Annotated in this window: 95 protein-coding genes, 3 tRNA genes and 1 pseudogene (2 of these 99 only partly in view); 49 read left to right on the top strand and 50 right to left on the bottom strand. The window is 33.9% G+C overall.

All coding sequences use genetic code 11. The annotated features are described in order from the left end of the window. On the bottom strand, positions 1-770 hold the beginning of the coding sequence (locus ACNQF9_RS10675) for an ABC transporter ATP-binding protein (RefSeq protein ID WP_417959439.1). It extends 991 nt beyond the left edge of the window; only the first 770 of its 1761 coding nucleotides appear in the window; the start codon lies at positions 768-770; its stop codon lies beyond the left edge, outside the window. Positions 771-971: 201 nt separating this feature from the next. Here ACNQF9_RS10675 and ACNQF9_RS10670 point away from each other — a divergent pair, with 201 nt between their 5' ends. The 3 genes from ACNQF9_RS10670 to yajC all read left to right on the top strand — a co-directional run bounded on the left by ACNQF9_RS10670 (position 972) and on the right by yajC (position 3478). Then, positions 972-2078, top strand: a complete 1107-nt coding sequence (locus ACNQF9_RS10670) for a Glu/Leu/Phe/Val family dehydrogenase (RefSeq protein ID WP_417959440.1) — start codon at positions 972-974, stop codon at positions 2076-2078. Between the two features lie 185 nt (positions 2079-2263). Further along, positions 2264-3175 carry a transcription antitermination factor NusB gene (nusB, locus tag ACNQF9_RS10665; protein WP_417960384.1) on the top strand — a complete coding sequence of 304 codons (912 nt, stop codon included), beginning with the start codon at positions 2264-2266 and terminating at the stop codon, positions 3173-3175. A 30-nt stretch (positions 3176-3205) separates the two neighbouring features. Beyond that, positions 3206-3478, top strand: a complete 273-nt coding sequence (gene yajC, locus ACNQF9_RS10660) for a preprotein translocase subunit YajC (protein WP_417959441.1) — start codon at positions 3206-3208, stop codon at positions 3476-3478. A gap of 75 nt (positions 3479-3553) precedes the next feature. Here yajC and ACNQF9_RS10655 read toward each other — a convergent pair whose 3' ends face one another. From ACNQF9_RS10655 to pepT, 3 genes are all read right to left on the bottom strand, one after another. Continuing rightward, a complete protein-coding gene (locus ACNQF9_RS10655; protein ID WP_417990202.1) occupies positions 3554-4012 on the bottom strand; it encodes a hypothetical protein in 459 nt (152 codons plus the stop codon). Positions 4013-4318: 306 nt separating this feature from the next. Then, entirely contained in the window at positions 4319-4906 is a 588-nt protein-coding gene (locus ACNQF9_RS10650; RefSeq protein WP_417959443.1) for a YdeI/OmpD-associated family protein, read from the bottom strand. A 7-nt stretch (positions 4907-4913) separates the two neighbouring features. After that, complete coding sequence (pepT, locus tag ACNQF9_RS10645; RefSeq protein ID WP_417959444.1) at positions 4914-6167, bottom strand: peptidase T; 1254 nt, start codon at positions 6165-6167, stop codon at positions 4914-4916. Between the two features lie 341 nt (positions 6168-6508). Between pepT and ACNQF9_RS10640 the strand changes: the two genes are divergently transcribed. Then, on the top strand, positions 6509-7045 hold the full coding sequence (locus ACNQF9_RS10640) for a DUF6799 domain-containing protein (protein ID WP_417959445.1): 537 nt from the start codon (positions 6509-6511) through the stop codon (positions 7043-7045). Between the two features lie 115 nt (positions 7046-7160). On the opposite strand, the gene ACNQF9_RS10635 is transcribed toward ACNQF9_RS10640, so the two are convergent. Continuing rightward, complete coding sequence (locus tag ACNQF9_RS10635; RefSeq protein WP_417990201.1) at positions 7161-7565, bottom strand: YybH family protein; 405 nt, start codon at positions 7563-7565, stop codon at positions 7161-7163. A 338-nt stretch (positions 7566-7903) separates the two neighbouring features. Here ACNQF9_RS10635 and ACNQF9_RS10630 point away from each other — a divergent pair, with 338 nt between their 5' ends. The 5 genes from ACNQF9_RS10630 (at position 7904) to guaB (ending at position 13674) form a co-directional block, all read left to right on the top strand. Continuing rightward, positions 7904-8923: a quinone-dependent dihydroorotate dehydrogenase gene (locus ACNQF9_RS10630; RefSeq protein ID WP_417959447.1), complete on the top strand. Its 1020-nt coding sequence runs from the start codon at positions 7904-7906 to the stop codon at positions 8921-8923. A gap of 105 nt (positions 8924-9028) precedes the next feature. Further along, positions 9029-9892: a beta/alpha barrel domain-containing protein gene (locus ACNQF9_RS10625; protein WP_417959448.1), complete on the top strand. Its 864-nt coding sequence runs from the start codon at positions 9029-9031 to the stop codon at positions 9890-9892. A gap of 106 nt (positions 9893-9998) precedes the next feature. Beyond that, the gene (locus ACNQF9_RS10620; protein ID WP_417959449.1) at positions 9999-10553 is read left to right on the top strand and encodes a hypothetical protein; all 555 of its coding nucleotides are present in this window, start codon (positions 9999-10001) and stop codon (positions 10551-10553) included. Continuing rightward, a complete protein-coding gene (locus ACNQF9_RS10615) occupies positions 10550-11944 on the top strand; it encodes a DUF5723 family protein (protein WP_417959450.1) in 1395 nt (464 codons plus the stop codon). The genes ACNQF9_RS10620 and ACNQF9_RS10615 overlap by 4 nt, the downstream gene beginning before the upstream one ends. A gap of 257 nt (positions 11945-12201) precedes the next feature. Further along, positions 12202-13674, top strand: a complete 1473-nt coding sequence (gene guaB, locus ACNQF9_RS10610) for an IMP dehydrogenase (protein ID WP_417959451.1) — start codon at positions 12202-12204, stop codon at positions 13672-13674. 84 nt (positions 13675-13758) lie between these two features. On the opposite strand, the gene ACNQF9_RS10605 is transcribed toward guaB, so the two are convergent. From ACNQF9_RS10605 to ACNQF9_RS10585, 5 genes are all read right to left on the bottom strand, one after another. Continuing rightward, on the bottom strand, positions 13759-15648 hold the full coding sequence (locus ACNQF9_RS10605; RefSeq protein ID WP_417959452.1) for a monovalent cation:proton antiporter-2 (CPA2) family protein: 1890 nt from the start codon (positions 15646-15648) through the stop codon (positions 13759-13761). 1 nt (position 15649) lies between these two features. Continuing rightward, a complete protein-coding gene (locus ACNQF9_RS10600; RefSeq protein ID WP_417959453.1) occupies positions 15650-16255 on the bottom strand; it encodes an NAD(P)H-dependent oxidoreductase in 606 nt (201 codons plus the stop codon). A gap of 291 nt (positions 16256-16546) precedes the next feature. Beyond that, positions 16547-18787, bottom strand: coding sequence for a cation:proton antiporter domain-containing protein (locus tag ACNQF9_RS10595; RefSeq protein ID WP_417990200.1), 2241 nt, complete (start codon positions 18785-18787; stop codon positions 16547-16549). A gap of 182 nt (positions 18788-18969) precedes the next feature. Further along, complete coding sequence (purB, locus tag ACNQF9_RS10590) at positions 18970-20316, bottom strand: adenylosuccinate lyase (RefSeq protein ID WP_417990199.1); 1347 nt, start codon at positions 20314-20316, stop codon at positions 18970-18972. A 67-nt stretch (positions 20317-20383) separates the two neighbouring features. Then, positions 20384-21076 carry an SIR2 family NAD-dependent protein deacylase gene (locus ACNQF9_RS10585; protein WP_417990198.1) on the bottom strand — a complete coding sequence of 231 codons (693 nt, stop codon included), beginning with the start codon at positions 21074-21076 and terminating at the stop codon, positions 20384-20386. Positions 21077-21141: 65 nt separating this feature from the next. Between ACNQF9_RS10585 and ACNQF9_RS10580 the strand changes: the two genes are divergently transcribed. Further along, the gene (locus ACNQF9_RS10580) at positions 21142-21804 is read left to right on the top strand and encodes a TrmH family RNA methyltransferase (RefSeq protein WP_417990197.1); all 663 of its coding nucleotides are present in this window, start codon (positions 21142-21144) and stop codon (positions 21802-21804) included. Positions 21805-22022: 218 nt separating this feature from the next. On the opposite strand, the gene ACNQF9_RS10575 is transcribed toward ACNQF9_RS10580, so the two are convergent. The 7 genes from ACNQF9_RS10575 to ACNQF9_RS10545 form a co-directional block, all read right to left on the bottom strand. Next, a complete protein-coding gene (locus ACNQF9_RS10575) occupies positions 22023-22736 on the bottom strand; it encodes a PH domain-containing protein (RefSeq protein WP_417990196.1) in 714 nt (237 codons plus the stop codon). A gap of 224 nt (positions 22737-22960) precedes the next feature. Next, positions 22961-23383, bottom strand: a complete 423-nt coding sequence (locus tag ACNQF9_RS10570; RefSeq protein ID WP_417990195.1) for a hypothetical protein — start codon at positions 23381-23383, stop codon at positions 22961-22963. Between the two features lie 456 nt (positions 23384-23839). Further along, positions 23840-27181: a preprotein translocase subunit SecA gene (secA, locus tag ACNQF9_RS10565; protein WP_417990194.1), complete on the bottom strand. Its 3342-nt coding sequence runs from the start codon at positions 27179-27181 to the stop codon at positions 23840-23842. Between the two features lie 84 nt (positions 27182-27265). Beyond that, the gene (locus ACNQF9_RS10560; RefSeq protein ID WP_007138072.1) at positions 27266-27487 is read right to left on the bottom strand and encodes a DUF2795 domain-containing protein; all 222 of its coding nucleotides are present in this window, start codon (positions 27485-27487) and stop codon (positions 27266-27268) included. A 174-nt stretch (positions 27488-27661) separates the two neighbouring features. Continuing rightward, entirely contained in the window at positions 27662-28231 is a 570-nt protein-coding gene (locus ACNQF9_RS10555) for a cob(I)yrinic acid a,c-diamide adenosyltransferase (protein WP_417990193.1), read from the bottom strand. Between the two features lie 47 nt (positions 28232-28278). Then, positions 28279-29136, bottom strand: coding sequence for an ATP-grasp domain-containing protein (locus tag ACNQF9_RS10550; RefSeq protein WP_417959464.1), 858 nt, complete (start codon positions 29134-29136; stop codon positions 28279-28281). 135 nt (positions 29137-29271) lie between these two features. After that, a complete protein-coding gene (locus tag ACNQF9_RS10545; protein ID WP_417959465.1) occupies positions 29272-29958 on the bottom strand; it encodes an ABC transporter ATP-binding protein in 687 nt (228 codons plus the stop codon). 358 nt (positions 29959-30316) lie between these two features. Here ACNQF9_RS10545 and ACNQF9_RS10540 point away from each other — a divergent pair, with 358 nt between their 5' ends. Further along, positions 30317-30997 carry a DUF6565 domain-containing protein gene (locus tag ACNQF9_RS10540; RefSeq protein WP_417959466.1) on the top strand — a complete coding sequence of 227 codons (681 nt, stop codon included), beginning with the start codon at positions 30317-30319 and terminating at the stop codon, positions 30995-30997. Positions 30998-31047: 50 nt separating this feature from the next. Here the strand turns inward: ACNQF9_RS10540 and ACNQF9_RS10535 are convergent, their stop codons facing one another. Next, positions 31048-31821 carry an O-methyltransferase gene (locus ACNQF9_RS10535; RefSeq protein ID WP_417959467.1) on the bottom strand — a complete coding sequence of 258 codons (774 nt, stop codon included), beginning with the start codon at positions 31819-31821 and terminating at the stop codon, positions 31048-31050. 171 nt (positions 31822-31992) lie between these two features. Between ACNQF9_RS10535 and ACNQF9_RS10530 the strand changes: the two genes are divergently transcribed. After that, positions 31993-33543 carry an SDR family NAD(P)-dependent oxidoreductase gene (locus ACNQF9_RS10530; RefSeq protein ID WP_417959468.1) on the top strand — a complete coding sequence of 517 codons (1551 nt, stop codon included), beginning with the start codon at positions 31993-31995 and terminating at the stop codon, positions 33541-33543. 84 nt (positions 33544-33627) lie between these two features. Here ACNQF9_RS10530 and ACNQF9_RS10525 read toward each other — a convergent pair whose 3' ends face one another. The 5 genes from ACNQF9_RS10525 to ACNQF9_RS10505 all read right to left on the bottom strand — a co-directional run bounded on the left by ACNQF9_RS10525 (position 33628) and on the right by ACNQF9_RS10505 (position 37874). Further along, entirely contained in the window at positions 33628-33966 is a 339-nt protein-coding gene (locus tag ACNQF9_RS10525) for a HepT-like ribonuclease domain-containing protein (protein ID WP_417959469.1), read from the bottom strand. Next, positions 33956-34258 carry a nucleotidyltransferase family protein gene (locus ACNQF9_RS10520; protein WP_417959470.1) on the bottom strand — a complete coding sequence of 101 codons (303 nt, stop codon included), beginning with the start codon at positions 34256-34258 and terminating at the stop codon, positions 33956-33958. The genes ACNQF9_RS10525 and ACNQF9_RS10520 overlap by 11 nt, the downstream gene beginning before the upstream one ends. Positions 34259-34486: 228 nt before the next feature. After that, positions 34487-34939: a Gmad2 immunoglobulin-like domain-containing protein gene (locus tag ACNQF9_RS10515; RefSeq protein ID WP_417959471.1), complete on the bottom strand. Its 453-nt coding sequence runs from the start codon at positions 34937-34939 to the stop codon at positions 34487-34489. Between the two features lie 251 nt (positions 34940-35190). Next, on the bottom strand, positions 35191-35715 hold the full coding sequence (locus ACNQF9_RS10510) for a hypothetical protein (protein WP_417959472.1): 525 nt from the start codon (positions 35713-35715) through the stop codon (positions 35191-35193). Between the two features lie 296 nt (positions 35716-36011). Continuing rightward, positions 36012-37874 carry an ABC-F family ATP-binding cassette domain-containing protein gene (locus ACNQF9_RS10505; protein WP_417990192.1) on the bottom strand — a complete coding sequence of 621 codons (1863 nt, stop codon included), beginning with the start codon at positions 37872-37874 and terminating at the stop codon, positions 36012-36014. Positions 37875-38213: 339 nt separating this feature from the next. Here ACNQF9_RS10505 and ACNQF9_RS10500 point away from each other — a divergent pair, with 339 nt between their 5' ends. The 18 genes from ACNQF9_RS10500 to ftsY all read left to right on the top strand — a co-directional run bounded on the left by ACNQF9_RS10500 (position 38214) and on the right by ftsY (position 61624). Then, the gene (locus ACNQF9_RS10500; RefSeq protein WP_417990191.1) at positions 38214-42416 is read left to right on the top strand and encodes a hybrid sensor histidine kinase/response regulator transcription factor; all 4203 of its coding nucleotides are present in this window, start codon (positions 38214-38216) and stop codon (positions 42414-42416) included. A gap of 204 nt (positions 42417-42620) precedes the next feature. Then, positions 42621-45683: a SusC/RagA family TonB-linked outer membrane protein gene (locus ACNQF9_RS10495; protein WP_417959475.1), complete on the top strand. Its 3063-nt coding sequence runs from the start codon at positions 42621-42623 to the stop codon at positions 45681-45683. 22 nt (positions 45684-45705) lie between these two features. Further along, positions 45706-47187 (top strand): RagB/SusD family nutrient uptake outer membrane protein, encoded by a 1482-nt coding sequence (locus tag ACNQF9_RS10490; RefSeq protein WP_417959476.1) that lies wholly within the window; start codon positions 45706-45708, stop codon positions 47185-47187. Positions 47188-47500: 313 nt separating this feature from the next. Continuing rightward, positions 47501-48559: a glycoside hydrolase family 130 protein gene (locus ACNQF9_RS10485; protein ID WP_417959477.1), complete on the top strand. Its 1059-nt coding sequence runs from the start codon at positions 47501-47503 to the stop codon at positions 48557-48559. Further along, the gene (locus ACNQF9_RS10480) at positions 48559-49848 is read left to right on the top strand and encodes an MFS transporter (protein ID WP_417959478.1); all 1290 of its coding nucleotides are present in this window, start codon (positions 48559-48561) and stop codon (positions 49846-49848) included. The genes ACNQF9_RS10485 and ACNQF9_RS10480 overlap by 1 nt, the downstream gene beginning before the upstream one ends. Before the next feature lie 47 nt (positions 49849-49895). Next, positions 49896-51632: a glycoside hydrolase family protein gene (locus tag ACNQF9_RS10475; RefSeq protein ID WP_417990190.1), complete on the top strand. Its 1737-nt coding sequence runs from the start codon at positions 49896-49898 to the stop codon at positions 51630-51632. Position 51633: 1 nt separating this feature from the next. Further along, positions 51634-53256, top strand: coding sequence for an alpha-amylase family glycosyl hydrolase (locus ACNQF9_RS10470; protein ID WP_417990189.1), 1623 nt, complete (start codon positions 51634-51636; stop codon positions 53254-53256). Between the two features lie 52 nt (positions 53257-53308). After that, complete coding sequence (locus ACNQF9_RS10465) at positions 53309-53824, top strand: cupin domain-containing protein (protein ID WP_417990188.1); 516 nt, start codon at positions 53309-53311, stop codon at positions 53822-53824. Positions 53825-53949: 125 nt separating this feature from the next. Next, on the top strand, positions 53950-55125 hold the full coding sequence (locus tag ACNQF9_RS10460; RefSeq protein ID WP_417959482.1) for a glycosyltransferase family 2 protein: 1176 nt from the start codon (positions 53950-53952) through the stop codon (positions 55123-55125). An 84-nt stretch (positions 55126-55209) separates the two neighbouring features. Then, positions 55210-56523 (top strand): dihydrolipoamide acetyltransferase family protein, encoded by a 1314-nt coding sequence (locus tag ACNQF9_RS10455; RefSeq protein WP_417959484.1) that lies wholly within the window; start codon positions 55210-55212, stop codon positions 56521-56523. Positions 56524-56668: 145 nt separating this feature from the next. After that, positions 56669-57445, top strand: coding sequence for an exonuclease domain-containing protein (locus ACNQF9_RS10450; protein ID WP_417959485.1), 777 nt, complete (start codon positions 56669-56671; stop codon positions 57443-57445). A gap of 40 nt (positions 57446-57485) precedes the next feature. After that, positions 57486-58097, top strand: coding sequence for a fumarylacetoacetate hydrolase family protein (locus tag ACNQF9_RS10445; RefSeq protein ID WP_417959486.1), 612 nt, complete (start codon positions 57486-57488; stop codon positions 58095-58097). Then, positions 58097-58441, top strand: a complete 345-nt coding sequence (locus ACNQF9_RS10440) for an Hpt domain-containing protein (protein ID WP_143386771.1) — start codon at positions 58097-58099, stop codon at positions 58439-58441. Before ACNQF9_RS10445 ends, ACNQF9_RS10440 begins: the two co-directional genes overlap by 1 nt. A gap of 165 nt (positions 58442-58606) precedes the next feature. Continuing rightward, complete coding sequence (locus ACNQF9_RS10435) at positions 58607-59860, top strand: CinA family nicotinamide mononucleotide deamidase-related protein (protein ID WP_417959488.1); 1254 nt, start codon at positions 58607-58609, stop codon at positions 59858-59860. Positions 59861-59932: 72 nt separating this feature from the next. Beyond that, positions 59933-60169 (top strand): 50S ribosomal protein L28, encoded by a 237-nt coding sequence (gene rpmB / locus ACNQF9_RS10430; RefSeq protein ID WP_024980263.1) that lies wholly within the window; start codon positions 59933-59935, stop codon positions 60167-60169. A 27-nt stretch (positions 60170-60196) separates the two neighbouring features. Beyond that, positions 60197-60379 carry a 50S ribosomal protein L33 gene (gene rpmG, locus ACNQF9_RS10425; RefSeq protein WP_017495179.1) on the top strand — a complete coding sequence of 61 codons (183 nt, stop codon included), beginning with the start codon at positions 60197-60199 and terminating at the stop codon, positions 60377-60379. Positions 60380-60388: 9 nt separating this feature from the next. Continuing rightward, positions 60389-60541 (top strand): DUF4295 domain-containing protein, encoded by a 153-nt coding sequence (locus ACNQF9_RS10420; RefSeq protein WP_072675716.1) that lies wholly within the window; start codon positions 60389-60391, stop codon positions 60539-60541. 129 nt (positions 60542-60670) lie between these two features. Then, a complete protein-coding gene (gene ftsY / locus ACNQF9_RS10415; protein ID WP_417959489.1) occupies positions 60671-61624 on the top strand; it encodes a signal recognition particle-docking protein FtsY in 954 nt (317 codons plus the stop codon). Between the two features lie 188 nt (positions 61625-61812). On the opposite strand, the gene ACNQF9_RS10410 is transcribed toward ftsY, so the two are convergent. After that, the gene (locus ACNQF9_RS10410) at positions 61813-62889 is read right to left on the bottom strand and encodes a serine hydrolase domain-containing protein (protein ID WP_417959490.1); all 1077 of its coding nucleotides are present in this window, start codon (positions 62887-62889) and stop codon (positions 61813-61815) included. A gap of 232 nt (positions 62890-63121) precedes the next feature. Between ACNQF9_RS10410 and ACNQF9_RS10405 the strand changes: the two genes are divergently transcribed. After that, positions 63122-63565 (top strand): hypothetical protein, encoded by a 444-nt coding sequence (locus ACNQF9_RS10405; RefSeq protein ID WP_417959491.1) that lies wholly within the window; start codon positions 63122-63124, stop codon positions 63563-63565. Then, positions 63546-63842, top strand: coding sequence for a DciA family protein (locus tag ACNQF9_RS10400; protein WP_417959492.1), 297 nt, complete (start codon positions 63546-63548; stop codon positions 63840-63842). The genes ACNQF9_RS10405 and ACNQF9_RS10400 overlap by 20 nt, the downstream gene beginning before the upstream one ends. Positions 63843-63959: 117 nt before the next feature. On the opposite strand, the gene ACNQF9_RS10395 is transcribed toward ACNQF9_RS10400, so the two are convergent. Both ACNQF9_RS10395 and bshC read right to left on the bottom strand, forming a co-directional pair. Next, positions 63960-64379, bottom strand: a complete 420-nt coding sequence (locus ACNQF9_RS10395; protein ID WP_039109514.1) for a nucleoside-diphosphate kinase — start codon at positions 64377-64379, stop codon at positions 63960-63962. Between the two features lie 87 nt (positions 64380-64466). After that, entirely contained in the window at positions 64467-66056 is a 1590-nt protein-coding gene (gene bshC, locus ACNQF9_RS10390) for a bacillithiol biosynthesis cysteine-adding enzyme BshC (protein WP_417959493.1), read from the bottom strand. A 142-nt stretch (positions 66057-66198) separates the two neighbouring features. On the opposite strand from bshC, the gene ACNQF9_RS10385 reads away from it, so the two are divergent. From ACNQF9_RS10385 to ACNQF9_RS10355, 7 genes and pseudogenes are all read left to right on the top strand, one after another. Then, on the top strand, positions 66199-68397 hold the full coding sequence (locus ACNQF9_RS10385) for a B12-binding domain-containing radical SAM protein (protein WP_417959494.1): 2199 nt from the start codon (positions 66199-66201) through the stop codon (positions 68395-68397). A 102-nt stretch (positions 68398-68499) separates the two neighbouring features. Further along, positions 68500-68985: an acyl-CoA carboxylase biotin carboxyl carrier protein subunit gene (locus ACNQF9_RS10380; protein ID WP_417959495.1), complete on the top strand. Its 486-nt coding sequence runs from the start codon at positions 68500-68502 to the stop codon at positions 68983-68985. Between the two features lie 106 nt (positions 68986-69091). Continuing rightward, positions 69092-70534: an acetyl-CoA carboxylase biotin carboxylase subunit gene (gene accC, locus ACNQF9_RS10375; RefSeq protein ID WP_417959496.1), complete on the top strand. Its 1443-nt coding sequence runs from the start codon at positions 69092-69094 to the stop codon at positions 70532-70534. A gap of 3 nt (positions 70535-70537) precedes the next feature. Beyond that, positions 70538-72079 carry an acyl-CoA carboxylase subunit beta gene (locus ACNQF9_RS10370; protein WP_417959497.1) on the top strand — a complete coding sequence of 514 codons (1542 nt, stop codon included), beginning with the start codon at positions 70538-70540 and terminating at the stop codon, positions 72077-72079. 146 nt (positions 72080-72225) lie between these two features. After that, positions 72226-72726 (top strand): annotated as a pseudogene (locus ACNQF9_RS10365) (aldo/keto reductase); the annotation flags it as partial. A gap of 432 nt (positions 72727-73158) precedes the next feature. Further along, positions 73159-75225, top strand: a complete 2067-nt coding sequence (locus ACNQF9_RS10360) for an ATP-binding protein (protein WP_417959498.1) — start codon at positions 73159-73161, stop codon at positions 75223-75225. A gap of 186 nt (positions 75226-75411) precedes the next feature. After that, positions 75412-76803 carry an NAD-dependent succinate-semialdehyde dehydrogenase gene (locus ACNQF9_RS10355; protein WP_417959499.1) on the top strand — a complete coding sequence of 464 codons (1392 nt, stop codon included), beginning with the start codon at positions 75412-75414 and terminating at the stop codon, positions 76801-76803. Positions 76804-76942: 139 nt separating this feature from the next. Here ACNQF9_RS10355 and ACNQF9_RS10350 read toward each other — a convergent pair whose 3' ends face one another. Continuing rightward, on the bottom strand, positions 76943-77422 hold the full coding sequence (locus ACNQF9_RS10350) for a hypothetical protein (RefSeq protein ID WP_417959500.1): 480 nt from the start codon (positions 77420-77422) through the stop codon (positions 76943-76945). A 987-nt stretch (positions 77423-78409) separates the two neighbouring features. On the opposite strand from ACNQF9_RS10350, the gene ACNQF9_RS10345 reads away from it, so the two are divergent. After that, positions 78410-79459, top strand: a complete 1050-nt coding sequence (locus ACNQF9_RS10345) for an outer membrane beta-barrel protein (RefSeq protein WP_417990187.1) — start codon at positions 78410-78412, stop codon at positions 79457-79459. A 150-nt stretch (positions 79460-79609) separates the two neighbouring features. On the opposite strand, the gene ACNQF9_RS10340 is transcribed toward ACNQF9_RS10345, so the two are convergent. The 5 genes from ACNQF9_RS10340 to ACNQF9_RS10320 form a co-directional block, all read right to left on the bottom strand. Beyond that, a complete protein-coding gene (locus ACNQF9_RS10340; protein WP_417990186.1) occupies positions 79610-80512 on the bottom strand; it encodes an N-acetylmuramoyl-L-alanine amidase in 903 nt (300 codons plus the stop codon). Between the two features lie 31 nt (positions 80513-80543). Next, positions 80544-81011: a hypothetical protein gene (locus tag ACNQF9_RS10335; RefSeq protein ID WP_417990185.1), complete on the bottom strand. Its 468-nt coding sequence runs from the start codon at positions 81009-81011 to the stop codon at positions 80544-80546. 41 nt (positions 81012-81052) lie between these two features. After that, positions 81053-82366: a 30S ribosomal protein S12 methylthiotransferase RimO gene (gene rimO, locus ACNQF9_RS10330; protein ID WP_417990184.1), complete on the bottom strand. Its 1314-nt coding sequence runs from the start codon at positions 82364-82366 to the stop codon at positions 81053-81055. A gap of 231 nt (positions 82367-82597) precedes the next feature. Continuing rightward, entirely contained in the window at positions 82598-84100 is a 1503-nt protein-coding gene (locus ACNQF9_RS10325) for an OmpP1/FadL family transporter (protein ID WP_417990183.1), read from the bottom strand. A 45-nt stretch (positions 84101-84145) separates the two neighbouring features. Beyond that, complete coding sequence (locus tag ACNQF9_RS10320; protein WP_417990182.1) at positions 84146-85150, bottom strand: hypothetical protein; 1005 nt, start codon at positions 85148-85150, stop codon at positions 84146-84148. Positions 85151-85249: 99 nt separating this feature from the next. Here ACNQF9_RS10320 and proS point away from each other — a divergent pair, with 99 nt between their 5' ends. The 5 genes from proS (at position 85250) to rpsT (ending at position 87396) form a co-directional block, all read left to right on the top strand. Further along, positions 85250-86728 carry a proline--tRNA ligase gene (gene proS / locus ACNQF9_RS10315; RefSeq protein ID WP_417959508.1) on the top strand — a complete coding sequence of 493 codons (1479 nt, stop codon included), beginning with the start codon at positions 85250-85252 and terminating at the stop codon, positions 86726-86728. Between the two features lie 78 nt (positions 86729-86806). Then, positions 86807-86878 (top strand) — tRNA-Glu (locus tag ACNQF9_RS10310). A gap of 46 nt (positions 86879-86924) precedes the next feature. Next, positions 86925-86996: transfer RNA gene (locus ACNQF9_RS10305), tRNA-Glu, on the top strand. A 42-nt stretch (positions 86997-87038) separates the two neighbouring features. Then, a tRNA-Glu gene (locus ACNQF9_RS10300) sits at positions 87039-87110 on the top strand. Positions 87111-87144: 34 nt separating this feature from the next. Beyond that, positions 87145-87396 carry a 30S ribosomal protein S20 gene (gene rpsT, locus ACNQF9_RS10295; RefSeq protein ID WP_091166799.1) on the top strand — a complete coding sequence of 84 codons (252 nt, stop codon included), beginning with the start codon at positions 87145-87147 and terminating at the stop codon, positions 87394-87396. Positions 87397-87466: 70 nt separating this feature from the next. Here the strand turns inward: rpsT and ACNQF9_RS10290 are convergent, their stop codons facing one another. Then, positions 87467-87877 carry a response regulator gene (locus tag ACNQF9_RS10290; protein WP_417959509.1) on the bottom strand — a complete coding sequence of 137 codons (411 nt, stop codon included), beginning with the start codon at positions 87875-87877 and terminating at the stop codon, positions 87467-87469. Then, on the bottom strand, positions 87877-89592 hold the full coding sequence (locus ACNQF9_RS10285; protein WP_417990181.1) for a PAS domain-containing sensor histidine kinase: 1716 nt from the start codon (positions 89590-89592) through the stop codon (positions 87877-87879). The genes ACNQF9_RS10290 and ACNQF9_RS10285 overlap by 1 nt, the downstream gene beginning before the upstream one ends. Before the next feature lie 163 nt (positions 89593-89755). Here ACNQF9_RS10285 and typA point away from each other — a divergent pair, with 163 nt between their 5' ends. After that, positions 89756-91552: a translational GTPase TypA gene (typA, locus tag ACNQF9_RS10280; RefSeq protein ID WP_416847687.1), complete on the top strand. Its 1797-nt coding sequence runs from the start codon at positions 89756-89758 to the stop codon at positions 91550-91552. Positions 91553-91687: 135 nt separating this feature from the next. Here the strand turns inward: typA and ACNQF9_RS10275 are convergent, their stop codons facing one another. From ACNQF9_RS10275 to ACNQF9_RS10255, 5 genes are all read right to left on the bottom strand, one after another. Then, positions 91688-96070 (bottom strand): T9SS type B sorting domain-containing protein, encoded by a 4383-nt coding sequence (locus ACNQF9_RS10275; RefSeq protein ID WP_417990180.1) that lies wholly within the window; start codon positions 96068-96070, stop codon positions 91688-91690. A 212-nt stretch (positions 96071-96282) separates the two neighbouring features. Then, a complete protein-coding gene (locus ACNQF9_RS10270) occupies positions 96283-97119 on the bottom strand; it encodes an ABC transporter permease (protein ID WP_417959512.1) in 837 nt (278 codons plus the stop codon). Positions 97120-97167: 48 nt separating this feature from the next. After that, entirely contained in the window at positions 97168-98064 is an 897-nt protein-coding gene (locus tag ACNQF9_RS10265; RefSeq protein ID WP_417960386.1) for an ABC transporter ATP-binding protein, read from the bottom strand. Positions 98065-98130: 66 nt separating this feature from the next. Then, positions 98131-98532 carry a response regulator gene (locus ACNQF9_RS10260; protein ID WP_417959513.1) on the bottom strand — a complete coding sequence of 134 codons (402 nt, stop codon included), beginning with the start codon at positions 98530-98532 and terminating at the stop codon, positions 98131-98133. Further along, positions 98522-100351, bottom strand: a complete 1830-nt coding sequence (locus ACNQF9_RS10255) for a PAS domain-containing sensor histidine kinase (RefSeq protein WP_417959514.1) — start codon at positions 100349-100351, stop codon at positions 98522-98524. Before ACNQF9_RS10255 ends, ACNQF9_RS10260 begins: the two co-directional genes overlap by 11 nt. A 473-nt stretch (positions 100352-100824) precedes the next feature. Between ACNQF9_RS10255 and ACNQF9_RS10250 the strand changes: the two genes are divergently transcribed. Beyond that, on the top strand, positions 100825-101889 hold the full coding sequence (locus ACNQF9_RS10250) for a hypothetical protein (RefSeq protein WP_417959515.1): 1065 nt from the start codon (positions 100825-100827) through the stop codon (positions 101887-101889). Between the two features lie 74 nt (positions 101890-101963). Further along, complete coding sequence (locus ACNQF9_RS10245; RefSeq protein ID WP_417959516.1) at positions 101964-102839, top strand: hypothetical protein; 876 nt, start codon at positions 101964-101966, stop codon at positions 102837-102839. Here ACNQF9_RS10245 and ACNQF9_RS10240 read toward each other — a convergent pair. From ACNQF9_RS10240 to ACNQF9_RS10190, 11 genes are all read right to left on the bottom strand, one after another. Then, positions 102822-106556 (bottom strand): metallophosphoesterase, encoded by a 3735-nt coding sequence (locus ACNQF9_RS10240; protein WP_417959517.1) that lies wholly within the window; start codon positions 106554-106556, stop codon positions 102822-102824. The genes ACNQF9_RS10245 and ACNQF9_RS10240 overlap by 18 nt on opposite strands. A gap of 437 nt (positions 106557-106993) precedes the next feature. After that, positions 106994-107233 (bottom strand): hypothetical protein, encoded by a 240-nt coding sequence (locus tag ACNQF9_RS10235; RefSeq protein WP_417959518.1) that lies wholly within the window; start codon positions 107231-107233, stop codon positions 106994-106996. 240 nt (positions 107234-107473) lie between these two features. Next, the gene (locus ACNQF9_RS10230; RefSeq protein ID WP_417959519.1) at positions 107474-108532 is read right to left on the bottom strand and encodes a nucleoid-associated protein; all 1059 of its coding nucleotides are present in this window, start codon (positions 108530-108532) and stop codon (positions 107474-107476) included. A gap of 86 nt (positions 108533-108618) precedes the next feature. Further along, positions 108619-109158, bottom strand: coding sequence for an IS1096 element passenger TnpR family protein (locus tag ACNQF9_RS10225; RefSeq protein WP_417959520.1), 540 nt, complete (start codon positions 109156-109158; stop codon positions 108619-108621). A gap of 187 nt (positions 109159-109345) precedes the next feature. After that, the gene (locus ACNQF9_RS10220) at positions 109346-109951 is read right to left on the bottom strand and encodes an HPP family protein (protein WP_417959521.1); all 606 of its coding nucleotides are present in this window, start codon (positions 109949-109951) and stop codon (positions 109346-109348) included. Positions 109952-109957: 6 nt separating this feature from the next. Continuing rightward, positions 109958-111238 (bottom strand): chloride channel protein, encoded by a 1281-nt coding sequence (locus tag ACNQF9_RS10215; RefSeq protein WP_417959522.1) that lies wholly within the window; start codon positions 111236-111238, stop codon positions 109958-109960. A 172-nt stretch (positions 111239-111410) separates the two neighbouring features. After that, entirely contained in the window at positions 111411-111800 is a 390-nt protein-coding gene (gene gloA2 / locus ACNQF9_RS10210; protein WP_417959523.1) for an SMU1112c/YaeR family gloxylase I-like metalloprotein, read from the bottom strand. A 1-nt stretch (position 111801) separates the two neighbouring features. Then, on the bottom strand, positions 111802-112062 hold the full coding sequence (locus ACNQF9_RS10205) for a hypothetical protein (protein ID WP_417959524.1): 261 nt from the start codon (positions 112060-112062) through the stop codon (positions 111802-111804). A gap of 61 nt (positions 112063-112123) precedes the next feature. After that, positions 112124-112519, bottom strand: coding sequence for a hypothetical protein (locus ACNQF9_RS10200; RefSeq protein WP_417959525.1), 396 nt, complete (start codon positions 112517-112519; stop codon positions 112124-112126). Between the two features lie 77 nt (positions 112520-112596). Beyond that, positions 112597-113154 (bottom strand): sugar O-acetyltransferase, encoded by a 558-nt coding sequence (locus ACNQF9_RS10195; protein WP_417959526.1) that lies wholly within the window; start codon positions 113152-113154, stop codon positions 112597-112599. A gap of 364 nt (positions 113155-113518) precedes the next feature. Next, positions 113519-113977 (bottom strand): YciI family protein, encoded by a 459-nt coding sequence (locus tag ACNQF9_RS10190; protein ID WP_417959527.1) that lies wholly within the window; start codon positions 113975-113977, stop codon positions 113519-113521. 188 nt (positions 113978-114165) lie between these two features. Between ACNQF9_RS10190 and ACNQF9_RS10185 the strand changes: the two genes are divergently transcribed. Further along, a protein-coding gene (locus tag ACNQF9_RS10185; protein WP_417959528.1) for a TonB-dependent receptor crosses the window boundary here: on the top strand, positions 114166-115343 show its 5' portion. It continues 1027 nt past the right edge of the window; only the first 1178 of its 2205 coding nucleotides appear in the window; it begins with the start codon at positions 114166-114168; its stop codon lies off the right edge, out of view.

Genomic DNA, 115343 nt, shown 5'->3' with positions numbered 1-115343 from the left:
GCCAACATTAAAGGACCAAATAAGGATTGTACTTTCGCCAGATTTAAGCTTTTGCTTTTACTTTCATTGGCTAAATTTACCATGTTTTTTTGATGCTGATCCTCGAGTGAATAAGCTTTTATCACTCGAATTCCAGAGAATATTTCTTGAGAAAAACTAGATACTTTGGATAAGTATTGTTGAAAAATGGTACTTCTTATATTGATTTCGGAGCTAAGTTTAAATATGGCGTATGACAAAAGTGGAAGAGGTAAAAGCGTGTAAAGAGTTAGTGTAGGGGATACATTATACATGTATACAATAACAATAGCAAAACGAATCACAGTATTTATCGTATACATCACTGCTGGACCTACATACATTCTCACTTTAGAAACGTCCTCGCTAATGCGATTCATTAAATCACCGGTACGATTTTGTTTGTAGAAATTTTGAGATAGATTTTCATATTGACGAAATACTTCATTTTTCAAATCAAATTCGATGTGTCGGGACATTACAATTAAGGTTTGTCTCATCAAAAAAGTCAGGAAACCAGCAATTATCGTTGTGGCTATAATTAGTAAAATATTTGAAATTAATTCTTGATGAATAACTGTTTTTTCTATGGTTTTGTCTTTGGAGAAAGCTTCAATGACCTTAAATGATTTACTAATCAGTTTGGGAGTAAAAAGCATAAAGATTTGTGCAATTATAGTAAAAAGGATTCCCAGTAAAAAACTGTATTTGTATTTGACGAAGTATTTATTTAAATAAAGTAATTCTTTCATTTTTTAAAGTATTCTGTGTTGAAATGATTTTATTTTTAGAATAAAATTTTATTTTTAATAATTTTTAATGTAAAATAGTAATCGTTTAAATTATTGAATCAATGATTTTTTTATAAAAAGTTAGTACATATTTATATTTTGTGTAAATTTGGATTGTCTTTTTGGCAAATTCGTAATTTTATCACTATAAAAATTTATACTATGAATGCAGCTTTCACAACAGGAAAGGAACTTCAAAAAATGGATCCCGTTTTTGGTCAATTATCATTTGATGATCACGAACAAATTGTATTTTGCAACGACAAAGATACGGGTTTAAAAGCAATTATTGGTATTCATAATTCGGTAATGGGGCCAGCTTTGGGTGGTACAAGAATGTATAATTACGCAAATGAGTGGGAAGCACTAAACGATGTTTTGCGTCTTTCTCGAGGAATGACTTTTAAAGCAGCTATCACTGGATTGAATATTGGAGGGGGAAAAGCGGTAATTATTGGTGATGCCAAAACACAAAAGACACCAGAGTTAATGCGTAAATTTGGTGAATTTGTTCATTCTCTGAGCGGAAGATATATCACTGCTGAGGATGTGGGAATGGAAACTAAAGACATGGATATTGTAAGAGATGTTACGCCTTATGTTACAGGAATTTCTGAAGAAAGAGGAGGTTCCGGAAATCCATCACCTGTCACGGCTTATGGTGTGTATTTAGGAATGAAAGCGGCAGCAAAGCAGCAATTTGGTTCGGATGTTTTGAGCGGTAAAAAAGTTTTAGTACAAGGAATTGGACACGTTGGCGAGACTTTAGTTGAGTATTTGACAAAAGAAGGTGCAATAGTAACAATTGCCGACATTAACGAGGAAAAATTGCATGAAGTGGGAACTAAGTACAACGCACAAATTTTTAGAGGTGAGGATTTGTACAGTGCAGATGTTGATATTTATGCGCCTTGTGCGATGGGAGCAACCTTAAATGACGATACTGTTTATAAGATAAAAGCAAAAGTTATTGCTGGTGCTGCTAATAATCAATTGGCGGATGAGAATATACATGGTGCTATTCTTCAGGAAAGAGGTATTCTTTATGCTCCGGATTTTTTGATTAATGCTGGTGGTATTATCAATGTTTATGCTGAATTAGCGCATTATGATAAAGCCGAAATCATGCGTAAAACAGAAAACATTTACAATACGACTTTAGAAATATTTGATTTTGCTATTGCAAACAACATGACAACGCATCATGCGGCTTTGACTATTGCTCAAAATCGCATCAATCAAAGAAAGCTAGAGAATAGTAGAAAATAGTTTTCCAAGTCCAATTATCCGTATTCAGTGTTTAATTATTACCGTTCACTGAATACGGTTGACTGAATAGTTTTAAAATAAGCGTTTATATATTTTATTTTAAAAAATGAAATACTTATTTTTGCAGGCTAATTAATAAAAGTTCTTACAAGGTGGTAAACAGAAGACACATTCGCGTTAAAGTTATGCAATCCATTTATGCGATGCATCAAAGCGGTTCAGATAATCTGGAAAAAGAAGAAAAATTCCTTTTTTACAGTATCGACAATATTCAAGATTTATACCTGATAATGCTTTCCTCGCTAATTGAGATTTGTAAAACAGAAACTGTGTTTTTACACAAATCAAGTTTGAAACATCTTGCGACTCCTGAGGAACGTAAACCCAACGAAAAATTTGTCAAAAACAGGATTTTTCAAATTCTTTCCGAAAATAATTCATTAAGTATCGCGCTAGAAAATCGTAAAATTAATAATTGGACTCTTAATGACGATTATATTTTATTGCTGCTTAATGATATAAAAGCCAGTAAATTGTATGTGGAATACATGAGTAATCCAGTAAATACTTTTGAGGAAGACCGACAGTTTATTGTTGATTTGTTCATGGATGTAATTGTTCCTAACGAAAAATTATATGAGTATTTAGAAGATGATAAGTTGACTTGGGTTGATGACATTCCTTTGGTAAACACCCATATTATCAAGCAGTTGAAGGTAATTAAGGCGGGGGAAGATGATAATTTTAGAGTGCCAAAATTGTATAAAGACAATGAGGATAAGGATTTTGTTAAAGATTTGTTTCGAAAAACAGTCTTAAATGAAACGGAATTAGCCAAAGAGTATGTTGATAAAACACCAAATTGGGATAGCGATAGAATTGCGGAAATAGATACCATTATCCTTAAAATGGCAATTTGTGAGTTCTTAAAATTCCCGTCCATTCCCGTAAAAGTAACTCTTAATGAATATTTAGAGGTTGCTAAAGAATATTCTACACCAAAAAGTAGTATTTTTATCAATGGAATTTTAGACAGTTTAGTAAAAGAGCTTCAAACCAGCAAAAGAATTGTAAAAGCTGGTCGTGGTTTAATGTAATAATTAACAAATAAAAAGAGAATTAAAATTATGGAACAATTAACTCAATTTGCACCGTTTATATTAATGTTTGTGGTAATCTATTTCTTTATGATCAGACCACAACAAAAAAGAGCGAAAAACGAAAAAGAATTTGAGAGCAGCTTGAAAGTGGGGGATAAAATTATCACCAAAAGTGGTCTTCATGGAAAAGTTTCTGAGTTAGCAGACACAACTGTGGTTGTTGAAACAATGTCAGGAAAATTGAAAATGGAACGTTCTGCAATTTCGATGGAAATGAGTGCCGTTTTAAATAAAAAATAATTAACATCTTACTTGAATTAAAAAAGTCCCAACCGTTTATTCGGATTGGGACTTTTTTTAGTTAAAATAATTTAATTATTTTTTACTTTTTTTTGCTTTCTTTGCTTTTTTCGATTTTGCTTTCGCTTTTTTCGCTTTTATTTTAGTTTTTGCTTTCGCTTTCTTTGCTTTATCTTTTTTCGCTTTTTTCGCTTTTTTTGCTTTTGCTTTTGCTTTTTCTTTTGCATCGGCTTTTTTAGCCTTTTTCTTGTCTTTTTCTTTCATGTCTTTTTCTTTCATTTTTAACTTCTTTTTATTATCTTTTTCGTTGTCCTTTTTATTTAGAACTTCTACAGTATTTTCATCTTGGTCTTCTACTGAAATTTCCACGGTTTCTTCTATAATTTCAGTTACTAGTACCTCATTAAGTGGAGCTGTAGTTTCTTCAGTTTCTTCAATAGGTTTGATAACTTTATTTTTGGGTGCTCTTACGGCTTTATCAATTTCAGATTTTTCTGGAGTAGGTACTATAGGATTTTCTTCTTTTTGTATCATAATGAGAATTATTAGTGTTGTTTTTCGATTTTATTAAAACTCCAAAGTGTTTCAATGTTAATAAATAGTTAAGTAATCGTTAGCAAATATAGTGATTTAAATGACTTTCCAATGTTAAGCTTTTCAATATTATAAATTGTAAGATTTAAGCTCATCAAAAATAGGGGTAAAAGACAATAGTTGATGAAATACAAGAAGTAAGATTTTAGGGGTATTTACTCCGAATGATTTGTAGTGAATGTTCTTTTTTGAATATTTTTTAAATTAAAAAGTCCCATTCTGAATTTTTAGAAATGGGACTTGATATTATCGGTATTTATCATTAAGGCCAACATTCTGAATAATTAGAGGTCTTATTTTATCGATTCGAGAATGTTTGGTTGCTTCTCGTTTGGCAGTTTCAATATATTCTAAAAATTCATATTGTTTGTAAGGAGAGAATTTTTGAAAAGCTGTCGCTAATTCCGGATTAAGATCTAATTCTTTTTGAAAAAGCTCAGAGAAAATTTGTGCCTTCTTTTCAGGTTTGCAATTTTTCCCTTGTTTTTCATTTTCTATGGCCTCATGTATATAGTGTAACACTTCCTCTCCATCAACTTCCTGCTGGGAAGAAAAACGCCATTGTCGCAATGATTTAGTTACGCCTTCTTGCGCATTGACCAACACTTGTTTTTGATCTAGCAGCTGAACACCATTAAAAAACCAAATAGTAAAATAATTTTTAAATCCTCCTATTCCAATTACATTTTTACCATTCAAGACATAGACAATACCTCCCCATTTAGTGGTTTGTATTAGTTCTGTTGTGGCAATAATTGATTTGAGTAATTCTAATTCGGCATACCAATTATTGTTTTTATCCCAAGAATGGCTATTGGTTTTTGAAGATTCCAAATTAGTCTTATTTAATAGTTGAATCTCTTAATGCCGTTAATTCAGCAATTTTTACAATTACTTCAACAGCTTTTTGCATGCTTTCAGCAGGAACATATTCATATTTTCCATGGAAATTATGTCCTCCAGCAAAAATATTTGGACATGGTAATCCTTTATACGATAATTGAGAACCATCTGTACCTCCACGAATAGGCTTAATAAGTGGTTTAATTCCAATTTCTTTCATTGCTTTTTCGGCAATATCAACAATATGTTTAACAGGCAAGACCTTTTCCTTCATGTTGTAATATTGATCTTTTATTTCAGCAATAACAATATCTTCGCCAAACTGTTTTGCAAATTTTTTATTGATTTTGCGAGTAATTTTCTCGATTAAATCTTTACGTTTTTCAAATTTTTTCTTATTGTGATCCCGTATAATAAGTTCTAGAACTGTTTCTTCAATATTTCCGGTTAAATGATGTACGTGAAAAAAACCTTCATATCCTCTAGTTTGTTCCGGTGTTTCGTCTTTAGGTAATTCATTTATAAAGGCATTAGCAATTAACATAGAATTTATCATTTTTCCTTTTGCATAACCGGGATGTACGCTCTTGCCTTTAAAAATAATTTTGGCTCCAGCAGCGTTAAAATTTTCATATTCGAGTTCTCCTACTTGGCTGCCATCCATTGTGTAGGCCCAGTCCGCCCCAAATTTTTCTACGTCAAAATGATGGGCACCCCTCCCAATTTCCTCATCGGGCGTGAAGCCAACTCTGATTTTTCCGTGTTGGATAGTTGGATTTTTGATTAGGAATTCCATTGCGGTAACAATTTCAGTAATTCCGGCTTTATCATCAGCGCCCAGTAACGTTGTTCCGTCAGTGGTAATCAAAGTTTGTCCTTTATATTGTAATAAATCTTTGAAATAGCCCGGAGACAAAACTATATTTTTTTCGGCATTTAGTATGATGTCTTTTCCATCGTAATTGGTAATAATTTGCGGCTTTACATTTTTACCGCTAAAATCCGGAGAAGTATCAAAGTGAGAAATGAATCCAATAATTGGGACTTGATGTGTTACATTACTAGGTAAAGTAGCCATGATATAAGCTTTGTCATCTATTGTTACGTCATGCATACCAATAGCTTTTAATTCTTCAACCAGTTTGTTGGCTAAATTCCATTGTTTTGGTGTGCTGGGTGTAGTATCTGAGTTGGGATCAGATTCAGTATCTATAATTACGTAACTGATGAAACGATCTATAATATGTTGCATATTTCTTTGTTTTATGCAAATATAATCATTTTTTCAGAAGCATTTTATGGAACTAAATACTTGATTTATGAGAAAAACATTGATTTTAGTAATGATTTAAAAGTAAACTGTTTTTTAGTGTTTCTACTGTACATACTTCTATAAAGTATACTGTAGCGTTTATGAAATAATTTATTTTTTGGGTTAAATAAAGCATTTTTATTCAAGAAATATTTTGCGTTTGGGGAGTGAATTATATTTAAAAATGTAAGGAAAAGTAATTAATTAAAAATCGTAATTGCCATTATATTTTTCGTAATTTTAATCTTTATTTTTTTTAAACATTTAAAAATCAAAACATTATGAAAAAATTATTAGCTCTAGTAGTAATTGCTACATTCTCATTAGGAATGGAAGCAAAAGATTCTAAAAAACATGATTCAAAAATGTATGATTCTGCACTAATACAGATGAAGGATCATGTAATGATGAAAAATGGTAAAATAATGGTGATGAAGAATGGTAAAATGATGGTAATGGTAAAAGAAATGTCCATGGCTAACGGTTATATTGTGTATCCAAATGGGATGGTCAAAATGAAAAATGGTAAAACCATGATGATGAAAAACGGAGACATGATGTATATGAACGGAGTAATGATGATGGATAAAATGAAAGATTATGTAAAGATGAAAGACGGGAAAATGATGGTAATTAGAGATGGTAAAATAATGACGATGGAAAAAGAAATAATATTGTCTAATGGATATATAGTGTATCCCAATGGGATGGTCAAAATGAAAAATGGTAAAACCATGATGTTAAAAAACGGTGATAAAATGAGTATGAAGGGAATGATGATGAAAAATATGAAAATGAAAGCAAAAATGGAAAATTAAAAAGAGTTTTTGAAAATGATAAATTGAAATTCATATTCAATTTTAACGCATTAAAAACCGAAACCTATTTTATTTAGTTTCGGTTTTTTAGTTGAGAGTAATGTAAAAATATGTTTTAATTAGGGATTGGTAAATCAGAGTTAAAGCAATCTCGAAAAAGTTTCCATTTTCCATTTTCTTTAGTCCAAAGTTCCAATGATTTTCCTCTATCAATATCCTTACCACTTTTATCGGTAAATACCCATTCCTGTTCAACAGTTAACATTTCTTCATTTCCCCATGCTTCCACAATTTTTATGTCAATGTTAGTCATGCCAGACTTTATTAAACTACTAAATACAGGAATTAAGTTTTCTCGGCCTGTTATGGATTTGCTATTTGGCATCATGAATTTAGAATTTGCTGCATAACAATTTGCAATACCCACCGAATCACCATTTTTTAAGGCATTCATAAACACGTTATTTTGTATGGCGATCTCTTTTTTTGCTAGAGCCAAATCAAATGTTGACGCATCCACTTTTTTTGGTGCTTCACAACTTGTTGCAAAAAACAGGGCAAAAGTAAAAAAAAATAGAAAATACGTTTGGGATTGTTAAATTTTTCTTCATAGCTTTTTTTAAATTAATTAAAAGCAGGTTGTGTGAATCTGTTGTAATTATATATCTTGCTTAAAATTAAGTATTTATAATTTATTTTTCAATAAATACCTGTTAAATTTCTCTCCGTTTTATGAACGAATAGGGTTTAGGTACGAAAATGTTTTTAAGAAATTGAAATGATTTTATAAATTATTTTTTAAATATTTATTTTTCGAGTAGATAATTCTATTTTTGCAGTACACAACAATACTTACACATGTATAAACTGCTGATACGTCCAATGCTTTTCTGGTTTGATCCTGAAAAAGTTCATTATTTTACTTTTTCACTGATTCGGTTCTTATCTCAAATACCAGGCATTCCATTTCTTTTTAAATCCCTTTATCAAGTTAATGATCCAAGATTAGAAACGGAAGTTTTTGGATTGAAATTTAAAAATCCCATAGGATTAGCTGCAGGCTTTGATAAAGATGCCAAGCTGTTTAAAGAATTGTCTCACTTTGGTTTTGGATTTATCGAGATAGGCACACTTACTCCAAAAGGGCAAGAGGGAAATCCCAAAAAACGCTTGTTTCGCCTTAAAGAAGATGCAGCAATTATAAATAGAATGGGGTTCAATAACGGCGGTGTTGATGAGGCTGTATTACGATTAAAAGAAAATAAAGGTGTTTTGATAGGTGGAAATATTGGAAAAAACAAGTTGACACCAAACGAAGCAGCCACATCAGATTATGAAATATGTTTTGACGCATTATATGATTACGTCGATTATTTTGTAGTGAATGTGAGTTCGCCAAACACGCCAAATCTCCGTGCTTTGCAAGATAAAGAACCCTTAACACAATTGTTACAAACGCTTCAAAATAAGAATTTAGCAATGCCTAAACAAAAACCAGTACTACTAAAAATTGCACCGGATCTTACTGATGAGCAATTGTTGGATATTATAGCGATAGTTCAGGAAACTAAAATTGCAGGCGTAATTGCCACTAATACTACTATTTCTCGCGAAGGTTTACAATCTGAAAACAAATTAGAAATGGGTGGGCTATCTGGGAAACCTTTGGAAAAACGTTCTACGGAAGTGATCCGGTTTTTAGCAGAAAAGAGTAATAAAGCTTTTCCAATAATAGGAGTGGGAGGCATTCATTCTGCCGATGATGCCATAGAAAAACTAAATGCAGGGGCGAGTTTGATACAGTTGTATACCGGTTTTATTTACGAAGGTCCGGCTCTGGTAAAAGCTATAAATAAGAAGATCTTGAGTAAGATGTAGTTTTTAAACACTTCTTTGTTAGCTTAATACAAAGTAATGTACATTTTCTGAAATTTAAAATTCAGAATTTAAAATTCAGAATTGTTTTTCTATCTTTGGCTGTCTATGGAACCAATAAAAATTATAGAATGTCCTCGTGATGCGATGCAAGGTATAAAACCATTTATTCCTACGGAAAAGAAGGTAGCTTATATTCAATCTTTATTGCGGGTAGGTTTTGATAGTATAGATTTTGGAAGTTTTGTTTCGCCAAAAGCTATTCCGCAAATGCAGGACACTGCCGAAGTTTTAGCACGGCTTGATTTATCGCAAACCCAAAGCAAACTGTTAGCAATTATCGCTAATACCCAGGGCGCCACATCTGCCTCAGTATATCCTGAAATACAGTATTTAGGTTTTCCATTTTCGATTTCGGAGAATTTTCAAATGCGAAATACTCATAAAACTATAGCTGAATCATTAATCACTTTACAAGAAATTTTGGAAATTGCGGATAAGAGCAATAAAGAAGTGGTTGCTTATTTATCAATGGGTTTTGGAAATCCGTATGGCGATCCATGGAATATGGAAATTGTGGGAGAATGGACTCAAAAGTTAGCCACGATGGGGGTGAAGATTCTTTCGCTTTCAGATACTGTGGGTAGTTCCTCACCGGAAGTAATCTCTTATTTGTTTTCGAATTTAATTCCAAAATACCCACACATTGAATTTGGAGCCCATCTTCATACCACACCAGACAAATGGTTTGAAAAAATTGATGCGGCTTATAAAGGAGGCTGTCGTCGTTTTGATGGTGCTATTCAGGGTTTTGGAGGTTGTCCAATGGCAACCGATAATTTAACAGGTAATATGCCGACGGAGAAATTATTATCCTATTTTACCGCGCAAAAGGAATTCACGAATGTGAGTCCAATGAGTTTTGAAAGCGCTTATAATGAGGCCTCTAAGTTGTTTGGGGAATTTCATTGAAAATCATACTGATATTATTTCACGATTTAACGCACTTACAAAATAATAAGTATAGTATTGGTGCGTTGATTATTATATTTATAAATTATCTTAAACGTACAATATCATGAAACTACGGGGATTAAATAGAGTCTTAGGAATGCTAATTCTGCTGTTATTTTCTTTTTCATGCACAAGTGATTTAGACTTTAACCAAGTTAATGATGTTAAGATCGAACCGGTATTTGTTGGTAATTTGGCTTATTTTGATATTTTAGCCAATCAATTTGTTAGAAGTGGAGGAGGGGAGCAATCCGTGATTTTTGATGCGCCAACTGTAGATGTTTTTAATGATTCTTTTTTTAGACAACGATTAAAAAAAATCGAACTTTCCTACGAAATGAATAATACAATAGCTAGAGCCTATTCAGTAGATTTAGTTTTTTTGGATAGAAATAATCAACGAGTTCATTCTCTAGATTTTATAGTTCCAGCATATTCAGGTGCAGAAAATAAAGTAACTAAAACCGAAATATTTGAAGGAGCTCACCTTGATTTATTAAAAAGAACTACAAAAATTGCATTTACCTTGACGATGTTTCCAGGTGCTCCGTTAACTGAAAGTAGTAAAGGAAGTTTAAAATTACGTTCAAGTGTAACCGCTTATTTAATAGTAGAATGAGAAAAATAATATTAATTTTTATTTTATGTATAGGAATAAGTAGTTTTTCACAAAACAAACAACTTTTATATAATTTCACTTCAATTCCTCAGTCTTTGTTGACTAATCCAGGTACTGATTTTAAATATAACTTTTATTTCGGAATTCCTTTGTTATCAGGGATTTCGGCAAATGTAGGTTCAAGTGGATTTTCAGCTTATGATTTGTTTGCTGACAATGGAGTCGATTTTAATGTAAAATTGCGAGATGTGGTATTCTCCACAACAAGAAAAGATAGGGTTGCTGTAAACGAACAACTAGAAATTTTTAACGGAGGTTTTAAAATAAAAGGAGAGCTAAATGATTCTTATGTTTCGTTTGGGATGTATCAGGAATTTGATATGTTGACCTATGTGCCAAAAGATATTGCGGTATTAGCTTTGGACGGAAACAGAGACTATTTGGGGAAAGTATTTGATTTGGGGGATTTGAATATGAAGGCAGAAATGCTGTCGGTATTTCATATTGGATTTCATAAAAATATTAACGATAAATTTATTTTAGGGTTTCGTGGGAAAATTTATTCCAGTATATTCAATGCTAGTTCTACTAATAATTCGGGTTATATTTATACCATTCCTTCGAATGTGGGTGTATATGAACAGATGATTTATTCGGATTTACAACTCAATACTTCCGGTATAGCTAAGTATGACGATAAGGATTACGAGCCAAATGTGGTAAAAGACATTACCAGAAGAGCTCTTTTAGGAGGTAATTTAGGTTTGGGATTTGATCTAGGTTTTACCTATTATCCAAAAAAAAACATACAATTAACGGGTAGTGCTATAGATATAGGCTTTATTAAACATACTAAAGAAGTAGAAAGTTTAACTTACAAAGGAACATATAAATACGAAGGAATTATTCCGAAATTCAGCTCGGGCGATTCAGCAGAAAATAGTTATCAAGCGTTCAAGGAGGCCATCCCCTTAGATACCCTATATGCTGATTATATTACTTGGCGTCCTGCTAAGTTCAACACCTCTGTTCAGTTTTCATTTGATGAGCAAAGGGCTGAGGACTGCAACTGTCTGGATTATAATCCGGAAACAATCTATAAAAGTGCAGTTGGTGCCCAATTATTTGTAATGTCTACACCTCGGACACCGCTAGTGGCTTTTACAACATATTATAGAAGAAAAATAGTTAAGGCATTGCATGTAAAAGCTACATATACCTTAGATTCGTATTCCTATAAGAATATTGGTTTGGGATTATCGAGTACTTTTGGCCCTTTGAATTTTTATGTACTTGCTGACAATCTTTTAGAATATAGCGATCTTACTAAGGCAAATAGCCTTTCTTTTCAACTAGGATTTAATGTTATTTTTAAGAATAAAAAAAAATGATATTTTAGAATCTGATTTATTTAGTTTTCAATATTCGACAAGGATTTTTTCAAAATTATTTAAAACTTAAATAATTTTTCATGCCAGCCTGATCACGCTCTTTAAAGATCCAAAGATTTACAGTTAAAATATTTTGACATTAACGTAATTTTTTAATTTTAGATAATTGGCTGATATATTTTTTATTGGCAATAATAACGATTTTTTCCTTAAAATTATCTATATTTGCACGCAATTAAACTCCAACCACAATTGCAATGATCGCACACAACTCTAAGATTATCGGAGAAGGATTAACTTACGATGATGTTCTACTAATTCCAAACTACTCGAATGTACTTCCTCGCGAAGTAAGTATTCAATCAAAATTTTCAAGAAATATTACACTCAATGTTCCAATTGTATCCGCAGCGATGGATACCGTTACCGAAAGTGCAATGGCAATAGCTATGGCTCAAGAAGGAGGGATTGGTGTTTTGCATAAAAATATGACTATCGAACAGCAAGCTGCAAAAGTTAGAAAAGTCAAACGGGCTGAATCCGGAATGATTATCGATCCAGTTACTTTACCGATGACTTCAACAGTTGCTGACGCTAAGAATGCCATGAAGGAATTTGGTATTGGTGGAATTCCAATTGTAGACGAAAACCAAATTCTAAAAGGAATCGTTACCAACAGAGATTTACGTTTTGAAAAAAATAATGCAAGGCCTATTGTTGAGGTAATGACCAGCGAAAACTTAGTAACAGTTGCCGAAGGGACTTCTCTAGAACAGGCAGAAGTAGTTTTACAAGGGCATAAAATAGAAAAACTACCAGTTGTAAATAAAGACTACAAATTAGTGGGCTTGATTACCTTTAGAGATATTACTAAACTGACTCAAAAGCCCATTGCTAACAAAGATATATATGGCCGTTTACGAGTTGCAGCTGCAATTGGTGTAACTGGTGATGCAGTTCAAAGAGCTGAAGCATTGGTAAACGCTGGTGTTGATGCCATTATTATTGATACCGCTCACGGACATACACAAGGTGTTGTTAATGTATTGAAAGAAGTAAAAAATAAATTTCCTCAAATAGATGTTATCGTAGGTAATATTGCAACGCCGGAAGCCGCTAAGTTTTTAGTTGAAAATGGTGCCGACGGTGTAAAAGTAGGGATTGGACCAGGCTCTATTTGCACTACACGGATTGTAGCAGGTGTAGGTTTTCCTCAGTTTTCAGCGGTACTTGAAGTGGCTGCAGCGATAAAAGGAACTGGAGTTCCTGTAATTGCTGATGGAGGAATTCGGTACACAGGTGACATCCCAAAAGCAATTGCTGCTGGTGCTGATTGTGTGATGCTCGGGTCTCTTTTGGCAGGTACCATGGAATCTCCTGGTGAAACCATTATTTTCGAAGGAAGAAAATTTAAGTCATACCGCGGAATGGGTTCTGTTGAAGCAATGCAAGAAGGGTCAAAAGATCGTTATTTTCAAGATGTAGAGGATGATGTAAAAAAACTGGTTCCAGAAGGAATTGTAGGGCGTGTTCCTTACAAAGGAGAATTAAATGAAAGTATGCAACAATTTATTGGCGGACTTCGCGCTGGAATGGGATATTGTGGTTCAAAAGACATTCCAACCTTACAAGAAACGGGGCGTTTTGTTCGTATTACCGCTAGCGGAATCAATGAAAGTCACCCACATAATGTAACGATTACAAAAGAAGCTCCAAATTATTCAAGATAATAGTAGGATTTAAATCAATAAAAGGCATAATTAATTCTGTTTAGGATTTAAATTATGCCTTTTTTTATGAGATGAAACGTTTTTTTAATCGGATGATTCTGATAAATTATTTCTTAAATGCTCACTGTCCCAGCTGTGATTAGTAGCCGCAACTTGAGAATAAATATCAGTCTTGAGTAATTGTTCCTGCAATTCAATTTCTTGTTTAATAGTAATCATATAGGCCATTTTGTCGTGACGTTTTTCAGCTAACTTTCGCGTAGTGATTTCATCATATTTAATAAATTGCTGTCCTTGTCGTCTAGCCGAATATTTTCGATGACCTAACTCGACTAACGCATCAACACCCATGTTTACAGCACTATATAAGGTTTCTCGATAAATGTGTTCTACTTTATGATCAATTAACTCGTAAGCATCATTTCGATTACGAGCACGAGTTAATATTTTTAAATTAGGAAAATGTTTTTTTAAGGTTTCAATTACTTGTAAATTTACGGTCGGATTATCTATAGCAGCGATAAAAAGCTTTGCAGTTTCGCAACCTGCTGCTTTCAATAATTCTAATCGGGTTGCATCTCCATAATACACTTTAAATCCCATTTTTCGCAGTAAATCAATTCTATCTGAATCGTAATCAAGAATAGTAGACTTTACATTATTGGCTCTCAACAAACGTCCTACTGTACTGCCAAAATGACCAAAACCAGCAATGATAACAGGATTGTCTTCATCAATAAAATCATTGTCTTTTTTAATCTCTACTGGTTTTTCTTTGGAGTTAGAATTAGGGTAAATCAAACGTTCATTAATAAGTAAAAGAAAAGGAGTTGCTACCATACTCATGGCGATTACAGCCATTACTTGATTGGCTAAAATGCTAGGAATCAAATTCAGTTGCATGCAAAAACTCATAATCACAAAACCAAACTCGCCAGCTTGGCTCAATCCAAAAGCAAAAAATAGATTTTGATCTATATTTTTTTTATGAAATCGACTGATGGTAAATAAAACTACGAATTTTACAAGCGTTAGGATGGCTCCAAAAATAAAAATGAAAAAAGGATTGTCAACAATTAACTTGAAATTTATCGATGCGCCAACTCCTAGAAAAAATAATCCTAAAAGTAATCCTTTAAAAGGAGCAATATCGCCTTCTAATTCATGACGAAATTCAGAATTAGCCAATACAACTCCAGCCATAAAAGCACCAAGCGCAGGGCTTAAACCAACTAATTGCATTAAAAACGAAACGCCAACTACCAGTAGTAATGCTGTGGCGGTAAACAATTCTTGTAAACGAGTTTTTGCAATAATATGCAGTAACGGAACAAAAACATAGCGACCGGCAAAATAAATCGTCGAAATAATACCGAGAACAATTAAAGTTTGTAACCAACTGGGATATCCTGTAATTAATGATTGTGGGACATCGTTAGTTGTCTTTAAATTTACAGTAGATAGTAAGGGCAAGAAAGCTAAAATTGGAATAACTGCAATATCCTGAAAAAGCAATACAGCAAATGAGGAGCGCCCTACGGACGTATTAGACAATCCTTTTTCTTTTAAAGTTTGTAATACAATAGCAGTTGAGGATAAGGCTAAGGCTAAAGAAATCGCTAATGTGGTTTCCCATTTCCAATCCATGAATACGAGGCAGCCTACAAATAAAATTAAAGTGGTTCCTATTAATTGTGCGGAACCCATTCCAAGAATAAATTTTCGCATTTTCCAAAATTTATTAGGTTCCAGTTCTAAGCCAATCAGGAATAACATCATGACTACACCAAACTCTGCAAAATGCATAATATTTTCTCCTTCTTGCCCAATAAAGCCAAGTACAAAAGGGCCAATTACAATTCCCGCTAATAAGTAGCCTAAAATAGAGCTTAATCCTAATTTTTTTGCAATTGGGACACAAATGATCGCAGCTGTTAGATAAATTATTGCCTGAAGTAGAAAATTAGTATCCATATCATATTTTTATTGTAGCAAACCATTCATTCAAATAATGGTATTGCAAGATTACTTCTGTATCCAAACCATTTTTCTCTAAAAAGTCAAGAAAATAGCCATACACCAAGCCATTTTTTTCGTAATCTTCTTGAGTCATATTATGGGTCCCATGTATTACAAATGGAGGTAAATAAATCATATTACATACTTTTGCCGTTTGATTAAATGGTTCCAATAATTCAGGAATACTATAGCGATCACTTCCCGTTTCGCAATAGTTTTTCTTATCGCCACCGGTTGTAATTACCTGAAAAATTATTTTGTCTTGTAAAGCTATCCCTTTTTTTCCATAAGCCCAGTTATGTTCTAGCACCATATCAATCCATTGTTTCATAAGTGGAGGGCAACTGTACCAATACAAAGGATGGTGCCAAATGATTATGTCATGCTGACTTAATAATACTTGCTCGTGTTTTACATCAATGTCAAAATCTGGATATTCCTCATACAAATCATGGAAAGTAATGTTTTCTGAATCCGGAATATTTTGCACCAAAGCTTTATTCGCATTAGATTTTTCGAATAATGGGTGAAAAAACAGGATTAAGATTTTATTTTTTGACATAAAAATTTAGTTTACAGTTTTTTTAGAACTTTAAAATTAGTTATTCAACTGATTTACAGGGGTATTGTGTATTTTAAATTTATTGAAAGATATAAAATATTGCTTAATTTTTATAATTTAAAACACTTCAAAACAAATTTTCCTTATAATATTTAATAAACATAAAATCCCTTTAAAACAGGATATAACGTTTTATTGCGTTAGGATTTAAGTCAAGATATATAATTCGCAATAATGCAACCCAAATAGACCAGGAATAGAAATAACAATTGTACTATTTTTGCTTGAAGTTTAATATTTAAAAAAAGTAGTTAAAAGTTTTTTACTACCGACCACCCAAAGGATATCATTTTTTGCTAATATCATATTAGATTCGGGGTTTAAAATTCTTTTTCCGTTTCTTTCTATCCCAACAATTAATGCATTAGTTTTTTCGCGCAATAGCGATTCTCTAATGCTTTTACCAATGAAATCCTCTCCCTTGAGCTCTAGTTGTTTTAAGATAATATCGGTTTCAATAAGTTTTTCCGGAATTTCTATTTCATTCTGATGCAAATAGGATTTAAATTCTTGGACTTGGTTATCTGTCCCAATCACACAAATTTCATCACCAGGAAATAAACGTTCATTTTTATTGGGGATATTAATCATAATTTCTCCACGTTTGATAAAGGCGATATTGATCCCTAACAGTTCTCTAATTCTCAACTCTTCTAATGTTTTTCCTGCAATATTTGAAGTTGACGCAATATCAAAAGTAGTCATGTGGCCATCCCAAGGTGTTAAATCACTGCGGCTTCTAATGGCTTTTTTGATTTCTCTAGCATTTAAATTTTTGAGAAAATGATCTTCAATTTTATGATATTGTGCATTTAATTTCTTAGGAAAAACAAAATATACTACAACGGCCCCAATCAAAGCTATAAAAGCAATTACAGGGGAGAAAAAGATATTCAACAAGAAACCGATGTAAAAAAGGGTTAATACCATTCGCAATAAAATCATCATCAGAATAGGCCCACGGTATTTGCGTTCTTCTCTTAAAATAGCGACTTCTTTTACGGCTACTCGACGTAAGGATAGCGCCCATAAGAAAGGAGATAATATCACTAAAGTAATCAACGCACCAAAAACATTTCTGAATTGGGATCCTTCAACTAATGGCAGAATAAATTTTGCGGAAAGCAAAATGACCGCAACAATAATTACGGAATGGATAACTACTTGGGTTAGAAATGCGCGTACTACTATTTGCCAATTTGTGACTAACTTTATAGATTGTGCATTGGCACTGTATCGTTCAATTTTTTTAGTCCACTTTCGAGGTAATTTTTTTTCAAGATATTCAGAAAATGGTGTGGCGAATTTAACCATAAAAGGGGTTGTAAATGCTGTCACTGCCGAAACGGCAACTACAATTGGATATAGAAATTCACTTGTAACATTAAGCGTCATTCCTAATGTTGCAATAATAAAGGAGAACTCCCCAATTTGGGATAAACTCATCCCTGTTTGTACCGATTGCTTTAAGGGCTGACCGGAAAGTAAAGCGCCAATTGTGGAACTTATAGACTGTCCTAAAATCACTACGAATGTTAAAATAGCCACTGGAAAAGCATAGTCGTACAGCGTTTCGGGATTTATTAACATGCCTACCGATACAAAGAAAACGGCACCAAAAAGATCTTTTACGGGCTTTACTAAATGTTCGATGTGCTCTGCCTGAGTAGTTTCGGCAATGATGGAACCCATTATAAAAGCGCCTAATGCAGGAGAAAAACCAACATTAGCCGCCAGAATAACCATCATTAAGCATAATGCTAGTGAAATGATTAACAACATTTCGTCCGTTAATATATTTTTGGCTTTTTTAAGTAAAGTCGGGATAAAAAAGATACCGCCAACAAACCAAATAGTCAAGAAAAAGATCAGTTTAAAAACGGACAAAAGCAGTTCGCTACCTGAAAACTGTTGACTCACAGCAATTGTTGAAAGTAACACCATCATTAAAATGGCAACGATATCTTGAACGATAAGAGAGCCGATGACTATGCCCGCAAATTTTTGTGTTTTTACGCCCAATTCATCAAATGTTTTCAGGATAATGGTAGTGGATGAAATGGAAAGGATAACGCCTAAAAAGATACTGTCCATTGGCTTCCATCCAATCCATTGCCCTACCAAATAGCCAATGGAAACCATCGCAATGATTTGTGTGACAGCAGTAATTGATGCGGTACCGCCTACTTTCATCAGTTTCTTAAAACTAAATTCCAATCCTAAGCTAAATAATAAAAAAATTACCCCAATCTCTGCCCAAACCTCGACGCTTTTAATATCTTTTACAGAAGGGAAAAAATCAAAATGATTTCCGGCTAAAAATCCAGCAATTAAATAACCCAGTACTAACGGCTGTTTTATTTTTTTAAATAACAAAACTGCAACGGCTGCAGTCATCAGAATTAAACCTAAATCACTAATTAAAGGCTGTAAATGATGAGAGGCATTTGCGACTGTTTCTACTGTATCCATTTGATTTTGTTACTATTTTAAGGATTTATGTTGCTTGGTAAGATATAAAAATTTTAATTTTTAAAGATGTTTTTAAAGTTAAAATAGCTCTTTATGAAATGTTTCAAACAATAAAAATCCCGTTGATAAGATTGTTTTTTATCTTTTCAACGGGGTCTTAAAATTTTATTACTTTCTAAAATTTATATTCCTAAAAAATTACTAGGAGTGATTTGCATCAATTCGGCTTTAATTTCTTCCGAAACCTCTAACGTTGCAATGAAACCGTGAATTGCTTTTTTATCTATCGCTTCATTGGTTCTGGTCAATCCTTTTAATGCTTCATAAGGATTAGGATACGCTTCACGGCGTAATATTGTTTGAATAGCTTCGGCAACTACGGCCCAGTTTTTCTCTAAGTCTTCGTGGAATTTTGGTTCGTTCAATAACAACTTATTTAATCCTTTCAAAGTAGCTTCAAAAGCAATTAAAGTATGTCCTATTGGTACACCAATATTTCTTAAAACCGTACTGTCGGTTAAATCGCGTTGTAATCTGGATAAGGGCAATTTGGCCGATAAATGTTCAAAAATAGCATTGGCAATCCCTAAATTTCCTTCTGAGTTTTCAAAATCAATTGGGTTTACTTTGTGTGGCATCGCCGAAGAACCTATTTCTCCAGCTTTGATTTTTTGTTTGAAATATTCCATGGAAACATACGTCCAAATATCTCTGTCTAAATCAATGATGATCGTGTTTATTCTTTTCAACGCATCAAAAAATGCTGCGAAATGGTCGTAATGCTCAATTTGTGTAGTAGGGAAGGAGTGGTGTAAACCAAGATTTTCTTCCACAAATTTCCCACCGAATTTTCTCCAGTCAATTTGTGGATACGCCACATGATGTGCGTTATAATTTCCTGTTGCGCCGCCAAATTTAGCTGCAAAAGGAATATTGAACAACAAACGCATTTGCTCTTCTAAACGTTCTACAAAAACACCAATTTCTTTACCCAAACGGGTTGGTGAAGCCGGCTGTCCGTGTGTACGGGCAAGCATTGGAATGTCCTTCCATTCCACACTTAAATCTTTCAATTTTGATGTTAAAGTAATCAAGGAAGGCATGTACACTTTCTCAAAAGCTTCTTTTGTAGAAAGCGGAATCGCCGTGTTATTAATATCTTGAGAAGTCAATCCGAAGTGGATAAACTCTTTATATTCAGATATGCCTAATTTTTCAAAAGCATCTTTAATGAAATATTCTACCGCTTTTACATCGTGGTTGGTTACTTTCTCCGTTTCTTTGATCCAAAGAGCATCTTCAGTAGAGAAATTTTTATAGATGTTACGTAAGCTTTCGAATAAATCCGGGTTTACATTTTTTAGTTGTGGCAAAGGCACTTCGCACAAAGCAATAAAGTATTCAATTTCAACCAATACACGGTATTTGATTAAAGCTTCCTCAGAGAAAAATGGAGCTAAAGAAAGGGTTTTACTTCTATATCTTCCATCAATAGGAGAAATAGCATTCAATTCGTTTAAAGTAGTCATTGTTTTGTTGTTTGTTCGAAAGGCGCAAATATAACCCTTTCGTGACAAAATAGAAAACGAATGGTTTTTAAATAAAGCCGATTAGCTTCTTTTTTAGTGTTTTCATTCCTTCTGATGCCACTTCAGGAATCACATCTAATGGATTTCGGAGATTCGGAATTTTTATGGGTTTTGGATCAATATAAAAAATAGGTGTTTCGCGGGCTGTAAAATCGATTAATCCTGCAGCAGGATAGACTTGCAACGAAGTCCCAATAACAGCAAAATAATCTGCTTGTTGGGTTAGCCCAATTGCTTCATCAAGTGCAGGAACTTCCTCGCCAAACCAAACGATATGTGGGCGCAATTGATTTTTGTTTTCGTCTAAATCGCCAAAATTTAAATCCTCCTGCCAATCCAGAATGTAATTTGGGTTTTTGGTACTTCTCACTTTTAATAATTCGCCGTGCAAATGCAACACAGAAGTGCTTCCGGCGCGTTCATGTAAATCATCTACATTTTGGGTAATAATGTACACCTCAAAATTCTTTTCTAATTCAGCCAGAATTTGATGGCCCAAATTCGGTTGTACTTCCTTGAGTTGTTTTCGCCTTTGATTGTAAAAATCCAGCACCAAAGCCGGGTTTTTATGCCAACCTTCTGGAGTGGCAACATCCATAACGTTATGACCTTCCCAAAGTCCGTCACTGTCACGAAACGTTTTGATGCCACTTTCCGCACTAATTCCAGCGCCAGTAAGAACCACTAATTTCTTTTTCATTTGTAAAATGCATTAGGAGATAAAGCTAGTCTTTTTTAGTATTTTTGCCAAAAAAATAATCTGTAATGATTGATATCGATTACCTTAATTTTCTTGAAAATATCTTAACGGATAACCGCAAAGAAAAATTCTTGAAAGTATTGGAAAACAGAACTAATCATTTTACCATTGCCGTAGAAGATATTTTTCAAATGCACAATACGAGTGCCGTTATGCGCAGTTGTGAGATTTTTGGAATTCAGGAATTGAATGTGATTGAGCAACGGTACGGAAAAAGTATCGATAAGGAAATAGCTATGGGCGCCCAAAAATGGGTTGACATCAATATATTCGACAGTATTTCTAATTGTGTGGATACATTAAAAAGTAAGGGCTACCAAATTATTGCTACCACGCCACATGAGAATGATTGTTTGCTGGAAGATTTTGACATTTCGAAACCCAGTGCCTTATTTTTTGGAACTGAAAGAGACGGATTATCCGAAGAAATTTTGCAACGAGCCGATGGTTTTCTAAAAATTCCGATGGTAGGTTTTACGGAAAGTTTGAATATCTCGGTTTCGGCGGCCATCATCATTCAAAACTTGACGAATCGATTGCGCAATTCAAATATTGACTGGCATTTATCTGAAAATGAAATTTTGGAAAAACGTTTGGCTTGGGCCAAAAATTCCATAAAAGATATTAAACGAATTGAGGAACGGTATTTTGAGGAAAACCGAAGATAGTGTAAACGAACTCTTAAATTAGATTTTAACGGTTTGCTGAGTCATTGCGAGGAACGAAGCAATCACATCTAGTATTTTCTTTTGATTAAGTACTTATCGGTTTGGACACAGATTCTTAAAATTGCGCAAAGTCAGAGACATTTGCGCAGCAGTTACGGAAAATTTATTTGATTTCAGAGATACTTTGCGGAGCGGGCATTAGCTGTTGGCAAACTTTTTTATAATTTTGCTAATAATTTTTTCTTTTGTTCAGTGAACTCTTCCTCTGAAAGTATTCCATTTTCTTTAAGTTTAGCTAATTTTTCAATTTGGTCTAAAATTGAAGGCTCGACGTTGTTTTGTATGAAAACTGTTTGTTGTTCTTTAGGTTGTGAAATGTAGTTCCTCACAAATTCTGCAAATTGTCTAGCTGAAGTTTTCTCAACGTTATCTATTATTGCTATGTTACCAGAAGTGTAAATTTTTACTTTTGCTAATAGTAAACCAGTTTCATATTGAATTGAACTTATCTTGTCAAGAGGGAAATCTTCGACTTTTAAACCATAAATTAAACCTTTGTCGATGAAAACTAAACGTCTATTTGTTGAAACAAGAATTCCTTGCCCATTATTGTAAGTTCCTTGAATTATATTATTAACTTTTTCTCCTTCTGAAAGTATTTGAGGTAATTCATTAATCTCTTTTCTTCCCAAAAACAATGATGCATTTCCTAAATTTAATTTTTTTAACTCAGTTTTAATTTCATCAAGTTTTGAGGTTTTAGAATTATTTTCATCAGCTTTGATTTGTAATATTTCTTGTACTTGTTGTAAAGTATAATTTTTCAATTTGAATGCAATACTTGGATTTGCGTTGTTTATTTTTTTGTAACAACTAGTACAAACTATTTCCCCATTGTTAAGTTTTCCTGCACCAAATGTTGGTGTATTCATGAATTTTAGTGCTGTCGAGCACATTACACAATTACTCATATATTTTATTTTTATATTTTTTTGAATTCTCCCGTTTTTTAATATTTACAAACTAACTGGTGTTTTGATATGGTGTGTGCTTCGTAAATTTTCAATTTTCGGCTTTGCAGAAAAGTTGATGCGTAACGGTAATTTTACTAAAGTATAGACTATATTAAAACCGCTGTTGCGGGGCCTCTTTTTGCTTATTTTGTATAAGCTTTAATATAGATATACTCAATTTTATTTTCGCCATTGCTAACGAAAATCACTTCATTTATCTTTTCAATATCATTCCAATTTATTGATGTAGTGTTTTCAAAACTTGGTACTGTTGACGACAATCCTAATAATGTTATGTTTTCTGAATTGAAGTCAAAATTTGAGATATTATTAATTGTTATCCAGTCTGATTTGCCATCAATAAATACAATTTCAAATTTATTTTTTTGATAGAACTTTTTTTCACTATTTTCGGCTTTTCCAAGTATTTTTTCAATCTCACTTTCAGTCTTCCCAATAATTGTTTTTACATCAATAATATTTTTATTAGAGTCATTTTCCTTTTTTGAATTTCCACAAGAAACTAAGAAGAGGGCAGAGATAAATAATGTAATTATGTTTTTCATTTTTAAAGTTTAAAGTTATTTTTATGCCTTGTGAGTAATATGTCGTACAACCGTCCCGCTGCTTTGAGATGGTGTATATTTCGTAATATTTTATTTATTTTCAAATTTATAAATTAATCGCTGAGAAATCCTATAAATAGGAATTAGTAATTAATTTATTCTCAAAGATATATTCTTTGATTATAGGATCATTACGGGAAACCGTAAACAGAGTTATTTATCGCAAAATCCCTAGCCCCGACAGCAGTGGAAAGCCTATGCCGGTTGAAAACCACTTTTTTCTGGTGCTGGCAGAGCGACCAAAGGAAGCTCCTGCCAGCGGCTAGAAAAAGGGTTTGAAACCAAATAGCTTGAAGCGTAGGGCGGTAATTGCTCCAAAAATGAATTCAGGATAAAAAAAATTCCCCAACTACTTTCGTAATTGGGGAATGTAATAATAAGGAATTGAAACGGGTATTAGTTAACAATAACCCATTGTCCTGAAGCGATTAAGCTTTCGGCTTTTTTATATTTCATTTCTTGTGTTTGACCGTTTGCCACGTTTTGAATTGTAACGTTGTCATTGCGATTAATCTTTGGCATATCTCTCACGATCGTTTCGGTAACTTGTCGTTGTTGCGTTTCCCCCGCTTCACGATTGGCACTTTCACTATTTGGAATTTCGTCTTTACTTAATTGATACTCTTCTTGTTGACGAACTTCTTTTGCTTCTTGAATTTGTTGGTTTTCTTGAGCCGGTAAATCACCTTTGAACAAGAATGAAATCACTTCTTTATTGACATTGTCAATCATTGCTCTAAACAAATTGAACGCTTCCAGTTTGTAAATAAGCAACGGATCTTTTTGTTCGTGAACCGCAAGTTGAACCGATTGTTTCAACTCATCCATTTTACGTAAGTGTTTCTTCCAAGCTTCATCTACAATTGACAAAGTAATATTTTTTTCGAAATCAGCAACAAGTTGAGCACCCTCAGTTTCGTAGGCTTTTTTCAAATCAGTAACCACATTCAACGATTTTATTCCATCCGTAAAAGGAACAACAATACGTTCAAATTGATTGTTCTTGTCTTCGTAAACACTTTTTATGATTGGGAATGCTTCTCTAGCACTTCTTTCTGTTTTCTCTGTATAATATTCTAATGTCGCTTTATATACTTTACCGGTTAATTCCATTTCGCTCAATTTAATGAACTCGCTTTCAGTAACTGGTGAAGTAATAGAGAAATAGCGAATCAATTCAAATTCAAAATTTTTGAAATTATTGGTAGCTTTGTTATCGTCAATGATTAGTTCACAGGTATCATACAGCATGTTAGCAATGTCTAATTTCAAGCGCTCTCCAAACAAAGCATGACGGCGGCGTTTGTAAACTACTTCACGTTGTGCATTCATTACGTCATCATATTCCAATAAACGTTTACGAACACCAAAGTTGTTCTCTTCCACTTTTTTCTGGGCACGCTCAATAGATTTAGTCATCATAGAATGCTGAATCACTTCGCCTTCTTCTAATCCCATTCTGTCCATCACTTTAGCCACTCTTTCAGAACCAAACAAACGCATCAGGTTGTCTTCAAGAGAAACATAGAACTGAGAACTTCCCGGATCACCTTGACGTCCTGCACGACCACGCAACTGACGGTCAACACGACGAGAGTCATGACGTTCTGTTCCTACAATCGCTAATCCACCTGCGGCTTTTACTTCGGCAGATAATTTAATATCGGTACCACGACCAGCCATGTTTGTGGCTATAGTTACCACACCAGGTTTTCCGGCTTCTTCAACAATTTGAGCTTCTTGTTTGTGCATTTTTGCATTCAAGACATTGTGTGCAACACCTCTCATTTTTAGCATTCGGCTTAATAATTCCGAAATTTCTACAGAAGTCGTACCAATAAGGACTGGTCTTCCTGCTTTAGATAATTCAGTTACGTCTTCGATAACGGCATTGAATTTCTCACGAGTGGTTTTATAAATAAAATCTTCTTTATCTTTTCGGGCCATTCCTCTGTTTGTAGGAATTTCTACAACGTCCAGCTTGTATATTTGCCACAACTCACCCGCTTCCGTTACTGCAGTTCCAGTCATTCCTCCCAGTTTGTTATACATTCTGAAATAATTCTGTAACGTTACTGTTGCAAATGTTTGTGTTGCTGCTTCAATTTTCACGTTTTCTTTCGCTTCAATAGCTTGGTGTAAACCGTCAGAATAACGACGGCCGTCCATGATACGTCCTGTTTGCTCATCAACAATCATGATTTTATTATCCATGATTACATATTCAACATCTTTTTCGAATAAAGCGTACGCTTTCAAAAGTTGTGTCAGGGTGTGGATGCGCTCACTTTTAATTCCAAAATCTTGAAATAATTTTTCCTTCTCTTCCGCTTCTGCATCTTTATCCAGTTTTCTTTTTTCGATAGCGGCAATTTCTGTTCCAATGTCTGGAAGTACGAAAAAGTCAGAATCAGTATCTCCTGAGAGGTATTTAATTCCGTTATCGCTCAATTCAACTTGATTGTTTTTTTCTTCAATAACAAAATATAATGCCTCATCAATCTTGTGCATTTCTCGTTTGTTATCCTGCATGTATTGATTCTCAGTTTTTTGAAGCAACTGTTTGATTCCTTCTTCACTTAAAAACTTGATCAATGCTTTGTTTTTTGGTAACGCTCTGTAGGCTCTTAACAATTGAAATCCACCTTCTTTAGTATTTCCTTCTTTTATTAATTTTTTAGCTTCAGATAAGAAACCGTTAGCTAATTGGCGTTGTAAACTAACTAAGTTTTCAATTTTTGGTTTCAATTCATTAAACTCATGACGGTCTCCTTGAGGTACTGGACCTGAGATAATCAATGGTGTTCTGGCATCATCAATCAAAACAGAATCGACCTCATCGACAATCGCATAATTGTGTTTTCTTTGAACCAGATCTTCTGGCGAATGCGCCATATTATCTCTCAAGTAGTCAAAACCAAATTCATTATTGGTTCCGTACGTGATATCTGCGTCATAGGCCTTTTTTCTTCCCTCTGAGCTTGGTTGGTAATTGTCGATACATTCTACCGTCATCCCGTGGAATTCGAATAATGGCGCTTTCCAAGTACTATCTCTTTTTGCCAAATAATCATTCACAGTTACTAGATGTACACCGTTTCCAGTTAAGGCATTTAAGTAAAGTGGTAATGTTGCTACCAATGTTTTTCCTTCTCCTGTTTGCATTTCAGCTACTTTTCCTTCATGTAAAACCATTCCGCCAATTAATTGTACGTCATAGTGAATCATGTCCCAAGTAATTTCTTTACCTGCAGCACTCCATGAATTTGCCCAAACGGCTTTGTCACCATCTAAAGTAATATAGCTTTTTGTTGCCGAAAGTTCACGGTCTTTTGCGGTAGCAGTAACAACTACCTGCGTACTGTCTTTGAAGCGTCTAGCCGTTTCTTTGACTACAGCAAAAGCTTCCGGAAGAATTTCTAACAATGTTTTTTCGGATATGTCGTAAGCCTCTTTTTCCAGCGCATCAATAGCGACGTAAATGTCTTCTCTTTTGTCGATATCTTCGATACTTTCAACTTCTAGTTTCAGAGCGCTAATTTTAGCATCTTTTTCAGAGCGGTCTTGTTTTATTTTTTCTTTGAAAAATGCAGTACGCGCTCTAAGCTCATCATTAGATAATGCCATTAGAGGAGTTTCAAAAGTTTTGATTTTGTTAAGATACGGCTGTAAAGCTTTCACATCTTTTTGAGATTTATCCCCAACAAAGACTTTAATAATACTATTTATAAAACTCATAATATGTTTTTATTTCTGTTTGTGTAATTCTGTAAATTTAAACAAAAAAAAAGCCTCTTTAGAGACTTTTTCTTGGTTTACTTTTTAATATTCATCCTCATTCCAAAGATAATCTTCGTCTGTAGGATAATCTGGCCAAATTTCTTCCATTGATTCATATATCTCGCCTTCGTCTTCTATAGATTGAAGGTTTTCTACTACTTCTAATGGAGCTCCTGCTCTAATAGCGTAGTCAATAAGTTCGTCTTTGTTAGCAGGCCACGGTGCATCACTTAGATAGGATGCTAATTCTAATGTCCAATACATCTTGTTGTCTGTTTAGTTTTGTGCAAAAATAAATTTTTTACTGAAAAAGACAAGTAAAAAATCATTTATTTTAATAAAAAGTTAAGAACGTTTTTTTTGATCTAAATTTTGTGGTTAAAAAGAGTGCCTTTTTTTACCATAAATGCAACTGAAAAGGAACTAAAATGCTAAAAATTATTTTCTAGGAATCCATTGAACTTCCGCAGCTTTCAAATCATGAGACAACTTTCGTGCCAACACAAAAAGGTAGTCAGAAAGTCGGTTCAGGTACTTAATTGCAATTTCAGCAACGGGTTCATTATGGCTTAAATGAACTGCTAAACGCTCCGCTCTGCGGCATACGCAACGTGCTATATGACAATATGACACAGTAGTATGTCCGCCAGGAAGTACAAAATGAGTCATGGGTGGTAAGGCTTCTTCCATGGCATCAATTTCATTTTCCAACAGTTCAATGTCAGATTCAATTATTCCAAGTTTTTTTAACCGAAGTTCACCGTTTTTAAGCACTTCTTTCTCTGGAGGAGTGGCCAATATAGCACCTACTGTAAACAAACGATCCTGAATCTCGATTAGGATTTCTTTGTAATGGGAATTCATTTCCTGATCGCGGATTAGTCCAATGTGAGAATTCAATTCGTCTACCGTACCATAACTTTCTATTCGTGCGTGATCTTTTGGGACTCTGGTTCCGCCAAAAAGTGCCGTGGTTCCTTTATCACCAGTCTTAGTATATACTTTCATTCAATGTTTATGTTAATTTGCTATTTGTTGCTTTGAAAAAAACAAATTTACTGTATTAATTCCACTATTGCAGTAACAAATCGTTCCAGTGAACCTTCACTTAAATTGAAATACAAATCGGGTTCAATACATTCAATTTCCATCAAATAAAGTTTATTTTCAATCAGTATTCCATCTACTCTGGCGTACAATAAGTCCTCTTTAAAAGTACCTACAACTTTTTGTGCTTTTTCAATCAATTCGGTGCTTGGATGCACTAAATTGTATATGCCACCAAAAAGGGATTGTACTCTAAAATCTCCATCTACCGGTTTTTTATTAACCGCATGAGAGAATTTTTTATTGAAAAAGATAAATGAAGTTTCGCCTAAAGTTTGAATCTCTGGCATAAATTCTTGTAAAAGCAAGTCTTTATCCGAGGCGATAGCTGCATATTTTTTATTTATTTCTTGAATATTTGATGCTTCAAAAACTTCAGTGAGATATGATCCTGCGGAAAATGCGGGTTTTATAACTGCTTTATCCCAATGGGAAGGTAAATGTTCCGCTAGATTTAGAGTGTTTGTTTTGTCAATGAATACGGTTGGAAGGATTGTGATTCCTTGTTTTTCCATCTCACGCAAATAAAACTTGTGTATGTTTTGTTTGATTATTTTAATCGGGTTGAGTGTTTTGACGCCTAACATTTCTATTTGGCGGAGCCAAATATTAAATTCGGTTTCTTTTTCGAAATAATCCCAAGTATTCCGAAAAATAAGGTAGTCAAAATCAGTCCAATTGATAGTTGTATCGCTCCAAATCACCGCTTTGGCTTTAATATTATGTTTGGCTAGTGCAGGGATTATTTTTTGATCTTCAGGATTTAAATCAGGAAGTTTTTCGCAGGTTAGTAGGGCGATATTCATCTTAGGCAGTGGGTGTTATTAGGTGTTAAAAAGCATTTGTTTGTGAAGTTTTTAGCCCGGATAGAAGCGGTATCCTCTTTCTTTTTAAAAAGAAAGAGATACAAGCAAATAGCCGGAAAAAGCTCCTAAAAAAGATTATTTGGTTGTGTCGCTTTCAATAAGTCCGTCACGCAAACGGATGATTCGATGCGCATACGCAGCAATTTCTTCTTCATGTGTTACAAGGATTACGGTATTACCGTTATTGTGGATGTCTCCAAAAAGTTTCATGATTTCAAGGGAGGTTTTACTGTCTAAATTTCCTGTAGGTTCATCAGCCAAAATGATGGATGGTTTGTTGACCAAGGCGCGTGCAATTGCTACACGCTGGCGTTGACCTCCTGAAAGTTGGTTGGGTTGGTGATCCATTCTGTCAGCAAGGTTTACTTGTTCTAATACTTCAGTGGCTCTTGCTCTTCGATCTGATTTTGAAAAGCCGGCATAAATCATGGGTAGTGCCACATTGTCTAGCGCGGTTGTTCTAGGCAAAAGGTTGAAAGTCTGGAAAACAAATCCTATTTCTTTATTTCGAATTTCGGCTAATTCATCATCTTTCATTTGGCTTACATCTTTACCATTCAAAATATAAGTTCCGGAAGTTGGTGTGTCTAAGCATCCCAATAAATTCATTAATGTAGATTTTCCAGATCCAGAAGGACCCATTAATGCTACATATTCTCCTTTGTTTATTTCTAAATCAATGCCTTTGAGCACATAAACAATTTCATTTCCCAGTACAAAATTTCTTTTGATGTTGGTTATTTTTATTAGCGGGTTTGCCATTAGAATGTTTGATTTTTGACCTTCGACTGTGCTCAGGATGCTATTAAATTAGATTTTAAAAGTACAAAAACTTTTGTGTTATTAATAAGTAGTGAATTTTTTAATTTGTTACAATTTATCAGCATTGAATTTCAAACCTAATGTTTTTATAAATCATCACGTACTAATTTTTAATTTTTTGATACATAAAATAGGAGTTTAACATTTTATATAATTTAACGCTTAATTTATATAATTCACACGTATGTGTTTTTTATTTCACAATTATTTTAATTAGTTACATAATTTTTTGTTATTTATTGAATATAGTACAAAGTTATTTACATTTGTTTAAGAATAATTAATCAAATCAAAAATTATGAAAAATACTAAACTAGCACTAGGATTAGCGGTAATCGCTATTGGATTTACATCTTGCAAAGATGAAAAAGCGGAACAAGCAGAGAAAAAAGTTGACACCTATGTAATGTATGTAGATTCATTAGGTAATGTTACTGCTGAAGACGCTAAAAGTAACTGGGAAGGAATAGAAGCGGCTTACCTAATAAGAAGCGGAGAAGCTGAAGCAGCTATCGCAAACATGAAGGATAATGTGGAGGCGCAAGCACGTCTTGATGCAAGCAGAGCCAAGTATGAAGCTTTGAGAGCCAAATATGAAGCCCAAAAAGCGGAGGCAGAAGTAGCTGTAGCAGCGGCAGCACCTAACAGTAAACAACAAATGAGAAACGCCTTATTTGGTGAAGGAAAAATGGGTGAGGATATGAATTTTAATTGGGTAAATGCATCGAATATTCATAATGTTTACCAACAATTTGTGCATACAGTTGAAGACAACAAAGATAAATATTCTCGTGAAGACTGGGATGAAATTAAAGTAATGTACGAAGCGCTTGACAGTAGAAAAAATACTGTGGAGAAAGAAGGACTTACCTCTGAAGATAACAGAAAAATTGCGGGTTTAAAAGCGAAATTTGGTCCAATGTATACCTTGAACCGAATGGGAGCTAAATCAGGAGAAATGAAAAGAGCAAAAGAATAAGGATTACTTAATTCATGTTGAGATGACAGTCAGTAATGACTGTCATTTTTTTATACCCGTATCACAAAATGTTCTTTGGACTGTTCTCTTCTAAAAAACACCAATCCCCATTGAAAAGTATCTATCGTTACGGTAACTTTTGGATGTTTTTTTATAATTTTCCAAGCTTCTCCCATTTCTTGTGACCAATGAATGTCATCAAATATCCAAACAGTTTCGTTAGTAATGGTTGGCAATAATACTTCAAAATAATCCAAAGTTGCTTTCTTGGAGTGGTTTCCGTCAAAATAAATGAGTTTAAAGTTTAAAGCTTGAAGTTTATTCAAATAAGTATTGAATTCAGTTATTTCGGAATTTACATTGGTTAAATCAAATTGTTTAAATTGGTTTTGAGCTTGTTTCGCTGTTTCAGGACAACCTTCTAAAGTGGTTATTTTGGATTTTAAATTTCCTAAAGCTAGGGCCGAAGTCGCCAATCCCAATGAAGTTCCTATTTCTAAAATACTATTGGGTTGAAAATAATTTGTTATTCTAAATAATAATTGGGCTCGCTTGGGAGAAATTCCAGCCGTTGCAGCAATTTTAGCAATGGCTCTATTATTGGATTTAAAAACTTTGGAACCTGCGCCAAAATCAGTAACTTTAATTGTATTGTCGTTTTGTAAAAGTGATTTTCGGTACTTCCTTAAAATGGCATACTCAGATTTGGGTCTTTTATCATACAAACATTTTGTCAATAAAGTAAACACAAAAGGCGAATGTACCGCATGCTCATTTTTTGAGTGCCAAAGGAATTGTAAGTACGATTTTATTTGGAATAGCATAAAGGCGTTTGCAAAGTAGGGGCGAAGATACAAAAAAGGAGGGAAGAGAGAGGCAAGATACAAGAAGCGAGAGAGAAGAAATGACGCACTAAGTTCTGGACTAACTTTAAGACTATAAAGACTATATTTGCACCCTTGGTATTTTGCTAATAAAAATGCCTGTTTTATATAATGACAACATCAGCAATAGAAAATAAGACTGCCATAAGCTCGGAAGAAATTGACCGATGCATCGCTATTTTGGCACAATTGAATACGGATACAGACCAAATATTTGAGATCCCAAAAGAACAACGAACAGCTTTAATTAAAGCAGCAGGAATGTTCTCCAGACCAGATCGTGATGAGCTTTCCCGACGAAAAAAAGATGGTAAAGTGGCTGCGAAGCGCAAAATGGAAAAACGGGACCGAACTGCCCGAAAGGAAACCGGAATCCGTCACGCCCGTGAAGCAAGTGTTTTTGTGGCACCAAAACTATTGGCTTACAATGATCTTGCACTCAAAGAACAATTGGAACTGGAAACTCCCAGAAATTGCTACGTTTGTAAAACGGAATTTACTAAAATGCACCACTTTTATGATACGATGTGTACTGATTGTGGGGATTTTAATTATGCTAAACGGTTTCAAACCGCTGACGTAAACGGACAAGTTGCCGTTATTACAGGTTCTCGTCTGAAAATTGGATATCACATTACGTTGATGTTGTTGCGTGGTGGAGCCACAGTAATTGCAACGACTCGTTTTCCGGTGGATTCGGCCTTACGCTTTTCTAAAGAACTTGATTTCATGGATTGGGAACATCGTTTGAAAATTCACGGACTGGATTTGCGACACATTCCCAGTGTGGAGATTTTTTGCAATTTTATAGAACAAAAATACGAGCGATTGGACATTTTAATTAATAATGCGGCGCAAACGGTGCGGCGCCCTGCCGGATTTTATACACATCTAATGGAAAATGAAGCCCTTTCTATAGCATCATTGCCAAAACAAGCACAAACTTTATTATTGGATCATACCAATTGTTTGGATGAATTAAAAGTATTGACATCAGGAATTTCTCCAAATCAAAACATGCCGGTAACTTGGCACGGACCAGAACCTGGAATTGGGTTACGGGCTTCCGCCAAATTATCTCAGATTCCGTATTCGTTTGATAATGCGCTCGTGGCAAATGAAGTTTTTCCGGAAGGAGAACTCGATGCCGATTTGCAGCAAGTGGATTTGAGAAAAACCAACAGCTGGCGCTTGCGATTGGGACAAATAGAAACCACGGAGATGATTGAAGTACAGCTGGTAAATTCCGTAGCGCCTTTTGTATTGTGCAACCGTCTTTCGGAAGTCATGAAGAAAGACAACACCGGAAAAAAGCACATCATCAATGTTTCGGCAATGGAAGGAAAGTTTCATCGCTTTTTTAAGGAGGACCGCCATCCACATACCAATATGGCTAAAGCCGCCTTGAATATGCTGACGCACACCTCCTCAGGAACGTTGGCAAAAGACGGGATTTTTATGAACGCGGTGGATACGGGTTGGGTAACCGACGAAGATCCTGCCGAATTAGCCAAAAGAAAACAGGAAGAAGAAGATTTTCAACCACCATTAGACATTGTAGATGGCGCGGCGCGAGTTATGGATCCATTGTTTGACGGTATTAATACAGGAAAACACTGGTGCGGAAAATTCTTGAAAGATTACAATCCGATTCCGTGGTAGAAATAGTATGCTTATAAAGTGAAAAACCACAACAGAATTAGATTATGTTGTGGTTTTTTTATGTATTAATGTCAATATTGTTTACTATTCTTCCAGCATTTTTTCGACTTCTTTTTGTAAAATGGGTAAATGTCGAATTACAATTCCCCAAACTACGTCGTCAGAAACGGAATCATAACCGTGAATTATTCTATTTCTAACATCAACTATTTTTCTGGAGTTTGAAATAATTATTTCACTATCTTCTTTTAAAATTCGGTTCATTGCTTCACCAATGATTTCAATATTCCTTTCGACGGCTCTTTTAGTTCTTAAATCATTTTCATAAACTTTAAATTCTTTTGGTAGATCAATAAAATAACTTTCGATTTCATTAATTGAACTTAAAATATCATATAGCCAAGTTTTAATATTATTGTCCATAAATCAGTTGTTTGTTTTGATTTATAGTTTTTCTGAAATAAGGATTTTTAATAGCTTTTTCTTCAAGCAAATCAATTTGTCTTTTTAATATGGTTTCTAATGAGAATTTTAAATCATAATAATTATCAGCATAATCTAAAACATCTAATGGTTGAAATTCAACGATTAGGTCAATGTCACTTTCGCTATTAAATTTTTCAGTTAAAACGGAGCCAAATGCATACAATGTCTTAACATTGTGTGTTTTGCATAATGTTGTTATATCCTCGCTATAGCTTTGTATTGCATTCATGTTTTAAATAGTATAATTCAAAAATACGCAAAATAATTCATTTAATGGAATTTTGACTATTCGAATTCCTGTTTGCTCTATTGTGTGGTTAACTATTGGGGCGCGAAGTCAGAGACATTTGCGTAGTGTAACCAAGAACTATTATAAACTTTGAATAGCGAGTTTTTTGGGAGTATTACTTGTGTTAAAGCAAAACAACCGTTAGCTTAGTTTTTTAATACTTAGCAATTAAAATAGAACAATCGGCAGTTCATGTTTACGGCTGCCATCTTTAGCGCTTGATTCAAATAAAACGAGGGTCAATTTAGAATTCACTCGTTTTTTCTGAACGGTTATTGTAAAGTCAAAGTTGCCCCACTCTGGAGCCCCCGCATCAGTCGTCTGAAAGCCAGTATTTAACTCTTCGTGTCCGTCTTCAACAATCCAGTTAAAGTTTGCCTCAAAGATTTGCCCTTTTCCGCGCACTCTGAATTTATTTTCGCCTATTCGTTCCATAATTACTTCTTTGAAACGTTCATTAGAAAATTGTTTTGGCAGTAGATTTTCTGGCTTTACAGCCTTCACTATTTTAGTCGTTTCCGGAATGTTCATTAAAGTGTCATTCAAAACAGAGTTGCTTTGAGTTTCCTTTTTATTGCATGCAAATAGTAGTAGTGTTGATAATATAATTGTCCATCTCATTGTTGTTTTATTTATTTTTTTCGGTTCATAGATTGTTTGGTGTAGCTTTTAGTTCGATTCCTTGGTAAAAACGTAACATTTATAAAACAAAAAACATAGCAAATTAAATTCTACTGTGGTTATTATTTGTAGCTGATGCTATTGACCAGGAAAAAATGTCTGTGCTATCGAAATATTGATATATCAGAGTGATCGGGTATTATAATTAAAAAGGCTAATTCTACTAAATTTTGATTGACGCCAAATGCCTACTAATAGGAGTCTAACTCATTTTTATATAATATTGTTTTAATCGGCATCAGATATTTGGTTTGGAAATGCTCCTTTATTTTTTCATTTTCTTTATATGAAAAATCTTTATTGACATCTTTCCAATTTCCAATATTTAAACTTTCATTTATTGCTACAAACGCTAATTTAGTATTAGTACCATTGCCACGTATGCAAATATTCAAAATTAGATTTTGATCTGGATTATAAAAATAAATCAAAAACCAATGATTTTTTGATTCTTTGTCAATCAATTCAAATTCTTCTTCATTGCGAACGGAAACTTTTGGCGTATTGAATTCGGGATGTTCTTTTTTAAATAGTTCTATAGCATCTTTTACTTCTTTTACAGAATAGTTTAACTGATAGATTTCTGCATCAGCATAACTACCAGCCGAAATCATATTCAATTTTTTATTAACTTCATATAAAAAGGAATTATTCAGTATTAAAATTGTAGATAAACTAAATAAGACCGCTATGGTAATTATGAGTTTTTTTGTCATTATTATTTAGGGTTGCCGGTAATTTATATGTTGTTCTCGTAAAATTGTTCCAAACTTCCCAAAATTATATAGCTTGGTCTGTAATATGTAAAGCTTTATTTATCTCAAATCTATGCAAAATAAACAACAAAATTTTAAATGGCCTTTAAGTTATTTCTAATTTTTTTTACTAATTTATAGTTTGTTTTTTACGAAAAAACAAACCCACAACAAAATCAAAATTCTGTTGCGGGTGTAACTCTAAATAGCATTAATGTTCGGCACTGCAAACTGCGACTGAACAATGAATACTAATTCTATGCTTCTATCTTAGCACTCAGCTCAAACCAGCGTTCCTCTTTCTCCTCAATTTTATTGATGATGTTTTTCAATTCATTTGCTTTCTTTTCAATGTCAGCTTCTGCAATTTTTCCATCTGAGAACAATTGCTCCATAGTTATTTTCTGAATCTCTAAATCTTTGATTTCTCGTTCCGTTTTCTGAAACTCTTTCTGCTCGTTGAACGTTAGGTTTCCAGTCGGATTGTTTTGTTTCCAGTCTTTTTTATCGGCCTTGTTCTCCTCTTTTTGGGCCACATCGGCACTGTCTTCATAGGCTCTAAAATCAGAATAGTTTCCAGGAAAATCTTCCACAACACCATCACCTCTAAAAATGAATAAGTGATCCACAATTTTATCCATGAAATACCTGTCGTGAGAAACTACAACTAAACATCCGGGATAATCCAAAAGGAAACTTTCCAAGACATTTAGCGTCACAATATCCAAATCATTGGTAGGCTCATCCAGAATCAAGAAGTTTGGATTCTGAATCAAAACTGTACACAAGTACAATCGTTTTAATTCGCCCCCACTCAATCGATCTACAAAATCGTATTGTTTTTTAGCATCAAAAAGGAAACGCTCCAATAATTGTGAAGCCGAAATCAATTTTCCTTTCATCAACGGAATAAATTCTCCGTATTCCTTAATCACATCAATAACGCGCTGTCCCGGTTTTGGATTGATTCCGCTTTGGGTATAATATCCTATTTTTATCGTTTCGCCAACCACCACTTTTCCACCATCAAGCGGCAAAGTTCCGGTTAAAAGATTCAAGAAAGTCGATTTTCCGGTTCCGTTTTTCCCAATAATTCCAATACGTTCGCCACGTTGAAAATCAAAACTGAAATTATTTAAAATCACATGATCCTTGAATTTCTTGGATATTTTGTGAAGTTCGATAATCTTGCTTCCCATGCGCTCCATATTAATTTCCAGCTCTACATTGTTTTCACGACGTCTACTTTGAGCTTTTTCCTTAATGTCATAAAAATCATCCTGACGCGATTTCGATTTTGTCGTTCTCGCTTTTGGTTGACGGCGCATCCATTCCAGTTCTTTTACAAAAAGATTTTGCGCTTTATCCACACTAGAATTCTCAGATGCGATGCGTTCTTCTTTTTTCTCTAAATAATAGGAGTAATTTCCTTTGTATTGGTATAATTTTCCGTTGTCTAATTCGATGATTTCATTACAAACACGTTCCAAAAAGAAACGGTCGTGCGTTACCATAAACAGTGTGATATTTTCTTTGGCAAAATAGCTTTCTAGCCATTCAATCATCTCTAAATCCAAGTGATTCGTAGGTTCATCCAAAATCAATAAATCAGGACGATTGATCAAAATAATAGCCAGTGATAACCTTTTTTTCTGGCCACCCGAAAGATTTTTTACTTTCAGTTTGAAATCTTCCAACTTCAGTTTGAACAAAATTTGCTTGTACTGCGTTTCAAAATCCCAGGCATTGTGCTGATCCATTCCGTCAAAAGCTTTTTGGTACGCTTCCTCATCCTCAGGATTTTCTAATGCTTTTTCATACGCTTCAATCACTTTTAAAGTCTCATTATCCGAAGCGAAAATGCTTTCCTCAATGGTCAATTCGTCTTGCAAATTGTTATTTTGTGAAAGAAAAGCCATTTTTATGCCTTTTCTTAAAACGACTTGTCCCGTATCAGACTCTTCTAAGCCATTAATAATACTCATGATCGTAGTTTTTCCAGAGCCATTTTTGGCTATGAAGGCAATTTTTTGGTCTTTATTAATTCCAAAGGAAATGTTTTCAAAAAGAGTTCTTTCTCCAAAAGATTTCGAGATATTTTCAACTGATAGATAATTCACAAGGCTAAATTTTTTGCAAAAGTAAGCTATTAAATATCGATTTGCCAATTGTTTAGTTGAATCTAAGTTTTCATTAACAATTATTATTTCAGATTGTTCTTTTTTTTGGAGAACTATTCTGGGTTAAATAATAATGAAGACTATTTTTCAATATAATTTAAGCATAACAGACCTCTTGAAAGTTATAGAATTAAGGTAAGAATTTGAACTACAGATTGCAATGTGTAACAACCTCACCTGTTTTTTGATTACTTTTTATATATTTGAAGTTGAATAAACATTTATTTAAAACTATCCATTTTAAAAGTATGTTTATTTATTAAAGTCAAAAAAACCAAATTGAAAATTAAAATTTTATTTATTAGTTTTATTTTTATAGGACTTGCAGCTTGTAATAATAAAGAAAAAACGACTGCTTTAGATAGCGAACTAAATCGAAATCTTAAGGGAAAGGTGATGCCTGAAAGTCATACTTATAGCAACCCCCTTTTAGATACTTTCAAGCCTTTGGATGTAAAATATGCAACCGAACAATTAGATAATACGAAAGGACTTTCCAATAGTTCCGTTAATGCTATTTTTCAGGATTCCGAAAATTTACTTTGGATTGGTACTTGGGATGGTCTAAATCGATATGACGGAAATAACTTTAAGATTTTTAGACCTGAATTAGACAATGAAAATAGCCTGAGTAATCAGGTAATCCTGAAAATAGCAGAAGATAATTTCGGTCAAATTTGGTTATTGACCATACATGGAATTAATCGTTATGATAAAAAAACGGATACGTTTAAACAGTATTATTTTACTAGAAAAAATAAGCCACCCTTATCAGAATCAGAATTTAATATGGCGCTTGATGCTTCAAAGAAAGTATTTTGTGCTGTAAAAGAGTGGGGTATAGGTTACTTTGATGGAACCGAATTTAAGCCGTTAAAGGTTAAAAACTTTTCTACTAAAGCAGTCTTAAGAATGGAATTTTCGCTAACGGGTGAATTACTTGTTTTATTCGAAAATAATGAACTTTATGCTTTGTCTCTTGGAACTGACTACGACAACAAAAAATCAATTTCAAAAGTAGCGTTGATTGCAAAAAATGTTAAAACATTTGGAAAAGTTTCAAATCAGAAAATCTGTCTTGTTACCACAACAGGAAATGCAGTAATATATTCTTTATCAGATAAAAAGAGCATGGCTATTGCTCAAAAAAATATAGAAAATAGTGTTGGTCATATCCCGGAAGGACTTGTGTTTTCGAGTAAATCAGGCTATTTAATCATTGATAGTATAGGAAACTCTATCAACAAATCCTGGTTAAAATCTTTGAAAAGCCAAAAGATAACTGCCTTAATTCAAGGAAGTGAAAACGTACTTTGGACTGGGACAGATGGAGATGGAATCTTTAAAACACATCCACTTAAAAGAGCCTTTAATTTAATTTCTAAAGCACAAATTCCTGAAGTGGACGGTGGTATTGTCAGGGCGTTTCTGGAAGTGGACGGGCATTCTTTCTGGGTTGGGACTAAAGGAAAAGGGCTATTTCGCTTTTCTGCGGATTTTTATATGCATCCTGAAAAACCGTTGCAATATACCCTTTTCAACGAAAGCAACAGCACGATTAATAATGCTGTATTTGCATTATGTAAAGGAAAAGAGGATTTAATTTTTATAGGAACAGATGGAGGTGGCATTACTGTTTTTGACTTAAAAAAATCAAGACTTATCAATTGGTCAGAAATTTCAGGAAACGAAAAATGCAGTTATTTTAAGTCTACCTACACCATTTATCAAGATAAAAAAGGTTTTATCTGGCTTGGAACTAATGGGTATGGAATGATTCGGTGTAAAATTGAACGTTACGGAAATCAATTAAAAGTAACTGACTTCCAGCAATACCGTGCAGGTAATGGAGAGAAAACGTTAAGCAGCAATATTATTTTTTCAATAATACCAAAGAATGAAAATCAGCTTTGGATAGGAACCCGTTTGGGCGGTCTGAGCCTGTTTAATAAAGATTCGGGTCAATTTAGAACTTATAAAAACGTAAAGAATGATTCTAAAAGTCTATCGAATAATGACATCTTATGCCTGCAAATTGATGCCAATAACCGACTTTGGATTGGTACCAGTTTTGGATTAAATTTATTGGAAGATTTAAAAAGTGATGGAAAAGCGATATTTAAAAATTTTACCGTTAAGCAAGGACTTCCTAATAATACCATTCATGGAATTGTTTCGGATAAAAAATCCAATCTTTGGTTAAGCACGAATTTCGGGTTATCTAATTTTATCCTTAATGGAGAAAAATTTATTAATTACACAAAAAACGAAGGCCTTCAAAATAATGAATTTGCGGATGGGGCTTTTTACCAAAATGGGAAATCAGGTTTTATTTTTATGGGAGGAATAAAAGGATTTAATTACTTTTTGCCTCAAAAAATAAAGGAATCAGCTATAATTCCAGCGATTCTTATTAATAAAATTAGCGGACAAAATCAAGCAATTCCCTATTATCAGGGATTAGTGATACCACCAGATGCGACTTCACATCCTTCGATTATATTGAACCACAATCAAAACTTTTTTGACATCGAATTAGCGGCTTTGACCTATGTTAATAGTGAAAAATGCAAATATGCTTATCAATTGATGAATTTTGATACCAATTGGAATTTAATTAGCAACCGAAGAATAATTTCCTTTACCAACGTTCCACAAGGAAATTATTCTTTATGGATAAAATGGACGAACAGCGATGGTGTTTGGAGTAACCCCGTTCACGCTATTGATATCCGCATTAAACCGGTGTTTTGGCAGTCTAATCTGGCTATTATAATTTATAGCGTGTTGTTTGCCCTTTTTATATTGTTTGTGTTGAGTTATTACAATAAACGGCAGTCATTGAGTCAAAATATCCTTTTTCGAAAAAGAGAAGAGCAACTTCATGAAAACCGATTGACCTTTTTTACGAATGTAGCCCATGAGTTTCAAACTCCTTTGACTTTGATTGTTGGACCAGCTCAAAAATTATCTGAAACGGCAAATCTCAGCGATAAAAATCAGAAGTTTATACAAATGATTCAGCGTAATTCATCCAGACTATTGTTTCTAACACAACAATTATTAGAATTCAGGAAAGCAGAATACGATTATTTAGAAGTAACGGTAAAAGAATTTGATCTTGTTAATTTGGTGGAACAAATCGCCGAATTGTTTGACGAATGGGCATTAGAAAAAAATATTGTTTATAATCTTGATATTCCGTCCACCCTCACAGGATGGTTTGATAAGGATAAAATAGAGAAAATAGTATTCAACCTGATGTCTAATGCTTTCAAATATACTCCTGTAAACGGAAAAATTGATCTCAAATTTCAGATTCAGGATTCAAAAACATTAAACATTACCATCATAAACACCGGAAAAGGGATTCCAAAACAAAAATTAGATTCATTATTTGATCGTTTTTTCTTGTCGGATATCCATGCAGGAACTGAAAATGATATGTTTAGAACGGGAATTGGACTGGCGTACATCAAGAAATTGGTGACCGTATTGCGTGGTGAAATTCAGGTTTCCAGTATTGCAAACGAAGAGACTACCTTTACCATTTTAGTCCCTTGCAATAAAGAATCGTTTACTGAAAAGGAACGAGACGTTGAAGTAAGTCCGATTTTGATTTCGCATCATCTAAAAAATATTCTGGAAGAAATTCCGGGCAAGACTGAGGATATTCCCAACAAAATTTCATCACTTAAGGTACTTGAAGACCATCGAAAAAAGGTGCTGATAGTCGAAGATGAGAAAGAAATTCACTTGTTTCTAAATGAATTATTAGGAGAGAAATATAAAATTATTAGCGCCTGTAATGGGATCGAAGCATTAGATATCCTTGAAAATGAAATCCCTGATATTATCATCAGTGATGTCATGATGCCTTTGATGGATGGGGTGGAGCTTTGTAAAAAAGTCAAAACAGATAGTAAAACCTGGCACATTCCTTTTATTATGCTTACCGCAAAAGATTCAGTTATGCATCGCATAGAAGGATTGGAAAGCGGTGCCAATTCCTATATCCCAAAACCTTTTTATCCGGATCATTTATTGATAAGGATTCAAAAATTATTGGAAGAAAAAGAACTCCTGTTAAAGTACTTTACACAAGATACGCCGGTCGAAAACCTATCTGCTCTTCCCATTAATAATGAGGAAAAAGATTTTGTGAAAAGCGTAATAGAACTGATACGCAAAAATATTGATAATGAAAATCTTCAAAGCTTATTTATTGAAAAAGAATTAGGGATCAGTAATTCACAATTGTATCGTAAGATTAAACAGATTTTCGGGTTTACTCCGAGTGATTTAATTCGAACCGTACGGCTAAAACATGCCGGCGAGTTGTTGCGTAAGAATGTATTGACAGTATCGGAAGTTTGCTATCAATCCGGTTTTAACAACCGTTCTTATTTCTACCGCGAGTTTAAAAAAATGTATACGACCACACCAAAAAATTATCAGCTTAAATACAAATCTAAAGGCTAAATTTTTTTAAAAGTCTTGTAATCAGCATCTTTTATGAAGGTGTACACTTTTGAAGAAATAGTGTACATCTTTTTTTGTGCACTCCAATTACTTTTATGAACTGATTTTTAAGGTAAAAAAATCATTAATGTATTTAATTAACTTATTTTTTGTAAATATTAAAAAAATAACTCAATTTATTAATCAATTCAGTACTTTCTAACGATGAGAAAAAAAATTATTTGTAATTTGTTCCTAGTATGGACAATAATATCAGGGAGTGTATTGTGTGCTCAAACCGTTAAGGGTGTAGTTTCGGATAGTAGTGGTCCATTGCCACAAGTAAATATCAATATTAAGGGAACGAATATAAATGCAGTAACTGATTTTGATGGAAATTATACGATTAATAACGTAGATTCTAGTGCGGTTTTAGTATTTAGCTATATCGGATATTTAACCAAAGAAATTCCGGTAATAGGAAATAGCATCGTCAATGCACGATTAACAAGTGATTCACAAAAATTAGACGAAGTAGTTATTGTGGGATATACAAGTCAAAAGAAGGCATCTATTACAGGAGCAGTAAGCTCTGTTAATATGGATGATTTGTCAAAAACCAGAGTGGCAGATGTAGGTCAAGCTTTGCAAGGACAAGTAGCGGGTGTTTTTGTGTCAGCCAATACAGGTGCGCCTGGTGATGGAATCAAAATTCGTATTCGTGGAGAAGGTACGCTAGGAAATAATGACGTATTGTATGTGGTTGATGGCGTTCCTACACGTGATATTTCCTTCCTGAACCAATCGGATGTAAAATCAATGTCCGTATTAAAGGATGCCGCGGCAGGAGCTATTTATGGTTCAAGAGCAGCGGGAGGAGTGGTTTTAATCACGACCAAAAGTGGTGTAACAGGAAAATCAAGTTTTGATGTTGATTATTTCTCCGGAATTCACTTTGCCGCCAATCTTCCTAAAATGTTGAACACAGATCAATATTTAACGGTAAAAGATCAAGCTTGGCATAATACAGCTGGAAATGCAGCATCGGCAATTAGTCCTTATGCAACTGACAGAAACAGAACTGATTTAGCCAATACTAATTGGCAAGATGAATTGTTTACTACAGGAATCTCTAAAAATTTCCAAGTTTCGGCCAGTGGTGGTTCTGAAAAAATGCAATATTTGATTTCAGGAGGTTATTTTGGACAAGATGGTATTATAGTGGAGAATAATGATAAATACCAACGTTTTAATTTTAGAATAAATGTCAACGCAAATCTTTCTGATCGTTTTAAAGTGGGAACCAATTTGCAACTTAGTTATGCTAAACAAGATAAATTGTCTTCCAGTGGCGATGCTCCGGGTATCATTCGTCATGCATTAATTCGTCCTCCAGTTTTGGGAGTTTATAAAAATTCAAGTGATCCAACTTATTCTGCAAGAAATCCATATACTGATTTGCCTTTCTATACAGGGCCTAATGATGGCTGGAGTAAAAATTACGAGTATACATCAAACCCTATTGCAATTGTTCATTTTACAGATGACAAAAGAAATACATTCCAGACCTTTGGAAATTTATATGGCGAATATGCTTTCTTGGGAGATAAATCTTTAAAATTCAGAAGTAATTTAGGGGTTGATATTCAATTTTCACATAACAAGAATTTTGGGGAAAATTTTGGAGATGCGAACATTAGTGATACTTCCAATCCCTTTTATGGTATGGGACGAAATAACAGACCCAACAGTTTGAACGAAAATAGAGGGGATGCTATGACTTTCACTTTCAGTAATACGTTGAATTACATAAAAACGATTAACGAAAAACATGCGGTCAATTTATTGTTAGGAACTGAAAATATTACCAGTAAATCAGCTGCAATAGGGGGCAGTAGAGAAAGGTTTGATAATACTACCGATCCTTTCAGATACCTTGATTATGGGAGTAATACGAACATTTATAGTTCAGGATCTGCCAGTAACTGGGCTTTGTTATCCTTCTTTGCTTCGGGAACTTATGGCTATGCCAATAAATATTTTGTTACCAGTACAATGCGGGCAGATGCTTCTTCTAGATTTGGGTCGAATAATAAATGGGGTTACTTTCCATCTGTTTCAGGTGGTTGGGTAGTTTCTAAAGAAGACTTTATGGAAAAAGCGGATTGGTTATCTAATTTAAAATTGAGAGCAAGTTGGGGGCAAAATGGGAATCAAGAAATACCTAATAATGCGTATCAAACAATTGTTGATGTAACTTCTGACCCGCCAGGTGTAAGAAGATACGGAAATGAAGATATAAAATGGGAAACTACCACGCAAACTAACTTTGGGATAGATTTAGGAATTTTGAAAAATAAAGTATCCTTTACTGCGGATTATTTTACCAAAAAAACTTCAGATATATTATTGACAGTAGGTTTACCGGCAGTAGCTGTAGGAGTTATCGACAGAACTTTTGTAAATGCGGGAGAGGTAAGCAACAAAGGATTTGAATTTGGATTGAATCTTCAAAACAACGATAACGCATTCAAATACAATGTAAATGCGAACATCGCTACTTTGACCAATAGAGTAAATAAACTGCAAACATTTGTAAAGAATATTACTGATGAAGCGACACATACTAAAACAGAAGTAGGACAGCCAATAAGCTCTTATTATGGTTTCCAATTTGATGGGATTTATCAAAATGCTGCTGAAGTGAGCAATACTTTATTTGCAAATGCCAATGGAACACAACCAGGAGATATCAAGTTTAAAGATTTAAACGGTGATGGTCAGATTAACGCTGATGACAGAACTTTTATAGGTAACCCGATTCCAAAAGTAACCTATGGTTTTGCGTTTTCCAGTTCATATAAAAACGTTGATTTCTCTTTTTTATTACAAGGTGTAGAAGGAGTGGATCGCTATAATGATTTGAAACAAATCTTGGATTATGATAGCCGTCCTTTCAATTCAACAACAGCAGTATTGAATAGCTGGCACGGTGAAGGAACAAGCAATACAACTCCCAGACTTACTTTTAACAACAATGGAGGTGGAAATGTATTGAGTGTTTTTGTTGAAGATGCGTCGTATCTAAGATTAAAAAATATTGAAATTGGATACACTTTTAATACTGAAATAGCTGGGGTTAAATACCTGCGCTTGTATGCATCAGGTCAAAATTTATTTACAGTGACTAAATACACGGGCTTAGATCCAGAATCCACGTCATTGATTGACAAAGGAACGTATCCACAATCTCAGTCGTTTATTTTAGGATTAAAAGTGCAACTTTAATAAAATAGTAAAAATATAAATCATGAAAAAAATAGTTATAACTGGACTTATATTAGGCTTGATGTTATTGGTAAGTTGTCAAGACGAACTTACGCAAGACCCAATTGGATTGACAACGCTGGAACAGGCAAATACTACACCGACATTAAATACATTGGAAAAATCGGTGAGTTCATCGTACCAATTGCTTTCAAATAGATTGAATATCCTGGCCCAATGGGATTGGGCCGGAGGACTTGTTTTTCAGAATGATTATATCATGCAAGATATCGCCTCGGATGATATGGAGAAAAAATGGTCTTCTGATGGCGATCAACCATGGATTGACGAAATCAATAATTTCACCTTTACATCTACTAATGGAGGGCCAAACGGGTTATGGAAATATGATTATGAAGGAATTAAAAGAATAAACGCCGCCATCGAATTATTGACAAAAGCGGATATAGAAACAGTTACAGGAATAACTGCTGCCAGAAAAAATCAATTGTTGGGAGAAGCTTATTTCTTAAGATCATACTACTATTTCTCCTTGGTTACTAATTTTGGTGACGTGCCGTTGATTTTATCCCCAGTAAAAACATATCAGGAAGCTTTTGATGTTGCAGTAAGAGCTGATAAAGGATTGGTTTGGGATAAAATAAAATCAGATTTAGTCCTAGCAAAAGCATTGTTGCCAAACTCTAAATATACTTCTACCACAGAAAAATGGCGAGTTTCAAAAGGAGCCGTAATAGCGCTCCAGGCAAAAGCGGCTTTATATACTCAAAAATGGGCAGAAGTAATAACTTTAGTGGATGATTTAGCGACACTTGGATATAGTTTAAATACAAATTATTTCGACAATTTCAGTACAGCTAAAGAATATACGGACAATGAAGTTATTTTTTCTTACGATCATCAATCGAATACCACCCCAAGAAAAGGGAATGGGATTTGTGCTCCTTTGGGATGGGGATTCTTTGCGCCAAGCACTGATTTTTTAAATTCATTTGAACCAAACGATCCAAGAAAATTATACACAGTTGATGCCGCGAATCAAAATGTGAATAAAATTTTAGGAAGTTTAAATGGTGCCAATAAAGGCAATGATGATGCCCCTACAAATAAAGTGTACCTGCGTTATGCTGATGCCCTGCTTTGGAAAGCCGAAGCAATGAATGAAACAGGGAATTATCCCGGAGCGATTGCAATTATCAACCAAATAAGAGCCAGAGCAAGAACTAGCCTGACGGCATTAGGAACAATTCCGCCAGTGGGAACATTACTAAACCGGGCTGCAGCTACAGATAAAGCAACTGTAAAAGGCTGGTTAATTTCAGAAAGAAGAGCAGAACTTGGATTCGAAAATCAAAGAATGTTGGACTTAAAAAGATGGGGAATTGCAAAAGCAGTGATGACCGCTCATGGCAAAAGTTTTCAAGATAAACATATGTTGTATCCAATCCCTCAATCAGAAATTGATGCATCTGCAGGGACTTTGACACAAAATCCAGGGTATTAATGTTTTAATTAAACTGGTTTGGTTTATTTAATATCCCTTGAGAAGTAGCAGTTGCATTTAAAAAATTGCTGCTTCTCTATTTTTATATTTTGAATTGATTTCTGATCCTTAAAAGTAAAATCTGAACCAACATGAATTTCATAAATGGTCTGTTTTTTTTAAATCCAATGAAATCAGTTTCTGATTCTATAGATCTGTAAATAAATAGAATCGTTGTAAGATTTTATGAATAGATTTACTGTTACACTACACGTCTTCGTAAGCTAGAAATAGATTTCGACTAAAAAAACTAAAAAAACTAAAATAGAATAGCATGAAAGATATTGCAAAACGTTTTACACAAAACCCATTATTATCCCCAGCAGATTTACCAGCCAGTAGAGAAGGCTTGCAAATTACCTGTCTTCTTAATCCAGGGGTATTTCAATTTGAAGGGAAAACATGGTTGATTGTTCGTGTTGCCGAAAGACCGGAACAAAAAGAGAATAGTATTTCGTTTCCTATTTTAACGGAAACTGGAGCAATTAAAATTATAGAAATTCCTACAGACGATCCGGAATTAGACGCCAGCGATGCCAGAGTGATCAATTATAAAGGAGTAGATTATTTGACTACTTTATCACATTTGAGATTATTATGCAGTACCGATGGACATCATTTTTATGAGCCAGAGAATTATCCACCTTTAGTTGGTGAGGGATTGCTGGAAACATTTGGTATAGAAGATTGCCGGGTTACTTTGCTCGAAAATAAATATTACCTGACCTATACAGCAGTTTCTGATAATGGAGTAGGAGTAGGTTTACGCACCACAACCGATTGGAAAAATTTTCAATCCCATGGAATGATGTTGCCACCACACAATAAGGATTGCGCCATCTTTGATGAAAAAATAAATGGGATGTTTTATGCTTTACACCGCCCAAGCAGCGTTGATATTGGAGGAAATTATATTTGGATCACTTCCTCTCCGGATGGGCTACATTGGGGAAATCACCATTGTATTATAAAAACAAGGGCTGGACTATGGGATAGCAAAAGAGTGGGTGCCGGAGCTGCTCCCATAAAAACTGAAAAAGGATGGCTAGCTATTTATCATGGAGCCAATGCGGCACATCAATATTGTTTAGGGGCTTTTTTAATGGATTTAGAAGATCCTACAAAAGTAATTGCACGTACTGAAGAACCCATAATGGTTCCTACCGCAACCTATGAGTTGACTGGTTTTTTTGGGAATGTAGTATTTACTAACGGACATGTTGTTCAGCCTGATGGCGATACGGTTACCATCTATTACGGTGCTTCGGATGAGTTTGTTTGTGGCGCGGAGTTTTCTATCAAAGCGATTTATTCACTTTTAAAATTTAACTAATGTTCAAGAAACTACAAACCGAAATTAGCCATTTTAAAAGCCAGACCCACAATTTTCAAATATTAGTACTTACTAATCTGGTCTATGCCATCGTTTTGCCGGTGATCGATATTTTTGTAGCTGCTTATGTGATGCGAAGCTCTAATGACCCGGTAAAAGTGGTGATATATCAGCTTACTATTTATACCGGAATTCCGCTTACTTTTTTATTGAATGGCTATTTGCTGAAACATTTTAATATCAGGAAATTATATTCGGCAGGAATGATGCTTAGCGGCGTTTCCATGATGATTATGATGTCATTAAAGACATTAGATTTAGTGGGAATAGGATTTGCAGGTATTACGATGGGATTGTCTTTTGGCTTTTATTGGTCCAACAGAGATTATTTGGCATTAGCCATTACCAATGATACGAATCGAAATTATTATTATGGTTTGGAAACCTTTTTCTACACGATTATAGCCGTAGTCATTCCGATTACTATCGGTTGGTTTATCGAATCAAGTGGAGACGAAGCACAAATCCACACGGCCTATCTAATTATTACCGGAATCGTATTTTTAGTGACTGTAGCAGCCTCTATTGTTTGTTTTAGGGGGACATTCAAAAACCCGGAACAAAAAAAATACGTGTTTTTTAAATTTCATCAGTTGTGGTATAAGTTGTTGTCATTGTCAGTATTGAAAGGCTTGGTACAGGGTTTTCTGGTAACAGCACCTGCTATGCTAATCATGTTATTGATAGGGAAAGAAGGGGCATTAGGAACTGCTCAATCTATAGGAGCTATAATTGCTGCAGTAATTATGTATGTTTTAGGAAGGATTTCAAAACCTTCGGATCGAATAAAAATTTTTACTGCCGGACTTGTTTTATTTGCCTTAGGAGCAATAGTCAATGGGTTGTTATTCAATCAAACCGGTGTGATTATGTTTATTTTATTGTTGTTGATAGCAAAACCCCTGATGGATTTGGCGTATTTTCCAATTCAATTTAAAGTAATCGATATTGTTTCTAAAATTGAAAAAAGAGGCGAATTTGCTTATATTCTAAATCATGAAGCTGGTTTGTTTGCAGGGAGATTTTTAGGAGCGGGAACGTTTCTCGTTTTGGCCTATGCTATCTCCACTGAAATTGCGTTGCGCTATGCTATTGTTATCGTTGCGATATTGCAGTTGAGTTCTATTTTTGTCGCCAAGAAAATTATAGCAGAAGGGAAATTGCTTTCTCCGGATGAACCAGTAATTGATAGCAAAGTACGGAATGAAGTGGCCGAAAAAATGCTGTAATACCGATCAATTTCTAAAATAGAATTATAATTAAATCAAAATAAGAAATGAATATTATTTTCAAAATTACTTGCGCTGGTTTGTTTCTTATCCTTTTCGGGTTCAATGGAACGGCCCAAGTTAAACAACAAAGGATAGCACGTGTGGACCAAATGCCAAACTTGCCCAAACCATTTCAAATCATCGATTATAAAAAAATGGCGGTGCGTTTTGATAGTACCGTATATGATTTTAATGCCAAAGGTAAATTTTGGCCGATGGTATGGATAGACAGTACCAAAAAGAATTTTCCTCAAAACGTTGTTGGTATCTATACCGCAGTGGCTGATGTGAGGCAAGGAACCAATAATAAAGGGATGTTTCATGAAGCACTCGCTACAATGGGAGCCACATTAGGTGCCAGTTTAGTGGGGATAGACAAAAGCAAACAACCAAATTTAAATTATGTTGGTATGCTAAAAAATTATTTCAATAGTGAAACAGGTTGGGACATTATGATGAACAATACGGCTCCGGAAGTGGCTTTATTGGGTGGTGGTTATGGACGGGATTGGTGGTATGATGTATATCCGAATCTCTTGTTTTATGCCGTTTATGACAAATACCCTAATGAACCTGGTTTTGATGTAATCGCTAAAAGTATAGCCGAAAAATTCTTCAAGGCCGATTCTATTTTGAATGGGAATTATGATTATTCCTATTTTGACTATGGCAAAATGAAACCGATGAAAAACAACATCTGTGCGCAACCTGATGCCGCAGCAGGTCATGCGTGGGTTTTGTATGCCGCGTATAAAAAATTTGGAGATCCAAGGTATTTAAAAGGAGCCAAAAGTGCATTGGCTGCACTACAATCGCAACCTATAAATCCAACGTATGAATTGCTAATGCCTTTTGGGGCTTATTTAGCGGCAAGAATAAACGCAGAAGAAGGAGCAGCGCAATACGACACGAATAAAATGTTGGGCTGGACCTTCGATGGAACCGCAATTTGTAGGGAAGGCTGGGGTGTTTTGGTGGGCAACTGGAACGGAATTGACATTTCAGGAACCGTTGGTAGTACCGTGGATCATGGTGGTTATGGCTTTTTGATGAATACCTATGATATGGCTTGGCCAATGGTTCCAATGGTTCGCTACAATCAATCGTATGCTACGGCAATTGGGAAATGGATGTTGAACGCCGCTAATGCTTCGCGTTTCTTTTATCCGCAGTACATGCCGGATGAGCACGAAACGATTCCGCATCTAGCTGAGGTTAGCAAAGGAGTAATCGGGTATGAAGGGATGATTCGTCAGTCCAGTTATAAAGCCTATGAAAACTTAAAAGGACCCGTGGCACAGGGTGACGGACCGCTTTGGGTACCGGGTCAAAATCCCGAAGAATCACAATTCAGTGTTTATGGCAGCGGACACGTGGGGATCTTCGGAAGCATTATCCGTCCAACGAATGTGACTGGAATTCTACAATTGAATCTACTGGCTACTGATTTTTATAGTGATAAAGCCTATCCTTCTTTTTTATATTATAACCCTTATACTACGAATAAAAAAGTTTCAGTAGCTACAGAGCAAGGAAAAAAAGTCGATTTGTACAATACTGTTTCGGGGCGTTTTGTTGCGCGTAACGTTTCTTCTTCGGTTAAAATAAAGATTGCTCCAGAAAGTGCTGCGGTACTTATTTCTGTTCCTTCTGGCGGCAAAGTAACGTATGAAGGTTCTAAAATGTTAGTAGACGGTGTTGTGGTAGATTATAATTTTCAACAGAAAAAACAAACTTTTTGATATGAAATATACAATCAGCACATTATTTTATTTGTTGCTGTTTGCTGGTAGCTCCGTTGCCGGACAACAGCATGAAAATTCAGAAAAATGGTGGAAAGAATCGGTATTTTACCAAATCTATATGCCTAGTTATGCAGACAGTAATGGCGATGGATATGGCGATTTTAAAGGGATGACCAAAAAGTTGGATTATTTGAAGGGGTTGGGCATAAAAGGTATTTGGCTGACTCCATTTCTCACTTCGCCAAAGGTAGATAACGGTTATGACATTGCTAATTATTATGAGGTGGATCCTACTTATGGCAGCAAAGCAGATTTTGATACTTTTTTGAAAGAAGCGCATAAAAGCGAAATTAAAGTGATTATGGATATGGTGCTGAATCATACTTCAACGGAGTGCAATTGGTTTCAGGAATCTCGAAAATCAGTTGACAATCCATATCGGGATTATTACATTTGGAAAGACAAACCCAACAATTGGGAATCTTTTTTTGGTGGAACCGCTTGGGAGAAAGACATGGTAACCCATCAATATTACTATCATAAGTTTGATAAAAAAATGGCAGATCTCAACTGGTCGAATCCTAAAGTTGTGGCTGAGGTTCAAAAAGTACTACGCTTTTGGCTGGATAGCGGTGTCGATGGATTTCGATTGGATGTGATCAATTTCTTAACCACCGATGGAATTACGGCGAATAACCCGTCAAAAGACGGGCTACAACAGCACACCAACGACATTGATCAGGCAGGTGTGAAAAATGCCATGCGAATCATAAAATCGACTGTAAGCGAATATGATAATCGTTTTATAGTAGGAGAAATAGGAAGCGATAAAATTGAGGTTTTAAAACAATACCAGTCACAGGATTTGTTGGATGTGGTTTTTAATTTCAACTTTGGAAGCATTAAAACATTTTCTTCGCAACGTATTTTTGACGAGATGCAAAGTATGGAAAAAAACATGAGCAATTATCCAACTTTGTTTTTTGGAAGCCATGATATGCCTCGAATGCTAGACCGATTAGCCGATGGTAATCCTGATAAAGCGCTGGCATTAGCGGCATTGATGCTTACCGCTAAAGGGGTTCCTTTTGTTTATTATGGAGAAGAAATCGGGATGCATAACATCATCGCAGAAAATTTAGGCGAAATGGTCGATATTCAAGGAAGGACTCATTATGAATTGGCTCTGGCCAAAGGTAAAAAATCGAATGACGCACTTGTTGAAGGAAATGAGCACAACCGGGACAAATCCCGAAGTCCGATGCAATGGAATGGAACTCCTTTCGCAGGTTTTTCAACACAGAAAACCTGGATAAAAATTAATCCGGATTACAAAAAAACCAATGTTCAGCGTTTAATGAACAAAAAAAAGTCCATTCTTAACGGCTACAAAAAGCTGATTGCGCTGCGAAATAATGAAAAAGTTTTGCAATATGGGAAATACGAAAGACTAGAACATCATAACAATCAAATTTTGTTTACCCGTTCTTTGGAAGGAGACCAAATCACGGTACTTGTGAATTTTGGTAAAGAAACGCAAGTGAGTGTTCCAAAGGGAGCACAAATCCTAATGGGAAACTCAAAATTAAAATCGAATGAATTTATCATTTATAGCCACTAGAATTTGCTTAAATACTATTAATGGAATATTTTTACTTTTTTAAAACAAAAAAATGAACCTTAACATATTTGATACACAAGAAAAAAGTGCTGTTTTTGAACAAATTGCAACAGCATTAAAAAAAGAAAATTTCACCATAATAAAGCAAGATGAAACCCGACCTTGGGGAGGTTTTTTTGTAATTGATGAAAGTCAGGCAGCTGCTTTTGCAGCTCAATTTTTTCCACATCTTGAAATGGATGTGATTAAAATTACAAATAAGTTGAGTCCGAAAATTTTGGTTGTTGCTCCGCATAAAAGATTGTCATGGCAATTTCACCATCGCAGAGCCGAAATATGGAAAATACTCTCCGGAGAGGTTGGGGTAAAAACGAGTTTGACCGATGAAGAGGGGGACATTCAGAAGTTAGCACCAGGTACTTTTATTCAAATGGACAAAGGGGAACGGCATCGTTTGATAGGTCTTGATTCTTGGGGGATAGTTGCCGAAATTTGGCAGCATACAGATCCAGAAAACCCTTCGGATGAAGATGATATTGTTCGTTTGCAGGATGACTTTGGCAGATAAACAAAAGTATTTTCGATCATTATAGATTTTAAAGTAAATAGAAGTACTGGTGTCAAATCATATTTTGCTATTTTTAAAAACTTTTAACCTTTGTCTTTTTACATCTTAAAAGATATCTTTGAAAAATGCAGGTATCCGTCATTATTCTCAATTACAACGTGCGTTATTTTCTCGAATTATGTGTTTTGAGCGTTCAAAAAGCGTTAGAAACCATTGATAGCGAAATTATTGTAATTGATAATAATTCTCCTGATGACAGTTGTGAAATGATAAAGCAGCGTTTTCCAAGCGTAAAACTCATTATGAATTATGAAAATATAGGTTTTCCAAAGGGTAACAACATAGGTGTTGCTCAAGCTAAAGGAAAGTATATTTGCATTCTTAATCCTGATACTGTTGTCGCTGAAGATACGTTTATAAAAATCTTGGCTTTCGCCCAAAAACAATCTAATTTAGGGATTATAGGCTGCAAACTAATCGATGGTTCGGGGAATTTTTTGCCCGAAAGTAAACGTGGTATCCCAACTCCTTGGGTTGCTTTTACAAAAATTACAGGTTTATACAAATTGGTTCCTAAATCAAAAATATTTGGGGATTATTATGCACAACATTTAAACGAAAATGAAACAGGGAAAGTTGATATTCTCGTAGGTGCTTTTATGTTTATGAAAAGGGATTTGTATCTTGAAATGGGAGGTTTTGATGAAAATTGTTTCATGTATTCCGATGATATTGATTTGTCTTATCGCGTTTCGCAAAAAGAAAAAGCCAATTTTTATTTCCATGAAACTACCGTAATTCACTACAAGGGAGAAAGTACCTTTAAGGATGAAAGATATATGAAACGTTTTCAAGAAGCTATGAATTTTTTTTATAAAAAGCATTTTAAAGTTTCTTTATTCTTTTCGATTTTTATGCAAATGGGGATTGTTTTTTTCTCTTTTATAAAAAGGTTTCAAGGAAAAACCTTCCGGAACCTTGGGGTAAAAAATCTTTCTAAATCCTATTTATTGTATTCATCAGAGGAAAAATTGATGGATAAACTGGTTTTAGTTTTGCAAAATAAAGTGCAGTTTCACGGTTTAAAAACAGAAAAAATGGTAATTTCGTCTTTTGTTAAAACTAAAAAAGCAACTGAAATTATTATAGATAACGAATTTGTTTCTTTTAAAGATACGATCTCAATTCTTGAATCTTTAAGAAATAGAGGGTATACGTTTAAAATATTACCAAAAAATGCTAATTTTTTAATAGGAAGTAATAATAGTTATGAGAGAGGTGAGATTATTAAAATAGAGTAAAAAATTACATTTAATGTAATTTATATTTGAAATATTTAGTAATTTCGCAAACTGAAAATCAATATCACCTTTTAGGTTAATAATATGGCAAGATTTGAATTGAAACTTCCTAAAATGGGAGAAAGCGTTGCAGAAGCGACCATTACAAATTGGTTGAAAGAAGTTGGAGACAAAATTGAAGCCGATGAAGCGGTACTGGAAATTGCTACTGATAAAGTAGACAGTGAAGTGCCAAGCGAAGTTTCGGGAATTTTGGTAGAACAATTGTTTGGAAAAGATGATCTAGTTCAAGTAGGTCAAACTATAGCAATAATTGAAACCGAAGGTGGAGAGCTCGTGCCAATTGTTAAAGAAGCTGCAGCCGCTGAGGTTGTTGCTGAAGTAGCAAAAACTGATACAGCTGCGAAAGAAATGGTTGCAATCTCTTCAGATGTGTCTGCTGACTATTCAGAATCTGAAAAATTCTTATCTCCATTGGTGAAAAATATAGCCAAAGAAGAAGGGGTTTCGGTTGCGGAATTAGCCTCAATTTCCGGAACAGGAAAAGAAGGAAGAGTAACTAAAAATGATATTTTAGACTACGTAAAAAATAGAAAAAACCAACCAATAGTATTGGCTCCTGTTGCTGCGGTTCAAAAACCAGCAGTAGTTCCAGTGGCTCAAAAAGCAGCACCGGTATCTGTAAGTGGTGGTGATGAAATTATAGAAATGGACAGAATGCGCAAGCTAATTGCGGGTTATATGGTCGCTTCGGTACAAACGTCAGCTCACGTACAATCGTTCATCGAAGTTGATGTGACAAATATTGTGAAATGGAGAGAGAAAAATAAAAATGCGTTTGAAAAGAGAGAAGGCGAAAAATTGACTTACACGCCAATTTTTATGGAAGCAGTGGCGAAAGCACTCAAAGATTTTCCTGGAATGAATATTTCTGTTGATGGGGATTACATCATAAAAAAGAAAAATATAAACCTTGGAATGGCAGCTTCATTGCCAAATGGCAACTTAATTGTTCCGGTTATTAAAAATGCAGATCAATTGAATTTAGTTGGAATGGCAAAAGCGGTAAACGATTTAGGAGGTCGGGCCAAAGCTGGAAAACTAAAACCAGACGATACGCAAGGCGGAACCTATACGGTTACGAATGTTGGAACTTTTGGAAGTGTTTTTGGTACGCCAATATTGAATCAGCCACAAGTAGGGATTTTAGCGCTTGGAGCCATTCGAAAAATGCCTGCAGTAATTGAAACTCCAGAAGGGGATTTCATTGGGATTCGCCAAAAAATGTTCTTGTCACACAGTTATGACCACAGAGTTGTAGATGGAGCATTAGGAGGTAGTTTTGTAAAAAGAGTTGCTGAGTATTTAGAAGCTTTTGATGTAAACAGAGATGTTTAAAAAAGTATAATTGTAATAAAACCCGATTGATTTTTAAAAATCAATCGGGTTTTATTTTTTTTGATAGTTTAAGGAACTTTAAACGTTGAACTTTAAATGAAATTAAACCCAAATTTCTATATTTGTAATCAAGCAAAAATTAAAAATGGAACTTAAACTCAATAAACCAATTTGCTTTTTCGATCTTGAAACCACAGGGATAGATATCGGTAAAGACAGAATTGTAGAAATTTCAATATTCAAAGTTTTTCCTAACGGAAATAAAGAGGGTAAAACATGGTTAGTCAATCCCACGATTCCAATTCCACCTCAAACAACAGCTGTTCATGGAATAACTGATGAAAAAGTAGCTGATGAGCCTACTTTTAATGAATTGGCATCGCAAGTTTACGCGATGATTAAAGACAGTGATTTGGCTGGGTTTAATTCAGATCGTTTTGATATTCCGTTATTGGCAGAAGAAATGCTTCGAGCCGGAGTAGATTTTGACATGAAAAACAGGGTTTCGGTAGATGTACAAACTCTTTTTCATAAAATGGAAGAACGCACATTGGGGGCGGCTCACAAGTTTTATTGTGGAAAAACGTTAGAAAATGCGCATTCAGCAGAAGCGGATACGATGGCTACATATGAAATATTAAAGGCGCAATTGGATCGTTATCCGGAATTAGAGAACGACATGAAATCGTTATCGGAATTTACGACACGAAAGAAAATAGCGGACTTTGCAGGTATGATTGCTTTTGATAAAGATAATGAGGAAATTTTTACTTTTGGAAAACATAAAGGTGTCAAAGTCGATAAAATTCTAGAAACAGAACCCGGATATTTCAGTTGGATTCAAAACGCGGATTTTCCTTTGTATACTAAGAAAGTTTTAACCGCAATCAAACTTAGAAAATTGAACAATAAATTAAGTTAATTTGGAACTTTTCAATAATTAAATTTTTAATTAAAACCAAATGAAAATAATCTGTATCGGTAGAAATTATACCAATCACATAGCTGAATTGCATAACGAGAGACCTACAGAACCTGTAGTCTTTATGAAACCCGATTCGGCTATTTTGTTAAAACAGCATCCGTTTGTAATTCCGGAATTCTCAGATGATGTACACCATGAAATTGAGATCATTGTTAAGATAAGTAAAGTGGGGAAATACATTGAGCCTAAGTTTGCTCATAAATATTATGACGAAATTAGTGTTGGGATCGATTTTACGGCTCGGGATTTACAGGATAAATTAAAAGCAAAAGGATTGCCTTGGGAAAAAGCAAAAGCGTTTGATGGATCGGCAGTTATAGGAGAATTTTTACCAAAAATTCAATTTAGTTCGTTAGAAAATATTACTTTTGAATTAACCAATAATAATAAAACGGTACAAATAAGTAATTCTAGTTTTATGCTATGGAAAATTGATGAACTCATTTCGTATGTTTCTCAGTTTTTTACGTTAAAAATTGGGGATATTATTTTTACAGGAACTCCAGAAGGGGTCGCTGCAGTAAAACCTGATGATGTTTTAGAAGGATTTTTAGAAGGACAACAACTATTTAGAATACAAGTGAAATAATGGCTATAAATTACAACCTCTCAAAAGTGTACGCACTTTCAGATAACGATGCGGAATTTGTAAATGAAATTCTAACTTTATTTGTTACCGAAGTGCCTGATGATTTACTACAAATCAAAGAAGGAATAAAAAAGAAAGACCATAAGCATGCTTATGCTTATGCGCACAAGATTAAGCCTACGCTTGATTTAATGGGTTTAAACGTGGCTTTTGAAGAGATTCTTCAAATTGAAGCCTGGACCAAAGCCGAAGGTAAAAAGAAAGATATTAAAGAGACTTTTAAGAGCGTAAAAAATCAAGTCAATGACGCTATCAAAGAAATCAAAAAAGATTTCGATTTGTAATATTGGGGCGTGACCCGCTGAAAAAACGGGTCGGGCTATCCGCTATAATTTCCCTAAAAAACGGGAAGATTTTCACTTTTATCCCTCACGCAAAAAAACGAATGTACTATTTTATACATTCTATTTTTAGATTGCATTCTCATAAAAAAAAACAGCACAAAAATAATGAAAGCAACCGTAGTGACCATTGGTGACGAAATTTTAATAGGTCAAATTGTGGATACGAATTCTGGTTTTATAGCTAAGTCGTTAGATAAAATTGGTGTTGAAATCACCGAAATGATTTCGATTAGTGATGATAAAAAGCACATTTTAGATACGTTTGTCGCACTTCAAAATAAAGTTGATCTAGTAATTATCACAGGAGGTTTAGGACCAACAAAGGATGATATTACTAAGAAAACATTTTGTGATTATTTTGAAGATGAATTGGTTATAGATCAAAAAGTGCTGGCTCATGTCACGCAACTTATAGAAGGTTTTTACAATCGTACTATTACGCAAATCAATAAAGATCAGGCGCTCGTTCCTTCAAAATGTACAGTGCTTCATAATCAGGTAGGTACTGCGCCAGGAATGTGGATGAAAAAGGAAAATACCGTTTTTATTTCGCTTCCCGGAGTTCCATATGAAATGAAGTATTTAATGGAGCATGAAATTATTCCAAAAGTAGTTCGGGAGTATGAACGTCCTTATATTATTCATAAAACAATTCTGACATACGGACAAGGAGAAAGTATGGTGGCGGAACGAATAGAAAATTGGGAAAATAATCTGCCGGTGTTTATTAAATTGGCTTATTTGCCTGCACCTGGAAGAGTTCGTTTGCGTCTTTCGGCTCGTGGTTCGGATAAAGAAAAATTAGAAGCTGCTCTCGAGGAAAATGTAAACTCGCTGGATGCTATAATCCATGATATTATCGTTGGTTTTGATGATGATGAAACCCTAGAGGTCGTCGTAGGGAAAATGCTGACAAAGCAAAATAAAACCATTTCCACCGCTGAAAGTTGTACTGGAGGAAAAATAGCACAGGTTTTGACGACTGTTTCCGGAGCTTCAACTTATTTTAAGGGCGGTGTAGTTTCGTATGGAACGGAGGTAAAAATTGATGTTTTAAGGATTCCTGAAAATCTTATAAACCAACATTCAGTAGTGAGTCGAGAGGTTGTTTCAGCGATGGCTCAGAGTGTGCAAAAGATGATGAAAACAGATTATGCAATTGCGACCACTGGAAATGCCGGGCCGACAAAAGGAGACTCGAATGCGGATTTAGGAACTGTTTTTATTGCATTGGCTACGCCAAATGAAATAATTGTTGAAGAATTTAATTTTGGCCAACCCCGTGAAAAAGTGATAGATAGAGCGGTAATTAAAAGTTTAGAGCTATTACAGAAAGAAATTTTAAAAAATGTACGGTAATATTGTTGGTTAATAGGTTTATTTTTCTTTTCTTTGCACCCTGATTTTGAATAACGATAAAAGATAAGTATAATGTCAAGAGTTTGTGACCTTACAGGTAAAAGAGCGATGGTAGGAAATAACGTTTCTCACGCTATGAACAAAACTAAGAGAAAATTTTCTGTAAACTTAGTTAAAAAGCGTTTTTATCTTCCAGAAGAAGATAGATGGATTACTCTAAGAGTAGCTGCATCTACGATAAAAACAATTAATAAAAATGGAATTGCTGCGGTTTTGAAAAAAGCACAGTCAGAAGGATTTATTAAATAATCCCTTCCAAAATAAAAAAATAGCAAGATGGCAAAGAAAGGTAATAGAATCCAGGTAATTTTAGAATGTACTGAGCACAAGACTTCAGGTGTTGCAGGAACTTCAAGATACATAACAACAAAGAACAAAAAAAATACTCCAGACAGATTAGAGATTAAAAAATTTAATCCAATCTTGAAACGTGTAACTGTTCATAAAGAAATTAAATAATAATTAGTCATGGCAAAGAAAACAGTAGCAACCTTACAGACAGCTTCTAAGAGATTATCAAAAGCCATCAAAATGGTGAAATCTCCGAAAACAGGTGCATATACATTCGTAGAATCTATTATGACTCCAGAATCAGTTGATGAGTTCTTGAAAAAGAAATAATATTCAATTAGCATTATATAGAAAAGCTACTTTCATTCGGAAGTAGCTTTTTTATTTTCTATATTTACCCTTAGAAAAGCGTATTAGTTCCTTTGATCTAAATACTTCATTCTTAATACTATTTATACAATGAGTTTTTTCAAAAGAATATTTTCGTCAGAGAAAAAAGAAACATTAGACAAAGGTCTTGAAAAGTCAAAAACAAATTTCTTTTCCAAGTTAACCAAAGCGGTTGCTGGAAAGTCAAAAGTAGATGATGAAGTTCTGGATAATTTAGAGGAAATCCTTGTAGCCTCAGATGTTGGTGTAAATACAACCTTAAAGATTATTACTAGAATAGAAAGTCGCGTATCCTCAGATAAATATCTGGGCATAGATGAACTTAATCAAATCCTCAGAGAAGAAATTGCTGCATTGTTATCAGAGACTAACTCTGGTGAAGCAACCGAATTTATAATTCCTACACAGACTACACCCTATGTTTTAATGGTGGTTGGAGTAAATGGAGTTGGAAAAACGACTACTATAGGAAAATTAGCCTATCAATTTAAAAAGCAGGGCTATAATGTTGTTCTTGGTGCTGCTGATACATTTCGTGCTGCAGCTATTGATCAATTGCATATATGGGCGGATCGAGTAGGTGTACCAATTGTTCACCAAGATATGGGCAGTGATCCGGCTTCGGTAGCTTTTGATACATTGCAATCAGCGGTAGCACAAAAAGCTGATATTGTTATTATTGACACAGCAGGACGTTTGCATAATAAAATTAATTTAATGAACGAATTGACCAAAGTAAAACGAGTGATGCAAAAAGTTGTTGGTGATGCACCACATGATGTATTATTAGTTTTGGATGGTTCTACTGGACAAAATGCTTTTGAGCAAGCTAAACAATTTACTGCTGCTACAGAGGTTACTTGTTTAGCGGTTACTAAACTGGATGGTACAGCTAAAGGTGGTGTTGTAATTGGCATCTCAGATCAATTTCAGATTCCGGTTAAATACATAGGAGTTGGAGAAGGAATTGAGGATCTTCAGGTTTTTAATAAATATGAATTTGTAGACAGTTTTTTTAAATAATATTGAGCCAATGAATTTTTCATCTATCAAAAAAACAAACCCTATTTATTTTTACTTTGTAAGTATTATTTCCTTCATAGTGGCAAATCTTATTAGAGATAAAAGTATTGGTTTTTATTATTTTTTGTTGCTAATCGGATTGGTTTTCTTTGTTTTAGGTTTTATAAAACGATTGAAAACGAAATAAACTACTGATACAAAGCATTTATTTTTTGCCATAAAACATCGTCAAAATCGGATAGGGCCAGATTGGCATTATCAGCAGCGTCACCCATTCTAATTACTACCATTTTCTTGCTGGGAATAACATAGATTTTCTGATCATTTTTCCCTAATGCCATAAACATATCGTTTGGTGCAGATGGTATAATGCTTCCGGGAATTGTAAGTTGGGATTGTGGTAAATGGTAGCTGCTTTTTCCATTTAGCCACCATAAATAGCCATGTCCTAAATTAATATTTTGAGAAGTCGTTGTTGCTTCGGTAAAGTAGTTTTCATCCAAAATTACGGTGTTATCCCATTTTCCTTTGTTGTACATCAACAGCCCAAAACGCGCCATACTTCTAGTTGTGCTTCCATAAACAGAATTATTGCCTGATTGCAACCAAGCGCCGTCCATCCCTATTTTGGTTCTTAATTTTGCATTGAAATAATTACTCCAAGTTTGACCGGAAGCCTGCGCAATAATATCTTGTAATTTTACATACACATTATGATAGGCCCATCGCGTTCCTGCATCGGATTTGTATTGCAGGCTTGCAGGAGCGACATCATCGCCATTAGCTATGTCATCGATACCAGAAGTCATGTTGAGCAAGTTTTTACAGGTAATTAGATTTTCTTTTGCTAATGTTTCGCTTGTCCAGCCTGTTCCAATATATTCTGAAACTTTTGTATTGATGTTTAAGAATCCTTCCTGTTGGGCTATACCTGTTAATGTTGCTGTTAATGTTTTTCCAGCGCTTGCCCAATACCAATTGGTCGTTGCTGCATGCCCGTTGAAATAATTTTCAAATACTATTCGTCCATTGACCAGAATAATGAAACTTTTGGAGTGTTTCAGTTCTAAATAATCTAAAAGTGGCAGAACAGCTGTTTGTTTCCAGCCCAAACTTGCAATTGATTTTGTTTCCCAAGTTGTACCTGTTAACGGTGGAAAGTAGAGTGTTTCTGTTGGGGTAGGAATGGGAGATGTGTCGGCAGATTCAGAGCTGCAACTCATGCACAAAAATGCGAAAAGCAGACTGTAGATTGTTTTAGACATGTTCTGGCTATTTGTGGTGTAAGATCAAAAATATAGAAAATAGTTTAATGGGGGTTGAGTTTTTTGTTTTTGTTTGAGTTTATTAAGTTTAACTTTGTCCTTAGAATTAAGCTTCTTTTTAATTCGATCGCCATAGCCCTGATGGTAACATAAATCCTTTTTAACTGCTTTTGCAGCGGGTAAAAAGATTGAAGTAAAAAGCAGGAAAGAGCTCCTAAAAAATAAATTAAATATGAAAAACACATTCAGCCTTCTTTTTATAGCACTCTTTTTTGTGGGGTGTCAGCAAAAGATAAAGCCAGCCGATGTTGAGAAATTAAATGGGTATTGGGAAATTGAAATGGTTACTTTTGATACTGTAAAAGATAAGGATTATAGTATCAATGAAAGCTATGATTACTTTGAAATAGATAAAAATAATAAAGGAATTCGGAAGAAGGTAATGCCGCAATTAGACGGGACTTTTTTGGTGAATGATGCTTATGAAAACGTGGTGGTACGATTCAGAGACGACAAAATTTATATTGATTATTCGACTCCTTTTACGAAATGGAGTGAGGAACTAATCACTTTGACAGATGATGAATTAGTGTTGCTAAATGCAGAAAAAACAGCATATCATTACAAGAAAACGGGACCAATAAATTTACTAGGAGATGGCAAAAAGGTTAAATAATCAAAGTACAGTAGGGGATGTTTTGAAACAAATTATCCAAGTAAACAAACTGCAACCCGGAATGGATCAGATTGACGTTAAAGACGCCTGGAAAAATCTTATGGGGAACGGTGTGAACAGTTATACAAATAATGTGGTTTTGAAAGGAAGTACGTTGTATGTGGAGCTAACTTCATCCGTATTAAGAGAGGAATTGAGTCACGGAAAATCCAAAATTGTTGCTATGATTAATGAGGAATTAAGGCGCGATGTGGTAAAGGATGTGGTTTTGAGATAGTGAAGAAGTGATCATTATTCAGTTTTGGTTTTTTCGGTTTATAAAAAAATCCCGTTTTGATACGGGATTTCTATTTTATTATAATTCGTAACTGTAACTGTAACTGAAAACGGAATACTAGAACTGCTCTCTTCCAGCAAAATGGAACGCACCTTCGATAGCTGCATTTTCATCACTATCAGATCCGTGAACTGCATTTTCTCCAATAGAGGTAGCGTATGCTTTACGAATAGTTCCTTCAGCAGCTTCAGCTGGGTTTGTAGCACCAATTAAAGTTCTAAAATCTTCAACAGCATTGTCTTTTTCTAAAATAGCAGCAACAATTGGTCCTCTTGACATGAATTCCACTAATTCACCATAAAATGGTCTTGCAGCATGCACTTCATAAAATGCTTGCGCATCAGCTACAGTTAATTGCGTTAATTTCAAAGAAACAATTTTGAAACCTGCAGTAGTTATCATAGCAAGTATGTTTCCGATGTGTCCGTTAGCAACAGCATCAGGCTTAATCATTGTAAATGTTCTATTAGTAGCCATCTTTTTGTTTTTTTAAATTTTGTGCAAAAATAGTATTTTTTTATTGATTATTTTTACAAATTCGGTACTCAAATAAAGGTTATCTGATTAAAGTATAATAATATCAAAATTGTTGTCCAAGGGTTTGAGTTGTTTGACGACTTTTGAAATCAGGTTTTCACCGTATTCCAAATAAAATTCCGAAAAATTAGTTTGTCGTTCCTGTAAACTTTGGTTTGGGAATAACTCGTTTTGCAAGTCGGTAATGCGTTGTAATTGTTCTGTATGTTTGCGTTTTTGGGCTTTTAATAACCTTCTTTCCAGATTTTCCAATCCTTTTAGTTGTTTCGCTTCCTGTGCTTTTACAGCTCCGGTAAAGGATTTGTCGGTTTGATGCACTAATGAGTGTAAATAATGAAATTGATTTTTTAAATGTTCTTTTTGAATGGTTAAATCAATAGGAAATTCTGAGAGTACTTTTACTTTGTCATTGATTAGATCTACTTGTTTGCTAAATAAAGCTGCCCAGGTCAAATCTAATTTATCGGCTTTTTTTGCTTGCTTTTCAGTTGCAAGGAGTACAGAATTTCTTAGCAAGAGTATAGGGAAAGTTATTTTTGCTGCAGCAAAAAAAGATTTTAGTTCTAGCCAATAGGCAATTTCTCCACCTCCGCCAATGTAGCATAGATTGGGCAAAATTACTTCCTGATATAACGGACGCATTATCACATTAGGACTAAATTTTTCAGGATGATTTTCTAAAAGTGATAAAATCTCACTTTCAGAAAACTCAATTTTTGTATGATTTACTTTGTAGGTCCCGTTTTCAAAGAGGATGCGTTCGCGTAAATCATCTTCGATGTAAAACAAATTGATTTCACGGGGATTCACTTGAACCGTGTAGTCTTTTAATTTTTCAACAGTTTCCATCACCAATTTATGGGAGGACTGGTGAAGTAATTCTTCTTTTACATAAGGAATGAAGTTGCGTTTTAAATCGGCATTATCCGCGTCCAAAATGACTAAGCCATACGCTCCAAAAAGCGCATTTGCCAAAAACCTCGTGGCATCGGCTAAATTATCATGATTGAGATAGGAATCTTCAAACAGTTTTTTGAGTGTATTTGCATTGGTGCTGGAACCTAATTCCAGCGCATATACTTTAAGAAAATCTGCCAAGCCTTCACTGGACAATCGTCCAACGGGACCTGTGCTTTCTTTGTTCCAACGGAATTTTTTACCTTTAAAATTAAAATAATTGATTTCTTCAAAATCATGATCCTCGGTTGCCATCCAATAGATGGGAACAAAGTTATATGTTGGATATTTCGCTTTTAACTCAGTTGTTAAATTAATGGTCGAAATGATTTTGTACAAGAAATATAAAGGACCACTGAATAAATTCAATTGGTGGCCTGTAGTAACCGTAAATGTATTTGGACTGTTTAGAGATTGAATATTTTGTTTGGTCAAAACAAAAGTTTCAATTGTAGCGTATTGTTTTTCTAAAACAGATACCAAAGTAGCTCTGGATCTATCATTAAAATTAGCTTGCTTTTCCAGTATTTGTCCTTCAAAGTTCTCAAGTGTTGGAAATCTGTTATATAAAGTTTGTAAATTTTTATTCGAGTCTAAATAATCATTCATCAAAGAAGAAAAATATCCGGAATTCTGATAGCTGATACAGTCGGTTGGCATGTTATGAGTTTCTAAATTTGAGGCTAAAGTAAGAAAAAGTAAAGTTATGTTTTTTTGGTTTAAGATATGTTTAGGAAATGTCTATTTTTAAATTGCTAGGAATCCATTTTTAACCTTTATTTTTGCACAAAACTTATTTCTTTTGAAAACCAAATTATTCTTAATCACGCCTCCGTTTACCCAACTGAATACACCGTATCCGGCAACCGCTTACATCAAAGGGTTTCTGAATACCAAAAATATTGAATCTGTTCAGGCAGATTTGGGTATCGAAGTAATTTTGAAATTATTTTCGAAGGCTGGGTTAGAAAATTTATTTACTGTTGGAAGTTTAAAGTTCAAAAATGGAGAGATCTCTGACAATTCGAAACGTATTTTCGCTTTACAAGATGAATATCTAAAAACGATTGATCCCGTAATTGCTTTCCTTCAAGGAAAAAATCCAACCTTGGCACTTCAAATCTGTCAGGAAGATTTCTTGCCAGAAGCCTCGCGATTTGTACAATTAGAAGAACTGGATTGGGCTTTTGGAACGATGGGAACGCAGGACAAAGCGAAACATTTGGCCACTTTGTATCTCGAAGATATTTCTGATTTTATTGTAGAATGTGTCGATGCCAATTTTGGTTTCAGTCGCTATGCCGAACGTTTGGGGCGAAGCGCCAATTCTTTTGATGAATTGTACGAAGCTTTACAACAGAAACCAACATATATTGACAACCTACTCCTTTCGATTTTAAAAGAACGAATTGAAACCATTCAACCTACATTATTCCTGATTTCGGTTCCTTTTCCTGGGAATTTATACAGTGCTTTTCGTTCGGCACAATGGGTCAAAAAGCAGTATCCGAATATCAAGATTTCTATGGGTGGCGGTTTCCCAAATACGGAATTGCGTTCCCTTTCGGATGCTCGTGTGTTTGAGTTCTTTGATTTTATTACGTTGGATGATGGTGAAACACCCATTGAAGAATTAATTTTTAATATTGAAAATCTGGATTACAATTCCTATAAACGAACCTTTCTGTTGGAAGACGGAAAAGTCATTTACAAAAATAATTCCCTAAAACACGATTACAAACAATCCCAAGTGGGAACTCCCGATTATTCGGATTTGCTTTTGGATAAATACATTTCGGTTATCGAAATTGTGAACCCCATGCACCGTATGTGGAGTGATGGGAGATGGAATAAACTCACCATGGCGCACGGTTGTTATTGGGGGAAATGTACGTTTTGTGATATTTCTTTAGACTATATCAAAGTGTATGAACCTGTTGCTGCCAACTTGTTGTGCGACCGAATGGAAGAAATGATTGTGCAAACCGGGGAGAATGGGTTTCATTTTGTAGATGAAGCTGCACCTCCGGCATTGATGCGGTCTTTAGCGCTCGAAATCCTTCGCAGGAAATTAGCTGTTACCTGGTGGACCAACATTCGATTCGAAAAAAGTTTTACTAAAGATTTGTGTTTGCTGTTAAAGGCGTCTGGTTGTATCGCTGTTTCCGGCGGTCTTGAAGTGGCTTCGGATCGATTATTGAAATTGATTGACAAAGGCGTAACCGTCGAACAAGTGGCGAAAGTAACCCGAAATTTCACCGAAGCTGGCGTAATGGTTCATGCCTATTTAATGTATGGTTATCCGACGCAAACCATTCAGGAAACCGTAGACAGTCTCGAAATGGTTCGGCAATTATTTGAAGTTGGGGTATTACAATCTGGATTTTGGCATCAATTTGCGATGACTGCGCACAGTCCCGTGGGCTTATATCCGGAGAAATTTGGCGTGGTAAAAGAAACCGAAATTGTAGGAACTTTTGCTAATAATGATATTAATTATACAGATACAACAGGAATCGATCATGATAAATTTAGTTTTGGACTCAAGAAATCTTTGTTCAATTTCATGCATGGAATCTGTTTTGATTATGAACTGCAGGATTGGTTTGATTTTAAAATTCCAAAGACTAAAATTTCACCTGATTTTATTTTTGACGCTTTACACGAAGAAGAGGATTTCAATAGTAAACCTACAGCCAAAATCGTTTGGTTAGGCGGGAAGCCGTTTACAGAACATTTTACCAAATCCAAAAAAGGGAATTCTTGGGAACTGATGACCTTAACTTTTCATGATAAAAAGGAAAGTTTCAGTATTCAAACCAATAAAAACGAAGGAGATTGGCTAGTAGAAATACTACAAAAAATCTCGGTTTCGAATGCTAAAATCCATACGTTTCAAGAAGTTAAAACTGATTTCGAAATACAATTGGAAGACTTTGAATTGTTTTGGTATTCAAAACCAGTTAAAACCCTTAGAGGATTTGGGTTGTTAGTTTTGTAATTATTGTTTTGCGAGACTATATTAAATTAGCATAAAACTTTCTTTTTTGCTTTACGAAAACGTTTTCTTTTACCTATTTTTACGTTTCTAAAATAGAAACAAATGAGTATTGGTTATAAAGTTAATGTAAACGACACTTTTCATTTTGATTTGGAAAAGGAAAGTGTTTCACAACTGGATGCAGTGAGTGTGGAAACGAATAAGTTCCATGTTTTACACGAAAACACTCCTTATCAAGCGGAAATTATTACTTCTGATTTTCTTCAAAAAAAATATACTGTAAAGGTTAACAACAACACCTACACCGTTGCCATTTCAAATCCTTTAGATATTCTTATCAAAGAAATGGGGTTTGAAACGGGGCTTATTAAACAAGTCAATTTTATCAAAGCTCCAATGCCCGGATTAATCTTAGAAATCAGTGTTGTGGTTGGGCAGACTGTAAAAGAGAATGATAACCTAATTATTTTGGGTGCTATGAAAATGGAAAACAGTTTTCTTTCTCCACGTGATGGCGTGATCAAAACCATATCAGTACTGATGGGAGATGCTGTGGATAAAGGTCAGTTGTTAATTGAATTCGAGTAACGAGAAAAAAGTAAGAAGCAAGAAGAAACAACCAAGAAAATAGTTAGAGATAATTTATCTTGATTCTATCAGCGAAGCGGTCTGACTTCTTTTATCTATTTAAAATATGAAAAAATTATTAGTTGCCAATAGAGGGGAAATCGCAATCAGAGTGATGAAAACCGCACAAAAAATGGGCATTAAAACCGTAGCAGTTTATTCAACAGCTGACAGGAAAGCGCCTCACGTAAAATTTGCCGATGAAGCCGTTTGGATTGGAGAAGCCCCTTCGAGTCAATCCTATTTATTAGGAAGTAAAATTATAGAGGTTGCCAAAGCCTTAAACGTAGATGCCATTCATCCCGGTTATGGATTTCTGAGTGAAAATGCTGATTTTGCCGAAGAAGCCGAAAAAAATAATATCATTTTTATTGGTCCTAAGTCAAAAGCAATAAAAATTATGGGAAGTAAATTAGCGGCTAAGGAAGCCGTTAAGCAATACAATATCCCAATGGTTCCCGGTTTTGACCAAGCCATTACGGATGTTGAAAAAGCAAAAGTAGTAGCCAAGGAAATTGGTTTTCCTATTTTGATTAAAGCCTCTGCAGGTGGTGGTGGTAAAGGAATGCGTGTGGTAGAAGGTGAAGCTGATTTTGAATCCCAAATGGATCGTGCCATTAGTGAAGCAGTTGCTGCTTTTGGCGATGGTTCGGTTTTTATAGAAAAATATGTAGGTTCGCCAAGACATATTGAGATTCAAATTATGGCGGATAGTCATGGGAATGTTTTGTATTTATTCGAAAGGGAATGCAGCATACAACGTCGCCATCAAAAAGTAATTGAAGAAGCGCCTTCTTCGGTTTTAACGCCGGAATTGCGTAAAAAAATGGGGGAAGCGGCTGTTTTAGTTGCCAAATCCTGTGATTATTTAGGAGCAGGAACGGTCGAATTTTTATTAGACGAAAATAATAATTTCTATTTTCTGGAGATGAATACGCGTTTGCAGGTGGAACATCCTGTTACGGAATGGATTACCGGAACTGATTTAGTAGAACTGCAAATCAGAGTGGCAAGAGGAGAAGCATTAGCAATCAAACAGGAAGATTTAAAAATAAAAGGACACGCAATGGAATTGCGGGTGTATGCCGAAGATCCGATGAATGATTTTCTACCAAGCGTAGGTCATTTAGATGTATATCAATTACCAGTTGGCGAAGGTGTTCGTGTGGATAACGGGTTTGAACAAGGGATGGATATTCCCATTTATTACGATCCTATGTTGGCCAAATTAATTACTTATGGAGAAACTCGAGAAGAAGCGATTCAAATTATGCTCAAAGCTATTGAAGACTATCATATAGAGGGCGTTCAAACGACGTTACCATTTGGGAAATTTGTTTTTGAACACGAGGCCTTTCGTTCCGGGAACTTTGACACGCATTTCGTAAAGAACTATTACAATGCCGATGTATTGAAAAACAAAATGGCACAAGAAGCTGAAATCGCTGCTTTGGTGGCGTTGAAACAATATTTTGAAGATCAGAAAATCGTTCGCTTACCAATTCAATAAAGTATGGAATCTAAAATAAAAATATTAAATGATAAAATTGCCGAAGCTCATTTGGGTGGGGGTAAAAAACGCATTGAAAAACAACATTCAAATAAAAAACTAACGGCGAGAGAGCGCGTCGAGTATTTGATGGACGAAGGTTCTTTTGAAGAAATTGGGATGTTGGTCACGCACCGAACATCTGATTTTGGAATGGAAAAAGAACTGTATTATGGTGATGGAGTCATTACAGGATACGGAACTATAAATGGAAGATTGGTTTATATTTTTGCTCAGGATTTCACGGTTTTTGGCGGATCGCTATCTGAAACGCATGCCGAAAAAATTTGTAAAGTCATGGATATGGCTGTTAAAATGGGAGCACCTATGATTGGACTCAACGATTCCGGTGGAGCGCGTATTCAAGAAGGTGTTCGTTCTTTAGGCGGATATGCCGATATTTTTTACAGAAACGTACAAGCCAGCGGTGTGATTCCACAAATTTCGGCTATCATGGGACCCTGCGCCGGTGGAGCGGTATATTCTCCCGCAATGACTGATTTTACCATGATGGTCGAAGACACCAGTTATATGTTTGTCACAGGGCCAAATGTGGTAAAAACCGTAACCAATGAAACGGTAACTTCGGAAGAATTGGGAGGCGCTAGCACGCATTCTACTAAATCTGGTGTCGCACACTGCACATCGGCGAATGATGTAGAATGTCTAGAAGATCTCAAACGCTTATTGAGTTATTTGCCACAAAGTAACAAAGAAAAAGCACACAATTTACCTTATGAACTGAATGATGAAGTTCGCACCAAATTAGCAACTATTATTCCGGATAATCCTAACAAACCGTACGACATGCACGAGGTGATTGGGGGAATTATTGACGAAGAATCATTTTTTGAAATTCATAAAAATTATGCCGAAAATATCCTGGTAGGTTTTGCCCGATTGGGAGGAAAAAGCATTGGAATTATAGCCAACCAACCGATGATTTTAGCCGGTTGTCTGGATGTGAACAGTTCGAAAAAAGCGGCGCGATTCACCCGTTTTTGCGATTGTTTTAATATTCCGTTATTGGTATTGGTAGATGTCCCGGGGTTTTTGCCGGGAACGGATCAGGAGTGGAGCGGAATAATTGTTCATGGAGCTAAATTACTGTATGCTTTAAGTGAAGCAACCGTACCAAGAATAACTGTGATTACCCGCAAAGCGTATGGTGGCGCATATGATGTGATGAACTCGAAACACATTGGTGCCGACATGAATTTTGCCTGGCCAACTGCTGAAATTGCCGTAATGGGAGCTAAGGGAGCCTCAGAAATTATCTTCAAGAAAGAAATCAATGAAGCCGAAGACCACGAGGCAAAACTTTTGGAAAAAGAAGCCGAATATGCTGATTTGTTTGCCAATCCCTATACAGCAGCCCAACGTGGTTTTGTGGATGAGGTTATCTTACCTCAGGATACTAGACGCAAATTAATAAAAGTCTTTAGTATGCTCGAAAATAAAGTAAGCGTAACACCTAATAGAAAACACGGAAATATTCCTTTGTAGTAATTTATAGAAATTGAAAAACCACCTGATGAAGGTGGTTTTTTGAGTTAATTTAAGTTTTTGTATTTAAAGTTAAAAAACCAGCAGATGTTTTTTAGTGCCTTTTCAAATTTTAGTATCTTCCGCAACTGACTGAAAAAACTTAGATTGTAGTTTCGACTAAAGCCGGTTAGACGATGTGGGAAGGCCCTTATGGCGACTGGGGTTCCCGAAAATATTTATTAACAAGTTTAGATCAGAGTTTGAAACGTATGAATCTGGATTATGTGGATATTTTTTATTCACATCGTTTTGATCCGGAAGCCTCTTTGTAAGAAACCATGATGGCTTTGGATTATGCCGTGCGAAGCGGGAAGGCATTATATGCGGGATTCGAATTATAATGCGGAACAAACTTGGGACGCTACTGAAATTTTGAAACGATTGGGAATGCCTTACTTGATTCATCAGACTAAATATTCGATGTTTGTTAGGGAGTCAGAAGCAGGTTTGTTAGATATTCTGGATGAAAAAGGTGGGCTGTATTGCTTTTTCTCCTTTGGCTCAAATGGCTTTTGGCTTGGCTGTTAAAAGATAACCGAATTACTTCGGTTTTAATTGCCGCCAATTCTGTTAGCCAATTGAATAATAATATAGACAGTTTGTAGAATTTAATTTTTTATAGTGCTGAATTAGAGCAAATTGAGAATGTGTCCGTATAATAAAACGCCAGCGGAAGTTGCTCATTAGGGAAAATAAAATAGAGAATTAAATGATTTAAGTGGTTCGTAAAAGGTATTTCATTATAAAATTTGCTCATATTAGAGTAAGAGTACAAGTAGAAAAATAGGAAAAATTATGTTTCAGAAAGCACATCCTGTTAAAAAGTATATTGTTGATTAATAAAATGTTATAACAAAAAATTTCATTTGTTTAAAGGGGAGCATTTTTTTTTACGGTAAAAAAAAACTAACTTCGCCTACAAAAAGCAGTTTTATTTCTTACAAAACAACAGGTAAGATGTTTTATTTTTCTATTTTTATTTGCCCTATTTTATGAAGAAATTATTTAATTTAAATACATATTTAAAGTTATTATTATTGATAGTTTCTTCAACTGTTCTTTTTTTTATTCTCTATATTTCATTATTTCTTTATACTGTTCAGGAAGAACAGCACTTTTATAAAACTACCTATGATCAATACAATAATGAGGTAAAATCACTCTTCAGACTTAATTCTAAAACGCATACCGCAACACTTATTGATGTTACATTTTGGGACGATCTGGTAAGTTATATGGGGCATAAAGATGAAAAATGGTATAAGAAATATATATTAAGTGAATTTGATTCCTATGATGTAGATTACATTGGAATCTATAGTTTAGACCAGAAAATTATAAATAATACCAATTCGAACAAGATTAAAAATTTTGATTTTATCTCAAAAGAGATGATGTCAGCACTTTATAAGTCTAAATTAAAAAAGTTTTATATTAAATTACCCGAGGGGATTGTTGAGGTTTTTGGAGCAACAATTCATCCGTCAAATGATCCTAAAAAAAATAAAACAAAACCATCCGGCTATTTTTTTATGGCCAGACTTTTAGACGAATCTTTTTTTACTTCTTTAGGTATTATCAGTAGTTCAAAAGTAAATTTGGCTTCAATTGATCATACAGTCAATACTGAAGAAGATTTTATAACTGTTGGACTTAATTTGAAAGATTGGGAAAATAAAGTGGTGGGTAAAGTACTTTTTAAAAGACCTTTTAATTTAAATTACAGCAAAACGAAAGAAATCCTCTTGATAGTTGTAATTGCCTCCTTGATTAATATTTTAATTTTTATCTATTGTACAAAAAAATGGGTTTGTAATCCCTTGAGATTAGTTAAAAATATTTTGGAAAATGGTGATGCTCATTCAATAATTAATTTGAGAAAATTCAAAGGTGAGTTTGGTTACATTGGAAATCTTTTTGAAGACAATAGTAATCAGCGCAAGCAGTTAGAAATTTCAAAACAAAAAGCAGAAGAAAGCGATACCTTAAAATCCTCTTTTTTAGCTAATTTATCACATGAAATTAGAACTCCCATGAATGCTATTGTTGGATTTAGTGATTTACTCATGGATAATAATCGCACAGAAACAGAGCGTCTTGAATATCTTAACATCATTAAAAATAGTGGGAATAACTTAGTTTTAATTATTGAGGATTTAATTGAAATGTCTAAGATTGATGCGAAACAAATAGCACCCAATTACAAGAACATAGATTTAGATAAATGTATTGAAGACGTGTACAATTCAATCAAGATTACGATCCCAAAAGATAAACATATTGAATTTTATATTGTTGAAAACAACGATAAATACCTAAAGAATATAATTACAGATGAAACCAAATTAAAACAGATTATTGTAAATCTAATTACAAATGCAATAAAATTTACCGAGAAAGGATTTGTATCCTTTGGTTATATAATTAATAAAGATAAAGGAATTTTAGAGTTCACCATAGCAGACTCTGGAATAGGAATTAGTGACGATTATTTGAAAGTTATTTTTGACCGTTTCAGAAGAATTGAAGGAAGTGCTGCTATTGATAGTACTGGGTTAGGATTGGGTTTGTCAATTACGAAAGCGTATGTAGAATTGTTGGGCGGAGAAATTGAAGTAAAATCAACTATTGGATCTGGATCGGTATTTACAGTTAGATTACCATTATTGTATGATCAAACTGTTGAAAAGATTACCCCAAGGAAGAGGATCCCCTTTTCAGGAAATTATGAGAATGAAATTATTTTAATTGCGGAAGATGATACTATAAATTTTTTGCTTTTAAAGAAAATTATTGAATCAAAAAAACATACTGTTTTACGTGCTTTTAATGGTCAGGAAGCGGTAACTATTTGTACTGAAAATCCGGACATCAGTTTGGTTTTTATGGATATAAAAATGCCTGTTTTAAACGGATTCGAAGCGTTTGAACAAATAAAATTAGTTAAACCGGAACTTCCAATTGTTGCTCAGACTGCTTATTCTTCCATAGAAGACAGAGATAAAATTATGCAATTCGGTTTTATTGACTACATTACAAAACCAATTGATAAAGAAAAAATATTCGAATTGTTAGATGCTGTTTTGATGGAAATCAATTCATAAAAGAAAAGGTAAATTTAATACCGTTCCTTGTCTGCTAAATTTTTTTATAAAGGGATAGCAGACAAGGAACGGTATTAAGTTTAATTTTTCAATTTGTATGTTGTTCAAAATCAATATTCTTTTTTATTTGATTTTTTCATATTGAATAATTCAATTTTATATTATTTGAATATTAATCTTGGATTTTTGAAACTACATTTACAAAAATATAAACTTATAAAGGCAATGTTGTTTAAATCGATAAATCCATACACAAAAGAAGTTATAGCGGAATATGAAGTGCTAACGAATGCAGGACTCCAAAAAAAAATTGAATTATCTGAAGGTGCTTTTAAAAAATGGAGTGTTACTTCCTTTCAAGAAAGAGCCGATAAGATGAGAAAGCTAGCTTTTGTTTTAAGAGCCAGTAAGGAAAAATTAGCCCTTCTGATTACAAGTGAAATGGGCAAAATTTTATCTGAGAGCTTTGCTGAAGTAGAAAAATCAGCAGAAAATTGTGATTTTTATGCAGAGCATGCGGAGCAAATGCTTAAAGAAGTTTATTATGACACTCCTTTCAAGAGTATGTCTGTTTACGACCCGATGGGTGCTGTTTTTGCAATTATGCCTTGGAATTATCCTTTTTGGCAAGTACTTCGTTACGCTGTTCCAACAATTATGGCGGGGAATGTGACACTTTTAAAACATGCATCAAATGTTATTGGCTGTGCTAAAGCCATTGAAAATGTGTTTCTAGAAGCAGGATTTCCGGAAGGTGTTTTTCAACAAATAAGCATTAATATATCTCAAGTCGAGAGTGTAATTGCTTCGAATATTGTTTGTGGCGTTACCCTAACAGGAAGTGAGATGGCAGGTTCTTCTGTTGCAGCATTAGCAGGTAAACATATTAAAAAGTCAGTAATGGAATTAGGTGGCTCAGATGCTTTTATAGTTTTAAATGATGCAAATCTTGAGAAAGCAACTACAATAGCCACTCAATCTCGAATGTTAAACGCAGGACAGGCATGTATTTGTGCCAAACGTTTTATCGTTACTGAAAAAGTAGCTGACGAATTTGCAGCGCTTTTTGCTCAAAAAATTCAATCGCTGCAACAAGGAAATCCTTTGCAAAAAGAAATTCAGATGGGGCCTTTGGCTCGCTTGGATTTTGCAGATAAATTAGCCAGCCAGTTGGAAAAATCATTACAGCAAGGAGCAAAACTAATAGTAGGAGGTGGTCGTGAGCATTGTAATTTTGAACCCACTTTAATTGATTTTGTGAATTCTGACAATATTGCATTTCAGGAAGAAACCTTTGGACCTTTGGCAACTATTATTAGAGCTAAAGATGAAAATGATGCCATTATGATAGCAAATAATCACCGGTACGGATTGGCATCTGCAATTTGGACAGAAGATCGCGAGCATGCCTATAAGCTCGCAAGAAAACTTGAAGCAGGAAACGTTTTTGTGAATTCACTAGTTCGTTCTGATTCCAGAGTTCCTTTTGGTGGAATTAAAAAATCAGGATATGGTAGAGAACTCGGCACCATAGGAATCAAAGAATTTATGAACATGAAATCATTAGTTATCGAATAACTGTATTTGATATGGATTTCAATAAAAAAATCGAGAATTGGAGTTGTTTTTGAAACAAATCTGTTCTCGATTTTTTATTTAATCTATCTCTGCTTATAAAGGTGTCAATTTTGGAAATAATTAATTGTTTTACATCTTACTAATAGGTGAACGTAATTGCTTTTAAATTTTTTGGAGTATTAGAAAGAATTACGATAAATGGATGTCCTTTAAGTGCGGCCTTTTGTTTTAATCTTTTTTCACCATTTTCAGAAAACGATAGCGGAGTTTCTCCTTTGGTCCCTCCATAAAAACTAGTTATTATCCCAGATTCCTTCAAGCCATTTGTCTGATTCTTTTTTAGTATAATGATTTTTGTATAATCCAGTTTACCTTTCAGCTGAATTTTTTCAGTTATCATTTGAGTATAACTTTGTGATCTTTCCTTTAATTGGGCCACTGCAAATTGACTGATTGTCTTTTCTTCAGTGCTTTTGGCTAAAGTATAATGTACTAAACTAGCTTCTGTTTTAATAAAGTTTATATCGATTATTCCGCCATCATGTTTAATAATTTGATGGGTTTGCGCCATTAATGAATTGGTAAATAAAATCAGCAACGTTAGGAATATATTTCTCATGTTTTTAGATAGTAGTAAATAGGTATGACCTTGTTTTTTTAATAAGGGCATAAATAAATATGTTAATAATTTTTATTTAAAATTAGGAATTAAACTATTTCTGGAGGCGTCGTACGATATATTAGTACAAACTCTTTAACATTGAATGAATAAAAAGAAATTTTTTTTGTTTCCTAAAGCGTAGTGCTCTAAAGAAGTGATACTTTACATTGAATTTATAAAAAGTGTTTCTAATTTACTCTCAAAATTATTTTCTTCAGAATTTTTATTGTTTTGCTCGTGTAAAATGCATGCACCTGTGATTATTAAAAATAATTAAATTTTTTCACTCATCCAAACACAGAAAAAAATGAAAAATAATAGTGAAAAATAAAATTTAATTAATAATTGAATCATATTTTAAATATAATAAAAATGAAATTATACAGTATTAAAATTTTCATAAAAAGAAAAATAAAAACGGTTTGTGTTTGTTTAAACCCGTATAAATAAAACATGAGTTCTGTAAAAGGAAGATTAATTTATTTGTATTTTTCTAACACATACAGGAGTAAAATATTAAAACATATTTATAATTATTTGTCATTTTGGTTTAAAAAAAAGGGGTTATTTTTTAAATTTTTATTTTTTTTTAGATTTTTTACGTCTTTTTTATATTTTTTTAAATGTTTGTTGCTAAATATGAGGGGTGTTCTCTTTATTTTTAATTATTGAATTTCTAAAATAATTCTGCATAAATACAGAAAAATCATTTTTTTTTGTTCTTTTTTCGTTATTGATAATTCTTCTCAAATCAAGGCAGAAAAGTTGTAAATAGTAATTCAAGTGAAATAAAAGTTAATAAATTCGCTTTATTAGAAAGATAATTTCTTCCTATAAAAGATAGAAAAAATAATCTTTTATAGATTAATAAAGCCTTTTTTCTAAAATTTATTAACTAAGACCAAAGAATCACCAAACTACATTACTAATTAAAAACAATTAAAAATGAAAAACCAATTAGCTGTTATTGCACTATTGCTAACTACAACATTGACATTTGCACAAGAAATAAAAACGGTACCTGCCACCACTTTTGCGGGATCTGCAGATGCCTATTATAAATATGATTTTTCTGGAATTGATAATAGTTTGACGAGTTTTACAAATTCTCATAACTCATTCGAATTGGGGATGGCTTCTATTGAAGCATCACACAAAATGGGTAAAGCATCCGTCTTTGTTGACTTAGGTTTCGGAAATAGAGCGACTCAATTTACATACAATGATGGTGCTGAAACATTTATGATTAAACAATTGAATTTTACCTATGAATTTACAGATAAATTTAAAGTAATTGCAGGTAGTTTTGGAACACATATAGGATATGAGTTAGTAGATGCAGTAGATAACAAAAATTACAGTATGTCTTATGCATTTACTTATGGACCTTTCTTTAATACTGGGGTAAAAGCACAATATACTTCAGGAAAGTTTAGTATTATGGCCGGAGTTTCAAACCCAACCGATTTCAAAACTACTATTGAAGCTGGTTCTTCCCAAAAAACATTTATTGGACAAGTTGCCTTTCTAGGGGATACAGGAAGTGCTTACTTTAATGTAACTTCCGGAAGCAGCAACCCGTCCTCGGACGAAAATAAAACACAATTTGACTTTGTGGGCACAAAAAAACTTAGTAATGCTTTTTCGTTAGGATTTAATGGAACGTATGCAATGACAAATAACGATTTTGATCCTTCCATGGATGGAGAGTGGTTTTCTTTGGTGGGATATGCAAATTTAGCATTGAAGGAATCTTTGAGTCTGGCTTATAGATTGGAATACTTAGATGCTAATAAAGCTACAGCGGGACTTGGTGTATTATCAGGAACAAGTGTTATAGGTAATACATTATCCTTAAATTATAAGGTAGGGAATTTAACAATTATTCCAGAATTTCGTGTAGATACAGCATCTGAAGATATTTTTACAAATAGTGATGCAGCGCCAAAAGGGGTTACAGCTTATGCTTTACTAGCAACAACATATTCATTCTAACTCTTTAATAATATTTTTTTTTGCTGCCAAGATGCTGTGAAGTGTTTTGGCAGTTTTTTATTATGATTTTATACGATTCTTGTAGCGCATTATGTAAGCGTTTACAGCTGTGTAATTTACAGAGTTATCATAAAAGGGCATGGTTATTAATTATTGTTTTTTATAGATAGAATAAATAGTATTTGTTGTTTTATCATCTAAAAGGTCATTTACTTCAGTTTGAATAAAATGAAGTTTGAAAGCAATAATTGCTGCGGATAAATTAATAGTGGCGTATCCTATAATTCGCAATCCTTGTTCTATATTGAAATCAGTGGGAGCTGTTTCTAAAAATTCATCAGGCCAAATTCCGAAACCTTTCTCCGCTAATATTTTCCATGGAAATAAAGCACTTGGGTCTTTTTTTCGTGTAGGCGCAATATCAGCGTGACCTATAATGTTTTGCGTAGGAATATTGTAGTCTTTTTTAAGCTTAGTCAAAAGAGCCAGCAGACTATTGATTTGTAATTCAGAAAACAGTTCTGATCCATTGTTATCCAGTTCAATACCTATTGAAGTGGAATTGATATCGGTGTTTTTGCCCCAAGAACCATTTCCAGCATGCCATGCTCTTAAATAGTCATTTAACATTTGTACTACTTTCCCGTTTTCAGAGATCACATAATGAGAACTCACTTGTGCTTCAGTTCTTGTAAATGTTTTTAAAGTTTGTTGTAAAGAATCTTGCGCAGTATGATGAATAATAATGAAATTAGGTTTTCTTAAATTAAAATTAACTGTTCCTATCCATTCCGTTTTAATACCATTTTCTAAGGAAGTAGAACCCATTCTGGAAATGGTATCTTTATAGGTATGAAGTTGCATAGTATATAATGTGTCAATATTTAATGTTACATGAGGTACAACCGGCAAAGGTTGTGATTCCTTGCTATAAATAGTTTCTTTTAGCGTTTTTAGTTTACTATCATATATTTTCTCGCTCTTTTTGTAAGGATTTGTGGAACAAGAAGTGATGATACAAGTAAAAATCAAGGAATAAAAAATTTTTCTCATGAAGGTTTATTTAATAAAGTACTGCAATCAATTATTTAGATTTTTTTTTGGATTTTTTTGGATTTTTTGCCTCTTCATTAAGAGCAATGAATTTTACTTTTTGCTCTTTGTTTAATAATTCCATTATTTTTCTATCAGTGACTTCTGAAAGAGCTTTAATATTTGCTATTTTATCTTCTTGGCTAACTTCAGCTTTTACCAGCATCCCTTGTGTTCTTATACTTTCACCTAAGATATTAGAGATGGCAATTACCTGTAGTTCATCTAGAATTAGTTCAGGTTTTATTCGCTCTACTATTTTTGAAACAGTAACTTCTACAGGGATTTCTTTCGGTTTTTCTTGAGTTCTGGGTTGGTCCATTGCACTATTCATCCGGCGATTGCTGCCGTAATTATTCCCATAGCCATTGTTGTATCCTCCATTCCCGTATTGTGCAGAAATAGTATTTGAGGATAATAATATAAATACAAAAAAGAACATAGATTGAAATAGTCTCATGTGTAGTGTTTTAAAATGAAATTAAAATCGTCTTAAGAAAATTATATTGGTTCTCCGTATAAGTCAAATTCTGTAGCTTCTATAATCTTTATCAGGACAAACTCACCAGTTTTTACATAATGCTTAGATGCGTCTATTAGTACTTCGTTATCCACATCAGGACTGTCAAATTCTGTACGTCCTACAAAATGTGCTCCTTCTTTTCTATCGATGATACATTTGAATGTTTGTCCAACTTTTTCTTGGTTTAAATCCCAGGAAATTTGAGATTGTAATTCCATGATTTCATTTGCACGTTCTTGTTTTACTGCATCAGGAACATCATCTTCTAATAAATAAGCGTGTGTGTTTTCTTCATGAGAATAAGCAAAGCACCCCATTCTGTCAAATTTCATTTCCTGAACAAAATCTTTTAAAATATTGAAATCTTCCTGAGTTTCTCCTGGGTATCCTACAATAAGAGTGGTACGTATGGCCATTCCGGGAACTGCTTCACGAAAGTCTTTTAATAATTTTGTGGTTTTCTGCTGTGTGGTTCCGCGACGCATTGATTTCAAAATAGAATCGGAGATGTGTTGCAAAGGAATATCTATATAATTACAAATTTTAGGTTCACGTTTCATGATTTCCAACACTTCCATCGGGAAACCAGTAGGGAAGGCGTAATGCAAACGAATCCATTCGATTCCTTCTACTTTTACTAAAGCTTCTAATAATTCACCAAGATTTCTCTTTTTGTAAAGATCCAGTCCGTAATAAGTCAAATCCTGGGCAATCAAAATCAATTCTTTTACCCCATTTTTAGCCAAACCTTCAGCTTCTTTTACCAATTTTTCAATGGTTTGTGAAACGTTTTTTCCTCGCATCAATGGAATTGCACAAAAACTGCAGGGTCTATCACAGCCTTCTGAAATCTTTAAATAGGCATAATTTTTTGGGGTAGTAGTGAGTCGTTCTCCCAATAATTCATGTTTATAATCGGCTCCCAGAGCTTTTAATAATTGTGGTAATTCAGTTGTGCCAAAAAATTGATCCACATTAGGTATTTCTTTTTCTAAATCAGGTCGGTATCGTTCAGATAAACATCCGGTAACGAATACTTTATCTACCAGTCCTCTTTCTTTTTTATCAGCATATTCCAAAATCATATTTACGGACTCCGCCTTTGCGTTATCAATAAACCCACATGTATTTATAACAATAATGTTTCCTTCTTCGGCCTCCGGTGCTTCATGGGTAACGTCTTTACCACTAGCACGGAGCTGGCCCATAAGTACTTCACTGTCATACACATTTTTCGAACACCCAAGAGTGATTACGTTAATTTTATTTTTCTTTAAAGACTTAGTTCTCATAACAGTATAATCCCGATAATTTGGGAATTTTGCAAAATTACAATTTTTTATTCAAACTTTCCCGATACTTTTTGGGATTGTTTTGGCTTCCTATGAATCTTCTTTAGGAGCTATTCCTGCTGTGCGTTACAATCTCCCGAAAAAAATCGGGAGGATTTTCACTGCCATCAGGGCTAAAAAAAAATCCGTTTCAGGATTGTGAAACGGATTCCAAACTTTGTTTTTATGAAATTACAATTCAAATGCTAGCGTTAATGACACATTGTTGTTAATGGCATTTATACTTGCTCCATCTGTAAATCCTTGGTTAAAAAATCCCTGTTGAGAAATTCTTTTGGCATAGGAATAGGCTAAATCTACTTTTGTAGAACCAAAACTATACCCTAATCCTGCTGAATATCCAGTTAAATCGCCTACGGTGATTCCATTTTTATAAGGGCTTTGTTCGTAACGGTATCCTGCTCTTAAACTCAAAGCTTCAATTTTATACTCAGCGCCAATTCTTAATTCACCAGTCGTATCAAGCAAAGAATTCATATCATTATTTAAACCATTAAAATAAGAATCATTTTCGGGTTTGAATTTAGTATTACTATAATCCTTTACGGCATAATCAATACTGATTAATCCTGATTTTCCAAAAACATAAGCAAAGCTTCCTGTTAGCTTACTTGGGGTTTGTAATTTATAAGGTTCATAAATGTTAGTCACTCTTGGGTCAACGACATCCGAAGGTAATTCCTCTCCAGTATTACTACTAACGGTAACTAATTTTTGAGAAAACTCATCATTTAAAGTGTACCAAGTCGAAGATTCATAAGCGAGACCCAGTCTAACTTCATTAGTTACCTTTGCTATTGCACCCACTTGAAAGGAGAACCCGGTTCCGTAAGTGTTTAGATTATTATCAAACTGTAATCGATTTATTTTATAATTGGAGTCTAATGGATTGTTGTTGTCTTCATAAAAACTAGAAGATCTTTGGTAATCAGTAAAATGGGAGTTTAAATTTAATCCAATATATAAAGTTTCTTTATAGGAGGTGGCGGCATTAAAAGATAATTTTCCATTATATCCGGTACTGTATACTGCGTTTTCTTGGTAATAGTTGCCACCTGCAGGAACATTAGAAGTATATTGAGTATTATTTGGGTCATTGCTCACTGGATTAATTACGAATCCTTGGTATCCCAGATAGGCTTGTTGTGCTCCATTGTCTAAGTTTTCATAATTTGAGTTTTCCAATACATTTAATGGAATTCCATTGGCATAATCCAAAAAATAATTCGCTATTGAATTGTTTGGATTGGTTCCTGCAGAAAATTGTCCATTATCAAAATTATTAGTGTTTTCATAATTAACGCCCAACGAGATCTTTCTCCAATTACTATTTGTGCTTCTGTTGTTAAATACAAAAACTGCTCCGGCTTGATTTAAATCAAAAGTATTATTCTTTTCTGAGGCCGTCGAACCAAAGTAGTTTGAATTATTTTTAGTGCCATAGTTACTTAGAGTCACGGCCATTTGGTTATTAGAAAAAACGGCAGAACCCGCTGGGTTTACATTTAAGGAGGACATATCGCCTCCAAGTGCTCCAAAAGCGCCTCCCATCGCTCTAAAACGAGCTGTTCCAGTTAAATTATCCTGAGAATAGCGCATTGCATCCGATATTTCTTGTGATTGAGCAAAGCTTGCAGTCAAGATTAGTGCAAATAAAAATATATATTTTTTCATTTAATTCGTATGTTTTAGTTTATTGCTATAAATAAATGACTTAGATTAACCTCTGCCTCTTCCGCCACCAGATGAACTTCGGCCTCCGCCTCCGCCACTTGAACTTCCTGAATTACTAGATCTTGAGCTGCTATTGTAATTAGGGCTGTATGATCTGGAATTGTTGTCATTTCTTGAAGTTGGTGTGTAAGATCGTGCTGGAGTGTTACTCTGGTTGCGAGCATTATTGGGTGTGCCTCTTCTATTTGGAGTACCATATGAATTGTTTTGTGATTGTCCTTGATTTCTTGAAAAAGTTGGACTTGTATTATTCAATCGATTAGAAGAATTTCTTCTGAAATCACTAGTATTGTTTCTTCTGTAATCCGAATTAACCGCTCTTCTATTGACAGAAGTGTTTTGTGTTCTAGTATAATTACTTGAATTCCGATTGCTGTTTACTGAATTTGTATAGGAAGAGCCTCTTCTGCTAGGGTTGTATGAATACGGTCTGTTGTTATAGTAATTAGAATTTCCCCAATTATTTCCATTCCAATTATTCCAACCCCAGTTATTGCCGTACCAATTGTTCCAGCCCCAGTTGTTCCAACCAAAACCCCCATACATACCCCATCCAAAACCAGCATTCATGCCCCATCCAAAACCGCCATTCCATCCCCAGTTGTTTCCATACCAATTGTTCATTGCCCATCCGGTGTCATAAACGTTGATGCTTACGCTTTGAGGATTGCTACCCCATCCCGGATAGTTGGTCTCATTGTTTTGAAGGGTGTCATTTTCTAGATTGTAATCATTGTAATTGTCAACGTCAGTAAAAATTTCTGTAGGTTGATTGTTTTTTTGTAAGGAACCAAAATAGTCTTTATAAGGTGAATTTGGAGCGTTTTGAGTTTCTATATCACTAACTCTATTAGCAGTATTGCCATAAATTCCATCAGAATCATAGTAAGAACTGTTTTGATAAGAGCCACAAGACGTGAACAGGACACTCAAAAAGCCAACAATATAACATATTGATGTGTTTTTGAGGGAAAGAGTACTAGTTTTCATATATATGGAGTTTTTATTGTTGTACATTACAAAAATAGTTAGTTTTGCGGAACTATATTATAAAATTATTAATGCAAAATTTGTGCCAAACTATTCAAAATGAGTAAGAGCTTAACTACAAGATCAGAAGATTATTCAAAATGGTATAACGAGTTGGTTGTCAAAGCCGATTTAGCCGAGAATTCAGGAGTTAGAGGTTGTATGGTTATCAAACCGTATGGTTATGCGATATGGGAAAAAATGCAAGCAGAGTTGGATCGAATGTTTAAAGAAACGGGCCATCAAAATGCCTATTTCCCTCTATTTGTGCCAAAAAGTATGTTTGAAGCAGAAGAGAAAAATGCAGAGGGGTTTGCAAAAGAGTGTGCTATAGTTACGCATTATAGATTGAAAAATGATCCTGATAGGCCTGGAAAACTAATGGTTGATCCTAATGCAAAATTAGAAGAAGAATTAATTGTTCGTCCTACAAGTGAAGCTATTATTTGGTCAACGTATAAAGGCTGGGTTCAATCCTACAGAGACTTACCGTTGTTAATTAATCAGTGGGCTAATGTGGTCCGTTGGGAAATGAGAACCAGATTGTTTTTAAGAACGGCAGAGTTTTTATGGCAAGAAGGGCATACTGCTCATGCAACAAAAGCGGAAGCTTTAGAAGAATCGGAAAAGATGATGAATGTATATGCTGATTTTGCTCAAAATTTCATGGCTATTCCTGTTGTAAAAGGAACTAAAACTGAAACAGAACGATTTGCAGGAGCGGAAGAAACGTATTGCATTGAAGCCTTGATGCAAGATGGAAAGGCCTTGCAGGCTGGAACATCTCATTTTTTAGGACAGAATTTTGCGAAAGCTTTTGATGTTAAATTTGCTAATGCCGAAGGGAAGCAAGAACATGTTTGGGGAACATCTTGGGGTGTTTCTACTCGTTTGATGGGAGCATTAGTAATGACGCACTCAGATGATCAAGGATTAGTATTACCTCCTAACTTAGCGCCTATTCAAGTAGTAATTGTACCTATTTACAAAACAGAGGAGCAACTAGAAGCAATAACAGCAGAAGTAACTAATGTGACAATGGCTTTACGAAAATTACATATTTCTGTGAAGTTTGATAGCAGGACGACACAAAAACCTGGTTTTAAATTTGCCGAATGGGAATTAAAAGGAGTGCCGGTACGAATTGCTATAGGTCCGAAAGATTTAGAAAATGGTACTTTTGAGGTAGCACGTAGAGATACGCTAACGAAAGAAGTGGTTTCAAAGAATGAAATTGCGACTTACATCAGCGATTTATTAGCGCAAATTCAAAAAGAATTGTTCGAAAAAGCTTTTGATTATAAAAATACACATACAACGGAAGTGAATAGTTTTGAAGAGTTTAAAGAAGTTCTTGAGACAAAAGGAGGTTTTGTATCAGCACATTGGGATGGGACTGCAGCCACTGAAGAGAAGATTAAAGATTTGACTAAAGCAACCATCAGATGTATTCCTTTGGATCGAGTGGAAGAGGCGGGAAGCTGTGTTTTTACTGGGAATACTTCAGTAGGTAGAGTGTTGTTTGCGAAGGCATATTAAAAATAAATAAATTTTTTCGCATCTACTATTGTGCGTTTCAAAAATAGTTGTATTTTTGCATCCGCATTAGAGAAGCAGGGCCCGTTCGTCTATCGGTTAGGACGCATGGTTTTCATCCATGTAAGAGCGGTTCGATTCCGCTACGGGCTACTATTTTTTTTGCATGTTGAAGTTCTCCTGAACTAAGAGGGAAAATGGCCCGTTCGTCTATCGGTTAGGACGCATGGTTTTCATCCATGTAAGAGCGGTTCGATTCCGCTACGGGCTACAATTCAATTATTATTTAGATTGATAAAACTTAGGGGATAATGGTCCGTTCGTCTAGGGGTTAGGACGCCAAGCTTTCGTCTTGGTAACAGGGGTTCGATTCCCTTACGGACTACAAAAAAAACAGTAAAAGATAAAAAAGCAATAAAATGGCAAATCATAAATCAGCTCTAAAGAGAATTAGAAGTAACGAAAAGAGAAGAGTATTAAATAGATACCAACACAAAACTACTCGTAATGCTATTAAAGCATTAAGAATAGCAACTGATAAAGTTGATGCTACATCAAAATTGTCTAATGTTATTTCTATGATTGATAAATTAGCTAAAAAGAATATCATTCATGATAACAAAGCATCTAATTTGAAATCTAAATTAACAAAACTTGTTGCTAAATTGTAAGTACTACAATTTTTAGATATAAAAAAAGCTCTCAAAATTGAGAGCTTTTTTTATATCTACTATTTTGGCATTATTCAAATTTAGTTTTTAAGTAGTCAAGCATTGATAAGCTGATGGGTTTTGACAGAAAGTCAATTACAATTGGATATTTTTTTGACTTTTCTAAATCTTCGGGATCAATTGTAGAAGAAAGTATTACAACCTTTATCGTATTGAATTCAGAGTATTCAGCGCTACTAAAGGATTCTAGAAATTCCCATCCTCCCATTACAGGCATATTTAAATCCAAAAAAATTAGTTGAGGGTATTTTATTTGCTGATTTTTATTATTTAGATCCTTAAGAGAATCGAAGAAATTAAGTGCTTCTTCACCATTTTGGGATGTGATTATTTCATTACAAAAGGAAGATTTGAAAATTACTTTTTTGCATAGCATAAGCGTTATTGGATCGTCATCAACGCATAAAATTTGGTCTAGCATTATTGCTTGTTTTTAAAAATTAATGTAAATGTGGTGCCTTTATTGACTTCGCTCTCAATATCAATAGTTCCGCCCATAGTTTCAACTTGTGATTTTACTAAATACAATCCCAATCCTTTGCTGTCAGGATAATTATGAAAACGTTGATAAAGGCCAAAAATTTTATCTTTGTTTCGAATTAAATCAATGCCTATACCGTTGTCTTTGAAAATTAAAACGACGGTGTCGTCAATTTCATTAGTGGTAATTGAAATTTTAAGTTTTCTATTCTCTGATTTGTATTTTATGGCATTTGTTAAAAGATTCAATAATATGCTTTCAATATAGGCTTTGTTAATATTAAGGATGGAAACTTTTTCAAAATTAAGCTTAATAATGGGTTTGTATAATTCTATTTGAAAATTAAGCTGACTAATAACATTTTCAAATATTTCATTTATCAATACGGGTTCTTTCTTGATAGAAGGATTGTTTTTGATGATGATTACTTTGACAAGGTCATTAATGGTGTCATTTAGTAAATGAGTGGATTTATTGAAGCCACTTAAGATTTCTTTTAATTCTTGATCTTCAACCGGGATGTCTTCCAGTAAATTTAGCAAGCCTGTTAAGTTTGATAATGGTGCTCGAAGGTTGTGAGAGGTAATGTAAGAAAATTGCTTTAAATCTTTATTGTTTTGGGTTAGTTCTCTAATAAGTTGTTCTTTTTCTTTTTCTTGTTTTTTCTCCTCGGTTATGTCTCTTTGTATGGAGATCCAATGGGAAAGTTCATTGTCTGAATTGTAAATTGGGATCATGGAGAGGCGTACCCAGTATTCATCTTTGTTTTTTTTATAACTGATGGTTTCAATGAAACATTCTTCTTTATTGTGTATGGCTGTTAATAACTTTTCAAGTTCATTAGCATCGGAGTTTGGGCTGTTAAAAAGATCCGGAGATTTTCCTATAATTTCATCAGATTCATATCCTGACATGATCGAAAACGCAGGATTGACATAGATAATATTGGGAATTTTTGCGTCAATTGAATCTGCTTCGGTAATGATTATTGAATCTTTTGATTGCGTAATTACTGTTTCTAATAATTTAAGTCTTTGTTCTTCTTCCTTTTGTTTGGTGATATCTTGTATGGCTCCTATCATTCTGGTAGCTTTGCCACTTTCATCTTTCAATAAAAACCCTCTGTCTAAGACATATTTGTATGAGTTGTCAGAACATCTAAAACGGTATTGATCTTGCCATTTTTCGGTTTTTTGTTCAATAAAAGAGTAGAGTCTAACGGACATTTTTATACTGTCTTCCGGATGGATTTTGTCAAACCACCAATTTGAATTGTCGTTGACTTGGTCTTCCGTGTACCCAAAAACGGTTTCAATTCCTTTGTTCCAAGACATGCTGTTTTCTTGTATTTTCCAATCCCAAATAGTATCGCTAGTTGCTTTAGCTACAATGTTATATTTTTCATTTGACTCCTTAATTTCGTTATTAGTATTTTTAAGTTTTTCAAATATAGCGGTCTTTCTTTCGTCATTTTTAGAAAGAATAAGTTTAAAAATTAGTCCAGTGAGTAATACAAACAATATGTCCTTAATAAAGGTATAAAATGGGATATTTTCTTTTGAAATATAATGTAGGAGTAACTTATGACAAACAATTGCTACAAACATTGAGATGAGAATGTAGATGATAATAACTTGGTTGGTTTTACTTTTCATTACTCAAATGTAAATAATTATTGCCGAATTATTGAACAACCTTTGCAACTTATTTTTTTAACGACAGGTTTTTGTGTCTAATAGGTTAACAATAGGTAAACTATTGCGTAAATATTTTTTATATGAAAATAAAGTGTACCTTTGCACCCATTAAAAATCACAGATGGAAGCTATTAGAAACATTGCAATTATTGCCCACGTCGATCACGGTAAAACAACTTTGGTTGATAAAATTATGTATCACTGTCAGTTATTTCGTGACAACGAAAACACAGGTGACTTAATTCTTGATAACAACGACTTAGAGCGTGAAAGAGGTATTACTATTACTTCGAAAAATGTTTCTGTAGTATACAAAGGAACAAAAATCAATATTATCGATACTCCTGGTCACGCCGATTTTGGTGGTGAGGTAGAACGTGTATTGAATATGGCTGATGGGGTTTGCCTTTTGGTAGATGCTTTTGAAGGACCAATGCCACAAACGCGTTTTGTATTACAAAAAGCAATTGATTTAGGATTAAAACCTTGCGTTGTAATCAATAAAGTAGACAAAGAAAACTGTACTCCAGAAGAGGTGCATGAAAAAGTTTTTGACTTAATGTTCGAATTAGGTGCTGAAGAATGGCAGTTGGATTTTCCAACGGTTTATGGTTCTGCTAAAAATAACTGGATGTCTGACCATTGGGAAAATGTAACTGATAATGTGGAAGCATTATTGGATATGGTTCTTGCTCATGTACCAGCTCCTAAAGTTTCTGAAGGAACTCCTCAAATGTTGATCACATCTTTAGATTTCTCCGCTTTTACAGGTCGTATCGCTATCGGTCGTTTGGAAAGAGGTGTTTTGAAAGAAGGTATGGCAATCTCTCTTGCAAAAAGAGACGGTACTATAACTAAATCTCGTATAAAAGAATTACATACTTTTGAAGGTCTTGGACGTAAAAAAGTAACGGAAGTAATTGCTGGAGATATCTGTGCTGTTATTGGTATTGAAGGATTTGAAATTGGAGATACTATCTGTGATATTGATAATCCAGAGGCGTTGAAAACAATTGATATCGACGAGCCTACTATGAGTATGTTGTTTACAATTAATGATTCTCCTTTCTTCGGAAAAGATGGTAAATTTGTAACTTCTCGTCATATTAGAGACCGTTTGACAAAAGAATTAGAGAAAAACTTAGCAATGAAATTGGGCGAAACTGATTCTGCTGATAAGTTTATGGTTTTTGGTCGTGGTGTACTTCACTTGTCTGTTCTTATTGAAACAATGAGAAGAGAAGGTTATGAATTGCAAATCGGTCAGCCACAAGTTATCATTAAAGAAATTGATGGTAAAAAATGTGAGCCTATTGAGGAATTAACAATCGACTTACCAGAAACACTTTCGGGAAGAGCGGTAGAGTTTGTTACTTTGCGTAAAGGTGAAATGTTGAGTATGGATGCTAAAGGAGAACGTATGATTATAAAATTTAATATTCCATCACGTGGAATTATTGGATTGCGTAATCAATTGCTTACTGCTACTGCTGGTGAAGCTATTATGGCACATCGTTTTATAGGATATGAGCCTTACAAAGGAGAAATTTCTGGACGTAACAAAGGGTCATTAATTTCTATGGAAAAAGGAAAAGCAATTCCTTATTCTATCGATAAATTACAAGATCGTGGTAAATTCTTCGTTAACCCTAATGACGAAATTTACGAAGGTCAAGTAATTGGAGAAAACTCTCGTAGCGATGATATGTGTGTCAACGTAACTAAAGAGAAAAAACAATCTAACGTTCGTTCATCAGGAAATGATGATAAAGCTAGAATTATTCCTCCAATCATTTTCTCTCTTGAAGAAGCTTTAGAATACATTCAAAAAGATGAATATGTAGAGGTTACACCAAAATCTATTCGTTTGAGAAAAATATATTTGACTGAAACAGATAGAAAAAGATTTAAATTCTAATTTTATAGTTTATACTAAAAAGCCATTCGAAAGAATGGCTTTTTTTATGCAATTTTATTATTTATTCTGGTCACCAGAATACTTTCGTTTTAAAGAATAAAAAATAATTATTCTAAATATTAATTTTTTAAACCTTTATCTTTTTAAACTAAAATGTCCTTTAGCTTCTCTTCCGTCATCTAATCGTATAGCATACCAATAATCATCAGATGGTAAAGGGTTTCCTGTAAAAGTACCGTCCCAACCTTGACTTGAAGCTGCGATCTGTTTTAGAAGTTTACCGTAACGGTCATAAATGTAAATGATAGAATTTTCATTGAAATTCGCATTCACACCCTTTACATTCCAAGTGTCATTTTGTCCATCACCATTTGGAGTAAAGAATTTTGGTACGCCAATAACAGCAACTGACTGGCTAACGGTACCGCAACCATTTTTGTCCTTGATAAATACTTCATGAATTCCAGCAGTTACAGTATTAAATAAATTAGATTCCTGAAAAGGACCAAAAGGAGCATCAAGACTGTATTCATATTGTCCTTGTCCGCTTACATTTACCGTGATCGTATTTATATCTGATAAATCAATTACAGCGACACTCGTGATTTTCGCTAAATCAGAAGCTGTCACTTTTATTGTTCTGGTCCTACTACAACCCAAAAGTGAGCTAACTTGTACCGTATAAACCCCTTCTTGATTTACATCCAAAGTAGATTTAGTTTCATTAGATAAAACAGCAGTATCTTTAGACCAGATGAAAGTGTAATCCGAAACAAGCGAACCATCTTGAATTCCTGAATCAAGTTTAACAAAAAATGTAGGAAGGTTTGAACACACTAATTCATTTTCTTTAAGGTCTTCATTTGTGTCAATATTAGGTTTTGGGTTGACTATCAATGTGATCTTTGGACTTAAACCATAACAGGCATTATCGGCAGTACTTTCAACTCTAACCCAAATTCTTTGTTGATGTGGATATCCTTCATTCCTATAATTCGTGACGTTTGTGATGTCATTATTTTCAGCTAATGCATCTTTTTCATTTTTATAATATTTTATAGCGTAGGCCGTGTTAGGGGGAGGAAGAATGGTTAAAATATCATTGGTTACGCTGCTGAAATCGAATGTAGCAACGCCATCAGTATCATCATTTACTACTCCTAAATCATCACAATTACTAAAGGTTTTTTGGAATGAAGCTGGAATTTGAGTTGTAGAAACCAGTAAATTAATTTGGGTCACTTTAAAACAACCATTTGAATTTTGTACTCTAGTCCAAATAGGCATATTTCCAGACGTAGTATTTCTAAAAGCTAAGGGATTGGGTATTAATTGTCCAGAACTTGCCTTTTCAGCTCCATCAAGTGAAGTGTAGTAAGTGAATGTTTCGGATGTAGCATTAGAAGATATTTGCTCATTTTTAACCGTCAAATTGAATTCTGAGAATCCATCAATATCATCATCACATTGCACTATTGTTACTGTATTTACTACAGGTACTGCATAAATTACTAAAGTAGTTTCTGAGGAAATTAAACCACAAGAGTTTCCGTTTTTTTCCAGTTTTACTCTGTATTTATACCCATTCATAATATTTTTGACACTGCTAATTAATAAAGTATTTGTAGTAACGCCACTATATTCTGCAGTATTTGTTATTGTATTCCAAGTACTTCCATCAGTAGAAAGTTCCCATTGATATGTATTCCCACCATTATCAACTAATGTGATTGTGGCATTTTGTAATTCGCAAGTTGGGGCTACATTGGGTTGTAAGGTTATTGCGATAGGGGCAGCCGTGATATAATTTGGATTAGGTGTTGTGTAGCCAATACCACTTGTTACCAAACCATTTACGTCAACTATTGGAGGTGCACTACTTCCAAAAATTCCATCTTTATTAGTGTCTGAAAAACCAGCTTCAATGACATCGTTGCACAAATCTTTGTCACTATCCAAATCACGGTAATTCTTAATTCCATCAGCATCTAGGTCATTTCCGGTTTCTACAGAATCTAAAATTCCGTCATTGTCACTATCCAAATCTAAATAATCCAAAACACCATCATTGTCAGTATCAACAGGGGTCAAACCAGTTTCAAAAGTATTGTCTAGTCCGTTATTGTTTGTGTCGGTATTTGATTTAGAGACCCAATTGTTTACTTGTGCTTCAATGGTATCTTGAATTCCATCATTATCGCTATCGGTGTCTAAATCATCCGTAACTCGATCGTTATCAGAATCTTTTGGAATACAAATCGCAAAAAACTTTAAAGTTGATTTATTAGGATTATTGTCAGATAAATTTTTATGGGTAAAACTAATAGTGTTTACCAGATAAGTTAAAAATTTGAAAGTTCCAGTTCCAGGTGCTAATGCAGTAGTACTATTTAATCTAAATCGTATTTCAAATGAAGAATGTTGTGTTATTCCACTTTCATAAATACCATCATAATTAGTGTCAATCAACAACTGATTGTCAGGATTGAGGACCGTAATGGTTTTATTAATATCTGATTTTACAATATATTCGGCGTTGGTGTTTAATAAATCAGAGGTGTTTCCAGTAGTAACATATTCCATTCCTACGCTTAATGGTTTTGTAAAAGTTAGGGTGTAAGTTACAGCGTTTTCCTTTCCTGCGGGAATTTCCGTAATAAAACTACCATCGCTGTTGCCTGTATATGTCCCTCTAGCTACTCCTGTTCCAGCAGTTGTAACGATACCTGTAAATGAGTTAAAATAATTACTAATTACTATATTTCCACCATTTTGATTGGAAAGATCAACATTTTGATTTCCATAGGATTCGGTACAATTAGTAACTCCATCATTGTCATTATCCAAATCGATGTTGTCATTAGCTAAATCATTGTCTAAATTAGTAGGGCAATCGCTAACGGGTATTTTATCTGAGAATATTGGAACAGTATTTGGACAGCTCAATATACTTCCTTTTACTTGATAAAAACCGGGAGCAGTAGGTGTGTGTGAATTTGAATCGGCACCAATAATAGGATTGTCATTGAAATACCACTGAAAGGTATCATAAGAGGATAACGTGCTTATTTTTAAAACTACATTTGGGATACATGCTGAGTTAGCTACTGTAATCTTATCGGTAACAATTTCAGGTTTAGTATCAAAACCAGAATAATACCCTCCATAAGTAGCCGCACCATTGGTGCCAAAATAGGAAACATAAACTTGTTTGGTAGATTTTACAGCTATGTTTCCGGAGAGATTGGGTATGGTATACCTTTCATAATTAGGATTTCCTACAATAGCAATTGGTATACTTGTGATGGTAGTATTATTAATAGTTACTGTAGCGCCAGTTTCCGTTACAATATTCAATCCCCCATTATAAATTATATTACCTATGGATTCAATGGAGGGAATATTATCCACGATTCTAGGAGTACTACAATTTAAAGGTGGTACAAAAAATAAATTTTGGTTTGCCGGCGAATTGCTTCCCCCGATACTTTGATAAGCAAAAACATTTTCTGAAGTTTTAACATAGAGATTGCCATTCATAAATTTACTCCCGTCAATGGTAATATAATCACCTGCATTAGCTAAAGTAGCAAAAGGTGTTATACCATCATTTAAATAAATAATGGTTTGAGCTTTATTCGCAATTAATAAAACTCTTTCAATCTCTTCATTACTACCTGAACCAAGTCCTTTTACAAAAATGTACTCTTTACCCGTTTTTTCTATTGGGACAATTTGATCAAATCCTACATCTCTTCCATTTGGACTTCCTTGAGCGTTTACACTTGTACTATTGCTTCCTCCAAAAGATCCTGAATTGACTACTACCGGTTTGTCTGATTCCACTAGCGCTCCAATCATTTTAGAACTATTAGAAACAGTGGTATTGTTATTTTCAAGTGCTAAAACATAGCTTTCATTTTTATCTAAAATAAAAGTTATTGGACCACTTATAACGGATCCGTTAATCAGCAACGTTCCTATTGGAATATTCGAAATCGTGACTTTGGTGCCGTTCTCTGTAGATAATATGGATGCAAAGTTTAATACGTTAGTGTCAAAAACCGGATTTAACATGGCACCTAATCTGAATTCTTTTCCTAAAGCACTATTCCCTTTCGATACAAGACCACCAGCATGAACATAACTACCATTATTGACATTCAACCCTGCATTAACTCTAACGCTTACATAGATTAAGTCCTCCGCTTCAATAACATATCCTTTATTTGTTAGAATTCCTATAGTATTTTTAGGAGTGATTAACTGCGTGTTTTGCCCTTGTCCAATAGAATAAATATATGGAGTAGTATTCTTGACAACACCTGTTATTATGCTGCCTCCGTTTGCAATAATTTTAAAATTTACATTTACACTACTAGGAGTAGAAATATATAAATATTGATCACCGGCCAAATTTGTAGCACAGGTCAATGGCGGAATATAATGTGTTTTGCTAAACTGCGAGAAACAACTTATAGAAAAAAGAATAAATAGTAGTAGTAAAGTTTTTTTCATTCGCTAAAAATAATAAAATTTATAGAACTTTTTTACAGTAAAATAACCTTTTATTATAATACAATACTCTTGGTAAGACTAAATCAATATTTCGCTGGTAAAACTGTGTATTCTTTGTAAGTTACACGACACTTGTAACTTAATTATTTATTAAATTTTCGAGCAACAAAAATAATCCCTTTATCATCTCTTAGTTCTCGTGCTAAAGAATTCTATAAATCTCTGTTCTTTAATAATCGGTATGAAAAGAAAATAAAAATAACAGTCCAGCATAAAACAATAATGATCGATGATAGTTCTACATCATATTTTTTAGCATTATCTATGCCAATTTGTGTCCCCAAGTTTTTGACCACGGATAATCTGCTAAACGGTTCAATAATTAAATTAGACATTGATTCTAATGGGAAAAATTGCATGATAGAAGCCGCAGTTTTGCTATCTGGAAATATTTTGAAAGTCAAAATTCCTTTGATAATTCCTTCAATAATATTCCAAACTAAAAGAAATCCCAGCGCAAATGCGGAACGCTTCACTAGTATTCCTAAAAATAAACAGAAGGAGAAAAAACCAACTAACTTAAGGAAATAAGCCAATAGATACTCTAAGTCTGAAAAGACAATGCTAAATTCAGTATAGGAAGAAAAACTAAACCCTAAGAGGAGTGACATTATAAAGATAAAAAGGGTTGATACCGTTGCAAATAAAATGACAGTTAGAAATTTAGATTGTATAAATTCTCTTTTACTCATTCCGTCAATTAAATTTTGTTTTAAAGTGCCATAACTATATTCGTTTGCCATCATGGAAACGATTACAATAGCCAAAAACAATTTTAATATTGCCGCAATATAAGTGTTGAAATGCCAAATAAACGGAAAGTTGAATATTCCCATCACAGCGAGATGAAATTTAAAAATACCTAAGTCAAATTTTATCGAGGCTATTAAAGCAATGAAGGTTAGGAGTATAAAATAAGTAAAAGTCAAAACTCGACTAGCTTTGTTTTTCCATATTTTTTGAAGTTCTATCGCGAGAAGTCTTTTCATTTTTAGTTTATATTTATAATTTTAATGATTGGCATGGACTAGATGTTGTTATTTGTTTTTCGTCAATTCTAAAAACTGTTCTTCCAAGCTGTTTTTTCGTTTAACCAAATGATTTAATAGTATGTTTTTCTCAAAAAGAAAACGATTCAATTCTTTTGCCTCTAAATCATTTTTCAAATACACTAAAACTTTTCCATCCTCATTTGCAACATTTTTAACTGCCGGATGCATTTTTACCACTGAAATTAACTGCTCAATATCATCAGCCTGCAATTCAAAGAATCCTTCATTTGCTGACATTCCATCAACTAATCCAGTATACAGAATTTCACCTTTTCTTAAAACTAAAACATGGGTGCACACTTTTTCTACTTCGTCTAATAAATGGGAGGCAAGCAGGATAGTCGTTCCTTGAGCTGCAATTTGTTTGATAATATCTCTAATTTGATGAATTCCCTGAGGATCTAAACCATTTGTAGGTTCGTCGAGAATTAAAATTTCAGGATCATTTAGCAAAGCAGATGCTATTGCTAGTCGCTGTTTCATTCCTAGAGAAAAAGTGCTGAATTTACTATTTTGTCGATCTGTTAATCCTACTAGCTCTAACTTTTCGTTGACTTTAGTGTACTTGATTCCTTTGATTTTACAAACTAATTCTAAGTTTTCCTTAGCAGTCATGTACGGATAGAAATTAGGTCTTTCGATAATTGCTCCCACTTTTTTTAAAGCTTCATGGGTTTCCATTGCGCCACCAAACCAGTTGTATTCTCCAGAAGTTTTATTGACAACATTCAATACAATTCCTAATGTGGTCGATTTTCCGCTTCCATTAGGACCTAGAATCCCATAAACATTTCCTTTATGGATATCAAATGAAACATTTTTTAGCGCCTGAAGTGCGCCATACCGTTTATTGAGATTTTTAATAGAAAGTATTATTTCCAATGAGTTCATCTTTTACATTTTTATATAAGACGATAAAGGAAGGCAATTGTTACTACTTAATTATAATTAGTTTAAATCACCAATTAATTTGCATAAAACATCTAATTTTTGGGTAGTTATTGGCTTCATAATATACTCTTTAACCACCTTGTACTTTGTGGCCATTTCAATATCTGCAGGGTCAATGGAAGAAGTCATAATAAAAATATGAATTTCTTTTTTTATAGGTAATGAAATAAATTCATCTAAAAACTGCCATCCATCCATGACCGGCATATTGAGATCCAGTAAAATTGCATCTGGTAGAATCGCATTATTTTCTGCATTTTGTTTTAATTTCGTAATGGCATCTTGGGCATTGTAAAACGATTCTATTTCTTCACAAAAATCATTCTTAGATATAAGAATACTCATTAGCTTTACGGTTAATTTGTCATCATCTATGATGTATGTTAATTTATTTTTCATTTAAATAAATTTTAAAATTAGTGCCTTCACCTACTTTACTTTCTACTTCAATTTTGCCATCCATGGCTTCCAATTGATTTTTGGTTATAAATAATCCAATTCCTTTGGCATCTTCGTTATTGTGAAACGTCTTGTACATTCCAAAAACTTTATGCCCATTTTTTTCTAAATTTAATCCCAAACCATTGTCTTTGAAGTTTATTACGAGGTAATTTTCAAGGATTTCATATCCTATTTCTAAGGTTGAATCACGGTCTGGTGATCTGTATTTAATAGCATTTGTAAATAAATTTAGTAATATGCTGTCTAAATATGCGGGAATAGCTGTAACAAATAAATCATTTGGTATAGTATCAGTTATCGTTATTTTACTTTCTTTTATGACTAAACTTAATGCCATTTTAGTTTTCTCTATTTCGTGTTTTAAACGAATTTTAATCTTTCCAATATTTGTATTTTGTTGAATACATATGATTTCATTCAGGTATTCGATTGATTCCGACAGTTTATCCGTTCCTTCTTTGAACAAATCAAAATAAGAAAGTTTATCCTCAATATTATCTGTATTTTCTATAACATCTACAATCATAGAGAGGTTGCTGGTATGTGACCGAATATTGTGGGAAACAATATGTGTAAAGTTAAATAATTTATTGTTTTGACTGCTGGTGATTTCTAACAGTCTTTTTAGTTCTAATTCTTTTTCAATTCTGGAGGTTACATTTCGGCCTACACCAATGAAATTGATGAAGTTATTTTGGCTATCAAAAGCTGTCGTAATATTGAGTTCAAACCAGTATTTTTCTTTATTTTTAGTGTAATTTAGTATTGTGATTTTTATACTTTCTTTGTTTTTGATTGCGTTTCTGACTAATAAAGTAGCTTGAGTATCTGTTTCTGGGCCTTTAGATAAATAGCCTGGTTTTTGTCCTATTATTTCTTCTATACAAAAACCAGTTAGGTCAAGATACGCTTGATTTGCCCATACTGCATTTCCTCTTTCATCAGCGATTACAATAGTATCAGTGGTTTCAGATGCTGCAAGCGAAAGTAAATTTAATTTATTTTCAACATTTTTTCTTTCGCTAATATCTCTAATAAAACAAACCAAATAGGTGATGTTGTCAACTTTAAATTTTTTGCCAGATGCTATTTCTACTGGTATAGATGCTCCAGACTTAGTTTTTATATATGTTTCATCTACTGTGTATTGGTTTTTATATAAATTATATTTTAGAAATAAACCAGCTTCTTTTCTAAATTCTTTTGGAAATAATTTAGAATTATGTAAGCCAATTAATTCAACAATATCATATCCTGTGAGTTCTTCAGATCTAGGATTACAATCTGTAATAATTCCATTCGAAGTGTCAATAATAAAAATGGCGTCATTGGCGCTAGAAAAAATAGATGAGAATTTTTCAACATTCAACTGAAGCTCATTAATTAAATTTTGCTCGTTTGTAATATCTTGAAAAGTACCTAATAAATTTACTGGTTTTCCATCAATCATTTCTACTTGACAAATGCATTCAATATACTTGATATTGTTTTTTGCCGTGGTAATCTGGAATTTATCATCAAATGAAATACCTTCATTAATGGCGCGATTAATATAATTTTTAATTCGATTTCTGTTTTCACCAGCAGTATAAAAATTAACACCATTTCCGTTAATGGGCTCAAAATCGTCAGGAACTTCAAGAATGTGTTTTGTAACGGCATCCCAAAATACCTCATTGGTCTCTAGGTTCATTTTCCAAATACCAATTTTGGCTGATTGCGCAGCCTTGAAGTAAAGTTCAAGTTTATCTATCATTGGTAGGTTTTTAAGTATTTAATAGTTTTGGAGACACTAAATATAAAGTATATATAGCTGAGCCCATTTTATTTAACAAAAAAAAGGCATTTAATTTTTTTTTAATCACAATTTAGTGGCATTCTATGGCTTTATGATTTAAATTTTAAGATTTGATTTAGTGCAGCAATAAAAAAATTTAATATAATTACTTACGATTTGTTTTTTTTTGTGATTTTAATAAAAAAAGTCGTTTAACCTATTTTTATTTCAAAAAAGCATGTCGGTTTTATTCAATTTGAATCAGTTTTAGACTTTATTGTATTAAATGTGGACTTCAGTCTTTAATTTTTTGGAACCAACATTATAATTGTAGTTTTTTAAAAGATTGGTGTCTTTGTATTTGAAATTACTCAAGAATTACGAGCGCATATTTAGTTGTAATTACTATTCAACAGGTTAATTTATTGTAATTTTGTATTAAATTTTTCCAAATGAGTGAGCCAATAATGCTTTTTAAAAAGCCATCGTATCCTATTAATGATTCTCTTCTGGAGTATTTAGAACGATTTGATCGGGTATCTAAAGTTTCTATTTTTTATGATGATTTATTGCGCTTTTCAGGATCTGTAACGGTCTATGATAAGAATGATCAAGACACATTGTGGATTAGAACCTATTACAATGAATATGAAAGGGAAGAGATTGATTTGAATCTGAAAAAAATTTATTCCTTGTTACATTCGGATGGTAATTTGGGAATAATTAAATTCTTGAATGTAGATTGTATTGATTACTGCACTTTTGGAAATTCAAAGCCTTTTCGAATAAAAGTAAGAAATATTCTCAATGATAATTATACGCATTTTTATATCAAAAAAGCCGATGCTTCACGCGTATATGGATTGGAGTTAGAACATATTCTTTCTCCGGACAAAATTAATTTTCTGGTATACAAAGACACCTTAATTGAGGAACATATAATGGGAATCCCAGGAGATGTGTTTATGAAAACTTTGTTAGCCTCTTGTACTGAAACTGAAAAATCACAAATTGCAAAAGAATTTGTAAAATTTAACGAGCGCTGTATGATTCGACTTTTAGGAGATATGCGTTCGTATAATTATGTAATAGTCCCTACACATGATTTTGATCATGTTGTCTATAAAATTCGCGCAATTGATTTTGACCAACAGTGTTATGAAGGGAATTTTAAAGTGTATCGTCCTCAGTTTTTTAAAGAGAATTATCCAATGGTTAAATTAGTCAAAGATAAACTTCAAAACAGTTCTATCGAACAATATAAAGATGAAGAGAGATCTGTGCTTGCTAAAAGAATCCTTTCTGCTGAAAACAGGATCAAAAGATTGCTTGAAATTATGGGGGAGGACCTACTAGCGCCCGAGTCTCATCTGGAACAATTACAAATGGAACTGTATCGGTATACGAATGATTTGAATTTCAAAAAAGCAAAATCAATGGGAAATATTATGAGTGCTGCCTTTGAGTTTATCACTCGAAATTTCAAAAACAATAATTTATTTAAAAGAAAAATATAAGTAAGTTATTTGGTATCGATTGAATTAAGCTTTCTTTAGACCCGAATATGGTTAAATTATCTCTTTTGAATAATATGAGAAAATATAGATTTTTATTATTTGTTTTCCTAGTATGGGGTTGTCAGCAGGAATCAAATTCTTTGACAGTACTATATTCTCTGCCCAATAAGCTAAAAGAAGTATCCGGAATTATATACATTCCAAACACTAAATTGCTTTGGGCATTAGAAGACCATGGGAATGCAAATGCAATTTATAGCATCGATTCGAATGGCAAAATCAAGCAAACAATTACTATCGAAAATACGGATAACATCGATTGGGAAGATATCACTAAAGACAAAGAGGGAAACTTATATATTGGAGATTTTGGTAACAATGATAATGATAGAAAGGATTTGAGTATTTATAAAATAGATAAAAAGGCATTAAATTATGAAAGTACAAATCCAGTTTATAAAATATCGTTTACATATCCAGAGCAAAAAGATTTCCCACCTCAAAAGGCCAAAATGTTTTATGATGTAGAAGGTTTTTTTGAGTTTAAAAATTATTTTTATCTGTTTACTAAAAACCGTAGTGAAGGGTTTGACGGAACCGCTTTTTTATATAAAATCCCCAATAAACCGGGATATCATCAAGCGGTTTTAATGGGAGAATTTAAAACTTGTGGGGCGTATAATTATTGTGCTATTACAAGTGCAACAATGAGTCCTGATGAGACAAAAGTTACTATTTTAACTCATGATAAATTATTTTTATTAGAAAATTTCCAAGGAGATGATTTTCTAAATGGAACAAAAGCTATACTAGAATTAAATCACTTTTCTCAAAAAGAAGCCGTTTGCTTCAAAGATAATGAGCATTTGTTTATTGCCGAGGAAAGAACAAAAAGTATAGGAGGAAACCTTTATGAAGTCAGTATACAAAGGCTAAAATCCAAATCCTAACCCAAAAGCAATACGAGCTTCTTCTCCGGCACTTTTAAAATATGTCAGTCTTGCCGTTAATGCATTCAGTCCGTTAAGCCATAATCCACCACCAAAAGACTGGTGCCATTTCTCTGAATTTTCACCTTTTAGCCAAACCCTTCCGTAGTCAAACCCAGCTAAAATTCCGAAAGACATGGGTATAATAGTTCTTTTTATTTTGCCTAAATTCCAGCGTACATCACTACTTTGATAAAAAGATTGATTTCCTAAAAAACGCTCGTTTCTAAAACCTCTTAAGTCATAGTCACCGCCCAAAGTGGCACCTTGGTAAAAATCAAAATTATTGTTCAATACTATTTTTCCTTTCAAGATAGAAGCTAAAACTATTTTTCCGTCAGCATCAATTTTATGATTGAAATTAAGTTTACTTTCTATTGCAGGAAAATTTCTCTTAGTATTTTGCAAATTCATTTTCCATGTACCAGCAATAGAAAATCCCATTCCCATAGAGGGAAAGGAGGGGACATCATAATTTTCAAAACTGTATTTTAAGGTCGCCCCAGCAAATTGTTGATTTTGGAAAACAGTGGGATTTATATTTGTTGAAATGTCCACAAATCGATCCATAGTTTCTTCTACGGTGATTCTTTCAAAACTAGTTTGAAAATGGATTGTACTGCCGTATTTGCCCACTTTTTTTAGGGATGGCATAACTTTTAGCATCCGGATCCGAACGCGATTGAAATCCATTCCAAAAGTATCATCATTATTTACAGTCTCATTTCCATAACCAAAATAATTGATGGTAAAATTTGGACTCGTGAATCGACTTTCAAAATCTAAATCCCATTTGCCAAATAATTTAGGGAAATTAGCATTGTAAATGAGTTCATACCCTTTTGTGGCAAAAAAATAATTGGCTTTTAAACTGTGTTTTTGTGTGTAAGGATTTTGTTTGAAATCATTGACAACATAGCCAGTGACAATACCTAGTTTTATACCATCATCAGGATTAAAACCTATGTTAGGTAGTGCCGAAAAGGAATTGTATTTTGGTTTTTTATAATCGTATAAACTGGTTTCATAATCATCTGATAATAGAACTTTACTTTTAGAATCTATAGTATAGGTATTGTCTTTTGATTTAAAATCATGAATTTTTATTTTTCTTCCATTTTCAACTACATAAGAATCTTCGTTTTGTCCTCCAATTAATCGAATTTTAATTCCTGATTTTGAAGTTCCTTTTACTTCAAAAATATCATCGTCATCTAAACCATAAATCCATATTTTTTTTGTTTTTTTAGCGGTGAAATTTTTAATATATTGTAATTCATCCTCACTATTTTTTATACGATACACTTGGATTTCAAGTTTGTTTTTTTCTTTATTTTGAATTATGAATTTGTCTTTTTTATCCGTTCCAACGATCAGAACAGTGTGTTGAAGTACAGTGTAGTATTGTAATGCTGAACGATGCAATTCATTTCTTCTAAGTTTCAATTTGCGCTTAATGTCTTTAATAGTTTCATCCTGAACTTCTTTTGGCAAATTAGTGAAGGCACCATCGATATCAGTATCTGAAAGGTTTTCCTGGATGTATCTCGCTTGTTTGATCCACTCGTTTTCTCCGGCAGTTTTTATAAAAGCAAGATCTAAGGGGTACGGTTCACGGTTCATCAATTTGACATTTGACATTTTTTCCTTAAAAGGTTGCATGTGGCGCAATTGTGCTTTTTTCATCAAAACAAATAGTAAAGCACCGTCATACTTAGTAAATGCCTGATCTCGATCTCGCGGTATAGGTTTGTAAATAATTTTTTGGCCTACTTTGTATTCACCCCAGCACCATTGATCTTCATGTCTGTCCCAATCTCCTATTAGCATATCAAACAATCGGGCTTTGATGTAAGCACCCTCGTCAACGGAATATTTTTCATCATTGTGAAGATTCTTCATTACATCTTCTGTACTGATAATAGCAATTGGATTACCAAAACTTTTTACGTCTTTCTGGCTGTCAGTTGGTCGTTCTTCAACAAGGTATAATTCATCGCCGAAATCAGCATTGAAATTTTTTAATGCTTTATGCTTTGGAATATAATACAATACAGGATTGGTATGTGCTACTCCAATTTTTGTGGCTAAATTACCCACTGCAAATGGGGTATAGGGATGAGAAGTTGTGTAAAAATCCGATAGTAAATCTTCGGCGTAGGTGTCATCAAATTCGTCTTGGATAAATTGGTTTTTGAAAGCCACTGCTTGCAGGAAACGCGTGGTACTTTTTTTCATAGCGCGCATGAGATATTCTTTACCGTCTTTATCAATGAGTTGTAATGTATTCGCCTGAGGTCCCCCAATGGAGGGCCTTGGCTGTAGTCCCCCAAAAAGAGTGTCAATAGTAGTTGTTGTAGCTTTTATAGGAAGGCTGTAATATTTTCGGTAATGGTTCCCGAAGAAAAACTTATAAAATTTTGATTTCTTGGTTTGTTTTGCTGTATAAATGCTTGACGTTGTTGTGTTAGAAAAGGTTGTTGGGAATTCTCGGGTATCGTAATTGTCTTTTTTATCCAGTACCAATTGTTCATGAATTAATTTTTCTTTGCCATTTTGCGTACCATAAAAAGAAACTTTCGCGGCGCCATTTTGATAAACATTTAATGCGGCATATCCATTTCGGCCATAAGAAAAATCATAAGGAAAAATTGCTTTTGCAGCCTCTGATTTAGAACCGGCACCACTAATTATTTGTTTGATATTTTCGTTTTCAATATATTGTAAATTATGGTCATGGCCTGAAACAACAATCACATTATCTTGGTTTTGTAATAATGTTTTGACTCTTTTAATAAAAAGGGTATATTGTTTGTTTTGAATGTCTTGTGGACTTATTCCGGATGTTTTTCGGACAAAATTAATAACCGAACCTAAAACCGGAAGCGGAATTTTTTGTTCTAATGGGAAAAGTTGTTTCTCTAATGAAAATTGACCTCCATGGGATCCATTGCTCATTAGAGGATGGTGTAATGCTAAAACGACTGTTTTATCTTGGTTTTTAATCAAAAGACTTTCCAGCTCTATAAAAAAAGCTTCTCGTGTTTTGATGGTACAATCATCGTTAATGGTGGGACTGTTATCCCAATCCTCCAGAAACCACTGACTGTCAATAGTGATTATAATCAAGTTTTTGTTTATTTCTACATCATCAATACCACAACTTTTTCTGGGAAGGAATGACTTTTTATCGTTGAGGTATTCAGTAACATATTTAGCTTGACGTTCTAATCCTTTAATCCCGTTATACCAATCATGATTTCCAGGAATGTAAATAGTCTGCCCCGCAAAATTTTTGGATATTTTAAGTTGGTTTGTCAATTTACTTTCGGCAATAATTCGTTCATTTGGCTTCTCAGCACTAGGTAATCCTTTTGGATAAATATTGTCACCAAGGAATAAAAGTGTACTGTTTTTAGTAGCTTTTCTCAATCGATTTTCCAAAACGCCAAGTGTTTGCTGTACCGTTTTTTCGTTGGTGTTTCCAGCATCGCCAATTAAGTAAAAAGTATGGGCAATTTTAGAACTGTCAGTTGTATTCTGGCTAATTGGTTTTTTGATGTTTTTTCCAAATTGTTCACGATGTGTTGCACACGATTGAAAAATTAGTCCTGTAAAGAACAATATAAAACACGCTTTATTAAAAGTAATAAAACAATTATCCAAAAATAATTTCATAAGCAAAAAGTATAAAATAGGTCAATGAAACCATTAGGACTGTCTTAAGACTGAATTGACAGACAGTACAAAGATAAACTTTCTTGTTTATATAGTTATCATAATTTTAATTACACCTTGAGGACAAATAGCAGTTAAAATAACACTAATATACCCCTCTTACTATTTGATAAGCAACAGGTCCGCAAGCAGATAAAAAATTTATGAATATGATTTAGATAAATTGTTGGGAGCTTCCTAATTACTCCATATTTTCATTTTTCAATGGTACGTTTATTATAATCTTCACAGCGATTAATAATAGTTGTTAAGGGTAACAATTTACTAAGATTATAAAATGAAAGGTGAATGCAATAAAAAAATAATTGATCTCTTTTTAAAGGCAATGTCATTACACTATTTTATGTTTGATTTCATTTTTGAATAGTGTTTTAAAATTATATGAGATGAAGTTTTTTTTTGTGAAATCCAATCAACGTTTCATTAATTTCTTTTAGTTCTGGTGTAAGAAATGTTCGTTGACCTTTATCATCGTTTGTTAATTCTAATTCACAAACGGTGCATTTAAATTCTTTGAAATGATTTGTTACGGTTCTGGTTATAATAAAGCGATGACCAAATAAGGAACACAAAAATTTTTTAGTTAGAAATTTTTCTTGGAAAGGAATTGATTTCATAAAATGGGTATTAATATTTGAATTTTAAATCTAACAAATAATCGTTAAAGAGTAAAATAAAATCGACTAAATACATGTTTTTACAAAAAAAATATAAAAAAGCCTACATATTGGCTATTGGTCAGTATTGCTCTTCCGGTGGTTTAAATTTCAAATTTGTACTTGAAATAAAAAATCTCCAATCACTTGCGCAATTGGAGATTAAAGATTAAAGTGAAGGAACAGTATTGTGACTACACACTAACTCTTTTCTTCTTTGTTAAAATATACAAGATAATAATACATTTGTTTTTCTTCATCCCATCCTTTTTCTACATATTTTTCAGCGCTTTCAGGATTGATAAAATCCATTTTTATTTGGATATGGGTGTCAAGATTAATAACGTTTTTAATGGATTTCCGGGCATCAGAAACGGCTGCATTTGCAATAGGAAAAGAAGTTACATCTTCGATGCTGTATTTCTCTCCTTTATCCATTTTATAATTTTTGAATTCTGGAATAAGGTCTGGATTGTCTAACACTTCATTAAGGAAATTAGTTTCCTCGAACTGATCGTTTTTCGCAAAATAATTTACTGAACGGTTCATAAACATTACTTCTTCTTTCTTATCCTCTGCAGGAAAAACAACATCTTTAGCAAAGTTTTGACAAAATTTCAGGTATTTTTTAGTGATGAAGTTTTCATCTTCAAATGCATCGACTGATAAGAAATGTTCTAACCAATATCTTGCATCATAACGGTTGCTGTCTACGGTAAGGATTTTGTATCCTTCTTCTTTTTTGTAATTAAAAATAATGCAACCTTTGTCTAACTTATTTAAACTAACCCCTTGCTGCAAGATCATTTCTAAATGGGTAGTTTTTTCTTCAAACTGTAAAAAGTCCGCCTGTATCTCACTTTTGAAAATTCCTATCGCATCTACCACATTATTATCAATACTTAAGTTGGTTAAATACGTAACATATACTTCACCGTTCTTGATGTGAGGATGATTGGACTGCTCAAAGAGGTGCGTTGTGATTTTTTTGGAAACCTCATGAATACTACTTGGATTATCAAAAACTTCCGTTGCATATTTGAACATATCATTGTAATCCAAATCAATTTCATGGGCAAACTGAAAATAATTTTCTTCTTTTTCCCTAAAGGGTTTGAAGAAAAATTCTTTCATTAAAGGCACAATTTCATCATTTAAATTAAATGGTTGCTCCGATAAAAAAATCGCTTCATTTCTACTTTTATTACCAACTCTGTGAATTGATAAGTTCTCGATATGTGTATTGTATAAGTTGATCATTTTTCTTTTTTAGATAAAAGAACCAAGATGAAAGACAGCAAAAAAGGTCTTTCATCTTGGTTCTTGATTCTTAATCTTCTATTTTTTTAATTCCAATTTTCTTCAAATCCATAATCTTCAAAACTATCATCTCCTTCAAACATGTCTAAATCATCTTCATCTAATCCATCTTCAAATTCATTATTGTAGTCATCTGCATTATCTGATTCAAAGTTTTTTTCCATTGCTTCATCCGGCATTTCTCCATGAGAAAAAATAGTTTCCGGATATAAATTCCCTATTACTTGGTCTTCAACAGCAGCTAATTCCACTAGAAATGTCCACATGTTTATGAAATCATACACATAGATAATTTTGGTGTTTTGCTTGTCTAATATATCAGATAATTGGTAATCGCTCATGATCTTTTGATCACCAGGAACATCTCCGGTGTCAAAAAGAGAAATCTCGTCTTCTTGGTTCCATGTTTCATCACATGTATAAAACGATGCTACATCCATCCCGTCAAAACCAAAGGAATTGAAAATAGCATTGTGTAAATCCTCTAAAGTATCGTCTTCAAGTATTGCAATATCTCTAAAAACATCATCTTCCGCGTCTAGAATTACTCTAAATTTATAAACCATAATCTTTATTTTTGTTGAAAGGTCAAAGGTAAAATTTAATTTTAGATTTTAGATTTCAGATTCTGGATTTGTTGATAAGATTTTTGCGTATGAATTTAGAAATAAAAGAAACAGTGATCAGCAATAGCGATCTATTCATTAAAAGAAATACTAAAAAATGGAGTTTTGAGGTATTGCAGCATGGGTATTAAGAATTAGTTTTTCTTAATATATGGAAAATCCTTTTCCGGAACTTGTGATACTGTTTATGGGTAGGATATAGTCTGTTTGCCGTCATATTATTAACAATCATGGCAATGACAAGAAGTATAAGAGAACCTGTTAGTACAGGGTATAACACGTACCAATAGCCAAGCTCTTTGATTTTTGGGGAACCTATTATGGCAATCAAAGCTGTAGCTCCACCCGGAGGATGTAAGGTTTTAGTTATTTGCATTAAAACAATCGAAATTGATACGGCAAGTGGAGCAGACAACCACAGAACATCAGGGCCAAATTTAGCAATAGTAACTCCTATAAATGCCGAAACAAGGTGTCCACCAATTAAATTTCGTGGTTGCGCCATAGGACTTTGAATTACTCCATAAACCAATACGCTGGAAGCACCAAAGGACCCAATTAAATACACAACATCTTCGCTTGCTACAGTTTGAGATTGCAAATATGCTATTGTTCCTATACCAATAAAAGATCCTAGAAAAGCCCAAAAATGTTCTTTAAAATCTATTAAAGTTTCTTTGTAGAGTATGTATTTGGTTTTGCGATAACTCCTTCTTATTTTTTGAACTTGCATAGATACTTATTTTACTAGACTGGGAGAATAGGAATAAACGGTGTAAGGGTAAATCATTTTTGCCGTATATTTAGAAATCAAACAAACTACTAGAATGGGAAGAAGCAACGTATAATCATTAGTCAAACCACAAACTAGAAATATAGCGGTAAAAGGGGCATGAATACTGGCACTCAAAACGGCTGCCATTCCTATTATTATAAAGTTTACAGGGATAACACCAGCATTAAAATACTTATTTAAAAGCAAAGCGACCAATAAACCCAAAAAAGCGCCAATAAAAAGGCTTGGAGCAAAAACACCACCGTCACCTCCTGAGGCTAAAGTAGCGGAGGTAACAATGGGTTTCAAAAGTAAAATTCCAATGAAAGTTAGTCCCATTGAAAGTGATAGGACCATTTCATTTGGGTTAATAAAAATAGTTTTGATGGCATGGTATCCCTCCCCATAAAGCTGCGGAAATGTAAAAAGGGAAATGCTTAAAATCACTGATCCAAAGAGGATTTTGAAATAAGAAGCTTTTATTTTCGAAAATTGTTCTTTAAAAAATAAGACACAACGGGTCAAATACACCGAATGTATTCCTGCTATAATTCCCAAAAGGATGAAGTAAGGAATCGCATTTAAATGCCAGGTAATATTACGGACAGCAAATAAGGGTTTTTCATCCAATAAATAAATCAGACCAAAAGCGATTGAAACGGCCACTAGGTTTGTTAATAAAAAAGCCTTTGTTATTTTTTTGGAGATTACTTCGAGGGAAAATAGAATCCCAGCTATGGGACTGCTGAAGAGTGCGGTAATTCCCGCTGCAATTCCGGCACAGATTAACTCTGTTTTATATTGTCTAAAAACATTTTGTTTCCTTTGTGCAACAGAACCAATAGTTGCTGAAGCGACAACTGTAGACACTTCTATTCCAGTTGAGCCCCCAAAAACTACGGTCAATAAACCGTTAACGAAATGAGAAGGGACTTTATAGCTGGGTAAATTCTTTGAATTTGAATTCGTGCTTTCAAAAACTTCTTTGATGCCTTTGTTTTCCTTTTTCTTAAATAAATACTCCCGTAAAAAGTAAATAATGGACAATCCAAAAACTGGAAACACAACAAAAAATATAGGGTTTACAATCGTTTGATGAAAGAATATTTCTTCATAATATTCTGTTGTGTTTTTTAAAACAACTCCCAAGAAAGCAGAAAGAAAACCAATTAGAATAGATACAATAACTAGTTTTTGAAGTTTAATGAAGCGGTAGTTTTTTTTAATTTGTGCGATATTGTCCATTTGAAATTGTTTGTCATCTTTTATACGCTCTAAATAAAAGAGAAGTGGAAAAGTAATTTATTAAGGATTACAAATTTAAAGAAACAAAATCAGATTTGAATGGGAAAATAGTGCGGACTATTTTCTTTTACGATTTATATGTTTTTTTTACTTTTTCACAAACAAAAACGCCTTATTTTTCATAAAATTCTATGGGCAGGTTATCGGGATCAGCAATAAAGAAGAATTTTTTGTGTGTGAATTCATCCATACGTATATCTTCTGGGGTTGTATGTTGACCGACTAAACGTTCATGCGTTTTTTGAATGTCATTCACTTCAAAAGCTAAATGACGCATTCCTGCTGCTTCCGGAGTCGAAGGGCGTTGTGGCGGATCTGGAAATGAAAATAATTCTACACAAAATTCCCCGTTAAGTGCCAGATCAAGTTTATATGATTGTCTTTCTTCTCGATAAATTTCCTGAATAATGGTGAGGCCCAAAATTGAGGTGTAGAATTTTTTTGATTTTTGATAATCAGTGCAGATAATAGCAATGTGGTGAATTTTGTTAATTTGTATCATGTTATTTTAAATAAGTCATTTCCGGTAGATTTGAATTGGCATCTTTAGCTAAAGACTCAGAATGAAGTTTATGGATCAGCGTTTTTGTTTTAGCAATGTCATTTATTCGGAAAAGAAATAAAACTTCATTTTCATCATCTGCATTTTGCCAAAGTTGTTCCAGAAACATATTGTTTTCGGCATGAAAGGCTTTTTCCTTTTCTAAAATTTCCTGGATCATTGCTATTGGAACATCCTTAAGTTTAGCTAATAAATAGGGCATTTTTTCTGGATTGATGAGGTTAAAATGAAGAAAGCTGAATCTACGGGGTAGTCTTTAGTTTTTATTTTTTTGCGTCGGAACAAAGTCCTACAATCTCATGGAATGTGTCATGTAAATCGGTAATTGATTTCAATATTACTGCGTCAGCACCATTAGATGTAACTAATTGATGCAAGGCGCTGCTTTGAAGCTGTAATTTTTTTGTTGAGGCTACTATGGCGGTGGTGTTAAAGTCTTGCGGGATATTAGACTTTAACAGGACGGTTGCTTTGTTCATCAGTTCTTCGGAACGTGCTTTTATTGGGGCCAAATTTCCTTCTTCAGCAGGATGAAAAGTTTGTGACATGACTTCATGAAATTCTTTGATAGCGGGCCATTTTTCAAAAGTGGACTGTGCCGAAACTGAATTTGCAACAACAATAAGAGTCAATACTAAAAATGCTTTAAGATGTTTCATTATGATTTGTTTATGTTTAAATTAGTAGTTCAAAGCAAAGTAAATTTTGAGTAGTTATAATTTGTTTAGGATATTCATTAAACATTCAATTTCCGAATCACTTTTGCCGGATTTCCCACTGCCAAACAGTTGTCTGGTATGTCTTTCGTTACAACCGAGCCAGCGCCAATAACACAACCATTTCCGATGGTGATACCTGGACAAATAACAGAATTTCCGCCAATCCAACAATCATCGCCTATGGTTATTGGTAATGCATTTTCCAATGTTTTTCTGAGTTCAGCATTCAGTGGATGGGTGGCGGTATACAGTTGCACTCCCGGTGCAAAAAATACATTAGAACCAATAGTGACTTTGGCACAGTCCAAAACAACACAGTTTACATTGAAATAGACATTTTCTCCACAACTGATATTATATCCGTAGTCACAAAAAAAGGGAGGCTCGATATAAAGGTTTGCTCCTGCATTAGGAATTAGTTCTTTTAGTATTTCTCTTGCTTTTTTGGTTACACGGTATTCTGTAACATTTAATCGATGGAGTAAATTTTTAGATTTTCGTCTGTCTTTCACTAGAACAGGATCGCCAGCCAAATAATATTCACCAGCAATCATTTTTTCTTTTTCAGTTATCATAGTTTGATTTTTTATATGCAGATACAGCCAAGTTACTTTTTTATTTTGGCAGAAAGTTTGTCTTTCACTAAACAATATTTTGCTTTATTATAAGGTTGTCATTTTATAGTTATTTGATTACTATTGTTGGACAAAATCCATTTGTATGCAGTATTTAGTACAGGTTTAAAACCTTTTCAATTACTTATTTCTTCAAATTTTTCGTCCAAAATTTTAATCACGGTTAAAGTAATGGATTGGTTCAATCCAATAATAAAAAATCTTTTTTCTCCAACACAAAACACAAATCATTTTTCCGTTTTATGTTTGCGGTTACAACTTCATTTGATTTACAAATAGCTTCTAATTTTTCAATATTATGAAATTAGATTTTAGTTTTGGCAATTTTATCATGAATTTTTAGAGTTTCCTGTAAAGCTGCACTTCCGTACCAAAGCGTTAGTTCTGCTTCCAGCAGATTCGATTGCACCGCGGGATCCGTGGCTACAAATTGTTTTGCTTCGTCAATACTATTGGCATTAAAAATATAAATACCCCTGTACTTTCTATCATTTTTCATAAAAGGACCCGCAACAACCAGCTTTCCTTCCAGTGCTAATTTATTAATATTAGCCATATGCCCTTCAAATAATTTTTGAGTTTCTTCTTTACTTGCAGTGGTGTTACTACCTGTTTTTAATAAACAAAAAACATATTTTTTCATTCCGTATTCATCTGCATTCAAAATTTTGGCTAGTTTTCCATCATAGTTTGATGGGATTTTCTGAGAAAATAATACGGTACTACTGCAAACCAGTATGAGTAAAAAGATTGATTTTTTCATTTTATTAAAATTAGGTTGAAAACAAATTTAAGTTTTTCATTTATAAAAAGGAATAGAAATTAAAAATTGGCAGCGAATCACTTTTTATTAAAAAAAAACGACTCATCTGGTAATTTCAACAGTTCAGCAATAACTTTTTTTATTTTTTATTTTTGTAGCAGATATTTGCTTTATCAAAATCAATCATCATGAAACCAAAATTCATATACCAATCAAATTATTTGAATACTTGTCTTAAATCAATTTTTATATTGGGTATTTTACTATTTAGCACCACTATTTTTTCACAAAATACAGTTTCTGGAAAAGTGGTAGACGAGAAAGGAATGCCGGTTTCGGGGGCAAATGTCTTTATTGAAGGGACTTACGATGGTGCTTCCAGTACTGAAGCAGGTAATTTTAGTTTTACAACTACAACAACTGGGAATCAAACTTTGATCGTGAGCTTTCTTATTTATGAAACTTCAAAAATGAGTATCGATGTGACCAATTTTCAAAATAAAACAATCAAGTTAAGAGCGAGTGTAACATCACTGGATGCGGTTGTGATTACTGCAGGAACATTTGAAGCAGGTGATAAAGCCAGAGTTTCAGTATTAAAACCTTTAGATATTGTAACTACGGCGGGTTCAGCTGGAAATATTATTGCTGCTTTGCAAACTTTGCCAGGAACACAAACAGTTGGTGAGGACGGACGATTGTTTGTGCGTGGTGGCGAAGCCAATGAAACACAAACTTTTGTTGATGGAATTCGAGTGGCGCAACCCTATGGAGCAGCTGCGAATAATTTGCCTACACGGGGACGTTTTTCTCCGTTTTTATTCAGCGGAATATCATTTTCTACAGGTGGCTATTCAGCTGAATATGGAGAAGCACTATCTAGTGTTTTGTTGTTGAATACTCAGGACAACCCTGATCAGGATAAAACAGAAATCGCATTGATGACCGTAGGTTTAGGTATTGGGAATACCCAAAAATGGAAGAAAAGTTCTTTAAGCGTTAATGCGAATTACATTAATTTAGCGCCTTACCAAGCTTTGATTCCACAAAATGTGGATTGGAACAGTCCGTTTCAATCTTTGTCTGGAGAAACGGTGTATCGCTATAATTTCAATAATGGAATTTTAAAAGTATATGCTGCTTTTGATAGTTCTAAGTTTGATATCAATCAGGAAAACATCAATTCGCCACAAAAAATTAGAGTGGATTTAAACAACAATAATTTTTATTTAAATTCTTCTTACAAAGGTACTTTTGGTGATAATTGGCAAATTACGTCTGGGTTGAGTTATGGCTATAGCAACAACAGAATAAATCTGGATTCGGATAAAGTGGCAAATGATGAAAATGCCGCCCATTTGAAATT

Origin of the sequence: Flavobacterium amylolyticum (assembly GCF_048284335.1) — a bacterium.
Taxonomy (GTDB): Bacteria; Bacteroidota; Bacteroidia; order Flavobacteriales; family Flavobacteriaceae; genus Flavobacterium.
The sequence above is the reverse complement of the archived record's forward strand: the minus strand, read 5'-3'. Positions and strand labels throughout refer to the sequence as shown.

Bases quoted from the DNA above. Each gene is read 5' to 3' on its own strand.
- ACNQF9_RS10670 (WP_417959440.1), top strand. From the start codon at position 972: ATGAATGCAGCTTTCACAACAGGAAAGGAACTTCAAAAAATGGATCCC.
- nusB (WP_417960384.1), top strand. From the start codon at position 2,264: ATGCAATCCATTTATGCGATGCATCAAAGCGGTTCAGATAATCTGGAA.
- yajC (WP_417959441.1), top strand. From the start codon at position 3,206: ATGGAACAATTAACTCAATTTGCACCGTTTATATTAATGTTTGTGGTA.
- ACNQF9_RS10655 (WP_417990202.1), bottom strand. From the start codon at position 4,012: ATGATACAAAAAGAAGAAAATCCTATAGTACCTACTCCAGAAAAATCT.
- pepT (WP_417959444.1), bottom strand. From the start codon at position 6,167: ATGCAACATATTATAGATCGTTTCATCAGTTACGTAATTATAGATACT.
- ACNQF9_RS10640 (WP_417959445.1), top strand. From the start codon at position 6,509: ATGAAAAAATTATTAGCTCTAGTAGTAATTGCTACATTCTCATTAGGA.
- ACNQF9_RS10630 (WP_417959447.1), top strand. From the start codon at position 7,904: ATGTATAAACTGCTGATACGTCCAATGCTTTTCTGGTTTGATCCTGAA.
- ACNQF9_RS10625 (WP_417959448.1), top strand. From the start codon at position 9,029: ATGGAACCAATAAAAATTATAGAATGTCCTCGTGATGCGATGCAAGGT.
- ACNQF9_RS10620 (WP_417959449.1), top strand. From the start codon at position 9,999: ATGAAACTACGGGGATTAAATAGAGTCTTAGGAATGCTAATTCTGCTG.
- ACNQF9_RS10615 (WP_417959450.1), top strand. From the start codon at position 10,550: ATGAGAAAAATAATATTAATTTTTATTTTATGTATAGGAATAAGTAGT.
- guaB (WP_417959451.1), top strand. From the start codon at position 12,202: ATGATCGCACACAACTCTAAGATTATCGGAGAAGGATTAACTTACGAT.
- ACNQF9_RS10605 (WP_417959452.1), bottom strand. From the start codon at position 15,648: ATGGATACTAATTTTCTACTTCAGGCAATAATTTATCTAACAGCTGCG.
- ACNQF9_RS10600 (WP_417959453.1), bottom strand. From the start codon at position 16,255: ATGTCAAAAAATAAAATCTTAATCCTGTTTTTTCACCCATTATTCGAA.
- ACNQF9_RS10595 (WP_417990200.1), bottom strand. From the start codon at position 18,787: ATGGATACAGTAGAAACAGTCGCAAATGCCTCTCATCATTTACAGCCT.
- purB (WP_417990199.1), bottom strand. From the start codon at position 20,316: ATGACTACTTTAAACGAATTGAATGCTATTTCTCCTATTGATGGAAGA.
- ACNQF9_RS10585 (WP_417990198.1), bottom strand. From the start codon at position 21,076: ATGAAAAAGAAATTAGTGGTTCTTACTGGCGCTGGAATTAGTGCGGAA.
- ACNQF9_RS10580 (WP_417990197.1), top strand. From the start codon at position 21,142: ATGATTGATATCGATTACCTTAATTTTCTTGAAAATATCTTAACGGAT.
- ACNQF9_RS10575 (WP_417990196.1), bottom strand. From the start codon at position 22,736: ATGAATACACCAACATTTGGTGCAGGAAAACTTAACAATGGGGAAATA.
- ACNQF9_RS10570 (WP_417990195.1), bottom strand. From the start codon at position 23,383: ATGAAAAACATAATTACATTATTTATCTCTGCCCTCTTCTTAGTTTCT.
- secA (WP_417990194.1), bottom strand. From the start codon at position 27,181: ATGAGTTTTATAAATAGTATTATTAAAGTCTTTGTTGGGGATAAATCT.
- ACNQF9_RS10560 (WP_007138072.1), bottom strand. From the start codon at position 27,487: ATGTATTGGACATTAGAATTAGCATCCTATCTAAGTGATGCACCGTGG.
- ACNQF9_RS10555 (WP_417990193.1), bottom strand. From the start codon at position 28,231: ATGAAAGTATATACTAAGACTGGTGATAAAGGAACCACGGCACTTTTT.
- ACNQF9_RS10550 (WP_417959464.1), bottom strand. From the start codon at position 29,136: ATGAATATCGCCCTACTAACCTGCGAAAAACTTCCTGATTTAAATCCT.
- ACNQF9_RS10545 (WP_417959465.1), bottom strand. From the start codon at position 29,958: ATGGCAAACCCGCTAATAAAAATAACCAACATCAAAAGAAATTTTGTA.
- ACNQF9_RS10540 (WP_417959466.1), top strand. From the start codon at position 30,317: ATGAAAAATACTAAACTAGCACTAGGATTAGCGGTAATCGCTATTGGA.
- ACNQF9_RS10535 (WP_417959467.1), bottom strand. From the start codon at position 31,821: ATGCTATTCCAAATAAAATCGTACTTACAATTCCTTTGGCACTCAAAA.
- ACNQF9_RS10530 (WP_417959468.1), top strand. From the start codon at position 31,993: ATGACAACATCAGCAATAGAAAATAAGACTGCCATAAGCTCGGAAGAA.
- ACNQF9_RS10525 (WP_417959469.1), bottom strand. From the start codon at position 33,966: ATGGACAATAATATTAAAACTTGGCTATATGATATTTTAAGTTCAATT.
- ACNQF9_RS10520 (WP_417959470.1), bottom strand. From the start codon at position 34,258: ATGAATGCAATACAAAGCTATAGCGAGGATATAACAACATTATGCAAA.
- ACNQF9_RS10515 (WP_417959471.1), bottom strand. From the start codon at position 34,939: ATGAGATGGACAATTATATTATCAACACTACTACTATTTGCATGCAAT.
- ACNQF9_RS10510 (WP_417959472.1), bottom strand. From the start codon at position 35,715: ATGACAAAAAAACTCATAATTACCATAGCGGTCTTATTTAGTTTATCT.
- ACNQF9_RS10495 (WP_417959475.1), top strand. From the start codon at position 42,621: ATGAGAAAAAAAATTATTTGTAATTTGTTCCTAGTATGGACAATAATA.
- ACNQF9_RS10490 (WP_417959476.1), top strand. From the start codon at position 45,706: ATGAAAAAAATAGTTATAACTGGACTTATATTAGGCTTGATGTTATTG.
- ACNQF9_RS10485 (WP_417959477.1), top strand. From the start codon at position 47,501: ATGAAAGATATTGCAAAACGTTTTACACAAAACCCATTATTATCCCCA.
- ACNQF9_RS10480 (WP_417959478.1), top strand. From the start codon at position 48,559: ATGTTCAAGAAACTACAAACCGAAATTAGCCATTTTAAAAGCCAGACC.
- ACNQF9_RS10475 (WP_417990190.1), top strand. From the start codon at position 49,896: ATGAATATTATTTTCAAAATTACTTGCGCTGGTTTGTTTCTTATCCTT.
- ACNQF9_RS10470 (WP_417990189.1), top strand. From the start codon at position 51,634: ATGAAATATACAATCAGCACATTATTTTATTTGTTGCTGTTTGCTGGT.
- ACNQF9_RS10465 (WP_417990188.1), top strand. From the start codon at position 53,309: ATGAACCTTAACATATTTGATACACAAGAAAAAAGTGCTGTTTTTGAA.
- ACNQF9_RS10460 (WP_417959482.1), top strand. From the start codon at position 53,950: ATGCAGGTATCCGTCATTATTCTCAATTACAACGTGCGTTATTTTCTC.
- ACNQF9_RS10455 (WP_417959484.1), top strand. From the start codon at position 55,210: ATGGCAAGATTTGAATTGAAACTTCCTAAAATGGGAGAAAGCGTTGCA.
- ACNQF9_RS10450 (WP_417959485.1), top strand. From the start codon at position 56,669: ATGGAACTTAAACTCAATAAACCAATTTGCTTTTTCGATCTTGAAACC.
- ACNQF9_RS10445 (WP_417959486.1), top strand. From the start codon at position 57,486: ATGAAAATAATCTGTATCGGTAGAAATTATACCAATCACATAGCTGAA.
- ACNQF9_RS10440 (WP_143386771.1), top strand. From the start codon at position 58,097: ATGGCTATAAATTACAACCTCTCAAAAGTGTACGCACTTTCAGATAAC.
- ACNQF9_RS10435 (WP_417959488.1), top strand. From the start codon at position 58,607: ATGAAAGCAACCGTAGTGACCATTGGTGACGAAATTTTAATAGGTCAA.
- rpmB (WP_024980263.1), top strand. From the start codon at position 59,933: ATGTCAAGAGTTTGTGACCTTACAGGTAAAAGAGCGATGGTAGGAAAT.
- rpmG (WP_017495179.1), top strand. From the start codon at position 60,197: ATGGCAAAGAAAGGTAATAGAATCCAGGTAATTTTAGAATGTACTGAG.
- ACNQF9_RS10420 (WP_072675716.1), top strand. From the start codon at position 60,389: ATGGCAAAGAAAACAGTAGCAACCTTACAGACAGCTTCTAAGAGATTA.
- ftsY (WP_417959489.1), top strand. From the start codon at position 60,671: ATGAGTTTTTTCAAAAGAATATTTTCGTCAGAGAAAAAAGAAACATTA.
- ACNQF9_RS10410 (WP_417959490.1), bottom strand. From the start codon at position 62,889: ATGTCTAAAACAATCTACAGTCTGCTTTTCGCATTTTTGTGCATGAGT.
- ACNQF9_RS10405 (WP_417959491.1), top strand. From the start codon at position 63,122: ATGAAAAACACATTCAGCCTTCTTTTTATAGCACTCTTTTTTGTGGGG.
- ACNQF9_RS10400 (WP_417959492.1), top strand. From the start codon at position 63,546: ATGGCAAAAAGGTTAAATAATCAAAGTACAGTAGGGGATGTTTTGAAA.
- ACNQF9_RS10395 (WP_039109514.1), bottom strand. From the start codon at position 64,379: ATGGCTACTAATAGAACATTTACAATGATTAAGCCTGATGCTGTTGCT.
- bshC (WP_417959493.1), bottom strand. From the start codon at position 66,056: ATGCCAACCGACTGTATCAGCTATCAGAATTCCGGATATTTTTCTTCT.
- ACNQF9_RS10380 (WP_417959495.1), top strand. From the start codon at position 68,500: ATGAGTATTGGTTATAAAGTTAATGTAAACGACACTTTTCATTTTGAT.
- accC (WP_417959496.1), top strand. From the start codon at position 69,092: ATGAAAAAATTATTAGTTGCCAATAGAGGGGAAATCGCAATCAGAGTG.
- ACNQF9_RS10370 (WP_417959497.1), top strand. From the start codon at position 70,538: ATGGAATCTAAAATAAAAATATTAAATGATAAAATTGCCGAAGCTCAT.
- ACNQF9_RS10350 (WP_417959500.1), bottom strand. From the start codon at position 77,422: ATGAGAAATATATTCCTAACGTTGCTGATTTTATTTACCAATTCATTA.
- ACNQF9_RS10345 (WP_417990187.1), top strand. From the start codon at position 78,410: ATGAAAAACCAATTAGCTGTTATTGCACTATTGCTAACTACAACATTG.
- ACNQF9_RS10340 (WP_417990186.1), bottom strand. From the start codon at position 80,512: ATGAGAAAAATTTTTTATTCCTTGATTTTTACTTGTATCATCACTTCT.
- ACNQF9_RS10335 (WP_417990185.1), bottom strand. From the start codon at position 81,011: ATGAGACTATTTCAATCTATGTTCTTTTTTGTATTTATATTATTATCC.
- rimO (WP_417990184.1), bottom strand. From the start codon at position 82,366: ATGAGAACTAAGTCTTTAAAGAAAAATAAAATTAACGTAATCACTCTT.
- ACNQF9_RS10325 (WP_417990183.1), bottom strand. From the start codon at position 84,100: ATGAAAAAATATATATTTTTATTTGCACTAATCTTGACTGCAAGCTTT.
- ACNQF9_RS10320 (WP_417990182.1), bottom strand. From the start codon at position 85,150: ATGAAAACTAGTACTCTTTCCCTCAAAAACACATCAATATGTTATATT.
- proS (WP_417959508.1), top strand. From the start codon at position 85,250: ATGAGTAAGAGCTTAACTACAAGATCAGAAGATTATTCAAAATGGTAT.
- rpsT (WP_091166799.1), top strand. From the start codon at position 87,145: ATGGCAAATCATAAATCAGCTCTAAAGAGAATTAGAAGTAACGAAAAG.
- ACNQF9_RS10290 (WP_417959509.1), bottom strand. From the start codon at position 87,877: ATGCTAGACCAAATTTTATGCGTTGATGACGATCCAATAACGCTTATG.
- ACNQF9_RS10285 (WP_417990181.1), bottom strand. From the start codon at position 89,592: ATGAAAAGTAAAACCAACCAAGTTATTATCATCTACATTCTCATCTCA.
- typA (WP_416847687.1), top strand. From the start codon at position 89,756: ATGGAAGCTATTAGAAACATTGCAATTATTGCCCACGTCGATCACGGT.
- ACNQF9_RS10275 (WP_417990180.1), bottom strand. From the start codon at position 96,070: ATGAAAAAAACTTTACTACTACTATTTATTCTTTTTTCTATAAGTTGT.
- ACNQF9_RS10270 (WP_417959512.1), bottom strand. From the start codon at position 97,119: ATGAAAAGACTTCTCGCGATAGAACTTCAAAAAATATGGAAAAACAAA.
- ACNQF9_RS10260 (WP_417959513.1), bottom strand. From the start codon at position 98,532: ATGAAAAATAAATTAACATACATCATAGATGATGACAAATTAACCGTA.
- ACNQF9_RS10255 (WP_417959514.1), bottom strand. From the start codon at position 100,351: ATGATAGATAAACTTGAACTTTACTTCAAGGCTGCGCAATCAGCCAAA.
- ACNQF9_RS10250 (WP_417959515.1), top strand. From the start codon at position 100,825: ATGAGTGAGCCAATAATGCTTTTTAAAAAGCCATCGTATCCTATTAAT.
- ACNQF9_RS10245 (WP_417959516.1), top strand. From the start codon at position 101,964: ATGAGAAAATATAGATTTTTATTATTTGTTTTCCTAGTATGGGGTTGT.
- ACNQF9_RS10240 (WP_417959517.1), bottom strand. From the start codon at position 106,556: ATGAAATTATTTTTGGATAATTGTTTTATTACTTTTAATAAAGCGTGT.
- ACNQF9_RS10235 (WP_417959518.1), bottom strand. From the start codon at position 107,233: ATGAAATCAATTCCTTTCCAAGAAAAATTTCTAACTAAAAAATTTTTG.
- ACNQF9_RS10230 (WP_417959519.1), bottom strand. From the start codon at position 108,532: ATGATCAACTTATACAATACACATATCGAGAACTTATCAATTCACAGA.
- ACNQF9_RS10225 (WP_417959520.1), bottom strand. From the start codon at position 109,158: ATGGTTTATAAATTTAGAGTAATTCTAGACGCGGAAGATGATGTTTTT.
- ACNQF9_RS10220 (WP_417959521.1), bottom strand. From the start codon at position 109,951: ATGCAAGTTCAAAAAATAAGAAGGAGTTATCGCAAAACCAAATACATA.
- ACNQF9_RS10215 (WP_417959522.1), bottom strand. From the start codon at position 111,238: ATGGACAATATCGCACAAATTAAAAAAAACTACCGCTTCATTAAACTT.
- gloA2 (WP_417959523.1), bottom strand. From the start codon at position 111,800: ATGATACAAATTAACAAAATTCACCACATTGCTATTATCTGCACTGAT.
- ACNQF9_RS10205 (WP_417959524.1), bottom strand. From the start codon at position 112,062: ATGCCCTATTTATTAGCTAAACTTAAGGATGTTCCAATAGCAATGATC.
- ACNQF9_RS10200 (WP_417959525.1), bottom strand. From the start codon at position 112,519: ATGAAACATCTTAAAGCATTTTTAGTATTGACTCTTATTGTTGTTGCA.
- ACNQF9_RS10195 (WP_417959526.1), bottom strand. From the start codon at position 113,154: ATGATAACTGAAAAAGAAAAAATGATTGCTGGTGAATATTATTTGGCT.
- ACNQF9_RS10190 (WP_417959527.1), bottom strand. From the start codon at position 113,977: ATGAAAAAATCAATCTTTTTACTCATACTGGTTTGCAGTAGTACCGTA.